The organism is Paracoccus sp. Ld10 (assembly GCF_045064235.1).
In the GTDB taxonomy this organism is placed as follows: domain Bacteria; phylum Pseudomonadota; class Alphaproteobacteria; order Rhodobacterales; family Rhodobacteraceae; genus Paracoccus.
The window spans coordinates 55,981-169,457 of the sequence record NZ_JBISHD010000005.1; the positions used below are offsets into that span (position 1 = coordinate 55,981).

A 113,477-nucleotide genomic window follows, 5' to 3' on the forward strand; every position below is an offset into this window, starting at 1 on the left:
AATTCGCGGGCGATCTGGCGGTGCGGGTGGCGCCCGACCTGCTGCGGTCCTGGTGCCTGGACCGATTCGCGGCGGCGTCGTGACGGCGCTGGACGCGCGGGGATTGCTGTGCCCCCTGCCGGTGCTGCGGCTGCGCAAACACCTGCTGGGGGTGCCGGCGGGTGCCGTTGTGCGCCTGATCGCCACGGATCGCATGGCGATGGTCGATGTGCCGCATTTCTGCGGACAGGCCGGGCATGCCATGATCGGAATGCGCGATCTGGGCGACGGCGTCATGGAATTCACGGTCAGGCGCGGCCCCGCGACCGGACAGGCAGCCGATCCTGCCCCCGAAGAGAGTTGAGCACCGACGATGACCCTGCCCTTTACGCCCGCTCGCAAGCGCCTGTCGGAGTTGACAGAGCGAGAGATCGTGGCCCTGGCCATCGCGTCCGAGGAGGACGACGCCCGCATCTATCGCAACTGGGCCGCGTTCCTGCGCAAGGACTATCCCGCCAGCGCCGCCGTGTTCGATGCCATGAGCGACGAAGAGGATGGCCACCGCCGCCTGTTGCTGGACATGCACCAGCGCCGGTGGGGTGATGCCATCGCCGTCATCCGCCGCGAACATGTCGCGGGCTATGTCACCCGCCGCCCCGCCTGGATGATCGAGACCCTGTCGCTGGAGCGCATCCGCGCCGAGGCTGCGGGCATGGAACGCGACGCCGCCGAATTCTATGCCCATGCCGCCCAGGTCAGCCAGGACGCCGGCACGCGCAAGCTGTTGGGCGATCTGGCCGCCGCCGAGCGCGGCCACGAAAACCGCGCGCACGAGCTGTCCGAACAGCTGTTGCCCGATGACATCCGCGCCGAGGAGGACGCCGTCGCATATCGCGATTTCGTGCTGACCTGGGTGCAGCCGGGGCTTGCCGGGCTGATGGACGGCAGCGTGTCGACGCTGGCCCCGATCTTTGCAGTGGCATTTGCCACCCACGATCCCTGGACGACCTTTCTGGTCGGTGCCGCGGCCAGCATCGGCGCGGGCATCAGCATGGGGTTCACCGAGGCCGCGTCCGACGACGGCGTGGTGTCGGGCCGCGGATCGCCGCTGAAACGCGGGTTGTCATCGGGGGTGATGACCACCGTGGGCGGGATGGGGCACGCCCTGCCCTATCTGATTCCGGATTTCTGGACCGCCACGACCCTGGCCATCATCGTCGTCTTTGTCGAACTGTGGGCCATCGCCTGGATCCAGAACCGCTGGATGCAGACGCCCTTTTGGCGCGCCGTCTTGCAAGTCGTCGTGGGCGGTGGTCTGGTGCTGGCCGTTGGGGTGCTGATCGGATCGGGCTGACGGCCCCTCTGGGGGCCAGATGATCGAGATCCTGCTCAAGACCCTGCCCTTCTTTGCCCTGATCGGGCTGGGCTGGGTCGCCGCAGCCACGCGGTTCTTTCCTGCCCAGGGCGCGGCCTGGCTGACGAAATTCGTGTTCTATTTCGCCCTGTCGGCGATGCTGTTCCGCTTTGCTGCGGGGGTCGATCTGGGCCAGCTGTTCGATCTGCGCTTTGTGCTGGCCTATCTGCTGGGATCGTCGGCGGTCTGGGCGGTGGGCCTGTGGGCCGCACGCACGCGCGGGCGGGCTTTGGCCGAGGCCGCGATGGAGGCGCAATGCTGCATGACCGGCAATACCGGCTTTCTGGGCGTGCCGATGCTGGTCGTGCTGCTGGGTCCGGCGGCGATCGGGCCGGTGCTGATGGTGCTGATCATCGACATGCTGGTGTTTTCGACGCTGATCACGCTGATCGTGCATGCCTCGCGCAGCGGCGGGGTCAGCATGGCCGCCATCGGACCGGTGCTGCGCGGAATCGCGGCCAACCCAATGATCCTGGCCATGGTGGCGGGTTTGTCATGGGGCGGGCTGGGCCTGCCGATGCCCGCACCCCTGGACGAGTTCCTGTCGATCCTGGGGGCCGCGGCCACGCCCGGTGCGCTGTTCGCGATCGGCGCCAGCCTGGCGGGACGCAGCCTGGCCCGGCTTGCGCCATCGGCCTGGTTGTCGGGGGCCAAGCTGGTTGCGCATCCCGCCGCCGTGGGGCTGGCGGCATGGGGCTTTGGCGTCGATCCGGTTGCGGCGGGGGTGATGGTGGTGGCGGCGGGCCTACCGGTGGCCGGCAACGTCTATATCCTGGCCCAGCATTTCGGGCTGGCGCAGCAGCGGGTGTCGACCGCGATCCTGATCTCGACCGCGGCCAGCATCCTGACCATTCCCGCGCTGATCCTGCTGATCGGGGCCTAGGCCCGCGCGGCCATGATCGCGTCGTCCAGAATGTCCAACGCCTCTGCGAACTGGTCGTCCGGGATGGTCAGCGGCGCCAGGAACCGGATCACGTTGCCATGCACCCCGCAGGTCAACAGCAACAGCCCCCGCGCCAGCGCCTGTTCGCGCACCCGCGCGGTCATCGCGGCATCCGGCCCGTCCGGCCCGATGAATTCGGCAGCGACCATAAGGCCCGGCCCCCGGATGTCGGCCAGTTCCGGCACCCGCGGCTGCAGCGCCGCCAACCGCGCCTTGAGCGTCTGGCCCAGGCGTTCGGCGCGGGCGCACAGCTCCTCGTCCTCGATCACGTCCAGCACGGCCAGCGCCGCCGCGATCCCCAGGGGGTTGCCGCCATAGGTGCCGCCCAGGCCCCCCGGTTCGGCCGCATCCATGATTTCGGCCCGTCCCGTTACCGCGGCGATGGGCAGGCCGCCGCCCAGGCCCTTGGCCATGGTCACCAGATCGGCGGCGATGCCGTGATGTTCCATCGCGAACAGGCGGCCGGTGCGGGCGAAACCGGTCTGCACCTCGTCCGCGATCATCACGATGCCATGCTTGTCGCACAGCGCCCGGATGGCGCCCACAAAATCGGTGGGCGCGGGATAAAAGCCCCCCTCGCCCTGCACCGGTTCGAACAGGATGGCAGCGACGCGGGCGGGGTCCAGATCGGCCTTGAACAGCGCGTCGATGGCCGCAAGGCTGTCGGCGGTCGTGACCCCATGCAGCGGGCAGGGGAACGGCGCGTGGAACACGTCGGGCATCATGCCGCCAAAGCCTTTCTTATAGGGCACGACCTTGCCGGTCAGCGTCATCCCCATGAAGGTCCGCCCGTGGAACGCGCCGGTGAACGCGATCACCGCGTCGCGTTTCGTGGCCGCGCGGGCGATCTTGACCGCATTCTCGCAGGCTTCGGCCCCGGTGGTCACAAAGATCGTCTTCTTGGCGAAATCGCCCGGCACCGCGGCGTTCAGACGTTCGGCCAGCCGGACGTAATTCTCATAGGGCAGAACCTGGTGGCAGGTATGGGTGAACGCGTCCAGCTGGGCGCGCACGGCCTCGATCACGCGGGGGTGGCGATGGCCGGTGTTCACCACCGCAATGCCCGCGGCGAAATCGATCAGGCGGTTGCCCTCGATATCGGTCACGGTGGCGTTTTCCGCATGGGCCGCGAAATGGTCGGTCATCACGCCCACGCCGCGGGCCATCGCGGCGCGGCGGCGGGCGGCGGTGGCCGCGTTCGTCGCGGCGTCGGTCAGGTCCTTCATCGTTCGTCCCCTTTGGATGGTCGGGCCAAGGGTGATCCTTTCGCGCGCATTTGCCAACGGCGAACTTCGCCTCGACGCAGGCGGCGCGCCGGGCTACCCCGGATGCGCACGTTCAAGGGAGGGAACCGGACATGCGCGACATTGCGGACCTGAGGCTGTCGAACATCCTGCTGGCGGTGGATGATGACGGGATCGCCCGCGTCACCCTGAACCGCCCGGCCAAGCGCAACGCCCTGGATCTGGCCACCATCGAGGAGCTGATCGACATCTTCACCACCTTGCCGCGCGCGGGCGTGCGGGCGGCAATCCTGGATGCGGCGGGCGATCATTTCTGCGCGGGTCTCGACTTGGTCGAGCATCATCGCGAGGATCGCAGCGCCGCCGATTTCATGCAGGTCTGCCTGCGCTGGCACGATGCGTTCAACCGGATGGAGTATGGCGGCGTGCCGGTCATCGCCGTGCTGCAGGGTGCGGTCGTGGGCGGCGGGCTGGAACTCGCCAGCGCCGCGCATATCCGCGTGGCGGGGCCGGGCACCTATTTCGGCCTCCCCGAGGGACAGCGCGGCCTGTTCACCGGCGGCGGCGCCACGATCCGCGTGGCGGACCTGATCGGCAAGGCACGGATGATCGACATGATGCTGTCCGGGCGGCTGTATCGCGGCGATGAGGCCGTGTCGGTGGGGCTGTGCCAGTACATGGTCGACGACCCGGCGGCCCATGCCCTGCAGATCGCGCGCAAGGCGGCGCAGAACCCGCCTTTGTCGAACTTTGCCATCTGCTCGGCCATCAGCCACATGCAGAACATGAGCGCGCTGGACGCCGCCTATGCCGAAGCCGCCGTGGCCGGCGTCGTGAACACCCAGGCCGCGGCCCGCGACCGGCTGGCGGCCTTTGCCGGCGGGACAGCCGACAAGATCAAACCCGCCTGAGGCACGCACCATGTCGCGTCGCGGGCCCTTGGCCCGTGCCGCGGCAGCGCGGGGCCGGGGCTCGATGCCCCGGTTCCGCGCCCCCCGCACAGGCCATCGCGTTCAGGGCATCAGGGTCAGGACCAGCGTCACAACCCCGCCAATCGCCGCGAACCCCAGCAGCACGAACACCCCGTCCCGCGCCAGCAGGCCGAATGCCAGCAGACTGACCACCACCCCCATCAGCGACGACGTGAACGGAATGAACTCCAGCAGCGGCATCACCAGCCCGCAGCACAGGCAGATCGCCTGCACGATCCACCGCATCGGGCGGCGCACCAGGGGCGTCAGCCGTTCGTGACTGACCCAGTCAAGGAACCGTGCGGGCTTCTCCATCCAGTCCAGCGCCTTGCGCAGCCGGTCGCCGGACACCTGCCGCCGCATCAGGAACCCCGGCAGCCAGACGTGATCGCGCCCCATCAGCATCTGCGCCGACACCAACGCGATCAGCAGGCCGCAGATACTGGAAAACAGCGGCACCCCTGACAGGGGCGATGCCACCGCCAGCGCCGGGATCATCAGGTTGGGGGGCAGCGAATCCCGCCCCAGGGCTTCGGCGACCCGGCCGACGCTGACCTTGTCGCCGTCGGCCCCGTGGCGCACGCGGCCGATCAGATCGGTGATGACGGTGTCGTTGCTCATGGAACTCTCCTGATTGTCGCGGGGCCAACGCACGGACCCGCCGCGGGGTCCGGGATCAGCCCACGCGCCGTGCGGCGGTCAGCAGCCGGTCCAGCGATTGCAGGAACCGCGCCCGATCCGCCTTGCCGAACCCCGCGCCACCGCCCTTGTGAAACGGGTCCGCCGCGCGGATGTCGGCCATCAGGTCGCGCGTGGCCAGCCGTGGCCCTATGTTTCGGATGTCCAGCACCTCTCCGGCATGGGTCAGCACCGCGGCCCCCGCCTTGATGCAGCGATCCGCCAGCGGCAGGTCACCCGTCACGACCACGTCCCCCGGACCACAGCTGTCCGCGATCCATTTGTCGGCCTCGTCCGGACCTGCGGACACGATCTGCAGGCGCACCAGCGGATGCACGGGCATCCGCAGGCCGCCATTGCAGACCAGCACCATCGGCACACCCATGCGGATGGCCACCCGCTCGGCCTCGGCCTTGACCGGACAGGCATCCGCATCGATGTAGAGCGTGGTCATCAGTCGCGCAGCAGCTCGTTGATCGAGGTCTTGGAGCGCGTCTGCGCGTCCACGCGCTTGACGATCACCGCGCAATACAGGTTCACGCCGTTCTTGGACGGCATCGACCCCGACACCACGACCGATCCCGCCGGCACCTCGCCATAGGTCACGCTGCCGGTCTCGCGGTCGACGATCTTGGTGGACTGACCGATATAGACGCCCATGCCCAAAACCGATCCCTCGCGCACGATGCAGCCCTCGACCACCTCCGAGCGCGCGCCGATAAAGCAGTCGTCCTCGATGATCGTCGGCCCCGCCTGCAGCGGTTCCAGCACGCCGCCGATGCCCACGCCGCCCGACAGGTGGACGTTGCGACCGATCTGCGCGCAGGACCCGACCGTGGCCCAGGTGTCGACCATCGCGCCCTCGCCCACATGGGCGCCCAGGTTGACGAAGGACGGCATCAGCACCGCGCCCTTGCCGATGAAGGCCGACCGCCGCACGATCGCGCCCGGCACGGCGCGAAAGCCCGCGCGGCGCCAGTCGTCCTGGGTCCAGCCGTGGAACTTGGACGGGACCTTGTCCCACCAGTTGGTCCCCTGCGGGCCGCCCGCCATCTCCTCCATGTCGTTCAGGCGGAACGACAGCAGCACGGCCTTTTTGGCCCACTGGTTCACGTGCCAATCGGCGCCGCGCTTTTCCGCGACGCGCAGGGTGCCGCTGTCCAGCTGGTGCAGCGTTTCGCGCACGGCCTCGCGGGCCGGGCCCTGGGTGTCGGGGGAGATCTCGGCGCGGGCCTCCCACGCGGTTTCGATGGCTTGTTCCAGGTCTTGGGTCATCTTGGCCTCTTGTTGCTGTCGCGTCCGGGTGGAATTGGTTGCCTGTGGGCTATAAGCATCAACCAATGCCCGCGCAATCCGCGCATCCCCCACCCTGAGGCCTCGATGACCGATACGACCGAACAGGACCGCGCCCACACCCTGCCCGGCAGCAGCCGCGATGCGGACCGCGCCCGGCACGTGCCCGACACCCCACAGACGCGCGCGCCGTCCTATCAGCTGGCGTTCAGCGACCGCGACTTTCTGCTGCGCGACGAACTGCGCCCGGTGCGGCTGCAGCTGGAACTGCTGAAACCGCAGATGATCATGGACGAACACGGCATCGAATCCACGGTTGTGATGTTCGGTGGCGCGCGCATCCCGGCCCCCGACGGCGCGGCCCGCGACGCGCGCAGCCCGGCGCTGGCCGAGCTGTCGAAATACTATACCGAGGCGCGCCTGTTCGCCCGCCTGATGACCGAACGCAGCCTGGCGCAGGGCGGCAAGGACCTGGTCATCTGCACCGGCGGCGGCCCCGGCGTGATGGAGGCCGGCAACCAGGGCGCACAGGAGGTTGGCGGCCAGTCGATCGGCCTGGGCATCGTGCTGCCGCACGAACAGGCGCCCAACCCCTATGTCACGCCGGACCTGTGCTTCAACTTCCACTATTTCGCGATCCGCAAGATGCACTTTCTGATGCGCGCCCGCGCGATCACAGTGTTTCCCGGCGGCTTTGGCACCCTGGACGAGCTGTTCGAGGCGCTGACCCTGATCCAGACCGGGCGCATGACGCGCATTCCCGTCCTGCTGTTCGGCGCGGAATTCTGGGACGGGATCATCAACTGGCAGGCACTGGCCCGCGCGGGCACGATCAGCGCGTCCGACCTGGACCTGATCCGCTATGTCGAGACCGCGGACGAGGCCGTGGCCATCATCGACGCATGGCCCGCGCCATGAACCGTTCGCATCGCGCTCGCGGCCCGATCAGGCCGATCGCATGACCGACACGCTGGACGATCTGGGCTGGGTGCCCTTTTTTGCCGATCAGGTGACCGACGACGATGCCGGGCTGGTGCCCATGCGCATCGCCGCCGTGCACCGGTCGCGGCTGATGGCCGAAACCGGCGGAGGGCAGGTCCGGCTGGATCTGCCGATTCATGCATCGACCGCCGACTATGCGGTGGGGGACTGGGTGCTGGCGCGGGACGACACGCGCGTGGTCGCGCGCCTGCTGGACCGCCGCGCCCTGCTGCGCCGCCGAACAGAGGGGGCCGATGCCCGCCAGCTGATCGCCGCCAACGTCGACACGCTGTTCGTGGTCACGTCGTGCAACGATGATTTCAACCCGGCGCGGCTGGAACGCTATCTGGCCCTGGCGAACGAGGCCGGGACCGACCCGGTGATCGTCCTGACCAAGATCGACAAAGTGGACGACCCGTCGGAGTGGATCGACCGTGCCCGGACCCTGCAACGCGGGTTGCAGGTCGTGGCGCTGAACGCGAAATCGCCCGATGCGGCGGCAATGCTGGAACCGTGGTGCGGATCGGGGCGCACGGTCGCGCTGGTCGGGTCGTCGGGGGTGGGCAAATCGACGCTGTTGAACACGCTGTCAGGCAGCAATGCACAGGCCACCGGCGACATCCGCGAATCGGACGCCAAGGGACGGCACACGACCACGTCGCGGTCGCTGCATCCGGTGGCAGGCGGGGGCTGGGTCATCGACACGCCCGGCATGCGCACGCTGCACGTGGCCGACATTGCCGTGGGCATAGAAATGCTGTTCGCAGAGATCACCGAACTGGCCCCGGACTGCCGGTTCCGCGACTGCACGCATGCGCATGAACCGGGCTGCGCGGTGCAGGCGGCGGTGCGGGCCGGCACGCTGGACGCGGATCGGCTGGAACGGTGGCGCAAGCTGCACGACGAGAACCGCGACAACACCCCGGTCCAGACCGGGCCGCGCGGCAACCGCACGACCCTGCCCCGCGGCAGCAAGCGGCGCTGACCGAACCCGGGGCGGCAGGCGGCGCTAGGCGGTTTCGGCCGCGATCTGGGCGCGCGACTTGCGGCCCCGTTCGGTCGCCGATTTCAGCTGGCCGCAGGCGGCCATGATGTCCTCTCCGCGTGGGGTGCGGATCGGGCTGGCATAGCCCGCATTGTGGATGATGTCCGCAAACGCATGGATCCGGTTGTTGCTGGAGCGTTTGTAGGGTGCGCCGGGCCATTCGTTGAACGGGATCAGGTTGATCTTGGCCGGGATGCCGCGGATCAGTTCGACCAGACGGTGCGCATCGGCGTCGCTGTCGTTCACGCCCGCCAGCATCACGTATTCGAACGTGATCCGCTCGCTGTTGGTCAGGCGCGGATAGTCGCGCAGCGCGGTCAGCAGCGTCTCGATGTTCCAGCGTTTGTTGATAGGCACCAGGCGGTCACGCACCTCGTCGGTGGTGGCATGAAAGCTGACGGCCAGCAGACAGCCGATTTCCTGCGCGGTGCGGGCGATCTCGGGGACCACGCCGCTGGTCGACAGGGTGATGCGACGGCGCGACAGGGTCAGACCCTCATTGTCCATCACAACCTTCATCGCGTCGCGGACGTTCTCGAAATTGTACAGCGGCTCGCCCATGCCCATCAGAACCATGTTGCTGATCAGCCGCGTCTCGTCCTTTGGAGCGCCGCGGACGGGCCATTCGCCCAGATCGTCGCGGGCCAGCATCAGCTGGCCGACGATTTCCCCGGCGGTCAGGTTGCGCACCAGCTTCTGCGTGCCGGTGTGGCAGAACGAACAGGTCAGCGTACAGCCCACCTGGCTGCTGACGCACAGCGTGCCGCGGCCTTCTTCGGGGATATAGACGACCTCGACTTCGTGGCCGCCGGCGATGCGGACCAGATATTTGCGCGTGCCGTCGTTGCTGACCTGACGGGTCACGACCTCTGGCAGGGTGATTTCGAAATTGGCGGCCAGCAGGGCGCGGTAATCCTTGGCCAGGTTGGTCATCTGCGCGAAATCGCGCACGCCCCAGTGATAGACCCACTGCCAGACCTGACCCACGCGCATCTTGGCCTGACGCTCGGGCGTGCCCGCCGCGATCAGCGCGTCCAACAGCTGCGCCCGCGTCAGGCCGACGATATTCGTTAGCCCGCCCTCGGGCAGCTTGCGCGGAAGCGTCATCACGTCCTGCGTGATCGGCGCAGACGGGGTCTGATCGGTCATGAAGATCACCGGTGTTGGAATGGCCCGAGGGGCGAAAGACAGCCACATATGCGAAAGCGGGCCCGAAATCAACCGGCCCGCCCTCAATGCGTGTGTCAGGACAGCAACCTTGCGGTTACTGGCAACGCTCGCGTGCGCTGTTGGTCGCGGCGGTGATGCCCGACAGGCTGAACGTGTCCTTGGTCGTGGTACCGCGCGCCGAACGCCCGGTCACGACCGCCGACGATCCGCCGCGCAGCGCCGTGATCATCGCCTCGTCGTCGGAAGGGCTGCCGGTCCAGGCGCTTTCCCCTTCGGTGAACAGGTTGAAGGTGCGTCCGCCGACATCGACCTCGACCGTCGAATCCGGTGCAAAGGGATAGCCGCCGCTGAAGCTGACCTCTCCGTTCGAGCCGGGGCGATAGGCCACGTACAGGCGGATATCGCCGCGCGTCACCTCGGTCGGCTGACCGTCACGGGTGTTCAGCGTGGATTTCGGGGGCGAGACTGCCCAGCATTCGCGCGGATTGTCGGCCGCGAAGACTGTCCAGTCCCCCTCGGTCGCCACGACATTGCTGGATTCTTGCGCAACCGCCGCGCCCAATCCGGCGATCAGGACAAGGCCGGCGCCCATGCCGCGCAGGGTGGTGGTAATCATGCTCTGGCCTCCTGCCAATTCAATTCGCCGCTTCACCCGGCGTTCTTCCTGATTGCTGTGGTCTTTTCAACCATCTGTCGTCAGGATAGCGAAAATCGCCGCCCTTTAAAGGCTGCACAAGCACAATCGCGCAATTGTCAGGGAGAAGCCATGCGGTCCGCGGAAATGATCGAACTGTGGCGCGGCGACATGCGCGAAAGCCTGCACGCCGGCCATGCCGTCATTTGCGACGCCCATGGCGTGGTCGAGGCGTGGGGCCAGCCCGGCCAGGTGATCTATCCGCGATCGTCGTGCAAGATGATCCAGGCGCTGCCGCTGATCGAAAGCGGGGCCGCGGACGCGGCGGGGCTGACCGATCGCCAGCTGGCGCTTGCCTGCGCCAGCCATTCGGGCGCGGCGATGCATGTCGCGGCCGTGGACGGCTGGCTGACAGGTCTGGGCATGGCCGAGGGCGATCTGCGCTGCGGCTGTCACATGCCCCGCGATGCGGAGGAAAACCGCCGCCTGACCTGTTCGGACACCGCGCCTTGCCAGTTGCACAACAACTGTTCGGGCAAGCATGCCGGGTTCCTGACGCTGAACCGCCACCTGAAGGGCGGGCCCGACTATGTCGACCCCGACCACCCCGTTCAGCGCGCCGTCAAGACCGCCTTTGAGGAGGTCACTGACGAGGACAGCCCCGGTTTCGGCATCGATGGCTGTTCGGCCCCGAACTGGGCCTGCACGGTCGAGGGGCTGGCCCGCGCGATGGCGCGGTTCGCCAACCCCGGTACCGACCGGCGTGGCCAGGCGATGCGGCGGCTGGTCGACGCGATGCGCACCCACCCCGACATGGTCGCGGGCGAGGGCCGGTCCTGCACCGAACTGATGCGCGCGATGGGCGGTGTCGCGGCCATCAAAACCGGGGCAGAGGCCGTGTTCGTGGCGATTCTGCCCGACCAGGGTCTGGGCGTCGCGTTGAAGATCACCGACGGTGCCACCCGCGCCAGCGAAGCCGCGATCACCGCGCTGCTGATCCATCTGGGCGTCTTGTCCGCCGACCATCCGGCGGCACAGGCGCATCTGGACGGTGCGATCCTGAACTGTCGCGGCATGGTCACCGGCAATCTGCGCCGCGCACGGGGTTTTCCCGCCTGAGCACCCGAGGCCGTCACATCCCCGACATGCAGCCGTGGTTTACTGTTGGCACGGGATTCCCCCGTCCCGTCCCTGTGCTCACCCGAACCGGCGCCCCTTGGCAGAGGTGGCGCCGGATGCGGGGCTCAGATCAACTGCCAGATCAGCCGCCCCGCCAGCAGGGTCGAGGTCACGACCAGCAGCGGCTTGATCAGCCGCGCGCCGATGCGCGAGGCCAGCCGCGCGCCCAGCATGGCCCCCGCGATCTGCGCCGCCCCCATCGCCACGCCCAACAGCCATAGCGGCTGCCCGACCAGCGCAAAGGCCCCAAGCCCGCCAAGATTCGAGGCGAAATTCAACAGCTTGGTATGTGCCGTGGCCTTGAGCACTCCGTATCCGGCCAGCGTGACGAACCCGATCATATAGAACGCCCCCGCCCCCGGCCCGATCAACCCGTCATAGAAGCCCACGAACGGCACCACCGTCGCGGCAAAGACCAGCGGGGTCAGGCGGCGCGTGCGATCCAGATCGTCCAGTCCCGGCTTGAAGGCAAAGAACAGCGCGATGCCGATCAGGATCACCGGCAGGATCAGCCGCAGACCGTCGGTCGGGATCGCGCTGACCAGCACCGCGCCACCCGCCCCCGCGGCCCCCGCGATCAGCGCCGATTTCCACTGGCTGCGCAGATCGACCAGCCCGCGCGCCGCATAGCTGAGCGCCGCCGTGCCGGCGCCAAAGACGCCCTGCACCTTGTTGGTGGCCAACGCCTGCGCGGGCGACAGGCCCGCCAGCATCAGGATCGGCAGGGTGATCAGCCCGCCCCCGCCCGCGATCGCATCGACGAATCCTGCGGCAAAGGCCGCCAGCATCAGCAGCATCACCAGATCGGCGGTCAGTTCGAACATCATCGGGGCTTTCGGTGGGGTGGTCGTCGTATCGGCATCTGGCCGACGAATAAATCAGGGGGTGACGAAATCGGTATCCGCGAAACCCTGCAGGTACAGCAGCGCGGTCAGGTCGCCGTGGTTGATGCGGATCTGGGCCTGTGCCGCCACCGCGGGCTTGGCGTGCAACGCCACGCCAGAACCGGCCAGCTGGATCATGCCCAGGTCGTTGGCGCCGTCGCCCACCGCGATGGCGTTCTGGGGCGTGGTGCCAAGGCGGGCGGCGATCTGGGTCAGGGCGTCGACCTTGGCCTCGCGGCCCAGGATCGGCAAGGCGACCTGCCCGGTCAGCACGCCGTCCTGCGTCAACAGGGTGTTGGCGCGGTGTTCGTCAAAGCCCAGGGTCTGGGCCACGGCCTGGGTGAAACTGGTAAAGCCCCCCGACACCAGCGCCGTATAGGCCCCGTGCGCCCGCATGGTCGCGACCAGCGTGGCGCCCCCCGGGGCATAGGTGATGCGGTCCGACAGCACCTGCGCGATCACCGCCTCCGGCAGGTTCGCCAGCAACGCCACGCGTTCGGTCAGCGCGGCGTTGAAGTCCAGCTCTCCGTTCATGGCGCGGGCGGTGATCTCGGCCACGCGGGGGCCGAAACCCGCCATGTCGGCCAGTTCATCGATGCATTCCTGATCGATCATGGTCGAATCCATGTCGGCGATCAGGATACGCTTGCGCCGTCCGCCCGCCGGCTGGATCGCCAGGTCGATGCCGATCGTCTGAAGGTCGGACCAGACCTGATCCGAATCGGCCGGCAGCGTCGCAACGTCGAATTCTGCGGCCACGCCCGGCGACAGCCAGCGCGTCACATCGCCGCCCCATCGGTCGGCCAGCCCGCCGGGCAAGGCGTCATCCAGATTGGCTGCAGCAGACGCCGCGATCAGCGAGACGGTGAACATGGGGGCGGTCCTTGTACGGTTGCGTCCGGGTGTAGGGCAAAGTTTTTTCTTGCGCCAGAGCGGGAGGGGCCTTAGGCTCCAGACCCATTGATTTTACACCCTTTGCGTGATTCAGGCCGCCGCAAGGAGACCTGATCGATGAGCAACTTGTTCTGGCTGACCGAAGCGCAGATGGCGCGCCTTCGCACGTTCTTTCCCAAGAGCCATGGCCGCCCACGCGTGGACGATCTGCGGGTTCTGAGCGGCATTATCTTCATCAATCGCAATGGCTTACGGTGGTGCGACGCACCGAGGGAATATGGACCGGCCAAGACGCTTTATAATCGCTGGAAGCGTTGGAGCGATAACGGGGTCTTTGCTCGGATCATGGTCGGCCTGGCCGCAAAGGACACCGATCCCAGGACGATCATGACCTGCGCGACGTATCTGAAGGCGCACCGCACGGCGTGTAGCCTGCGTGCGAAAAAGGGGGGCGCGGTCGCCAGATCGGTCGAACGAAAGGCGGCATGAACACAAAGCTGCACGCCGTCACCGATGCGAAAGGTCGGCCCATTCGCCTCTTCATGTCGGCAGGGCAGGTCAGTGATTATACGGGCGCAGCGGCGCTTCTGGACAGCCTGCCGCAGGCCGACTGGTTTCTGGCAGACCGGGGCTATGATGCGGACTGGCTGCGAAAAGCGTTGCAGGACAGAGGATGAAAACCTGCATTCCCGGCCGGAAGTCCCGCAAGAAAACCGGGAAATACGACAAGCGCCGCTACAAAAGGCGCAATCGCATCGAGATCATGTTCGGTCGTCTGAAGGACTGGAGACGTGTCGCCACACGTTACGACAGGTGCCCGGAGACCTACCTCTCCGCAATCGCATTGGCCGCAACCGTTCTGTTCTGGCTGTGATCAAGAACGAGTCCTGAACCTACGACATTGCGATACATTTCAGGGAGAATTTTGCCAAGTTAGGGCTTGGATTGAAGGCCCAGTTGGCGACGGACAGCAAACTGTCCGCAATCCGGTACAAGAAAGCTCTGGACGAGACTGGTATGGTGACGAGCGCAGTAGTGATCTCGGCCCCGGATACACGTGAGGGTCATGACGACACCGATGATGCGAAGACACCAGAGGTGCAGACCTGGTGGAAGATGAACGTTGGCAACGATGCTGGAGCCTATGAGGCCGACGTCATTGAAAGGTTCGGAACAGATGGCGCGCCTGATATCCTGATCGTCGTGGACAAGCTGCTGACGGGCTTTGACGAACCGCGCAATGCCGTCCTCTACATCGACAAGAACCTCAAGGGTCATAATTTACTACAGGCCATCGCGCGGGTGAATCGCCTTCATGAAGCCAAACAGTTTGGCTATTTGATCGACTACCGTGGTATCTTGGCGGAACTCGACACGTCCATTCAAGACTACGCTGACCTCGCATCACAGACACAGGCCGGATACGAAATCGAAGATTTGGCTGGCGCGATCACGAACGTGTCTGTTGAATACAAACGTCTCCCCGCGCTCCATGATGCGCTTTGGGTGATCTTCTCGGCTGTGCAGAACAAACAGGATATCGAACAGTTCAGGCGCGTCCTTGTGCCAAAGGCTGACGATGATGAGGGCGGCCTTAGCATCGATTCAAACCAGAGGGTCCGAGAGGATTTCTATGATGCTCTGACCGAGTTCGGCATGTGCCTCAAATTGGCATTGTCGTCGCGGACCTTTTTCGAGGACGGAGCGTTCGATGAAAAGACGATCCAACGCTATAAACGTGATCTCCGCTTCTTTACTGAGCTGCGAGTTCAGGCCAAGCGCGACGCACAGGAAACAGTGGATTTCTCCGAATACGAAGATCAGATCAGGCGGATGGTCGATAAGCAGGTGATCGGCCAAGAGGTGGTTGACCCTGAGGGTTACATTCGCGTGGATACACTTGGCCAGGCTGAAGACCCTGAAGATTGGTCTGAAGAAAAACCCCGCACCGAAGCAGATGTCATCAAGACCCGCATCAGAAAGACCATCGAACAAGAGCTGGTAGATGATCCGTATGCACAACGTGTTTTTTCGGCACTCTTGAAAGAAGCGATACTAGCGGCTGAAGCGATGTTCGATCACCCAGGTAAGCAGTACGTCATGTTCAAAGACCTTGACGAGCAGGTTGCTTCCCGAAACACCCCCGGTGTACCTGATCGGTTCGCTGGCTACCCACGTGTGCAGTCATACTATGGAGCGTTGCTTGAATTGCGGTCTGCTGCTGAACGGGATGAAGAGGTGCTGGTTGCCGAGGCCATGTACATTGATTCAACCGTAAACGATGCTGTGCAAACACATTCGATCAACCCTGGAAGCATTGAGGCAGAGATACGCAAAGCATTGCTGCCACGCTACTTTAAGTTCTTAGGTGGTCTGGACGCCGCAAATGCGCTGATCGACCAAATCGTCGGGATTGTCCGTGCTGGCGCGAATAGATCATGACAGGGTTTGTGCTGGCATATGGCGAAGACCGGATTCCCTATAAGGTCTCCTATGACGATACCCGCAAGTCTCGTGTCGCCATCCACGTCAACGCAGATGGATCGGTTGCAGTCGATGCCCCGCACGGGTTCTCTGAAGAGAGTATCAAGCGAGCTGTCCAGAAGAGAGCCCGTTGGGTTGTTGGTCATGTCAGTGAAGCCAAGGAACGCTACGCCCATGTCCGCCCCCGTGAGTATGTCTCTGGCGAACAAGTGCTCTACTTGGGTCGCCGCTATATGCTCAAGGTGGTATGTGTCGACCAGAAACCCACGTCTGCACGGTTGCGCGGCAATCGGCTGGAGGTCGAGACCGCCAATGGTATGCAGGACGACATCAGAGGGCGTCTCCGTGCCTGGTACCGGGTGAGGGGGAGGGACTACCTAAGCCGTCGTATCGATGCACTGGCAAAGACCTTGCCTTGGGTGGACGCCCCTCCACCGTTCCGGCTGCTGGAAATGTCGCGGCAGTGGGGAAGCTGCTCTCCATCCGGTGAGATCATCATCAACCCGCATTTGGTCAAAGCACCTCGTCAGTGCGTCGACTACGTGCTGATCCATGAGTTGGCACACCTAAAGCATCACGATCACGGACCTGCATTCTGGAAACTGATCGACGTTCATGCTGGCGAATGGCGAAAGGCCAAAAATCAATTGGATGGGCTTGTCGAACTCCTGATGGCGGAATGAGCAGCGAAGGCAGCACCTGATCTCTGCCCCAGATCGTAATATATTTTATCCACCTTTCAGTCTGACAGCCGATACATGCGCCCATTCAAATGCGCGACCTCAGATAGTCCAGCTGCCCGCCAACGTCTCAGGCGCGAGCCTTCCGGCACCACAACCACGGTTCGACCCCGAAAATCCACAAGTTCGATGCCGACGCGCTCCCGCAATGCGATAAAGCGCTCCAGCTCCTGCCGCGCGGCATCCCGATCTTCAGACATCGCGGCAAGCTCGGCCCCAATTTCCATGAGGTGTTCTGCGGCCTCCTCCCTCCGGCGGCCCAGGTCAGCTTGTAATTCCGATAATTCTGCCTCCCCCTCTTGCCGCGCCGCTGCGATTTTCGTCGAATGAAGCCCGCCAAAAGAAACGCAATACTGACCGACTATTATGTTGCAAGCAACATGTCGGCGAAGGCGCTGCGCCCCTGCACCCAACCAAGCGGCTGCGCCGCCGATCCGCATCGGATCGAAGCCGCCTCCGGCGCCTGCAAGACCCCTCCCTCACCTGCCATATGGGGGCTGTTCGGGTGTGGTCTTGCCATAGTTATGTTTGCAGCCCAGCGGGAATAATGATGTCGGACCTGCGGCGCACCGGACCACGTCATCACACGTCTCTGCATTGTTTTCGAACCGCGAATACAAACCGTGCAAGGTCGAGTGTGCCGTCTTTGGCCCTGTTAATCATGCCGCCCAAGCAAGCTGCGGGGCTTCTGGGCACGTGCCTCGGGTCCTGCGAGAAGCACAGGTTTCTATGAATCAGAATGATGCAGATCGCGGCTCTCTGTGGCCCCAGAGCTGCAGGGCTGCATGCTGCCGCCCAGCTTCGATCATTGATGCCCATCGATTTCGCGATCTCATAAGCAACGTTCGTGACGCCTCGCCATGAGTAGTCACCGTACATTTCTAGGCATTCGCGAAATGGTTCAGCGGCAAGAGCAACTGCTTGACCAACCGTGACAGTCGCAGAAACCTCATTCGGCCCGTATACAAATTTAGATTGTTTGGTTTGTATTATAGGTGCGTCAATTTCTTCGGTCTGGTCGGAAAATTCTTCCGTACGAGCCTCCATTTTGAACGCTCGCTCCACCGCCGATAGCGCGTCGCGAATCTCCTCCAGCGCGGCTAGATCTTTGACGACGGCGCTACGGCCATCAGGCAAGATGCTCCTTGCCTGTTCGAGCGCATCAGCACTGTTCAGCCTTCGAATGTTCTTGTTGATATGTCGTATCTCGCTGCGGCACATATCCAGTGCGTCCTTATGCAGCCGAATAGCCTCAGCTTCAGCGAGCAGATCGGATGCCTGTTCGATGATTGGAGCTAGATTGATTCCGAACAACTTGCGGAGCACGTTCTCGCCCTCCATTTCGCGCAAGCCGTCTCGTCTTCCGTTTGCTTTGGCATGCCGCGAGACAAGCCGTGCATCTTCCAGATCGCTTTCAATCGAATGGACCGTGCGAACGGTACAAGTCAGCTTTTCAGCCAGATCGTCGACTTGGTGCCAGAAGCCGCATATGCGGCCCGGCTCGTAATCCTGATTGCGCGTCCACTTGTCGAACGCCCTTGATAGATACACGATAGCTGAAGTTTTCAGCCCCCGTGCCTTCAATGCTGGTGCGACGCGTTCGATAAATTCGGAACGCTTGATGCCAGCAGGTAGCCCACTGTGAGACAAAGTTGCGCTCATGATGCCACCTGCCTTGCCAGAGATGGGCCGTTTGCGTATTGTTGAGTGATGCAAGACTTTTCGAATTGGCCGTTGAGGTGAGTGCCAGCTCTCTCAGCGGTTTTTCTTTGTCTTAGAGGTCCTTCGGGCCAGTTCGGTCGAGGCCACCTCTCCGATTCTTCAGACCGCCTTTGTCGAACAAAGCAAGATTTTCGTGTGTCAGATTTGCGCCAATCGGAAACATGTGTTCCTGCATCGTTCTGCAAAGGTCTACATTTCTCTGCACACCAAGCATCTTTCTCTATTGCTGTTTTTACTGGGGATCCGTATGTCCGGCGGTGGGACACCCTTCCCCAACGAAGGGCTTTTTAGCTGGAAGGCTAGCCAGATGACCAATCATCCGATCCCGGCTGCGCGCCCGGAAAACCCGCGCTTTTCCTCGGGCCCCTGCGCCAAGATCCCCCATTATTCGCTGGACATGCTGTCGGACGCCCCTCTGGGCCGTTCGCATCGCGCCGCTGTCGGCAAGTCCAAGCTGGCCGAGGCCATCGACCTGACCCGTGCGGTTCTGGGCGTGCCCGAAGGCTACCGCATCGGCATCGTGCCCGGTTCGGACACCGGTGCCGTCGAGATGGCGATGTGGACCCTGCTGGGCGCCCGCCCGGTGGAAATGCTGGCCTGGGAGAGCTTTGGCGAAGGCTGGGTCACCGACGCGGTCAAACAGCTGAAGCTGGACGCCGTGGTGCGCACGGCCGATTACGGCAAGATCGTCGATCTGGCCGAGGTCGATTTCGACAAGGATGTCGTGTTCACCTGGAATGGCACCACCAGCGGCGTCCGCGTGCCCAATGGCGACGCGATCCCCGCCGACCGTGCGGGCCTGACCATCTGCGACGCGACCAGCGCCGCGTTTGCGATGGACCTGCCGTGGGACAAGCTGGATGTCGTGACGTTCAGCTGGCAAAAGGTTCTGGGCGGTGAGGGCGCGCATGGCGTCCTGATCCTGTCGCCCCGTGCCGTCGAGCGGCTGGAAACATATACCCCCGCATGGCCGCTGCCCAAGATTTTCCGCATGACCAAGGGCGGAAAACTGAGCGAAGGCATCTTCAAGGGCGAAACGATCAACACGCCCTCCATGCTGGCGGTCGAAGATTACCTGGTCGCGCTGAAATGGGCGCAATCGCTTGGCGGCCTGCCGGCGATGATCGCGCGCGCCGATGCCAACGCGGGTGCCGTGCGCGATTTCATCGCGGACAAGGACTGGATCGCGGATCTGGCCGAAGATCCGGCGACGGGTTCGACCACATCGGTCTGTCTGAAGTTTACCGACCCGGCGATCAAGGACGGTGCGACCTTTGCCAAGGCCGTCGCAAAACGGTTGGAAAAAGAAGGCGTTGCACTGGATGCCGGCGCCTATCGCGACGCGCCTGCGGGCCTGCGGATCTGGTGCGGATCAACCGTGCAGACCGCCGATGTCGCGGCGCTGATGCCGTGGATCGAGTGGGCGTATCGCGCCGAGCTGGCCGCGCAGTAAGTCCGCGTCCCGCGATTTCCGGGGGCGGTCTGCCCCCGGACCCCCAGGATTATTTCCCTGAACCAGAAACACGGTGTCGGCGAGGCCATGCCCGGACACCATGACAAGGATGAACGACATGCCCAAGGTTCTCGTCTCTGACAAACTGTCCGAAACCGCTGTCCAGATCTTTCGCGATCGCGGCGTCGAGGTCGATTACCTGCCCGATCTGGGCAAGGATAAAGACAAGCTGGCCGAGGTGATCGGCCAATATGACGGGCTGGCCATCCGGTCGGCCACCAAGGTGACCGAGAAACTGCTGGCAGCCGCCACCAACCTGAAGGTCATCGGCCGTGCCGGGATCGGGGTCGACAATGTCGATATCCCCGCCGCCAGCAAGAAAGGCGTGATCGTCATGAACACGCCCTTTGGCAACAGCGTCACCACCGCCGAACACGCCATCGCGATGATGTTCGCCGTTGCCCGCCAGTTGCCCGAAGCCAGCGTGTCGACCCATGCCGGCAAGTGGGAAAAGAACCGCTTCATGGGGGTTGAACTGTACAACAAGACGCTTGGCGTCATCGGCGCGGGCAATATCGGCGGCATCGTGATCGACCGCGCCCTGGGTCTGCACATGAAGGTACTGGCCTATGACCCGTTCCTGTCGGAAGATCGCGCCCGCGAACTGGGCGTCACCAAGGTGGAACTGGACGACCTGCTGGGCCGCGCCGATTTCATCACCTTCCATGTGCCGCTGACCGACAAGACCCGCAACATCCTGTCGCGCGAGGCGATTACGAAACTGAAGCCCGGCGTGCGGATCATCAACTGCGCCCGTGGCGGTCTGGTCGACGAAGAAGCCCTGGCCGAGGCCCTGAAAGAAGGCCGCGTTGCCGGTGCCGCCTTTGACGTGTTCGCGGTCGAACCTGCCACCGACAGCCCGCTGTTCAACCTGCCCAACGTCGTCGTGACCCCGCATCTGGGTGCCGCCACGACCGAAGCACAGGAAAACGTCGCGCTGCAGGTGGCAGAGCAAATGTCCGATTATCTGCTGACCGGCGCGGTTCAGAACGCGTTGAACATGCCCTCGGTCACCGCAGAAGAGGCGGCAGTGATGGGTCCGTGGATCAAGCTGGCGGCCCATCTGGGCGCGTTCGTCGGCCAGATGACCGACGAGCCGATCAAGGCGATCAATGTGCTGTATGACGGCGTCGTGTCGGAAATGAACCTGAACGCGCTGAACGCAGCCGTCATCGCAGGCGTGATGAAGGCCAGCAACCCGGACGTGAACATGGTTTCGGCCCCGGTCATGGCCAAGGATCGCGGCGTTCAGGTGTCGACCACCAAACAGGACAAGGCAGGCGCCTATGAGGGTTACGTCAAGGTCACCTGCGTGACCGAGACACGCGAACGGTCCATCGCCGGCACGGTCTTCAGCGACGGCAAGCCGCGCTTTATCCAGATCCGCGGGATCAATGTCGATGCCGAGGTCGGCCAGCACATGCTGTACACCCGCAACGCGGACGTGCCCGGCGTGATCGGTGCGTTGGGCATGACGCTTGGCGATCTGGGCGTGAACATCGCGAACTTTACGCTTGGCCGGGCCGCGAATGGCAAGGACGCCATCGCGATCCTGTACCTGGACGAGGCGATCAGCGACCAGGCCCTGGCCACGCTGCAGACCACCGGCAAGTTCCTGCAGGCCCGCCGGTTGCAGTTCGAGGTTTGACCTCGGCGCCGCACGCCCTTACCCAAGGTCGTGCGGCCCATCCCTGCCGCATGCCACGGCCAGGTGACAGATGCGACTTTATGCGATCGGCGACATTCATGGACAGCTGGACCTGCTGAAGGCCGCGCATCAGCGGATTTTCGATGACGGCGGGCAGGATGCGATCATCGCCCATGTGGGCGATCTGATCGACCGCGGCCCTGATTCGCGCGGCGTGGTGGAATACCTGCTGCGCGGCCAGCAGGCGGGGCGGCCCTGGATCGTCACCCGTGGCAACCACGACCGGTTTCTGCCCGCCTTTCTGGATCGCCCGGACTGGACCGATCCGGGCATGTCGGCGGGACGGCATTGGGTGGATCACCCGGGCCTGGGCGCGGCGGCGACGCTGCGCTCCTATGGCGTGGACCCGGACCAGCCGCGCGACGCGCTGCTGCGCGATGCACGGGCCGCGGTGCCTGCGGACCATGCCCGGTTCCTGGCAACGTTGCCGTTGTGGTACCTGCACCCCCTCGCGCTGGTGGTGCATGCGGGCATCCGCCCCGGCATCGACCTTCAGAACCAAGCCGAGAGCGATCTTGTCTGGATCCGACAGGGGTTTCTGGACAGTGATGCCGATTTCGGACCGCTGGTCGTGCACGGCCACACGGCGCTGGACGCCCCCGCCCTGTACGCGAACCGTCTGAACCTGGACGGGGGCGCCGCCTATGGCCGACCGCTGTCCGCCGCCGTCATCGAACCGGGTGCCGTGCACCTTGTAACCGAATCGGGCCGCCAGCCCCTGTTGCCGGAGTAGACCATGCGCCTTGCCCTGACCTTTGCCCTGTTTGCCGCCCCCTTGTCCCTGCAGGCCGAGGAGGTCGGCCGCGTCGGCGTCGACTGGGTCGGCAACGATGTCGTCATCGAGGCGATCCAGGACCCCGAGGTATCGGGCGTCACCTGCCATCTGGCCTATTTCAGCCGGTCGGTGCTGGACCGCCTGAGCCAAGGCAACTGGTTCGAGGATCCGTCCAACAGCGCGATCCAGTGCACCCGCACCGGTCCCATCGATGTCAGCGCCCTGACCCCCGGCGAGGGAGAGAACGTGTTCAGCGAGGGACGCTCGCTGGTGTTCAAGTCACTGAGGGTTCAGCGCATCTATGATGCCGACAACCGCGTGCTGGTCTATCTGGCCCACGCCAACGAAATCAGCGAGGGGTCGGCCAAGATGTCGATGGCGACCGTGCCGTTGACGGCGCAAGATGTCGCGCCCTGACCGCGATCTGGTGGACAGGCGGGCTGCGGCGCGCTAGAAGGCGCGCTGACTTTTGCCGACCCCGCACATGAACGATGGAACACGCCCGGATGCAGGCCCAAAGCCGCCACGCGAAATACAGTCTGGGACAGGTTGTCCGGCACCGTTCGCGGCCGTTCCGGGGCGTGATCTTTGATGTTGATCCCGAATTCGCCAACACCGAGGAATGGTACGAATCGATCCCAGAGGATTCGCGTCCCGACCGTGATCAGCCGTTCTATCACCTGTTTGCGGAGACAGAGGCGACCTATTACGTCGCATATGTGTCCGAACAGAACCTGGAACTGGACGTGTCTGGCGAACCCCTGGATCATCCAGAGGTCGGCGACCTGTTCAGCGCCTTTCAGGACGGACGCTATTTCCTGGCGGGCCCCGTCAACTAGGCCTCGACCTCGAGCTGGGTGAACGGGATGCTGAAGGCCAGGTAATTGCGGCTTTCCTCCCGGTAATAACACAGGGCCTGCGTCAGATCCTGGATCAGGAACCAGCCGAACCCGCCTTCGGGCAGATCGTCGGCGATCATTGGTGGCAGTCCGCGCGGCAGCAGGCAGTCATCGGGCAAAGACACCCCGTCATCGGTCAAGGCACAGGCCAGGCCAGAGCTGTGGCGCACGATGCACAGATGTATCACCGGCAGCCGCGCCTGTTCCGTGTGGCTGAGCGGGGCGTGTTCGGCGACGTTGTTCATCACCTCGGCCAGAACCAGCTCCAGCCGGCCCAGGGTGTCGTCGCCCACCTCGGCGCTGAAGCGCTGACGGACGTCGTGCAGGGTGTCGCGGACGACCATCGGATGGGCGTTCAGAACGCGGTGGAACATCGGCTGCGTCAGGGCAGATGGGCGGTTACCGATGCCCGGATCGCGGCGTTCACTGGGTGTCATTCTCGATGCTCCTTCTGAGCGGTGAGGGGCTGAATGTCGAACACGCTGTCCATCCGCGTCAGGCGGAACACGCGTTCGACATTGGGCGTCAGCGCGAACAGCACCAGCGCCAGGTTCGCGGGCAGGCTCTTGCGGACGGCGATCATCGCCCCCAGCCCAGAGCTGTCCATGAAGTCCACCGCCGCCATATCCATGTGCACCGGCTTGCGGTTCTTGACCACGATCTCGCGTAGCTTATCCTTGAATAGGGTCGCAATTGCAGCGTCGATCCGGGTTTCCGTCACCGTGATGTTCAGATGGGATTCGGCGTCTTCGACGATGAACTGCATGATTCCGGGCCTTCCTTGCGCATCTGCATCCTTGACTAGCCCCCAAAGGTTACGATCCGGTAAGCGCAAGGAGAGACGGGGGGGAAGATCATGACAATTCAGGACATCTATGTGCTGGGTGCGGCGCGCACGCCGATGGGCGGGTTGATGGGGGCGCTGTCGGGGGTGGCTGCGGCCGATCTGGGCGGGGCGGCCATCGCCGCGGCGCTGGTTCGCGCGGGCGGGCCTGCGGTCGACGCGCTGTACATGGGCTGCGTGCTGCCTGCGGGACAGGGACAGGCCCCGGCGCGACAGGCGGGGTTTGCCGGTGGCCTGGGCCAGGAGGTGCCTGCGACCACGCTGAACAAGATGTGCGGATCGGGGATGCAGGCGGTCATGATGGCATCCGACGCCATCCGCGCCGGCAGCGCAGGGGTCGTCGTGGCAGGCGGCATGGAGAGCATGTCGAACGCGCCCTATCTGCTGCCAAAGATGCGGGCGGGCGCACGGTTGGGCCATGCGCAGGCGCTGGATCACATGTTTCTGGACGGGCTGGAGGACGCCTATGACAAGGGCCGCCTGATGGGCACGTTCGCGGAGGATTGCGCGTCTGAATTCGCGTTTACCCGTCAGGCACAGGATGACTATGCGCTGACCAGCCTGATGCGTGCACAGGACGCCATCGCCAGTGGCGCCTTTGCGACGGAAATCGCGCCCGTCACCGTGCCCGCCCGCGGCAAGGTCACCATCGTCGATACCGACGAACAGCCGGGCCTTGCACGCCCCGACAGGATCCCGCTGCTCAAGCCCGCGTTTCGCGACGGGGGGACGGTGACGGCGGCGAACAGTTCGTCCATTTCTGACGGGGCGGCGGCGCTGGTGCTGGGCGGTCACGGACAGGCACAGGCGCACCGGGCCATTGCACGCATCGTTGGCCATGCCAGCCACGCCCAGGCCCCCGGCCACTTTCCCACTGCCCCGGTGCCCGCCGCCGAAACGCTGTTGGCGCGGATCGGTTGGGACAAGGACAGCGTCGATCTGTGGGAGGTGAACGAGGCGTTCGCCGTCGTCCCCATGGCCTTCATGGCGCGGATGGGTCTGTCGCATGACCGCGTGAACGTGCATGGCGGGGCCTGTGCCCTGGGCCATCCGATCGGCGCGTCGGGGGCGCGGATCATCGTCACGCTGATCCACGCGCTGCAGGCGCGTGGGTTGCGCCGGGGGGTGGCCGCGATCTGCATCGGCGGCGGCGAGGGCACCGCGGTCGCGGTCGAGCTGTGCTGATCTGCCTGCCAAAGCGGCAGGCTGCCCCCGGGGCACACAGCGATGCCCCCGGGGCTGTGCCAAGCTGCGGAACCATTGGGCAAATCCGGCGGTTCTGCTGTGGACTTACCAGAATCGGGCGCGGATCATCGATCCAACCAAAGACCCGGAAAACAATGCGTCAGTCAGTGGGGGAGTGATGAGTTACTATAACGAGATGTTCGAGGGCGAGACCGTCCGAGACCCGTATGCCCGCCTGCGGCAGTGGGTCGAGACCATGCCCGACGATTTCCGCCAGATGAAGCAGGCCGAGGCCGAGGCGCTGTTCCGTCGCATCGGCATCACCTTTGCCGTCTATGGAGAGGGCGGCGATCCCGACCGCCTGATCCCCTTTGACATGATGCCCCGCGTGTTCGAACAGGCCGAATGGCGCAAGCTGGAACGCGGCATCAAACAGCGCGCTCGTGCGCTGAACGCGTTTCTGCGCGACGTCTATGGCCGTGGAGAGATCGTCAGGGCGGGACGGATCCCGGCCCGTCTGGTCTATCAGAACGAAGCCTATGAAAAAGCGGTCGTGGGTTTTGTGCCGCCGCGCGGCGTGTATTCCCACATTATCGGCATCGACCTGGTCCGCACCGCCAAGGACGAGTTCTATGTCCTGGAGGACAACTGCCGCACGCCGTCGGGCGTCAGCTATATGCTGGAAAACCGCGAAATCATGATGCGGATGTTCCCGGCCCTGTTCCGCGGCAACCGGATCGAACCCGTGGACCAGTATCCCGACCTGCTTCGCCGCACGTTGGAATCGGTGGCGCCCGCGAAATGCAACGACCGCCCGACCTGCGTGATCCTGACGCCGGGCCATTACAACAGCGCCTATTACGAGCACAGCTTTCTGGCCAACCTGATGGGCGTGGAACTGGTCGAGGGGCAGGATTTGTTCGTCGATGGCGAATTCTGCTACATGCGCACGACCACCGGGCCAAAGCGCGTGGACGTCATCTATCGCCGGATCGACGACCCCTATCTGGACCCGTTGTGTTTCCGTCCCGATTCGATGCTGGGCATTCCGGGGCTGATGGACGTGTACCGGTCGGGTGGCGTGTCGATCTGTTCGGCACCGGGCGCGGGCGTGGCCGACGACAAGGCCATCTATACCTTTGTTCCCGAGATGATCCGTTTCTATCTGGGAGAGGAGCCGATCCTGAACAACGTCCAGACCTGGACGCTGTGGAAGGATGACGATTATCGATACGTGATGGAGCATCTGCCCGAACTGGTCGTCAAGGAGGTCCACGGATCGGGCGGGTACGGCATGCTGGTCGGACCCAAATCCACCAAGGAAGAGATCGAGACATTCCGCGCCAAGATCAAGGCCAACCCGTCGAACTATATCGCTCAGCCCACGCTGGCGCTGTCGACCTGTCCGACCTTTGTCGACGAAGGCATCGCGCCCCGGCACGTGGACCTGCGTCCCTATTGCCTGTGCGGCGACAGGATCGAACTGGTGCCGGGCGGGCTGACCCGTGTGGCGCTGCGCGAGGGGTCGTTGGTGGTGAATTCGTCGCAGGGCGGGGGTGTCAAGGACACCTGGGTGTTGTCGGAATGAGGGGACGTAACACGATGCTCAGCCGTACCGCCTCGAATCTGTTCTGGATGGGCCGCCATCTGGAACGCGCCGAAACCGCCGCGCGCCTGCTGGACGTGGGACAACGCATCACGCTGCTGCCCAACACCGAGACCGGGTACCAGAACGAATGGAATTCGCTGCTGCAGGCATCGGGCAGTTCGGACCTGTTCGCGCAGAAATACGGAGAGATCACCCAGGAGAACATCGAAGAGTTCATTTTCTTCGACCGGGCCAACCCGTCATCGGTGGCCAGCTGCCTGGAAAAGGCGCGCGAGGCGGGGCGGATCGTGCGTACCGCGCTGACCAGCCAGGTCTGGGACGCGCTGAACGTGGCCTTTCAGGAGCTGCGCCGGATCGAACGCCAGCCCCGGTCGAAACTGGACACGGCCGGGCTGACCGATTTCACCACCGGCCACACCTCGACCGTGCGTGGCGCGATCAACGCGACGCAACTCAGGAACGACGGTTGGCATTTCATGAACCTGGGATACGGGTTGGAACGCGCCGACGCGACCGCGCGCCTGCTGGACGTCAAATATTTCGTCCTGCTGCCGCGGATCGAATTCGTGGGATCGGGTCTGGACACCTATCAGTGGCAGGTGATCCTGCGCGCACTGTCGGCGCACCGGGCCTATCACTGGGCCTATGGCGGCGACATCACCGCCGGTCAGGTGGCCGATTTCCTGATCCTGAACGGCGAAAGCCCCCGTGCGCTGATCACGTCGCTGTATGAGACCGTTTGGCACCTTGAGGGTCTGGCGCGCCGCTATGGCGACGGGGTGCCGACCAGCGCCCGCGACAAGGCGCGCGAGGTGCTGACCGCCCTGCAGGCCCGCGACATCGAGATGATCTTTGACGAGGGACTGCACGAATTCCTCAGCTGGTTCATTCAGGAGCTGTCCGAAATTTCCAGCCTGGTCCACCAGGATTACCTGCTTGGAGGGGTGTGAACGATGCGTCTGAAAATCTCGCACGAGACGGTCTATCGTTATGGCCAGCCGATCCGGAACCTGGTGCAGAGCCTGCGCCTGACGCCCTCGGTCTTTGAAGGGCAAAAGACGCATGAATGGCAGATCGACGTGTCGGGCGGCGTCAAGGGCCCGGGGTTCCACGACGGCGCCGGCGACTGGATCGAGGGTTGGACCGTGCGCGGTCCGGTCGATCATGTCACCGTCCGCATCACCGGCCGCATCGACACCCGCGACATGGCGGGCGTTCTGCGCGGTCACCGCGAGATGATCCACCCGCTGAGCTATCTGCGCGACAGCCCCGCGACCCTGCCCGACGCGGCATTGCGCGAACTGGCACAGTCGGTCATCGGCACCGACCCGCTGGATCTGGCACATCAACTGTCGTCGGCCGTGACAGACCGTATCGCGTTCCGCCCCGGCGTGACCCACACGGGCACCACCGCGTCCCAGGCCCTGGCCCTGGGAGAGGGTGTCTGTCAGGACCATACCCATGCCCTGACCGCCATCGCCCGCCTGCGCGGCCTGCCTGCACGCTATGTGTCGGGCTATCTGCATTCGACCATCGATGGTCAGGCCCATGACGCAGCCCATGCCTGGGCCGAGATCCATGTCGAGGGGTTGGGCTGGATCGGTTTCGACGCCGCCAACCATTGCTGCCCGGACGAACGCTATGTCCGGCTTGGGTCGGGTCTGGACGCCGCGGACGCCGCCCCCATCCGGGGTGTCGCCCTTGGCACAGGGTCAGAGGATATGGATGTCAGCGTCCGGGTCGAAGAGATGGCCCAGTAGGGACCGGGGGCGCCCCCCGGTCCCCTGCCGTCACAGCGTGATGCGATAGCGGGCAAAGCCGTCGGGCGCATCGCCTGCGGGTTCGATGGTCAGGGCGGTCACGTCCTGCAGATAGGTCGCGGCACCCGGCCCGGTGTCGAACAGCACCGTCGTCCCGTCCAGCGCCGTGAACGACCAGTTGCCGTCCGCCGACGGGTTGATCGTGCCCTGATCGATAATATAGCGCACGACCACGTCGCGGTTGGTGTCCGGCCCTTCGAACACCACGGTGGTGCCGTCCGCGCCGGGGAACGACCCGCCGCCGGTGGCGCGATAGTTGTTGGTGGCGATGATGAATTCCGCCGCCGGATCGACCGGCTGGCCGTCGATGGCCAGATCGACGATGCGGTTCGCGTCCGCGTCGGCCAGTTCCCCATCGGCATCGAACCGCGACGGCTGCGACAGGTCGATCCGATAGGTGACCCCGTCGATCACGTCGAAATTATAGCTGCGGAAATCGGGGTTCAACAGCATCTGGTCCGCCTGCCCCGGTTCGATCCGGTTGAACGCCCCGGCGCTGCGCTCCAGCCAGTCCTTGACCTGCGCGCCCGTCACGCGCACGGCGCGGATGGTGTTGGGATACAGATACAGGTCGGCCACGTTGCGGATGGCGATGTCGCCCGGCGGCACGTCGGTGAAATAGTCCGGGCCACCCCGGCCACCCGCCTTGAAGGGCGCGGCCGCCGACAGGATCGGCAACCCCTCGTGTTCGGTCCCGGCCAGCATCTGGGCGATGTACCAGCTTTGCGCGTTCGACACGATCTGGACCGACGGATCATCGGCCACCATCGCGAAATAGCTGTAGAGCGCCGCGCTGGTCTGCCCGACAGGGCGGCGGACATAGTCCAGCGTCTGCTGGTGTTCGGCGGCCGTCGCCTCCTCGATGGCCGGGACGCTGTCGACCAGCGGGGTCACCGTGCCCTCGTCGTCGCGCTGATAGATCGGGCGCGCCTCGACCTGGTGGCTGACCACCGTCCAGCCGTCGCCCTGTCGTTCCAGCAGCAGGTCGACCAGACCCATATGCGACCCCCAGAACCCGGCCATCACCGCGGGCTTGCCGCCGATCGTGCCGGCGGCGGCGTCCACGCCCGCCACGTCCTCATAGTCGGGACCGGGAAAGACCGAATGCGAATGCCCGGTCAGGATCACGTCGATGCCGTCGATGCCCGCCAGCGGGATGGCCGCGTTCTCCATCCCCGGTTCGGCCGTCTGGCCGCCGATGCCGCAATGGGCCAGCGCCACGACCAGATCGACCCCTTCGGCGCGCAGCTTGGGCACCCAGGCCTGGGCCGCCTCGACGATGTCGCGGACGGTGACCTGCCCCTCCAGATGGGCGCGGTCCCATTGCATGATCTGCGGCGGCACGAACCCGATGATGCCGATGCGGATCGGATGGACCGCCCCCGCCCCGTCGGTCAGGTCGCGGTCGATCACCGCATAGGGGGGCACCAGGGTCCGGTCCTGATCCGGGGTGGCGCCGGCCTCGGTCACCACGTTGGCACAAACGACGGGATAGCCCGCCCCCGCCAGGCTGGCGCCCAGAAACTCCAGCCCATAGTTGAATTCGTGGTTGCCCAACGTGCCGCCGTCATACCCCAGGGCGTTCATCCCCTGAATCACCGGATGGGTCACGTCGCCCTCCATCCCGCGTTCATAGGCGATAAAATCGCCCATCGGATTGCCCTGCAGGAAATCGCCGTTGTCGAACAGCACCGCGTTCGTGGCCTCGGCGCGGACGGCGCCGACCAGGGAGGCGGTCCGCGCCAGGCCCAAGGTGTCGGTCGCCGTGTCCGCGTAATAGTCATAGGGCCAGACATGCGCGTGCAGGTCCGTCGTCTCCATGATGCGCAGATGCGCCTGCCCTGCCTCGGCCCGCGCGGAATACGGGTGCAGCGCGACAAGCGTCAGTCCGGCCACCCCCGACGTCAGAAATCCGCGGCGGCTGAGGGCAAGAGAGTAGGTCATCGTGTTCGTCCTTGGGTGATGGAAGTTGCACGATGTGCGATTTGGCGCCCCAAGGCGACCCAAAGTTTCATGACACAAGCAGCAAACAAGCGATTGCAGCCCTTGCCCCCCGGTCCTAGTCTGCCGTGCGGATTGGAACTGAGAGATGAGCCGGTGACCTATTGCGTCGGACTGAAACTGGATGCCGGGCTTGTGCTGTTGTCGGACACGCGCACGAATGCAGGATTGGACAACATCTCTTGCTATCGCAAGATGTTCTTCTTTGAGGCGCCCGGTGAACGGATCATCGCGATCATGACCGCCGGATCGCTGTCGGTCACCCAGACCACCATCGCCCGCCTGGAGGAGGCGATCGAGGATGATCTGGCGGACGACACGACCTCTATCCTCAAGGCACCGACGATGCTGCGTGTGGCCACGATCATCGGCGACACCCTGTGCCGCACCCGGCGCGAGATCGCCGAGCAATGCCGCGAGCTGAAACAGCAGGCCTCCGCCAGCATGATCGTCGCGGGTCAGCGCAAGGGCGGCGAGATGCGCATGTTCCTGATCTATCCCGAAGGCAACTTCATCGAGGCGACCGAGGACACGCCCTTTCTGCAGATCGGAGAGCACAAATACGGCAAGCCGATCCTGGACCGCGTCGTGACCCCCGCCACCAGCCTGTCGGACGCGCAAAAGGCCGTGCTGCTGTCGATGGACAGCACGCTGCGGTCGAACCTGTCGGTCGGCATGCCACTGGACCTGGCAGTGATAGAGACCGATGCCTGCGCGGTGACCACCCGGCGCCGCATTCTGGACGGCGACCCCGATTTCGCGCAGATGAGCGCCGCCTGGTCCGCGGCCCTGCGCGACAGTTTCGTCAAGGTCACGATCTGACCCGCAAAGGGTGACGGGCCGAACGCGTTGCAGCGGCCCGGACCACCCGCCAACCATTGCGCATACCATTTCTGGGGGATCTCATGACAGACAAGACCAGCCGCAGCCGCATCACCCCCGAAGAGGCGCTGGCCTATCACCTGGAGCCCCGTCCGGGCAAATACGACATCACGCCCTCGACCCCCATGACCACGCAGCGCGACTTGTCGCTGGCTTATTCGCCGGGCGTCGCCGTGCCGGTGCAGGCGATCGCTGACCGCCCTGAAACCGCCTATGATTACACGACCAAGGGCAACATGGTCGCGGTGATCAGCAACGGCACCGCGATCCTGGGGATGGGCAACCTGGGCGCGCTGGCATCGAAACCGGTGATGGAGGGCAAGGCGGTCCTGTTCAAGCGGTTCGCCGACGTGAACGCCATCGATCTGGAACTGGACACCGAGGACGCCGATGAATTCATCAACGCCGTCAAGCTGATGGGCCCGACCTTTGGGGGCATCAACCTGGAGGACATCAAGGCGCCGGAATGTTTCATCATCGAACAGCGTCTGAAGGAGCTGATGGACATCCCGGTCTTTCACGACGACCAGCACGGCACCGCCGTCATCTGCGCCGCAGGCCTTTTGAACGCGCTGGAGCTGTCGGGCAAAAAGATCGAGGACGTGCGCATCGTCCTGAACGGTGCCGGGGCTGCGGGCATCGCCTGTCTGGAACTGCTGAAATCGATGGGCGCGCGGCATGACAACTGCATCATGTGCGACACCAAGGGCGTGATCTGGCAGGGCCGGACCGAGGGCATGAACCAGTGGAAATCGGCCCATGCGGTCGTAACCCCTGCGCGAACGCTGGAAGAGGCCATGAAGGGCGCCGACGTGTTTCTGGGCGTCAGCGCTAAGGGCGCCGTGACCCAGGACATGGTTGCCGGCATGGCCGACAACCCGGTGATCTTTGCCATGGCGAACCCCGACCCCGAGATCACGCCGGAGGACGCCCATGCCGTCCGACCCGACGCGATCGTGGCAACGGGGCGCAGCGATTACCCCAATCAGGTGAACAACGTTCTGGGCTTTCCCTACCTGTTCCGGGGCGCGCTGGACATCCACGCCCGCGCCATCAACGACGAGATGAAGATCGCCTGTGCCGAGGCGTTGGCGAAACTGGCGCGCGAGGATGTCCCCGACGAGGTCGCCGTCGCCTATGGCCGCAAGCTACAGTTCGGGCGCGACTATATCATCCCGACGCCGTTCGATCCGCGGCTGATCCATGTGATCCCGCCCGCGGTCGCCCGCGCCGGGATGGATACGGGCGTCGCGCGGCGGCCGATCATCGACATGGACGGCTATGTCCAGACGCTGAAGAACCGGATGGACCCGACGGCCGCGATCCTGCAGGGCATCCACGCCCGCGCGCGCCAGGCACAGGCCCGGATGATCTTTGCCGAGGGCGACGATCCGCGCGTGCTGCGCGCCGCCGTCGCGTGGCAGCGCACCGGCATGGGCCAGTCGCTGGTCGTCGGCCGCGAGGCCGAGGTCAAGGCAGAGCTAGAGGCCCTGGGCATGGGCGACGCCTTTCGCGAGATCAGCGTCGTGAACGCCGCAAACACCCGGCATTTGGACAGTTATCACGATTTTCTGTACCATCGGCTGCAGCGCAAGGGCGTTGACCGCGACGATGCGACCAAGATGGCCAACCGCGACCGCCACATCTTTGCGGCCCTGATGCTGGCGCACGGCCATGGCGACGGGTTGGTGACCGGGGCCACGCGCAAGAACGCGCCGGTTCTGGCGCAGATCGGCCATGTCTTTGACGTGCGTCCCCAGGACGGGGCGGTGGGCATCACCGCCGTGCTGCACCGGGGGCGGATCGTGCTGATCGGCGACACGCTGGTCCATGAATGGCCCGAGGCCGAGGATCTGGCCGACATCGCCACCCGCGGCGCCGCCGTCGCCCGCAACCTGGGGCTGGAACCGCGCGTGGCGTTCCTGTCGTTTTCGAACTTTGGCTATCCGGTCAGCGAACGCGCCACCAAGATGGCACAGGCCGCGACCGTTCTGGACGCGCGCGGCGTCGATTTCGAATACGAGGGAGAGATGACCGTGGACGTCGCCCTGAACATGGACGCCGCCGCCCGCTATCCGTTCAGCCGCCTGTCCGCGCCGGCCAACGTGCTGGTCGTGCCGGCGCGGCATTCGGCGTCGATTTCCGTCAAGCTGATGCAAGAGATGGCCGGCGCGACCGTGATCGGCCCGATCCTGACGGGCGTGGCGCGTCCGATCCAGATCTGTTCGACGAACTCGACCGTCAGCGACATCCTGAACATGGCCGCCATCGCGGCGGGCGGGGTCGGCGTGCGGGGCTGACGCCCCTTAAGGCGCGCGGTCGAACTGTCGCTGGCGGTCGCGGAACCGGGCGCGGTCGGCGTCGGTATATTCGTCAGCGCAGCGGTGGCAGCTGACGCCGTCCTCGAACTCCGGGCGGTCGCGGTCCTCAGGGGCCAGGGGGCGGCGGCAGGCATGGCACAGCCCGTGCCGCCCCTGCGCCAGCCCGTGCGTCAGGCTGACCCGCTGGTCAAAGACAAAGCATTCGCCCTGCCATGCGCTGTCCTCCGGTTGGACCTCCTCAAGGTATTTCAGGATGCCACCCTGCAGGTGATAGACCTGATCGACCCCCTGCGAGATCAGATAGTTGGTCGATTTCTCGCAGCGGATGCCGCCGGTGCAGAACATCGCGATGCGCTTGCCCTCAAACCGGTGGGCGTTGTCCTGCCACCAGGCCGGAAAGTCGCGAAAGCTGCTGGTGGCGGGGTCGACGGCACCCCGGAACGTGCCGATCAGGACCTCGTAATCGTTGCGCGTGTCGATCACGGCCACGTCGGGGGCGGCGATCAGCGCGTTCCAGTCGCGCGGTGCCACGTAATGGCCGGTCGTCGTGGCGGGGTCCATGTCGGGCTGACCCATGGTCACGATCTCGGCCTTGAGCCGGACCTTCATGCGGGCAAAGGGGGGCGCGTCGGCGGCGCTTTCCTTCCAGTCCAGCGTGGCGAAACCGGGCCAGGCGCGGATGTGGTCCAGCACCGCCAGAATGCCCGCGCGCGAACCCGCGATGGTGCCGTTCACCCCCTCGGGCGCCAAAAGCAGCGTGCCGCACAGGCCGTGGTCGCGGCACAGGTCCAGCAATGGCCCCTGCCGGGCCGCCGGATCGGCAACACGGGCGAAATGGTACAGTGCGGCAACGGTGATGGGGTGTGTGGGCAGCATGGGCGTGGCCTTATCGCGGCCACGCCCCCTGGCGCAAGATCAGAACGCAGCGCCTAGAACGTCAGGCCCAGGGCCAGACCGCCCAGCAGATAGGTCAGGCCGGTGATCAGCAGGATGCCCACGATGTTCAGGACCACACCGCCCCGCGCCATCTGGCCGATGGTCACGGTGCCGGTGCCGAACACGATGGCGTTGGGCGGCGTGCCCACCGGCAGCATGAACGCACAGGTCGCGGCCAGCGCGGCCGGGATCAGCAGCGTCATCGCATCGACCCCGATGCCCAGGGCGACACCGCCCAGGATCGGGATGAAGGTCGCGGCGGTGGCGGTGTTCGAGGTGATCTCGGTCAGGAACAGGATGATCGTGACCACGGCGGCGACCAGCAGGATCGTCGGCAATGATCCAAGGCCCGTGACCTGCTGGCCGAACCAGCTGTCCAACCCGGACGATGCCACGGCCGCCGCCAGTGACAGACCGCCCCCGAACAGCAGCAGCACGCCCCATGGCAGGCCGCCCTCGGCATCCTTCCAGTCCAGAACCATCCGGTCGCGGCCCTTGCCGGGCAGCAGGAACATGGCCAGGCCCGCACCGATGGCGATGGCCGTGTCGTCCAGGTTGCCCAGCCACGGCGCCGCAGCCTCGATCGCGGGGATCGACGTCAGCAGGCCCGGCACGATCCACAGGAACGCAGCACCCAGAAACACCGCCAGAACCATCTTTTCCCCTTGGCTGAGGGGACCCAGGTCGCGGACCTGATCCTCGATCATCTGCTTGCCGCCGGGGATCTCGGGCAGGTCGAAACGGTAAAGCACGCGGGTCATCAGGAGCCACGCGATAAAGATGAAGATAAAGGCCAGCGGCGTGCCCAGCACCATCCATTCCAGGAACCCGATGTTGCGGCCCAGCTCGTCCGAGGCATAGCCCGCGACAATGGCATTGGGCGGACTGCCCAGCAGCGTGCCCAAGCCCCCCATCGACGCGGCCCATGCGATCGACAGCACCAGACAGACGCCAAAGGCGCTGATGTTGGGATCCTTGACGACATCGGTGATGGTGCCGCCGGCCTTCATCGCATCCTCGGCCGCGGCACCGTCCTGACGCGATCCGCGCTCGACCACCAGGGACAGGACCGACAGGCCGATGGGCAGCATCATCAGCGTCGTTGCGGTGTTGGACACCCACATCGACAGAAAACCGGTGGCCAGCATCATGCCCAGCACGATGCGCCGCGGCGCCACGCCCACCTTGCGCAGCGTCAGCAGCGCGATGCGCGTGTGCAGGTGCCATTTTTCCATCGCGATGGCGATCAGAAAGCCGCCCAGGAACAGGAACACGATCGATGACGCATAGGGCTGGGTCGCTTGGCCCACGGTCGTCTCGGTCAGGGCCGGGATCAGCACGATGGGCAGCAGGGCCGTGGCCGACAGCGGGATCGCCTCGGTCATCCACCAGATCGCCATCAGCGTGCCGACGGCGGCGACGATGCGCGCATCCTCGGACAGGCCCTCCTGCCCGCCCAGCAGCAGCCACACGATGCCGGCCATCACCAGCCCCAGGGCCCGCAGACCCCAGATCAACGCCGCAGAGCGGGTCGGAACCTCGTTCTCGTCATATTTGGCGGGGTGATGCAGATCATCCTGTATACCCATCGTGGCCTCCGTTTTCATTCATCATAATCGTGCGATTCCGTTATGGCAAAACCTGTTCCGCCACCACCCTTGACGACCGCCACCGCCCGGCGGTCTAGTGGCGCCGACCCAACACAGGTGGACCGGATGACCAAGGCCCTGATCGTCATCGACATGCAGCGTGATTTCTGCCCCGGTGGGCTGCTGGCCGTGGCCGACGGCGACGGGGTCGTGGCGCCGATCAACGCGATGATGTACGAATACGACGCGGTGGTGCTGACGCAGGACTGGCACCCGGCCGATCACAGCAGCTTTGCCGACAACCACCCCGGCGCCACGGCATTTTCGGTGACGCAGATGCCCTATGGCCCGCAGGTGCTGTGGCCCGCGCATTGCGTGATCGGGACGCCGGGGGCCGATTTTCACCCCGGTCTGGCGGTGGACCGGGCCGATCTGATCCTGCGCAAGGGGTTCCGGGCCGGCATCGACAGCTATTCGGCGTTCTTCGAAAACGACCGCACGACCGCCACGGGCCTGACCGGCTATCTGCGGGACCGGGGCATCCGCGACCTGACCTTTGTCGGGCTGGCCCATGATTTCTGCGTCGCATGGAGCGCGATGGACGCCGCCCGGCTGGGGTTCAAGGCCCGCGTGGTCGAGGGTGCCTGCCGCGCCATCGATCTGGATGGCAGCTTGGATGCGGCACGCGACGGCATGACCCGTGCGGGCGTCATTCTGGCCTGAGGGTTGCGCCCCCGCGCGGATCAAGGCACCAAGGGCGAAATGGTCGAGGAAACAGCGTCATGGCCGACATCGCCACGCGGGTCTATAATCACAAATGGAAGATCGACCCGATCGTCCGGTCGTTGATCGATACCGATTTCTACAAGCTGTTGATGTGCCAGTCCGTGTTCCGCAACAGCCCCGACACGACCGTCACCTTCAGCCTGATCAACCGCAGCAAGGACGTGCGTCTGGCCGATCTGGTCGACGAGGGCGAACTGCGCGAGCAACTGGACCATGTGCGGTCCCTGTCGCTGACCCGCGGAGAGAGCACTTGGCTGCGCGGCAACACATTCTATGGCAAAAGGCAGATGTTCCGTCCGGACTTCATGGAGTTCCTGGAGGGTCTGCGCCTGCCCGCCTATCACCTGGACAAGCGCGACGGCCAGTACGAGCTGACATTCGAGGGCCCCTGGCCCCAGGTCATGCTGTGGGAGATCCCGGCCCTGTCGATCCTGATGGAGCTGCGGTCCCGCGCCGTCCTCAAGGACATGGGCCGGTTCGAGCTGCAGGTGCTGTATGCCCGCGCGATGACGCGGCTGTGGGAAAAGATTCAGGCCATGCACGCCCTGCCCGACCTGCGCATCGCCGATTTCGGCACGCGCAGGCGCCACAGCTTTCTGTGGCAGGACTGGGCGGTGCAGGCGATGATCGAAGGGTTGGGCGAGCGATTTGCCGGAACCTCGAACTGCCTGATCGCGCAGCGCCGCGACATCGAGGCGATCGGCACCAACGCCCACGAGCTGCCGATGGTGCGCGCAGCCCTGGCCGATGGCGATGCGGCCCTGCGCCGGGCGCCCTATGACGTGCTGGCCGACTGGCACGAGGAACACGAGGGCAACCTGCGGGTCATTCTGCCCGACACCTACGGGACCGAGGGCTTTCTGGCGGGCGCACCCGATTGGCTGGCGGGGTGGACCGGCATCCGCATTGACAGCGGCGATCCGGCCACGGGTGCGGAAACCGCGATCCGCTGGTGGCAGTCGCGCGGAGAGGACCCGCGATCCAAGCTGATCATCTTTTCGGACGGGCTGGACATGGACAGGATCGTGGCCCTGCACCGACAGTTCCACGGTCGCGTCAAGGTCAGCTTTGGCTGGGGCACGCTGTTGACGAACGATTTCCGCGGCTTGGTGCCGGGCGACGGGCTTGCGCCGTTCAGCCTGGTCTGCAAGGCGGTGGCCGCCGATGGCCGCCCGACCGTCAAGCTGTCGGACAACCCCGCCAAGGCCACCGGCCCCGCCGCCGAGATCGACCGCTACAAGCGCGTTTTCGGGGTGGGGGCCCAGCAGGCGATGACGGTGACGGTCTAACCCCCCGTCACCCATAGCACCAGAAGACAGGCCAGCGCGCCAAGCGACGCGGTGATCGGCACCGTCACCAGCCAGGCGGCCATGATGGTCACGACATGGCTGCGCCGCACCAGGATGCGGCGGCGTGTCTCGTCCGCGGGCAGCGCCTCGGACCGGCTGCCGCGGCGGCGGTCCAGCCATTCGCGTGCAAAGCCCACGCCAAAGATACCCCCCACCGCCACATGCGTGGTCGACACCGGCAGGCCCAGAGCGGACGCGCCCAGTGCCGTCACCGCGGTGGCCAGCGATACACAGAACGCGCGCCCCGCGTTCAGCCGGGTGATGCCGCTGCCGACCATGTGGACCAGGCGACGCCCGAACAGCAACGTGCCGGCGGCGATGGCCAGACCGGCGCCGGCCAGCACAACCACCGGCACCACACCGATCGGTGTCGCCGCCCCCTGTCCGCGCAGCACGACCGACAACGGCCCCGCGATGTTGCCCACGTCATTGGCCCCATGTGCAAAGCCCAGGATCGTCACCGACGTCACCAGCGCGGGCCGCAGCAGCTGCTTGATCCCGGCCTTGCGCGGATTCAATACCAGTTCGCGCAGAACGCTGCGCCGCGTCAGCCACAGCGCCCCGGCACCTGCGGCGACCGCCGCCGCGACGGCCGAGACGGGACCCAGCTCCAGCAGGACCACGACATAGGCCGAAAACAGCGCGGTCATCAGCGCGACCAGCAGCGGCAGCCACAACAGGGCCGCCCCGGCGCGGTCATCGGCCTCGACCACCTTCAAGCGCAGCAATATCAGCAGGCCGCCCGCCAGCCCCCCCGCCACCACGGGCGTCACAACCCAGACCGAAGTGATGATCGCCAGCGTCCCCCACGCGACCGCCGACAGGCCCAACGCGACAGCGCCGGCGCCCGCAATGCCGCCCACGATGGAATGCGACGTGCTGACCGGCAGGCCGATGCCCGTCGCCAGCGTGATCCAGACCGCCGCCGCGATCAGCGCGGCCACCATCATCATCGGCGCACGCCCGCCACCGGTCACGGGCGCCAGTTCGACGATGCCCCCCGCCAGCCGATCCGACACCGCGCCTCCGGCCAGAATCGCCCCCGCGACCCCGGCGACGGCCACCAGAAACAGACCGGACAGCAGCCCGATGGCCCCCGCCCCGACCGCCGGTCCCAGAGAGTTCGCGACATCGTTCGCCCCGATCGCCATGCCCAGCCAGGCCGCGACCACCAGCCCCGCGCCGATGGCCAGCACGCCGGGCGCGGCACCCGACAGGGCCATGACCATCAACAGCCCGCCGACCAGCGCCAGCACCGCCAGCCCCAGCCGCCAGACGGGGCGGAACGCATGCATCTGGGCCACCTCGGCATGGCCGATGCGGCCCAGATCCTTGTCCAGTGCGCGGAAACCGGGGCGGCGGTTCATGCCGGCTCAGGCAGGATCATGGCGGTCAAGCGCGGTCAGGATCTGTTTCAGGCCCGGTTCGATGACCATGCGGGCAGCCTCGACCGGGGCGAACCAGCGGCGCTTGCGCTGTCTGACCTCGGGGAACTGGTCGGACAGGCTGTCGACGGACAGCAGATAGACCCGCATCTCTATGGGAACGGCATAGCCTTTGTCCTGTTTCTTGCTGTAGTGGAACCGGCCCAATTCCGAAGGGCGGATGGTGCCGCGGACGCCTGCCTCCTCCCACGCTTCCTGGGCGGCGGCACCGGACAGGGTGCGGCCCTCCATCGGCCAGCCCTTGGGAATGACCCATCGGCCGGTATCGCGGCTGGTGATCAACAGCACCTGACCGTTGGCCGGGTCACGGCAGACTGCGCCGACCTGCATCAGCATCGGGCGCCGTCCTAGCATCAGATCAAGTGTCCTGCCCCAGATGCTCATTCGTCATCCACCTTGCCGCGCAGCGATTTGACCTCGCCACGCACGGTCTTGGCCTTCAGGCGGCGGCGTTGGCTGCCCAGGGTGGGGCGGGTGGCGATGCGCCGCTTGGGCGCGACCAGCGCCTGACGGATCAGGTCGGCCAGCCTTTCGCGGGCCAGTTCGCGGTTGCGCGCCTGGCTGCGGGTTTCCTGCGCCAGGATCAGGATCGCCCCCTCCTGCGTCCAGCGCCGTCCGGCCAGCCGCTGCAGCCTTCGCTTGACCGGGTCGGCCAGGCTGGGGGACGTCGCGGCCTCGAACCGCAGCTCGACCGCTGTCTCGACCTTGTTCACGTTCTGTCCGCCCGGTCCCTGAGACCGGGTGAACTGTTCGGACAGTTCCCATTCCTGGATGGCGATGGTTTCGGTGACATGCAGCATGGCCTTCAGGATATGGCGCGATCCACAGTCATTTAAAGCGCAAACCGGTTAATACATCGTAAATTACGACCTCATCGCATCAGATAAGCCCACAAGGACCCTGTTCGGGCCAATGGGCAAAGGGCAGGACCGCGCCGTCGCTGCGACTGGCGTCGACGCGGGACAGATCCACCGTCGCGCGCACCCACCCCGGCGCGTCCATCGCGCCTTGGGCGATGATGCCTGTTTCGGGCCAAAACCCGTCGGGCGGACCATAGATCGCGGCACGGCCCCGGTTTTCGTCCAGCGCGGGCATCCAGTCGCAGGGGCCGACAGTGGGCGCATGCACCACGACGCACTGGCTTTCCAGCGCGCGGGCCATCGCGCCGATGCGCACCCGGTTGAAGCCCGCGACCGTGTCGGTGCAGCTGGGCACCAGCAGGATGCGCGCCCCGGCCTGCGCCAGCACCCGTCCCAGCAGCGGAAATTCACTGTCATAACAGATCAGGATTCCGATCCGTCCCAGCGCGGTGTCCAGGATTCGCAGACCGGGGGCGCCGGTGACGTCCCATTCCTCGCGCTCGAACCGGGTCATGATCTGCTTGTCCTGGTGACCGATCACCCCGTCCGGGCCGTACAGGACCGCGCGGTTGACCGGCCGCGGGCCGTCAAAAACCGGCCCCGACGCACCCAGAATATGACAGCCATGCCGCGCCGCCAGATCGGCATGCAACGCGCGGACCTGCGGCCCCAGCGCCGCCACGGCATGCAGGCTGGCCTGCAGGTCGCCCGCGACGTCGCGCCCGCCCAGCGCTGCCAGCTCCATCGCGCCGTATTCGGGAAAGACCAGCAGATCGGCATCCGCATCGGCCACCCATCGCGTCAGCTTGGCGGCATAGGCGTCAAAGCTGTCGAACCAGTCGATTGGATAGGCGGCGGCGGCGATCTTCACAGCGGTTTCATCCAGAATTGCAGGGTCTTTTCAGTTTTCACAGGTTGGCCCAGATCCTTCCATGTGAAATGCGCGACGACGCCGGGCAGGGGCGCATAGCCGCGCCTGCGCCAGAACGCGTCCAGCGGCCAGTAATCGGCGGGACGCATCGGGTGGTCCGCCGGGCGGATCACGCTGCAGAATGCCGACCAGCGGGCGCCCAGTCCGCGGGCATGATCCTCGCGCGCGTCGAAAAAGGCATGGCCCAGCCCGTGCCCGCGATGGCTGCGCAGCAACACCGATTCGGCGCAGTAAAAGATGTCGGACAGCGGTTCGGGGCGGTCCGCAAAGGCCGCGCCAAAATCGGCGGCATGGTGGGACATCGGCGCCCCGGTGGCGGCGCCCACGATCTGGTCCCCGTCCATCGCGGCCACCACGACCGCGCCCGGCGCCTGGTACGCGCGCAGATAGTCGCGTTCATAATCGGCGCTTCCGTCATACAGGTACGGCCAGTCGCGGAACACGTCGATGCGCAGGCGCGCCACGTCGGGCAGCGTATCGGCCAGCGCATCGCCGGTCAGGACGCGGACCGCGACGCTCATGCGCCGACCTGGGCCATCCAGTCGGCCAGGTTGTAATAGGTGGTGACCCGAGCAATGCGCCCGTCGCGGATGGTAAAGAACGCGCCCGCAGGCAGGCGATAGGTCTGGCCGCGGGCCTCTGGCAGGCCGGGATCGGTCTGCAGATAGGTGCCGTTGACCACGAATTCCGCCGCGGCGCGGTCGCCCGCGTCATTGGCCATGATGACCATGTCGGTCAGGTTTTCCCGATAGCTTTCGGTCATGTGGGCGTTGAATTCCGCGAACAGCGCGCGGCCACGGCGGATCTTGCCCTCGTTCACATGGTGTTCGACGTCGTCATGCAGCTGCGCCAGCATGTCGTCGGTGCGCCCCGCGTTGAAGGCATCGTAATAGGCGGCAATCAAGGCGTTTGCGTCCATCGGGGTCTCCTTGCGTTTGCACAAGGCTAGCGCGTCTGACGCGCGCCGTCACCTGATCCCAACGTCGAAGGGAACCAATCCACCCCGGGCGGCCTTGAAAAACGGTTTGAACCTGTTAGCGCTGATGCAAACAGGAACCGGAGGACTTTATGGACAATCGCGATCAGCTGGGCAGGCGCGAGATCACCTGCTTCAAGGCGTATGACGTGCGCGGGGAACTGGGCAAGAACCTGGACGCGGATGTCGCCTATCGCATCGGTCGCGCGTTCGCGCAGGCGCGTGGCGCCAAGCGTGTCGTCGTGGGTCGCGACAGCCGCGAAACCTCGCCTGAACTGGCCGCGGCCCTGATCGAGGGACTGACCGACGGCGGCGCCGACGTGCTGGACCTGGGTCTGGCCGGCACCGAGGAGGTGTATTTCCACACCGGCAATCAGGATACCGATGGCGGGATCGAGGTCACGGCCTCGCACAACCCGATCAACTACAACGGCATGAAGATCGTGGGTCGCGGCTCGGCGCCGCTGGACCCGGCGACCGAACTGCCGCCGATCGTCGATCTGGCCACCAACGGTGAATTTGCCCCCGCGACCAAGGGAACGGTCACCGATTTCAGCCACGCCCGCGCGGAATACGCGTCCCGCATGGCCGATTTCGTGGACGTGGCCGCCCTGCGCCCGATGAAGATCGTGGTGAACGCCGGAAACGGCACCGCCGGCCCGACCTTTGATGCGATTGCCGCCGAACTGGAACGTCGTGGCGCGCCGCTGACATTCGTGCGCATGCACCACAATGTCGACAGCAGCTTTCCCAATGGCATTCCCAACCCGCTGCTGGACGAGAACCAGCCCCCCACCGTCGCCAAGATGGTCGAGGAAAAGGCCGATCTGGGCGTGGCATGGGACGGCGATTTCGACCGTTGTTTCTTTTTCGACGAGAACGGGCGCTTCATCCCCGGCGAATACATCGTCGGTCTGCTGGGCGCGGCGTTCCTGGAAAAATCGCCCGGCGAAAAGATCGTGCATGACCCCCGCGTCATCATGAACACCCGCGCGATGATCGAGGAAGCTGGCGGAGAGGCCGTTGTGTCCAAGACCGGCCATGCCTTTATCAAGCGCAAGATGCGCGATGTCAGCGCGATCTATGGCGGAGAGATGTCGGCGCACCACTATTTCCGCGATTTCTATTACTGCGACAGCGGCATGATCCCATGGCTGCTGATGATCGAACTGCTGTCGCGCAAGGGCATGACCCTGGCCGAGATGCTGGAAGAGCGGATGCGCCTGTATCCGTCGTCCGGAGAGACGAACTATACCATCGCCGATCCCGATGCGGCCATCGCGCGCCTGATCGATACCTATGCGCCGCAGGCCGACAGCCGTGACGATCTGGACGGGGTGTCGCTGAACTTTGGCAAATGGCGGTTCAACCTGCGCAAGTCGAACACCGAACCGGTGGTGCGTCTGAACATCGAATCTGACGGCGACGCAGCGCTGGTGCGCGAAAAGCAGGCCGAACTGGCGGCCCTGCTCAAGGCGTAACGGGGTGGCGGGCCGAAAGGCCCGCCCGCCTCAATCGGAAAATCCGAAGGCGATGTAATCGCGCAGATATGCCTGCCGTGCGGCCTGCAACAGCGCCTTGTCGCGCAGGAAATCGGGCATCGGCTGGACGGTCAGACCGGCCAGGCGCGCATCGTCGATCCCGGCGGCACGGGCCAGGGCGGGCAGTTCCTCGGCGATGCGATCCTCGCGGATCAGCATGTCGGGGCTGGCCACGCGGCTGAACCCGGCAATCACCTCGGACTGGCTGGCCCATCCGGCATGGGTGGGCAGGGTCGTCTGACCATTCAGGTTACGCTTCAGGAACGCCAGGAACTGCGCGAACAGCGCCAGTTCCGCCTGACGGTCCATTCCGGCCAGCGCCTCGTCCACCGGCAACGCCACGCGATGGACATCGCGCATCAGCTGACGCAGTTCGGGGCGGCTGTCGGTCAGCAGCTGGCGGAACGCGGTCCACGCCCGGTGCAGCGGGTGGCGCAGCACCGCAAAGCTGCGATGCCCGGGATGCTGGCGTTTCCACTGGCGCAGGCTGGTCTGGGTGAAATCCCCCGTCACCGCGCCCAGCGTCGCCATCCAGTCGCGCACCCCGTCACCCGGCCCGCACCGCACCGGCATGAAGATCAGCCCTTGCCCGGCCTCGGTCGCGGAAAAGCTGGGCACCGAGGGGCCGCGCCGCGGTTCGAAATTCGGGATGCGGCGCAACATGAACGGGTCGATCTGTGCCAGATCCGCCTGCATGTCGTCAAAATTGCGGACCTTGTCGGCCAGTTCGCGGGGATTCTGGGGTACCTGATCGCTGGCGGGTTCGACCCGCGCGATGTCGGTGCGGCCCAGCCAGTGGACCAGACCGGTCATCACCTCGGGGTCGCGCAAATCCTCGTATCCCAGCCAGAAGGCGCTTTGCCCCGTCACCTGCAGCCGGTGCATCACGCGCAGCTGGAACCGTTCCACCGCCGCGATCATGTCGCGGAACTGTGGCCCGTCATAGGTGATGGCGGCGGGGATCGGGGTTTCGGTTTCGTTCAGCTTCCACTGGTTCGTCTCGCGCGCCAGAGCGGTCGAGACATAGCTGTCCAGCGGGTTGCGGGTCAGCACGATCTTGGCGCATTCCGGATCGTGCATGATCGCGTCAAAGACCCGCGGATCGTGGTCGTGGAAATATCGGAACCCCGGCAGGTGGCCCGGCTTGTCGAACAGCTTGTTCAGCAGGGCAATCGGGTCGGCCTCGCGCTGATCACGGGTGATGCCCTGCAATTCATCCTTGTCGGGCCAGCCCATCATATAGGGGTTGAACGCCTCGCCAAAGCAGGTGACGCCCCGCAGCGCGTTCAGCGTCGCCTCCAGCAGGTTAGAGCCCGTGCGCATCTCGGCAAAGATGACAAAGCGGCGGAATGGAACGGTCATTCGGCGGCAGTCCTTTCGGGCAGGAGAATTTCCGGTATTGGCAGGCCGTCGCCGGACATGCGCGGGCGCAGTCCGGAATTGCGCAACCGCCGCAACAGTTCGGGCAGGCCGTGCACGTCACGCATCCGCGGCATGTCGGTGGGCGCGTCCATCAGGCGCGGCAGATGGACCAGCGACTGGAACAGCATCTCCTGGGGGCGGGCCAGAAAATCGGTCAGTTCGTGAACATGGACGCGCGCCTTGACCCAAACCGAATTCAACACATCCATCTGCGCGATCTCGGCCCGCTGCAGCAGGGCCGTCACCCGGCGCACGTCGTCAAAGGGCATGTCCGATTTCAGCAGCGGCAGCATCCATGCCCCGGTGACCACATGGATATGCGCGTTCGGATCGGTGGCGATGAACCAGTTCAACGCCTGATTGTCGCGCGGGCTGAACTGAAACGCCTGCATCCGCGTGGTGATGCGGATCAGCGCCGTCAGGAAGCCATGCGGATCGCGGTCGCGGATCAGCGTGCTGGACGAAATCGCCCCCGGCCCGATCTCCGGGCGACCGCCGAACTCCACCGCCTCGGGGCCCAGCAGGTGTCCGTGGACATCCGCATCGACCTGCGTGGTCAACCACGCCTCAAAACCCGGAAAGATGTCGGAAAACCCCTGAAACACCGCATAGGGTGCCGAAGTCTTGCCGTTTTCGGCGTCCTTGCGCGGAAAACGCGACTGCATGTAAAGGCCCGGCCGCCCCAGCAGGCGGCGGCGCACGGTCCGGTTGATCAGACGCTCGATCCGTTGGGGCTGGGGCGCGGACAGGTCGGGGCGCATCGCGGCGGGGCGCGGAAAATGCGCCAGCAGATGGACGGCCTCTGGCCAGACCTTGCGCGCCACGAAACAGCGCGATTCCTCCAGCATCAGTGCGTGGTCGTCATACAGCTGATAGGGCCGCCCATCATGGTCGAATTTGGCCAAGGTCAGCGAATGACTTTCGATCCGGGTCGCATGGCGGCGTGCCAGCGTCTGGAAATAGCTTTCGTCCGGAATCCAGACCATCCGGAAATAGCGGTCGAATTCGGCACGGCGCGGATCGTCCAGAATGGCGCGCAGCGTGGTCACCGTAAGGCACCACCACTGCGCCCCCAGATACGGGGTCAGCCCCTTGGGCAGCGTGCGGCGGATGCCCAGGCGACGCTGCCATTCCGTCAGGCGGTCGAACATCCAGCGCCGCTTGCGCCAGTCCAGCGGATGGAACAGGGTAAACCGCTCCTCGTTCAGCCCGCCGACAGTCCAGCCGACATCCAGCGCGCTGACGCTTTCGATATGATCGCGATCAGGGTCCAGGGCCAGGAACGCCGCCAGATCGCGCACCGGGCGCAGCGGCAGGCAGGCCCCGGATGCCAGATAGACATGGGTGATGTCGGCAAAGCTGTCCAGCAACAGCTGGGCCGCATCCTGGGTGGCGCGTATCAGGCTGAAGCTGCCCCATTCGCAGGTATGGCGCCGTGACCAGACGATGCCGGGCAGATCCGACAGTTCGACCTGCATCCGCGCCACGGACCGGGCTGACGCTTTGGCATCGACATGGATCGCCACCCGCGCGCCGCCCCGGACCCAGATCCGCGCCATGTGCGCCGCCACGTCCAGCCGCGCATGGCACAGCAGCACGACACCTAATCTGACGCTGTGCGCAGTCGCAGGGTCCGTCATGCCCAGTTCCCCCGCGAGATCAGCCCCAGATCCTCCAATTGGCGCCAGTCGGCATATTCACGCGATTCGCTGCACCACAGCTCGGTCCCGCCACGCAACCCGGCATGATACGCGGTGTATTCCTTGCTGTTGGCATAGTGCTGGCGGCGATCCAGCTCTTCGGCCGACTTGTCGGCAAAGGTGGACAGAAACTTGGCGTGCAGCAGGCAGCCGGACGCCATCTCTCCGCCGCCCTCGTCATAGACCATGTTCAGATGGCGTGGCAGCAGCATGTGGGTCGAACTGACATAGGCATAGCGCCAGTCCCATTTGACCAGCGGCGTCTTGTTCAGGGCCGGGCCGGACAGGGGTTCAGCGGTAAAGAACTTGCGCGTGCGCGGGCCACCCTGAATCCACAGGTTGCCGTAATAGGGGTTCTTGCAGATGGTATAGTTCGCGGGATCGAACCACCGCGCGATGGCGAAAGGGTCGCCCCCTTCGGCATAGGGCTCGTCCTCGATATGGCCGCGGGGGTACATGTCCAGCAGCATGGCGGGAAAACTGCGTCGGCCCGATGCCTCCAGCCAGTCTGTCAAGGCGGGCAAGGGCCGCGAATCACAATGGGGATAGATCAGGAATTCGTCCGGGTCGATCGTCAGGCACCAGTGACCATGGCCATATTTTGCCAGCAGCCGGTTGATCCAGTCCATCCCGAACCGCGACCGCTTATAGCTGGCGTCGGTCCACCACAGCGACACGTCGGGCTGTTCAGCCAGATAATTGCCGCTGCCGTCATCGCTGTTGTTGTTGACGAACAGAAAATGATTCACGCCCAGGTTGCGGTAATAGTTCAGGAAGAACGGCAACCGCACCCGTTCGTTGCGCATCGTCACCAGCGCCAGGATGTCGGTCTTGCGGATCTGGGCGGTGCGGTTGACCACGGGCCGCAAGGCCCGCCGCCTGTTGAAGGCGCGGGCAATCAGGTACTGTCGTTCGGCCCTGCGGCGCAGCCGGTCGGGGATCGGGATTCGGCCCATCCGCATCACGCGGACCGGCGATCGGCAGGGAATGTGCGGCACGACGTCATGCCCTAGCAATGTGCAGGGCAGCCCGTTTTGGCAAGCCCATTCAGCAGATTGGTCAACGCGGCCAGTCACCTGTGCCCATCAGGCCAAGGTCGACCAACTGCCGCCACCCCTCATATCGCACTGATGCAGCCCCCCGCAGCCGTGGCCCCGCGGCCACCGCGCGGTGATAGCCGGCATAGGCGTCGGGGTCGACGAAATGCTGGCGGCGGCCCAGCTCCTCTTGCGACTTGGCGACGATGTCAGGCAGGAACTTGCCGTGCAGCAAGGCTCCCGACAACCGCGCATCGCCCGGCCCGTCATAGATCAGGTTAAGCCGCGGCGGCAGGATCGAATGGGTCGAATTCACATAGACCGCCCGCCCGGTCCAACGCATCAGCGGCAGCTTGTTCGTCGTGGGCGCACGGCGCGGGGTGTCAGCAAAGAACACGCGGTCGCGGACCCCTCCCTGCAACCACAGGTTTTGGCGTGGCATCATCCGGCTGGACCGCCACGGCCCGGTGTCGAACCACGGCAGTCGGTCGGTCAGGGGCGCGCCCAGCGGGGCGTCGGCGGTGCCCAGCTGCCCCGACGGGTACAGGTCCAGCATCACCGCACCCAGCCCCGGCTGCCCGACCTGGTCCAGATGAGCCGTCAGGTCGGGCAACGGCCGAGTGTCGTGATGGGGATAGACCAGCAACTCGTCCGCATCGACGGTCGCGCACCAATGCCCGCGTCCGAACCGCCACAACAGCGCCCCCGCCCAATCCATCCCGAATCGCGAATCGCGATAGCTGGCGTCACAGCGCCACAGCGACACGTCGGGCTGGGCCTGCAGGTAACGGTCCGACCCGTCCGTGCCGGCATTGTCGACGATCAGGAAATGGGCAACGCCCAATCGACGATAGTGGTCCAGAAACCCCGGAAGATGCGCGATTTCGTTGCGCAGGGTGGTCACGGCCAGAATGTCGTTGGGGCGAATGGCGGCGGTGCGGTCGGCGACCGGTTCCAGCAGGTGGCGCGCCCTGAGGGCGCGCCAGATCAGTTCGCGGCGTTTCCAGCGCAGGCGATAGGCCTGCCACGCCGCGCGCGGCATCACTGTTTGTAATCGCCCGTCTGGTGCCAGCGCCAGGCATCCGCGATCATCTGCGCCATGGTCGAGCGGTCGGGCGTCCAGCCCAGTTCCGCCTTGGCCCGCGTGCTGCCGCAGACCAGCTTGACCGCATCGCCGCCCCGGCGCGGGCCGTCCAGCATCGGCACCTCGCGGTTGGTGATGGACCGCGTCGCGTCCACGACCTCGCGGACGGAAAATCCGTCGCCCGTCCCCAGGCAGAACACCCGGCTTTCGTGCCCGGCGCGCAGCCATTCCAGACCTTTCACATGCGCGTCGACCAGATCCATCACATGCACATAGTCGCGGATGCAGGTGCCGTCCGCGGTGGGATAGTCGGTGCCGTGGATGGTCAGCGCCGCGCGCTTGCCGTCGACTGCATCCAGAATCAGCGGAATCAGATGCGTTTCGGGGCGGTGGAATTCGCCCACCTGTCCGTCAGGATCGGCGCCCGCGACGTTGAAATACCGAAAGATCACCGACCGCAGCCCGTGGGCCGCGCCGAAATCCGTCAGCATGTCCTCGATCGCGCGTTTGGACGCGCCATAGGCGTTCAGCGGAGCCTGCGGCGTATCCTCATTCAGGATCTCGCCGTCGCGGTCGCCATAGGTCGCGCAGGTCGAGCTGAAGACAAAGTCCAGACACCCCGCAGCCACCGCCGCCTCGATCAGGTTCAACGACCCTGCGACGTTGTTGCGCCAGTACAGGCCGGGTTCGGCCATCGCCTCGCCGACCTGCGACAGGGCCGCGAAATGCAGCACCGCAACCGGACGGTGTTCGGCAAAGGCCGCGTCAAGCGCCGCACGGTCCATCAGGTCGGCCTCGACAACCGGACCAAACTTGACCGCATCGCGCCAGCCGGTGGAAAAATTGTCCAGCGTGACGGGGGTGAACCCCGCCGCCGCCAGCGCCTTGCAGGCGTGAGAACCGATATAGCCCGCGCCGCCCGTCACCAGAACCGTGTCAGACATCGGTTATTCGGCCGCCCGGCGCATGGACATCACCTCGTGCAGGTATTCGGAAAACTCGTCCTTCAGCTCGTCGCGCTCCAGGCCAAAGGCCACGGTCGCCTGCAGGAAGCCGGCCTTGGACCCACAATCGAAACGCTGGCCACGGAAGCGCAGACCGAACACGTCGCGGCCCGCCTGGATTTCCTCGGCGATGGCGTCGGTCAGCTGGATCTCGCCACCGGCGCCCTGCTTCAGCTTGTTGAGGTTCTTCATGACCGTCGGCGCCAGGATATAGCGGCCGATCACCGCCAGGTTCGACGGCTGGGTGCCCGTGGCGGGTTTTTCGACCATGCCCTTGGCACGCACGATCGCGCCCATGTCTTCGGCGATGTCCAGAACGCCATAGGCCTTGGCCTTTTCGGGAGCGACCTCCATCGTGGCGACCATGCTGCCGCCGGTCTCGCCATAGGCCTCGATCATCTGCTGCAGGCAGGGCGGCTCGCCCTGGATGACATCGTCGGTCAGCACCACGGCAAACGGTTCATCGTCCGACAGCAGGCGACGGGCGCACCAGACGGCATGGCCCAGACCCAGCGCCTTGTGCTGGCGGATATAGGCGATGGCGCCCGAATCCATGTTGGTCGCGCGGAGAATCTCCAGCAGCTCGGTCTTGCCGGCTTTCTTCAGGCTGGATTCCAGCTCGTGCGCATGGTCAAAGTAGTCTTCCAGCGAACCCTTGCCGCGCGACGTCACAAAGATGAATTCCTTGATGCCTGCCGCACGTGCCTCGTCGATTGCGTACTGAATCAGCGGCTTGTCGACCAGCGACAGCATTTCCTTGGGAATGCTTTTGGTGGTTGGCAGGAACCTTGTCCCCAAACCGGCGACAGGAAAAATGGCTTTTGTGACCTTGCGACCCATGACAGATACCTTTTGTATAACTCGGCGGGACCGGATCCCACCGTATTGGCGCCGATGCCTAGTTCAGCAGCGACATTGACTTCAAGCGCAGGTTATTCCGTCGGCAGCTTGTCGCCAAGCAATTGTCGGGAATTCGCTGAAAATTCACAAAAATTAAGTGTTCCGCAGGCAGCCGATCAGGCCATCGCCATATCTTGCATCATCTGTTCCAGACGCGGAACATCCTGAGGGTTGTTTAGTTCCCAGAACATTCGCCCTCTGGCATCGACCTCGACACAGCGGACATGGCGGCCGCGCTCCAGAAACCGCAATTGCTCCAACCCCTCCAGCCGTTCCAGCGCGCCTTCGGGCCAGGTGGCGTATTCCGCCAACGCCGCGGGGCGATAGGCATAGACGCCCACATGGTGGAAAACCGGGCTGGGCGCATCGGCGGCCACGTCGCCCGGAACAAAGGGGATGACCTCCTTGGAGAAGTACAGCGCCCGCCCCTGATGGCCGAACACCGCCGTGGTCCCGCCGACGCGGCCCGCATGACGGTCGGCGATCAGGTCGGCCCGCATCGCCCCGGTACAGCGCAGCACGGGCGTCGCCACCTGCGCATCAGGGTCCGCCCGCAGGCCCGCCACCAGATCCTCGACGAACCACGCGGGCGTCAGCGGCGCGTCGCCCTGCAGGTTCACCACGATCTCTGGGGTCAGGCCCAGGGTCGCAACGGCCTCGGCGCAGCGTTCGGTGCCGTTGCGACAGTCGGGGCTGGTCATCGCCACCTCTGCGCCAAAGGCCAGTGCGTGGTCGCGGATGCGGTCGTCGTCGGTGGCCACGATCACCCGGTCGGCCCCCTGCACGGCGATGGCCGCGTCCCAGCTGCGCCGGATCAGGCTGCGCGCCTGACCGCCCGCGCCGCGCAATTCGACCAGCGGTTTGCCCGGATAGCGGGTCGAGGCAAAACGGGCGGGGATGACGATGACGACCGACATGTTATTCCTTTACCAGCAGGACACCCGGCGCATAGGCGATGAAGAACGGGTTTTCGAACCCCGGCTCGCCATAGCCCAGCGGGCTGTGGTCGTCGAATCGTACCACCTCGCCGCCCGCACCGCGCAGGACGGCGTCGCCCGCGGCGGTGTCCCATTCCATCGTGCGACCCAGGCGCGGATACAGATCCGCCTCGCCCGTGGCCACCAGGCAGAACTTCAGCGAGCTGCCCGCGCTGGTCATGTCGCGCACGCCATAGCGGTCGATATAGGCGTCGGTGGCCGCATCGCGGTGCGACTTGGACGCCACGACCATCAGGCCGCGGTTGTCGGGCATCGGGTTCACGCCGATGGGCCGGATTTCCCCCGGCACGTCGCCAAAGGGGCCCGTCTCTTCGACGGATCGGCCATCGGCGGTGGTATAGAACAGCCGCCCCTTGGCCGGGGCATAGACGATGCCACGCACCGGCACGCCGTCCTCGACATAGGCGATGTTCACGGTGAAATCGCCACGCCGCTGCACGAACTCCTTGGTCCCGTCCAGCGGGTCCACGATCAGAAAGGTCCGCAGGGTCTGGCCATGGGTGTCGGCCTGCTCCTCGGTGACCAGGGCCACGTCCGGGAACGCCTCGCGCAGCCCGGCCGAGATCAGCGCGTCGGCAGCCTCGTCCGCGGCGGTGACAGGCGAATCATCGGACTTGGAGCGGACGTCGAAATCGTCGGCCTGATAGATCTGCATGATCCGCTCGCCAGCCTGCAGGGCCAGTCGCCGCATCTCGGTGATCAGTCGGTCGAATTGCATTCACTTTCCTTTCCCTGCCAGTGGCCCGCGGCCGCTGCCCGATTGTGCGGGGGTGCTATCCCTCTTATGATGTGCCACGGGTCTATCGGCAAGCGCCGGGCCGCCAATGACGGAGCATCGCCCCTTGTTCAAGCAGCGCCAGAACCGCAACCTTTTCGAAGCGGCTTTCACGACCTTCGCGCTGATCTATCACCAGACGGTGTACAATCTGCGCACCGAACACCGCAACGCGGTGCTGGGCCTGGTCATGACGATGATGCAAAGCGTGGTCTTTGTGGTCGTGTTTCTGGGCATGTACACGCTGATCGGCATCGGCGGGTCACAGATTCGCGGTGATTTCCTGCTGTATATCATGTCGGGGATCTTCATCTTCATGCTGCACGTGCAGGCCGTGGGGGCGGTCGCGGGCAGCCATTCGGTGTCGTCGGGCATCATCAAGCACGAACCCCTGAACGCAGCCGTGCTGATTTCGGGGGCGGCGCTTGCGGTGCTGTACCGTCAGGCGATCAGTTGCCTGGTGATTCTGGCCGTCTATCACATGGTCTTTCAACCGATCACGATCGAAGATCCCGTGGGTGCCGGGTCGCTGTTCCTGCTGTCATGGTTCACCGGCTGTGCGATCGGGCTGATCTTTCTGGGGATCCGGCCATGGTCACCGCAGGCCTGCAAGGTGCTGACGATGGTCTATCAGCGGGTGAACATGTTCGCGTCGGGCAAGTTCTTCGTGGCCAACATGATCCCCAGCTTTATCCTGCCTTGGTTCGCATGGAACCCGCTATTCCACCTGATCGATCAGGAACGCGGCTTTTTGTTCATCAACTATTCGCCGCACCGCACGATGCTGCTTTATCCGCTGTGGTTCGCAATCGCGGCGCTGATGGTGGGGCTGCTGATCAACTTCACCACCCGCAAGTACGAATCTCTCAGCTGGAGTGCCGTGCAGTAGCGCCATTACCCCGGTTTCACGGGCCCGGACCACCGATTTTGCGCTGCAGCAGTGCTTGCGGGGCTGAATTGCATCCCTATATACACCCCCGAAGCGGCTCGGAGGTTCCGGACCGTTCGTCAAGGGATCGGGCCTCGGGGGCCGCAACGGACCCGCAGTCCAAGATATCGCCGCAAGAGAAGGTTAAACACATATGTCAAAAGTCATCGGCATCGACCTCGGCACCACCAACAGCTGCGTCGCCATCATGGACGGCAGCCAGCCGAAGGTCATCGAGAACAGCGAAGGCGCCCGCACCACGCCATCGATCGTGGGTTTCAAGGATGGTGAACGCCTGGTCGGTCAGCCCGCCAAGCGTCAGGCCGTGACCAATCCGACCAACACCGTCTTTGCCGTGAAACGCCTGATCGGGCGCCGCATGGGCGACGAGGCCGTCGAAAAGGACCGCAAGATGGTCCCGTTCACCATCGCGGATGGTGGCAACGGCGACGCGTGGGTCGAAGTGCAGGGTGAGAAGTACTCCCCCGCGCAGGTCAGCGCGATGATCCTTCAGAAGATGAAGGAAACCGCAGAATCCTATCTGGGCGAGACCGTGACCCAGGCCGTGATCACCGTTCCGGCCTATTTCAACGACGCCCAGCGCCAAGCCACCAAGGACGCGGGCAAGATCGCCGGCCTGGAAGTGCTGCGCATCATCAACGAGCCGACCGCAGCCGCACTGGCATACGGTCTGGACAAGAAGGAAACCAAGACGATCGCGGTCTATGACCTCGGCGGCGGTACCTTTGACATCACCATCCTGGAAATCGACGACGGCCTGTTCGAGGTGAAATCCACGAACGGCGACACCTTCCTGGGTGGCGAAGATTTCGACATGCGGATCGTGAACTATCTGGCCGACGAGTTCAAAAAGGAACACGGCGTCGATCTGTCCAAGGACAAGATGGCCCTGCAGCGCCTGAAGGAAGCTGCGGAAAAGGCCAAGATCGAACTGTCTTCCTCCAGCCAGACCGAGATCAACCAGCCGTTCATCAGCATGGACAAGGACAGCGGAACGCCGCTGCACCTGGTCGTCAAGCTGACCCGTTCCAAGCTGGAAAGCCTGGTCGCGGACCTGATCAAGCGCACGATGAAGCCCGTTCAGGACGCGCTGAAGGATGCCGGCTGCTCCAAGGGCGACATCGACGAGGTCGTTCTGGTCGGCGGCATGACCCGCATGCCCAAGGTCGTGGCCGAGGTCACTGACTTCTTTGGCAAAGAGCCTCACAAGGGCGTGAACCCCGATGAGGTCGTGGCCCTGGGCGCCGCGATTCAGGCCGGCGTGCTGCAGGGTGACGTCAAGGACGTCGTGCTGCTGGACGTGACGCCGCTGTCGCTGGGCATCGAAACGCTGGGTGGCGTGTTCACCCGCCTGATCGACCGCAACACCACGATCCCGACCAAGAAGAGCCAGATCTTTTCGACCGCCGAGGACAATCAGGGCGCCGTGACGATCCGCGTGTTCCAGGGCGAGCGCGAGATGGCCGCGGACAACAAGATGCTGGGCCAGTTCAACCTGGAACACATCCCGCCCGCACCGCGCGGCATGCCCCAGATCGAGGTGACCTTCGACATCGACGCCAACGGCATCGTGTCGGTGGCCGCCAAGGACAAGGGCACCGGCAAGGAGCAGACCATCACAATCGCGGCCTCGGGCGGTCTGACCGACGAGGACATCGAGCGGATGGTCAAGGACGCCGAGGCGAATGCGGAAGGCGACAAGACCCGCCGCGAGCTGGTCGAAGCCAAGAACCAGGCTGAAAGCCTGATCCATTCGACCAACAAGTCGCTGGCCGAGCATGGCGACAAGGTCGATGCATCGACCGTCGAGGCGATCGAGCTAGCCATTGGTGCGCTGGAAGAATCGCTCAAGTCCGAAGAGCCGGGCAAGATCCGGTCGGGCATCCAGAACGTCATGGACGCGTCCATGCGTCTGGGCGAGGCGATCTACAAGAACCAGCAGGGCGCCGAGGAAGCCGATCCGTCGGACCGCGACGCACCGCGTGATGTCGACGACGACATCGTGGACGCCGATTTCGAAGATCTGGGCGACGACAAGAAGCGCGGCTGATCGGGGCCGCATCCCCTGACCGGGCCGGTCCGCCTTTACCGCGGGCCGGCCTGTTTCATGGGGACAGCTGAACAGGACGACACATGAGCAAGCGTTGTTACTACGAAGTGCTCGGGGTCACGCGCGGGGCCTCGACCGACGAGATCAAGAAGGCCTATCGCACCAAGGCCAAAGAGCTGCACCCCGACCGCAATCAGGACGATGACACGGCCGAAGCCCGCTTCAAGGAAGCGAACGAGGCCTATGACTGCCTGAAGGACGACAACAAGAAGGCCGCCTATGACCGCTTTGGCCATGCCGCCTTTGAAGGTGGCATGGGCGGCGGCGGCGGTGCGCGCGGTCAGCATCCCGGCGATTTCGGCGCGGCATTCGCCGACGTGTTCGAGGATCTGTTCGGCGACATGATGGGCCGCCGCGGTGGCGGCGGTGGCGGGCGTGCCCGGGCACAGCGCGGCCAGGACCTGCGTTATAACCTGCGCGTCAGCCTGGAAGACGCCTATGTCGGCGTGCAGAAACCGATCACCGTGCGCGGCTCTGTCGCCTGCGGCGAATGCGACGGCACCGGAGCCGAGGGCGCGTCGCAGCCCGCGGCCTGCCCGACCTGTGCGGGCATGGGCAAGGTTCGCGCGCAGCAGGGTTTCTTTACCGTCGAACGCACCTGCCCGACCTGCGGCGGCGCGGGCCAGATCGTCAAGAACCCCTGCAAATCGTGCCACGGTGCGGGGCGGATGGAACGCGACCGCGCGCTGTCGGTGAACATCCCGGCGGGCGTCGAGACCGGCACCCGCATCCGGCTGGCCGGAGAGGGCGAGGCAGGGCTGCGCGGCGGTCCGGCGGGTGATCTGTACATCTTTATCGAGGTTCAGGACCACGCCATCTTCCTGCGCGACGGCAAGACGCTGGCCTGTCAGGTTCCGGTCAGCATGGCCACGGCCTCCCTGGGTGGCGAGGTCGAGGTTCCGACGATCGACGGCGGGCGTGCCCGTGTCAAGGTCGGCGCCGGCAGCCAGACCGGTCGGCAGATGCGGCTGCGCGGCAAGGGCATGCCGCCGCTGCGTCACGGCCCCGGCGCCCAAGGCGATTTTGGCGACATGCTGATCGAGTTGACGGTAGAGACGCCGGTCAACCTGACCCCCCGACAGCGAGAGCTGCTGCGAGAGTTCGAGGCCGAGAAGGCCGACAACAGCCCGCAATCGGACAGCTTTTTCGACAAGGTGAAGGGGTTCTGGGAGGGCATGACCCGCTGAGGTCGGGGATCAGCTCCGACCTCAGCCGGAACGGGCGGTCGTGATCAGGACGGTCAGATAAGTCAGATCTGCGGGCACCTGACCCGACGCGTGGTGACAGACCGCTGCTCTGTCAGACGGTCAACCAAAAGCGATACAAGACAAGCCGCGCTTGTCTTGTATCGCTGCTTTGGTGCGGTACGTTCAGCGGGCGCGCAGCCTCTTATCCCAACACCATGCATCGGTTCGCGGCCAAGCAGCATCGCCGCTCCAGCCAACAGGACGCCGTTCCGAAGGCATCAGGCCACGCGGTCCCGACTGTATGCGCGAACCTGCTGTGCCGGCGTGAAAGCGCTGGATAGGTCGGCGTTTCATCATGAATGACATCGTGCAGCTTTGCGGTGATGCCGCCTGTTTGTGACCGATCTGGCGCATACTTTGCCCTGCACACATCGGCTGTATGCGGCGCGGTGCGCTGTCCCACTGGGCATGTCGATGACCTGTCGTCTAATTGGCACGCTAGGCGGCCAGTCCCACCACGATCATCCGCATGTGGGCGGCAACGAATGGTCGGGGACGTGCCATCTGCGCCCCGCTCAGGCAGAACCTGGCGGCCATCGATCAGATCCCCCTGCGCGGTCTGAAGCATGCCAGGCAAAGGACATCACTGGTGCAGGAGCATAAGGGGTTAACCGTTTCTTCACCAATTCGGGTTCATCTTCCTGGCATGGACCCGAATCGTTCCTTTGGCGAAATGCCCCTGCCCCTGTTCAGCCCGGCTGCGGATGACGTGGTTCCGACCACCAAGACCGCACCGTCGTATCTGGCCGATCACCGGGCACGGTTGCGCGAACGATTTGTCCAGGGTGGCGCGACCGCGATGCCCGACTACGAGCTGCTGGAGCTGGTGTTGTTCCGCGCCATCCCGCGTCAGGACGTCAAGCCGCTGGCCCGCCGCCTGATCGAGACCTTTGGCGATTTCAACCGCGTCGTCACCGCCCCGCCCGCCCGCCTGCAGGAAGTGGAGGGCGTCGGCCCCGCCGTCGTCACCGAACTGAAAATCGTCGAGGCAGCGGCGCAGCGCATGGCCCGCGCCCGCATCATGCACCGCCCCGTGCTGTCCAGCTGGCAGTCGTTGCTGGATTACTGTCATACCGCCATGGCACACCGGGAGATCGAGCAGTTTCGCGTCCTGTACCTGGACCGCAAGAACGTCCTGATCGCGGACGAGGAACAATCCCGCGGCACCGTCGACCACGTCCCCGTCTATCCGCGAGAGATCATCCGCCGGGCGCTGGAGCTGAACGCTTCGGCACTGATCCTGGTGCATAACCACCCCTCGGGCGATCCCACGCCATCGGACAGCGACATCACCATGACCGCACGCATCGGGCAAGCCGCCGAGAGTATGGGAATCACCATTCACGACCACCTGATCATCGGCAGGTCGCGCGAACTGTCGTTCCGGTCCGAAGGACTGCTCTGATCGCCACGACGGGTGCTGCATTTGTGCCGGATGCGGCGATTTGCAACGGGGCGCGACGGCTTATCATCTGGACTGACGAGGAATTGAGGTCTAGAACCGCCCCGCGAAGGCTGCGTTTCGGACGTGGCCCGGAATGTCGTATCGGCCTGCATTTGACGGCCCGAATTGGAGTATGACCCGTGTCCCACGCAGATGACCACGTAGGCACCCGGAGGGATTTCCTCTATTATGCCACGGCGGGCGCAGGCACGGTGGCCGCCGGTGCCGCCGCCTGGACCCTTGTGAATCAGATGAACCCCTCGGCCGATGTGCAGGCGCTCGCCTCGATCCAGGTCGATGTCAGCGGCGTTTCGGCCGGTTCGCAGATCACCGTGCTGTTTCTGGGCAAGCCCGTGTTCATCCGCCGCCGCACCCCCGAGGAAATCGAGGCAGGTCGCGCGGTCGAACTGAACGAGCTGCCCGACCAGAACGCGCAGAACCCCAACCTCGCCGATGGATCGGCCGCCACGGACGCGAACCGCGCCCTGGACGAGACCGGCGAATGGCTGGTGCAGATCGGTGTCTGCACTCACCTGGGCTGCGTGCCGATCGGTGACGGCGCGGGCGATTTCGGCGGCTGGTTCTGCCCCTGCCACGGCAGCCACTATGACACCGCAGGCCGCATCCGTCGCGGGCCCGCGCCGCAGAACATGCACATTCCGCTGGCGTCGTTCGTGAACGACACCACCATTCAGCTGGGTTAAGGAGGGTTATCATGGCCGGAATTCCGCACGACCATTACGAGCCCAATTCGGGCTTCGAACGCTGGCTGCACCGCCGCCTGCCCGTCGCCGGCGTGCTTTACGACACGCTGATGATCCCCACGCCCAAGAACCTGAACTGGATGTGGATCTGGGGCATCGTGCTGGTCTTCTGCCTGGCGCTGCAGATCATCACGGGCATCGTCCTGGTGATGCACTATACGCCGCATGTCGACATGGCCTTCGCCAGCGTCGAACACATCATGCGGAACGTCAACGGCGGCTACATGCTGCGCTATATCCACATGAACGGCGCGTCGCTGTTCTTTGTCGCGGTGTACCTGCACATCTTCCGCGGCCTCTACTACGGCAGCTACAAGGCCCCGCGCGAAGTCACCTGGATCATCGGCATGCTGATCTATATCCTGATGATGGCGACCGCCTTCATGGGATATGTTCTGCCCTGGGGTCAGATGTCCTTCTGGGGTGCGACGGTGATCACCGGCCTGTTCGGCGCCATTCCCGGTGTGGGTGAGACGCTGCAGACCTGGCTGCTGGGCGGACCCGCAGTCGGCAACGCGACGCTGAACCGCTTCTTCTCACTGCATTATCTGTTGCCGTTCATCATCGCAGGCCTGGTCATCGTCCACGTGTGGGCCTTCCACACCACGGGCAACAACAACCCGACCGGCATCGAGGTGCGTCGCACAAGCAAGGAAGAGGCCGCCAAGGACACGCTGCCGTTCTGGCCGTATTTTGTCATCAAGGACCTGTTCGCGCTGGCCGTGATTTTGGCCATCTTCTTTGCGATCGTGGGCTTCATGCCCAACTATCTGGGCCACCCGGACAACTATATCGAGGCGAACGCCCTGGCGACGCCCGCACATATCGTGCCGGAATGGTACTTCCTGCCCTTCTACGCGATCCTGCGCGCCTTTGACGCCGAGGTGTGGCTGGTCCAGCTGGTGCAGTTCGTGACCTTCGGAATCGTCGATGCCAAGTTCTTTGGTGTGCTGGCGATGTTCGGCGCCATCGTCGTGATGGGCCTGGCACCATGGCTGGACACCAGCCGCGTGCGCTCGGGCCGCTATCGTCCGCAGTTCAAGTGGTGGTTCTGGCTGTTGGCTGCGGATTTCGTGGTTCTGACCTGGGTCGGCGCGATGCCTACCGAGGGGCCCTATCCCTACATCGCACTGGCGGCTTCCGCCTATTGGTTCGGCTATTTCCTGGTGATCCTGCCACTGCTGGGCGTGATCGAAAAGCCGGATGCCATGCCCGCGACGATCGAGGAAGACTACAACGAACACTACGCGCCCAAGGTTGGTGGAACCAGCCTGACGCAGCCGGCCGAATGAGAGGACTCAGGAACATGCTGAAAGCATTTGCGATCGCCGCCGTCACGGCCCTTGGCCTGTCCGGACCGGTGATGGCCGCATCTGAGGGCGGGCATATCGAGGACGTCGATTTTCCGCACGAAGGTCCGTTCGGCGCGTACGACCAGTTCCAGCTGCAGCGCGGCCTGCAGGTCTATACCGAGGTCTGCTCGGCCTGCCACGGCCTGAAATACGTCGCGATCCGCACGCTTGCGGACGAGGGCGGCCCCGGCTTGCCCGAGGATCAGGTCCGCGCCTATGCGGCCGAACTGCTGCCGGTCTTTGACGAGGCCATCGGCGAGGAGCGTCCGCGCACCGTCACCGACCACTTCCCGGCGACCTCGGGTGACGGGATGGGTCCCGACCTGTCGTTGATGGCCAAGGCGCGCGCGGGCTTTCACGGCCCCTTCGGCACCGGCCTCAGCCAGCTGGTCAACGGCATGGGCGGCCCGGAATACATCCACGCCGTGCTGACCAGCTATACCGGCGAAGATCAGGAACAGGCCGGCACCCTGCTGCACGGCAACACGGCCTTTCCAGGCGGCTGGATCAGCATGGCGGCCCCGCTGTCGGATGGTCAGGTGACCTACGAGGACGGGACCGAGGCGACCGTCGACCAGATGGCGATGGACATGGCGGCATTCCTGATGTGGACCGCCGAACCCAAGCTGATGGACCGCAAGTCCGTGGGTCTGGTCGCCGTGCTGTTCCTGGTCCTGCTGAGCGCGCTGCTCTATGTGGTCAACAAGCGGCTGTGGGCACCCCACAAGGGCAAGCTGCCCGCCTGATCTGCCCCAACAGAACGACATGACAAGACGCGCCCCCAAAGGGCGCGTCTTTTCGCATCTGGACAAGGCCCCGCCCGCCCGGTCACATGGCCACCACATCGCGGAGGCAATCATGGCAATCTGGAACCTGGGCTCGATCAACATCGACCACGTCTATCGGCTGGACAGCCTGCCCCGCCCCGGCGAAACGTTGGCCTCACGCGGATATACGCACGGTCTGGGCGGCAAGGGCGCGAACCAGTCGGTCGCCGCCGCCCGCGCGGGCGCGATCACGCATCACCTGGGCGCGATGGGCAGCGGTGACGATTGGGTCAGTGATCGCCTGACGCAGGCGGGCGTGGATATGGGCCATGTCGCGCGGCTGGACGATCAGGCCACCGGCCACGCGATCATCCTGCTGGACACGGACGCTGAGAACGCCATCGTCATTCATCCCGGTGCGAACCGTGCCATCAATGAGGCTACGTTGACCGATGCGCTGTCCGTGCTGACACCGTCCGACACGTTGCTGATCCAGAACGAGACGAACGGCCAGGTCGCAGCCGCCAAGGCCGCGCAGGCTCAGGGCGCGCGCGTGATCTATTCCGCCGCGCCCTTTGATCTGGACGCGGTCCGCGCTGTTCTGCCCCATGTCACCATTCTGGCCATGAACGATGGAGAGGCGCGGCAGCTATTCGCGGGTGTCCCCGGCGATCTGCCGGTGCAGGGATTGCTGATCACGCGGGGTGCGCAGGGTGCCGAATACCGCGACCTGACGACCGCACATGTCCATGAACAGCCGTCCTTTCGCGTGACCCCGGTGGATACGACCGGCGCGGGCGATACCTTCGCGGGCTTTTTCGCGGCGGCGCTGGATGGCGGCGCGGACATCCCCGCCGCGCTGCGGCTGGCGTCAGGGGCGGCGGCGGTCAAGGTCACGCGGGCAGGCGCGGGCGACGCCATCCCCACCCGCGCCGAGGTCGACGCGTTCCTGGCCGATCAGCCGATCTGACCGCGCACGCCGCCGGTCTGTGCCCGGTCCATCAGCAGGTGGTCCAACAGCACACAGGCGGCCATCGCCTCGGCCACCGGCACGGCGCGGATGCCCACGCAGGGGTCGTGGCGGCCCTTGGTGATGACCTCGATCTCCTCGCCATGCGCATTGATCGACCGGCGGGGGGTGGTGATCGAACTGGTCGGCTTGATCGCGAACCGCACGACGATGTCCTGCCCGGTAGAGATCCCGCCCAGAATGCCGCCCGCATGGTTCGACAGGAACTCGGGCCCGGCCTCGCCCATGCGAATTTCATCGGCGTTCGACACGCCGGTCAGCGCGGCGGATGCCATGCCCTCTCCGATCTCGACTGCCTTTACGGCGTTGATCGACATCATCGCGGCGGCCAGATCGGTGTCCAGTTTCGCATAGACCGGCGCACCCAAACCCGGCGGACAGCCTTGGACGCAAACCTCGATGGCGGCGCCGACGCTGTTCTGATCCTTGCGGATGCCGTCCAGGTAATCAGACCACGCGTCCACCGCGCCCGCGTCGGGCAGGAAGAACGGGTTGGTGTCGACCGCCGACAAGTCGATCCGATCGCGGTCCAGATGCATCGCCCCCATCTGCACCATATAGCCGGTGATCTTCAGGTCGGGCACCAATTCGCCCAGCACCGCCTGCGCCACCGCGCCCGCGGCCACCCGCGCCGCGGTTTCGCGCGCGCTGGACCGACCTCCGCCACGATAATCGCGCACGCCGTATTTCAGGTGGTACGTAATGTCGGCATGGCCGGGGCGAAAGCTGGTGGCGATATCGCCGTAATCCTTGGACCGCTGGTCGGTGTTCTCGATCATCAGCTGGATTGCGGTGCCAGTGGTCACGCCCTCGAACACGCCCGACAGGATGCGGACCTGGTCGGCCTCGCGCCGCTGCGTGGTGTGTTTCGACGTGCCGGGGCGGCGGCGGTCCATGAACCGCTGGATATACTCCTCTGTCAGGGGCACGCCGGGCGGCACCCCGTCGACAGTCGCGCCCAGTGCGGGTCCGTGGCTTTCGCCCCAGGTGGTGAACCTGAACTCGCGGCCAAAGGTGTTATAGCTCATGGTCGCGTCTCCTGTGACAGGGCTTTCAATTCATAGACCAGCTCCAGCGCCTCGCGCGGGCTGAGCGTGTCAGGATGCACCGCCTGCAGGCGGTCATCCAGCGGGCGGGCCTTGGGCGGGGGCGGCGGGGCGGCCCGGAACAGCGGCAGATCGTCGATCAACGCCACGGGCCGCGCCGATTGCCGTTCGCCCGATTCCAGCGCGTCCAGCACCGCGCGCGCCCGGTCCACGACCGACGCGGGCAGGCCTGCCAGCCGCGCGACCTGCACGCCATAGCTGCGGTCGGCCGCGCCCTTCTTGACCTCGTGCAGGAAAATCACCTCTCCCTGCCATTCGCGCACGGTGACGGTGGCGTTTTCGACCCCGTCCAGCTTGGCCGACAGGGCGGTCATCTCATGGTAATGGGTCGCGAACAGCGCCCTGCAACGGTTGCCCGCGTGCAGATGCTCCATCACCGCCCAGGCGATCGACAGGCCGTCCCAAGTCGAAGTCCCACGCCCGATCTCGTCCAGAATCACCAGCGCGCGGTCGTCCGCCTGATTCAGGATCGCGGCGGTCTCGACCATCTCGACCATGAAGGTCGACCGCCCCCGCGCCAGATCATCCGCCGCGCCGACGCGGGAAAACAGCTGGCTGACCAGCCCGATATGCGCCGCGCGTGCCGGGACAAACGCCCCGGCCTGCGCCAGAACCGCGATCAGGGCGTTCTGGCGCAGAAAGGTCGACTTGCCTGCCATGTTCGGGCCGGTCAGCAACCAGATCGCAGGCGTGGCCCCCGTGGTCAGGTCGCAATCGTTGGCGACAAAACTCTCGGCCTTGCGCCGCAGCGCGCGTTCCACGACCGGGTGCCGCCCGCCCTGGATGACGAACGCGCGGCTGTCATCGACGCGCGGCCGCACCCACCCCTCTCCCGAGGCCAGATCCGCAAAGGCGCAGGCCAGATCGATCTCGGCCAGGGCACGCGCCGCCTGCCCGATGCGCGCCGCCTGATCCAGGATCGCGGCCCGCATTCGGTCAAAGATACCGCGTTCAATCTCCAGCGCGCGGTCGCGGGCGTTCAGGATGCGGGTTTCCAGCTCGCTGAGGTCCACCGTGGTGAAACGGATCTGGTTCGCGGTCGTCTGACGGTGGATAAAGGTCTGGTTCAGCGGCGCGGCCATCATGCGCTCGGCATGGGTGGCGGTCGTCTCGATGAAATAGCCCAGAACGTTGTTGTGCTTGATCTTCAGGCTGCCGACCCCGGCCAGCGCCGCGTAATCGGCCTGCATCCCGGCAATGACGCCCCGCCCCTCGTCGCGCAGGCGGCGGGTCTGGTCCAGATTGTCGTCATGCCCCTCGGCCACAAAGCCGCCGTCGCGCGCCAACAGGGGCGGTTCGGCCACCAGCGCGTCGTCCAGCAGGTCCACCAGCGCATCATGCCCGACCAGATCGCCCGCCGCCTCGCGCAGCACGGCGGGCGCACCGTCCGGCAGGCGCGCGGCAATCGCCGCCCCCTGCGTCAGCCCCGCGCGGATCGCGGTCAGGTCGCGCGGCCCGCCGCGGTCCAGCGCCAGCCGCGACAGCGCCCGGTCCATGTCCGGCACCCGCGCCAGCGCCCCGCGCAGATCGGCCAACAGCCGCGCATCCGCGGCCAGCGCGGCCACGCCGTCGTGGCGCGCCGCGATCAGGTCCAGATCGCGCGACGGCGCGCTGATCCGGCGTTCCAGCAGGCGCGCACCGGGCGCGGTCACCGTGCGGTCGATCGCCGCCAGCAGCGACCCCTCGCGCCCGCCCGACAGCGCCTGCGTCAGTTCCAGGTTGCGCCGTGTGGCCGCGTCGATCTGCATCGCGCCGCCCGCCCGTTCGCGCAAAGGCGGGCGCAACAGGGGCAGCTTGCCCTTTTGTGTCATGTCCAGATAGTCGACGATGGCACCCATCGCGGCCAGTTCCGCACGCCCGAACATGCCAAACCCGTCCAGCGTCTCGACCCCGTACAGCGCGCACAACCGCCGCGCGCCCGCGCCGCTGTCGAACGCCGATGTATGCAGTTCGGTCATCACCGCGCCCGCATCGCCGATCAGCTCCTCCAGCCCCGCGTCGCAGGCCAGAACCTCGCGCGGAGCCAGTCGCGCCAGTTCGGGCGCCAGCCGCGGCAAGGCGCAATCCATCACCCAGAACGCCCCGGTCGAGATGTCGACCCATGCCAGCGCCCCTTCGTCGCGCACCGCCACGAACGCCGCCAGATAGTTGTGCCGCCGCGCCTCCAGCAGCGATTCCTCGGTCAGGGTGCCGGGGGTGACCAGCCGGACCACGTCGCGTGCGACAACCGATTTCGACCCGCGTTTCTTGGCCTCGGCGGGGTCCTCCATCTGTTCGGCGATGGCCACGCGGAACCCCTTGCGGATCAGCGTCAGCAGATAGCCCTCGGCCGCATGCACCGGCACGCCGCACATCGGGATCGGCTCTCCCAGATGGGTGCCGCGTTTCGTCAGCGCGATGTCCAGCGCGGCGGCGGCGGCAACCGCGTCGTCAAAGAACATCTCGTAGAAATCACCCATGCGATAGAACAGCAGCGCGCCGGGATTGGCGTCCCGGATCGCAAGGTATTGCGCCATCATCGGCGTGGGCTGGTCGTTCATGTCCCTGGTCATGGGCGGTTTCTATCCGCTTGCGCGGGCGCGCGAAACCTCTACATTCGGGGTCACCTCGGGGTGCCCCATGCGGGCTGAGACGCGACAGCGGACCCGTTGAACCTGATCCGGGTCACACCGGCGGAGGGAAGGTGCGCACCCCCTTCTTTTCGACATTCCGACAAGAGAGGCTGCCGATGAAATCCGTCCTGATCCCCGCCCTGCTGCTGGCCATGCCCGCCCTTGCCGAAGGTCGCGTGCTGACCGTCTATGCCGGCGACAGCGTCACCAGCGAATGGGGCCCCGGTCCCGCCATCGAACAGGGGTTCGAGGCGATCTGCGACTGTGACCTGCAATTCGTGACCGGCGACGTGCTGCCCCGCCTGCTGATGGAGGGAGAGGGCACCCAGGCCGACATCGTCTTTGGCCTGAACACCGACATGACGGCGCGCGCCCGGGCATCAGGACTGTTCGCACCCCACGGACAGGACACGTCGGACCTGTCGTTGCCCATCGCGTGGGATGATCCGACGTTCCTGCCCTACAACTGGGGCGAAACCGCCTTTGTCTATGACAGCACGCGGCTGGAAAACCCACCCGCCAGCTTTGCCGAACTGCTGGAGGCCGATGACATCAGCATTGTCATCCAGGACCCGCGCAGTTCGGTGTCGGGGCTGGCCATGCTGCTATGGGTCAAGTCGGTCTATGGCGACCAGGCGGGCGAGGCCTGGGCCAAGCTGGCGCCCAAGGTGCTGACCGTCACCCGCGGCTGGTCGGAATCCTATGGCCTGTTCACGGACGGAGAGGCGGACATGGTCCTGTCCTATACCACGTCCCCCGCCTACCACATCGCGGCCGAAGACGACGCGACCAAGGTCGCCGCGATTTTCCCCGAGGGGCATTACTTCATGGCCGAACTGGTGGCGCAGGTTGCCGGCACCGACCAGCCCGAACTGGCGCAGCAGTTCATGGACTGGGTGCTGACGCCTGATTTTCAGGCGACGATCCCGCTGGCCAACTGGTCGTTGCCCGCGAAACTGCCCGACGCCGACTGGCCGCAGGTGATGCGCGACCTGCCCCGCCCCGACAAGACCCTGTTCCTGTCCGAGGACGAGGCAGAGGCCCTGCGCACCCCCGCCCTGGACGAATGGCAGCGGGCCTTCCGCTGAGCATCGGCCACGCCATCGCCGCGGCCCTTGCCGCGCTGATCCTGGGCACGCTGGCGGTTGTCGCATGGGTGGCGGGCGGGCTGTCGGGCCTGACCGAATGGGACCTGCGCGCGGTCTGGTTCACGCTGTGGCAGGCGGCACTGTCGGCCACCCTGTCGGCGGCGCTGGCCGTGCCGGTCGCACGCGCGCTGGCGCGGCGGCGGTTCCGGGGGCGCGGGCTGCTGATCACGCTGCTGGGCGCGCCCTTCGTCCTGCCGGTGATCGTCGCGGTGCTGGGGCTGATCGCGATCTTTGGCCGGAACGGTGCGCTGAACGGAGCGCTGGAGGTCATGGGCCTGCCGCAGGTCGGCATCTATGGCTGGCAGGGGGTGATCCTGGCGCATGTGTTTTTCAACCTGCCGCTGTCGGTGCGGCTGATCCTGCAGGGGTGGCAGGCGATCCCTGCGGAACGGTTCCGGCTGGCCGCGTCATTGGATTTTGCACCCCGCGACATCGCCCGACATCTGGAACGCCCAATGCTGCGCGGCGTGCTGCCGGGGGTGTGGCTGGCGGTGTTTCTGGTGTGCCTGACCTCGTTCACGGTGGCGCTGGCACTGGGCGGGGGGCCGCGCGCGACCACGGTCGAACTGGCGATCTATCAGGCGTTCCGGTTCGATTTCGACCTGGGTCGGGCCGCGGCACTGGGGTTGGTACAGATCGCGATCTGTGTCGGGGCCGCGCTGTTGGCGCGACACGTCGCCATTCCCGCGGGTTTTGGTGCCGGGCTGGATGCGCAGGGCGGGCCGCCTGCCCCGCGCGGCTGGCGGCGGGCGGGCGACGCGGCGGTGATCGCGGCGGCGGCGGCGTTTCTGCTGGCACCGCTGATCTCGGTCGCGGCGACGGGGCTGCTGCGCCTGCCTGCCCTGCCGGCCGAGGTCTGGGACGCGGCCCTGCGGTCGGTCGTCATGGCGGTGATCTCGGCGCTGATGGCTGCGGGGGCAGGGTTGGCGCTGGCCCTGACCATCGCCCGCGGCGGCGCCCGGTGGGTCGAGGGGGCGGGCATGCTGCCCCTGATCGCGTCACCGCTGGTGCTGGGGACGGGCTTGTTCATCCTGCTGCGGGACAGCGTGACGCCGCAACAGATGGCCCTGCCGGTGACGGCGCTGATCAACGCGGCGATGGCCCTGCCGTTCGGACTGCGCGCCCTGATCCCCGCAGCACGAACGCTGGAACAGGATTACGGCCAGCTGGCAGCATCGCTGGACCTGCGGGGATGGGCGCGGCTGCGCCTGCTGGTGCTGCCCCGTCTGGCGCGACCCTTGGGTTTCGGTGCGGGACTGGCGGCGGCGCTGGCGATGGGGGATCTGGGTGTCATCACCCTGTTCGCGGGCGACCGCCCGACCCTGCCGCTGATGCTGTACCAATTGATGAACGGATATCGCATGGCCGATGCCGCGGCCTGTGCGCTGTTGCTGATGGCGCTCAGCCTGGGGCTGTTCTGGCTGTTCGACAGAGGAGGCCGACGTGACGCTTGAATTCCGCGATATCCTGCTGCGTCAGGATGATTTCGCACTGACCGCCGACCTGACCGTGCAGCCCGGACGCCATGCGGTGATCGGCGCGTCGGGGTCGGGCAAATCAACACTGCTGGCGCTGGTTGCCGGGTTTCTGGCGCCGTCCCGTGGGCGACTGATCTGGGATGGCCACGACATCACCGACATGACACCCGGACAGCGGCCCGTCTCGATCCTGTTTCAGCACCACAATTTGTTTCCGCATCTGACGGTAAGACAAAATGTGGGGATGGGGCTGCGTCCCGACCTGCGTCTGGACCGCCCGCAACAGGCCCATGTCGCGCAGGTTCTGGATCAGGTCGGCCTGTCCGGTATGCAGGATCGTCGGCCCGGCGCATTGTCCGGTGGCCAGCAAAGCCGCGCAGCGCTGGCCCGCGTGCTGTTGCGTGCGCGGCCGCTGCTGTTGCTGGATGAACCGTTTGCCGCGCTTGGTCCGGCCCTCAAATCAGAGATGCTGGCCCTGCTGGCGCAGGTGGCCCCGGACACGACAGTTCTGATGGTGACCCACGACCCCGCGGATGCCCGCACCTTTGCCCCTGACACCCTGCTTGTCGAGGATGGCACGGTCCATGCCCCCCGCCCCACCGGGCCATTGCTGGACAATCCGCCGCCGGGGCTGCGCGCCTATCTGGGCTAGGCGATCCACAGGCGGATGATCCAGGCGACGGTGCCGATCACCGCCACGCTGGCCATCCAGATCGCCACGAACCACGCCAGCCGCCGCACGGATTGCGGCATCAATGATACCCCTCGTTCGGGTCCATCTTGCCGCGGAACACCCAATAGGAATAGGCGGTATAGGACAGGATCACCGGGATCAGCACGGCCGCGCCCACCAGCATGAAGATCTGGCTGTTACGGGGGGCGGCGGCCTCCCAGATGGTGACCTCGACCGGGACGATATAGGGGAACATCGAGAATCCAAGCCCCGCAAAACCAAGGATGAACATCCCCAAGGCGCACATGAACGGCCAATAGTCGTGATGGCGCACCATCAGCGTTGTGAACATGCCAAACGCCAGCGCCAGCACCGCAGCCCCGACACCCGCCGCCAGCACGATGTTCCAGCCGCCGAACCAGCGGCTGTAATAGCCGTCCTGCAGGAACGGGGTCCACAGGCTGACCACGCCCATGAAGATCACCGTGCCGACGCCCAGAAACCAGGCCCGCTTGCGCATGCGCTCCTGCAGCGGGCCCGACGTTTTCATCACCAGCCAGGTCGCGCCCAGCAACGCGTATCCGACCATGACCGCGACGCCGACCATCAGCGTGAAGGGCGTCAGCCAGTCCCACCAGCCGCCCGAATATTCACGCGCGGCCTTGTCGACGTCGATGCCCTGCAGCAGCCCGCCCAAGGTGACGCCCTGCGCCAGCGCCGCCACGGCCGATCCGCCGATGAAGGCGATGTCCCAGACCCGGCGCCAGCGTTTGGTCCGCCACCGGAACTCGAACGCGACGCCGCGAAAGATCAGCGCCAGCAGCAGCGCCATGACCGGCGCGTACAGCGCCGGCAGGATCAGCGCATAGGCCAGCGGAAAGGCCGCGAACAGGCCGCCACCACCCAGCACCAGCCAGGTCTCGTTTCCGTCCCAGACCGGCGCCACCGAATTCATCATGATGTCGCGGTCCTCGCCCTCCGGCTCGACCGCGAACAGCATGCCCAGACCCAGGTCGAACCCATCCAACACCACGTAAACCAGCACCGCAAAGGCGATGATAAAGGCCCAGATGACGGTCAGATCCAGTGAAACACCTTCTGCAAGGGGCATGGTCACTCTCCGGGTTGGACGTTGCGGGTTGGGTGCTGCTGGGCGGGCGTTGTGCCCGCCGTGCGCGTCGGGCCGTTGGTCACGTCCTTCAGTCGCGGTTCGTTGCTGGTCGGAGAGCGGCTCATCAGACGCAGGATATAATAGGTGCCCGCCCCGAAAACCGTGAAGTACACGATGATGAAGGCAATCAGCGATGCCCCCACCGCGGCGGCATCAAGCGGTGCGGCGCTGTCCGCAGTGCGCAGATAGCCATAGACGGTAAAGGGCTGTCGCCCGACCTCTGTCGTGACCCATCCGGCCAGCACGGCGATCAGGCCAGCGGGCGACATGGCCAGCGCAGCACGATGCAGCATGGGGCTGTCGAACAGCATGCCGCGCCACCGCGCCCACAGCGACCAGACCCCGATGCCCAGCATGGCAAAGCCAAGCGCGACCATGATCCGGAACGACCAGAACACGATGGCCACCGGCGGCTGATCCTCGCGCGGGATGGTGTCCAGGCCCGCCAGCGGGGCATTCAGATCGTGTTTCAGGATCAGCGAGGACAGTTTGGGAATGCCGATGGCATAGTCCAGCCGCTGTTCGTCCTGGTTCGGGATGCCGAACAGGTACAGCGGCGCGCCTTCGTCATGGCTTTCGAAATGACCCTCCATCGCCATGACCTTGGCGGGCTGGTGCTCCAGCGTGTTGATGCCATGGAAATCGCCCAGCACGATCTGGACCGGGGCAAAGATCGCGGCCATCCACATCGCCATGCTGAACATGGTGCGCGTGGCGGGGCTGACCTTGTCGCGGCGGTGACGATGGCGCAGCAGGTGCAGCGCCGCGACGCCCCCCACGATGAAGGCCGTCGTCAGATAGGCCGCAGTCACCGTGTGCATCAGACGATAGGGGAACGAAGGATTGAAGATCACCTGCCAGAAATCGGTCGGCAGGAACTGTCCGGTCTCGGCGTCGATCTCGAAGCCCGCGGGGGTGTGCATCCAGCTGTTCACCGACAGGATCCAGAAGGCCGAGAACGCGGTTCCCAGGGCCACCGCGCCGCATGCGACCATGTGGAGCGTGGGGCCCACGCGGTCGCGCCCAAACAGCATGATCCCCAGGAACCCGGCCTCGAGGAAGAAGGCAGACAGCACCTCATAGGCCATCGGCGCGCCGATGACGGGCCCCGCTTTGTCCGAGAACGCCGACCAGTTGGTGCCGAACTGATAGGACATCACGATGCCCGAAACGACGCCCATGGCAAAGGCCAGTGCAAAGATCTTGACCCAGTACCGGAACAGATCCAGGTACTTGCTGTCCTTGGTCCACAGCCACAGCCCGTTCAGGACAGCCAGAAAACTGGCCAACCCGATCGTGAAGGCGGGAAACAGAAAATGAAAGCTGACCGTGAAGGCAAACTGGATGCGGGCCAGCAGGATTGCGTCTGCATTGTCGAACATCGGGGGCCTTTCACGGCAAGCATGCCCGGAGGCATGTCGTTTCCGGACCGACCGTCTACGCGTATCGCAGGCGGAAAACCGGTCGCATATTCGTCAGATCGCATAGTGCTCTGACACGACGCATCTGTGCAAGAGCGCGGATGTCGCGCCCCTTGACCCGTGCCCCATAAGCCTCATCAAGGGACCGCATCCGACGCCGATCATGGCGGCATTGCTGCCGATCGGGCCGGATGGCCACGCCATGATACCACAATGACCATCAGGCATCGTGATCGTCCCGTGGATACACGCGCCGGTCCGGTTTTCATATGTCCAGCGGTTGATCGCGATGGGCAGGGGTCAGGCATCTCAAGTGTTACAAGTTTATTGCATCAGTAAGAAAATATAGGCGATCTGGTTCCCCGGACGCCCCTGTCGCCACGAATGTCTGGACTTTCCTGCGCCATCTTGCCACGTGACGATCCATGTGCACTGTCGTTTCATCCTCCGTTTCGGTGATCATCACCGCCCATGACGCCGCCGCAACCATTGCGGACGCGGTCAGGACAGCCCTTGCCGAGGCCGAGACGGCCGAGGTCATCGTCGTCGACGACGCGTCCAGCGACGATACCGCAGAGATGGCCGAACGGGCGGGGCGGGGCGATGGTCGCCTGACCGTGATCCGCTGCGCGATGAACGGTGGCCCGGCCGCCGCCCGCAACCGGGCGCTGGACATGGCGACGGGTGATTTCGTGGCCGTGGTGGATGCCGACGACTTTATCCTGCCCGGACGCTTTGCGCGGCTGCTGGCCATATCCGATGCGGACATGATGGCCGACAACATCCTGTTCGTGGCCGAAAGTGCGGGGCCCGACGATCTGCCTGCGACGCCACCGGTCAGCCCCAGAATCATCGACATCGATCTGGCGGGCTTTGTCCGCGCCAACCATTCCGCGCGCGGCAGCAGCCGACAGGAGTGGGGCTTTCTCAAGCCGCTCATGCGGCGCGCGTTTCTCAGGGCGCAAGGTTTCCGCTATGACGAAACCATGCGCCTTGGCGAGGATTACGACCTTTACGTCAGAATGCTGCAAAAACGCGCGCGGTTCCGGGTGTCCACCGAGGTCGGCTATGCCGCACGGTGGCGCAGTGATTCGCTAAGCTCGCGCCATCGGACCGCAGATCTGCAGGCATTGCACACCGCTGCGCTTGCGCATCTTGCGGCGGACGGAATGGACGACATGGCCCGGACGGCCCTCGGAGCTCTTGCCGGAGAGCTGCGACAGCGCTATCTGCTGCGTGATTTTCTGGACCGGCGGGCACAGACTGGCCGCGCCGGAGCCTTGTTGTCGGCCTGCCGGTATCCAACGACCCTTGGTCCCATCGCCCGCGGAATTCTGGCCGACAAGCTGTCGGCACGCAAACCGTCACCCGCATCGCGGATCGGACGACTGCTGATAGAGTAAAACGGCCGCCCATCGTGGCGCCCGTGAACATGGCGCGGCCGCCACGCCGCACCGCTGGCAGGATGGTGTCGCGTCCGCCGGGACTGCAACGGTGCCCGATGCCTTAACGGCTGACCTATCTGCGTGGCGTTGTCGCGTCGAACAGCCATGTCGCCCAGGACGGTGCGCCGGACGGCAAGTGCTGGCCCTGCGCGGTCATGGCCGCGATCCGGGCGGCACAGGCCGCGGGCGGCTGATCCCAGGCCTGGCCCGGCAGTGGCATTCCTGGCAGCGGGCCGGGCAGGTCCGCCCCGCCACCGGGCAGATCCGCCACACGCCTGCGGCGGTCGCGCAGGCTCTCGAACAGTCGGGACAGCATGGCAGGGTCCACCAGCTTGGGCAGCACATGCCGCAGACGACGCGCCTTGATATCAGCCACCAACTGTTCATAGCGCAGGGCACGGCGCAACTGGCGGTCCACCGACGCCGCGGCCGCGCGTGTATCGGCGTCGGGCATCGGCGGCAGGCTGCGGTGCGCCTGCAGCATCGCCTGGACCGTGGCGACCGAGAGGCGGTGCGAAATCGACCCCTCGTGGCGCCGATAGGCATATAACGGGTCGGGCAGCAGGAGGAACCGTGCGCCCCCGATCAGCAGACGCATGACCAGGTCGTGATCCTCTCCGATCCTCAGCCTTGCGTCATAGCGCCCCCCCGCCAATGCCGCGCGCCGGATGACCGGTTTGAGATAGCCATAGGGCGGCAGGGACGACCCGCCATCGTTGCTGCGCAGATACGCCGCCGCGCCCAGCATCATCGGCGCGCAGAGGTTCAGGGACTGCAGCAGCGTCCGGCTCTGACGCACCGTTCCGAAATAGACCATGTCATCCGCGACCAGATCCGCGCCCGCCGCGTCTGCGGCAGCGATCAGGCGGGCCAGCCGCTCTGGATGAACCAGGTCGTCGCTGTCCACGATCGCGATCCAGTCACCCTGCGCGGCGTCCAGCGCGCGGTTGCGCGTCGCGGCGGGGCCGCCGTTCTGCGGCGCGGCAATGACGCGCACGCGGTCGTCGGTCGCGGCGATCCGGCGCGCGATAGTCAGGCTGTCATCGTCCGAGGCATCATCGGACACGATCAGCTCCAGCCGCTGCTCTGTCTGGGTCAGGACAGAGGTCATGGCGCGCGCCAGATGTGCCGCGCCACGAAAGTTGGCCATCACGACCGACACCACGGGCGGTGCTGGGGGTTTGGTCATACGCGCCGATCCATCCGATTGCCCGACATGTGAACGCCTTTCCCTTGACCCATTTGGCTGCTGCTTCCATAAGCCGGACGGGTCGGTACGGCAACCACGCGGCCAGGGGGCTTTGCACATGCGCCATTCATCCGCTTTCGTCGTAGCCCTTGTTCTTGCGGGACAGCCCCTGTTCGCGCAGCAAGCCGACCCGCACCCCGATGCGGCGGGCTTTTTCGAGGATTTCTCGGGCGGGCTGGACAAGGACCGGTGGTACGTATCGGACGGCTGGACCAATGGCGACTGGCAGGACTGTTACTGGTCGGGCCGCGCGGTACAGGTCCGTGCCGGTATGCTGACACTGTTCCACATCCCCGCACCCACGGACAGCGACCGCCCGGCCCTGTGCGGAGAGATCCAGAGCAACGCCGCCCTGCACCACGGCACCTTCGAGGCCCGCATCCGCACACCACGCCAGTCGGGGCTGAACGCATCGGTGTTCACCTATGCCGGACCGGTCCACGGTGCCCCCCATGACGAGATCGACATAGAGATCCTGACCCGCGATCCGGACACGATGACGATGAACACCTATGTTTCCGGCGAACCCCATAACGGCGGCACCGTGCCTGCCGACCCCGGCTTTGACGACGAATTCCGCACGGTCGGCTTTCGGTGGGCGCCGGACGGGATCACCTGGTTCCTGAACGGACAGGAGGTTCACCGTACAGCCCCGGACAGCACCCTGCCCACCCATCCGCAAAGGCTGTACATGTCCTTTTGGAGTACAGCGACACTGACCGATTGGATGGGTCGCCAGAAATCGCAGGACGGTCCCCTGGCGTACGACATCGATTGGGTGGCCTTTACCCCGTTGGACGAGTCCTGCCTGTTCGAGGGTTCGATCACCTGCAAGGAGCCGTGATGGCCGAACCCATCCCCGCCGGTCCCCTGATGGCCACCAGACGTCCGGCACGCCGGTCGCGCCGCCGCACGCTGAGCTATTCGCCAAATGCCATCGCGGCGTTCATGGCGATTTTTGGCCTGACATTCATCACGCCCCTCGGCTCCAAAGGCGCATTGCTGTTCCTGATGGCCGGCATCGCCCTGATCGCGGTTCGCCCGGGCGACGTTCTTGCCGCCATGCGACGGGAATGGCTGATCATGCTGGTGGCGTTGTGGTGCGTAATGTCATTTGCCTGGTCTGATTACACCTCGCAGACGATGCGATATGGCATCCAGCTGTTCCTGACGGCCACGATAGCCATGGCCATCGGCTATCGGGTGGCGCCGCTGACATTCGTCAAGATCGTCTATGTGACCAGTGCGACAGGGGGGGTGATCAGCCTTTTGCTGGGGCGGGCCCGGTCCGACGGGATGGGGTATCTGGGCTATCATGCCAGCAAGAACGCGCTGGCAGATGCCAGTTCTCTTTTGATCATCGTATCGCTGGCGCTGCTGGTCGACCGCCGCCTGTCGATGCGCTGGCGCGTGCCTGCAATCGCCACCATGCTTCTGGGGGCGATGCTGCTGGTCATGGGGCAATCCAGCGGCGCGCTGGTCAGCACCCTGGCTGTCATCGCGGTGTTTGGTGTCATCATCGTCCTGCAGCGCCTGACGCCCCCCATGCGCCTTGTCGCAATCGCGCTGGCAGTCGTGCTGGGCGCGGCGGTCGTCGTGGTGCTGTCATCGATTTCCGATCAGTTGGCCGGGTGGTTTCTTGACGCGACAGGCAAGGACATCACGCTGACCGGGCGGACCGACCTATGGCTGGCTGCGCTTGGCCAGATCGCCGAGCGGCCCTTGCTGGGCGTCGGCTTTCAGGCATTCTGGGTTCAAGGCCAACCGATGGCCGAACGGCTTTGGGCCGATTTCGGCATCACGGGCCGGGGGGGGTTCAACTTCCACAACACCGTGATTTCGAACGCGGTCGAAATTGGTATCCTGGGCACTGCTGTCCAGACCATGATCTTCATCGGCGCAGCATGGTCCTGCCTGGGGTGGGCGATCCGCAGCCCGTCGGCCGTGTCGGTCTTTTTCGCCCTGTTCATGGTGCGGCTGTTCATGCTGATGTGGATCGAGGTCGTCTATTTCTATCAGTTCAGCGTCGGAACCGCGATCATCATCGCAGCCATCTGTTACGCCCACCGCTTCAGGGACGATATCCGCAAGCCTGCCCCGCGCAGGTCAAGGGGCCCGTTGCGCATCGTTTTCCGTTAGATTGTGCCTGCCTGAAAGACACGCGATCCGTGTCGTCGGCTGATTTCCGCAAACACATGCGCGTGTCATGACGCAGGGGGAAGACAGGCCATTGCTTCCGCATTAGGTTCCGCCTGCCTTTCCCGTGCCGGAACGCCGACAGTCGTGCGGTCGATCACCAGCGGAGGACGGATACTCGACGTAATTTCTTGTCACGACAGGCATGGTAAATGGTTCAAAATCGCCGCGTTGATCTTTTCTATCATGGATATGAGGAAAAGGCGCTGGAACGGCCCTTTGGCAGACTGCAGTCCAGGCTGCACCTGACCGCGCGGACCGCCTATCGCGGCCTTCGGCACAAGCAGCTTTATACCGGATTCTATACCGCGTTCCGCAATCTCAGGCTGGGTCTGGAAAAGCTGGGCATGGACGTCCACACGAACGATTTCGCCCATGCGCGCAGGAATCCGACGCAGCCCATCGGCATTGCCGGCTTTCCCGAAGTCTATGACCTTGTCAAACTGCCCAACCCGGCTGTCTTCGGACCCGGTTACGTCCCACGCCCCGCTGAATTGGACGCGATGACAACGGGGCAAAACATCCGGATCTTCACCCAGCCTTCGGAATGGTATTGCCAGATCTGGCGCGATAAGTTGGGCAAGCGGGTACAGCCGATGTTCGTACCCATCATGCTGGACGAATGGCCGGATCTTTCCAAGGCGCCCAAGTCCCATGATGTCGTGATCTATGACAAGCTGCGCTGGCACCGAGAAGAGATGGTCCCGCGCATCCTGCAGCGCGTGCAGGACCATCTGCGCCAGCGCGGTCTCAGCTCCGTCGTTCTGCGTTATGGCGACCATCACATCGGCCACTTCAGGACCTCCCTCAAGGGCGGGCGGGCCATGATTTTCCTGTGTGAACACGAAACCCAAGGCTTGGCCTACCAGGAGGCGATGGCGTCCGGCATCCCGATCTTTGCGTGGAACGAGGGGAATCTGATCGATCCTGTTGAAAAGCGCCTCGCCCCAGAGGGACTGTTCGCCCCGTCCGTCCCCTATTTCGACGACCGTTGCGGGACAACCTTTACGGAAAACGACATAGAGGCGTCTTTCGACCGGTTTTGGGCATCCTTGGCGGCCTTCGATCCCCGGTCCTATGTTGCCGAAGAGCTGAACAGCGAACGCAGCGCACGGGCCTATCTGGACCTGTTGGATCAGGCCGGACGGGCATAAGGTCGCGACAGGGCGTCGACCCACCGACCGCACCCGAACCATCAGGCTTTGTCGGCGACGAACATCGCTCATTGAGTCCGGACCGCGATTTGCAAGAAACGTCATGACGCGGTCGGCCCACAACTGCAGTTCGGCGGTCCGACTGATCACCTCAAGTCAGCGTGCGGCGTTTCGTGTCATCAACGTCCACGCCCGCTTCTGCCGCAGGCGGCAGTTGCATTAAGCGTGACGGCTTGAAGTTTTAAGGCAGCGGGTGATCGATCCTTGCTTGCGGGTGAGCGGCGGTCACCGCGTCCAAGGATGCGTTGAGGCAGGCGACGGATTCGACGCCGTTGATCTTTGCGGTGGCGATCAGAGAGGCGATGCGCGCCCAGAATCGCCCGCCCTCGCCATGGTCTGCGGAGAGCGCACTCCTGCGGGTCAGGGCGATCAGGTTCTCGCCATTATCGGGGTCGATCTCGACCCGGCCGTCGCCCAGGAAAGCTTGCAGCCCGTCCCATTTCCGGTGGATGGAAGCCAGCTTTTTCGTCGAAACGCGACCTCATCGATATGCACCGAAGGCCGCGACCGGCGGCGCATGACGCACCCGGCGGGCCGACTGCCGCTGGCCGGGGCCCATATGCCACGGATCTCGGGCTCAATCCGGTAACGCTCGGCGCTCCGGCAAAGGCCTCCGGGCGCGATCAACGATATCCTTCAGCTCGCGCCGGGTATGTGCCCACCGATGGACGACGATCATCGGCGCCCCGCCTGTCAGGGATGGGCGCGTCATGCGGTCAGCCATCCGGCGGTGAGACATGCCGCCAAAGCACTGCACCATGCGCCATGCGTTCATGCCCGTGCGGTCAGGCGCATAGGGGACGACCACGCAAGGGTGACACCGTCGCCCCATGAGCGGTCATCGCGCGCCAAGCCCAGAGGTCACCATCCTCGGTCGGCTCCTGCTGGGGCCAGCAGGAGCCGTGGCGTTCCCAAGGGCTTACACGGCGCCACTGGGGCACTGTTGCCCACAAATTCCATGAACAGCTTGGTCAACACCGTCAGGTGTTCGGCCAGCCGGTCGACCACCGGGCCGAGGTGAAAGGCGGCGGTGCCGACCCAATCGGCCAGCGTGCTGCGGTACAGCCAGACTCCGGCGCGGGCGAGGGTCTGGCGCTGCCGGTGCAATGGCAGATGGTCGGCATGCTCGCCGACCGGCATATGCGCTACGCCACCCTTGATCGGCGACGCGGGCGCTGGTGCCGGGGTCACGCCCTTGGCGGATCGGCGGCAGCCAGATTGCGGACACACGGTCACAGTGACCCGCAACTGCGCTGGCACGATGTTCAGCCGCTTGGTCCGGCCGTCGCCGATACGCTGCATCTCACCGCAACCACAAGGCCAGAGCAGACTGCTCAGCTCCATGGCGCGCTCGGCGCAGGGCAGACGTCCCGCAAGATGCCCGCGATTGCGGCCTGCAGCCCGGCTCGGGGGCATGCAGGACGCATCCTGCCGGGTCTGGGCCTCTGCCACGACAGTTTCCCGGTCCTCAAAAGCCAGCTGGCGCTCATCGTCATTCGGCGGCTCCGAATGTTGCCATAAAAAACCTGATTCCGTTCGGCGCGCTGATGCTCCGGCCGCGGGCTGGTTTCCCGCAGCGCGCCCCGCTCACATAGGCGACGGCAAGAACAGCGGCGCACTGGCTTTTGGGAATGATGGAACAAGTCGATAGGCGGGGCTGCGGCCATGCCGTCATAATACCCTGATCCGTTGTCGTTGAAGGTCATTGCCGGACCCGAACCGCGGGCCAGGTGACGTTGTCGCCCTCAAGGCGCTTGTAAGCCATCACCAGCCCGCTACTGTCCCACAACAGGCTCTTCAGTTCATCAGCGCGTTTGGCACGGAGCATTGGAACCGTACCGGAGAACGGATCCGACTCACGCATCGACTGCACCAGCGCTGCCAATCGGTCTTGCGCCGTCCTGAAATCCACGGGCTTCGTCGCGACGGAGATCCGCATATCCTGCGAAAGCCTCAGCCCGATTTTCGGGGAGTAGCTCAACCAGCCGATCGGCGGTCGTGTCCGCATCCAGTTCCAGTGTCACTGCGTCGATCACGATCCGGACATGTTTTACAGCCGCCCCTATCGAAGGAAGGTGGTGCTGGCGGCGGATCGCAGACCACCAGCGGTGCAAAACAAGCCCTTTGGCCAGTGCGCTCTCCTTTGGCAATCAGGTCTGGTGCGGCTGCATACCACGCCCGTCCGCCATGACATTCAGCATGGCACCCGGCTCCACTGTATCGGCGATCACCAGAGCCTGCACCTCATCTGGCCAACGGCGATGGCCCGAAGCGTAGACCTCACATCCACAGACATGAGAAACGAGCTCTTGGCACGCATTGCGAAACGCATTCGTCATCAGCCGATGGAAAAAGACGTCGCCGCCGCGCGTCCGCCGAACAATCCGGTATTAGATGACGCTTACCTTTGGAACAGGGCTATTGAACATCGCCTAGCCTCCCAGCACGACAAGTCTAACGTAACCTCGTACCTGAGATGACGGTACAAGGCGCTTGGCGATTTCCGGACAGGATATGGCGTCTTTTCCGCTTTGATCAGGTTGCACGACCTTGATTGACAAAGCGCAGACCGCTGTCGGCGATTGGCCACCAAAAGCCGTGTGTGTGCGACGGGGGCTATGGCACGCAAGCCGCCATCATGCGCCGTCTCACACCCCGCGCAAATGGTTTCCTGTCTTACCGGACAAGAACAGTCCTCACAGCAACCAGTGCCTTGAATGCAGCGACATGCTGCTTTCGGTCTGACATCAAGAATCGGCGTGGTGGTAAAGATCGCAAATGAACACGCAGAGCGTACGTCCGTGCCCAGTGCGCAAAGGGCACCTGGCGTTTACATCGTCGGAGTTGTGCATCACGTCCTGCTCGATCCCCAGCCCTTCGCGGTTGACGTCTTCCACCACGTGCAGCAGCCCGAATGCCCGACAGTGAACCGCAAGCCGGCAAAGAGAGGTTCACAGACCAAGTCCCGATCAGGCTTTTCGGTACGGGCCGCGCGTCCGCCTCTTCCCGATTTGAGCATGTCGGGGATTTGACGCGGGGGTGCAGCTCCAGCCCGCAATAGATGCGGTAAACCGGGTTAACGCTGCAAAAGTGGTCCTTTACGGTCATGACGCACAGCGAAAAGAACCCAGCCATGTGGGCGTCGGCGATAGCAACACCTCGACGACGTCAGATGCCCGACAGACCAGCGCGCTGCTCCGCTGCTTTGGCGGCCGTGTCGCCATATGTAGTGCGCCATGTGTGAAACGCGCCCTGCTGATGCCATCCCCACTGCACCAATTAGCAAGCGGCACAGCCCCTTCGGCGTGGCACAGAATTGTCAGGTTCTGCGGTTCGCCGGACCTCTTCACCATGAAGGGTGTGGAGAAAACCTTGCGTTCTCATCCGAATGGTTCGTTGTGACATGACCGTGACTGGTGAAGGAACAGATCGGCCAAAAGGTGTTTTGACTTTGGATGCCTCCCTCAGCCACCGCGAAACTTCCCAAGCATGCCCGTCTGTGAAAATGCTTCGCGCGTACTATTCGCAGGGGGGCGTGGAGTGAAACCAGGCAGCATCGGGTGCCCGAAAGCCGGTCCCCGTTCGCACCGATGACGACGCTGCAAAGAGCGAGCCCCGGATGGTATCAATGGTGCCGGGCAACATCATCTGTCGGCATCCCGACCTCCTGGCCCTGATCGGTTCAGACGCCGGACGTCAATTCAGCCTGTGCCTTGCGAATAGACGGATGGACGCGGCCCAGATAGCGAACCACTTTCTGTTTCAGCTTCTTTTGCATGCCCAGAGGCGCCGATGCGCCCGGCGTCTTGATCCCTGCACGGTTCATCTCGTACAGGCGCTTGTCCATCGGAACGCGCAGGACCTTGCCGCTTAGAAACTCTGCCTGGATTGCGGGGGGCGTGCTGTTCCACGCGGCTCGCCTCAGCGCGCGGGCGGACGCCAGCATGTCCATTTCCCGGCGAATGCGGCCTTTGTCGAAACCAAGGTTCCTGTTCGTCGCGTTTTCGTCCTGGGCCCAGACGGCAAGCTTGTCCAAGCAGACATAGACCGGATCAACCAAGCGGAATGCCCGAAGATCCTCATCGATGCCCGGTACGGTTCCGGTTCGAAAAGCAAGGTCCCGGCGAATGTTCTTCGACCAGAAGATCGATCCGTTCGACATCGCCGTCCAGCCGAACAGGGCAAGGCGTATTTCAGTCGGACTGTGTATCCGCTGATCATAGACGCCGTCGAATATGCCAAACGTGCTGTAGCTGTCCTTGCCGCCTTCGCCCAGATTCTCGATCATCTGGTTCAGCATGCACACAGGGACGCCAATCTGCTCGATGATGTCGATGCCGCGCGCCATGTAGTCCGGACGTACCTGATTATCATCTTCCAGCATGAAGAAATAATCGGCGTTGTACGAATTCTCACGTTGAAAACATGCATCGAGATTCTCGATCATGAATTTCTGCGGAGTGTTGTTCGTATAGACGATGCGCGGATCGTTGACCTCTTCGACAACGCTTCTTGCACTTGCGTCCGGGCAATCATCACGAACCTCGCAAACCCAGTCCTGATGGGTTTGGGCCTGAAGACAGTGCAAGGCACGTTTCAAAAGCACAGGTCGGCGATAAGTCGGTGTTCTGACAAGGACCAAGGACACGATGCAGACCTTTCAGGACAAAGCCAGGGTGATCCGACCGGTCGATGACGCATCTTCGAAGGCAGGATTTATCATCACAGGCGCCAGAAACGCAAAAACACAGTCATCAGACTGGTGTCGCTGCGTAAAAAAATGACGGGGCGCGATCCTGGGATCAGTGCGCCCCACGGGACAAGGCAACGGCGGGGATGGTCATGAAGATGATGCGCAGGTCCATCCACGGGTTCCAGTTCATGACATAAAAACGGTCCAGCTGGACGCGCTCGAGATATGTCGTGTTGCTGCGGCCGCTGATCTGCCACAGGCCGGAAAGACCGGGCCGGGCCGCCAGATAATGCCGTGTCGAGCTGGAGTAGTGATCCAGTTCTGCCCGAACGACCGGACGCGGCCCGACGAGGCTCATCTCTCCGGCCAGCACGTTCAACAACTGTGGCAGTTCGTCCAGGCTCAGCTTGCGCAACACCGCTCCCAGTGGGGTCACCCGAGGGTCGTCCACCAGCTTGCGCTGTTCGTTCCAAAGCGCCGCCTTGGCGGGGTCGTTGCGCAGGTGTTCGTCCAGAACGGCATCGCCGTTCACGACCATCGTCCGGAATTTCCAGCAACGAAACTCCCGCCCAGCAAAGCCGACGCGACGGTGCCCATAAAGAAGAGGCCCGGAATCCGTCAGCTTGAGGACGATGATCAAGGCCAGAATCAGAGGCGCAAGCAACAGCAAGCCCAGGACAGCAAGCGTGAGATCCAGCCCACGCTTGGCCATACCCCCAACAGGAACATCGGCGCGTCTGCTTGACTGCCGAGTCAGGCCCGCAAGAGAATTGGTGCCAGCAATCGAAGGGCGACAGTTCGTCATGAAATCCCGCTGCGCTCGTAGCATTCGCATATCAACAACCAACTCTCTGATAACAAAATATTTTTTACCGAACATGGCACAAAGATGCAGATTGAACCGCTGTCGCCGTACCAAGCTGAACTCTACATCATCTCATTAAAATTTTAGCAATCATTAAGATGTAGTTAACGTGACTGGCAATAATGTCATCGTATGTGGAGGGGTGGCGTAACTGCCCGGGGCAGAATGGTTTTTTCAATCACATCCATTGCGACTATCTTTTTCGTCAGGTTGAAACCGATTGCCTAAAGAAAATGCGATATGACGCTGTCGTGACTAATTTGCGATGCAAATCAATCAATGCGGTACGGGCTGGAAGCTTGTTGTTCCGACACCATCAAATCGTCGGGGGAGTGGTTGGTGGCCGCATAAAGCTGAACGTTCCGTTTCAGAATAACATTGTTTTACTGACATGGCTCTGTATGAAATAATATAGGCAGGCCTTGGGCTCGGTAAGTTTCGAGGATGTTTGATGATGAGAGCAGGGGGCAAAACAGGCCGCTGATGGTCACCTGTCATACGGGGTTGCGACGTGCTGTCAGTCGTCGGGCCTCTCGAACATGACCCCATTGCGGTTGCGCCTTTTGACGCGGCGTGGTGCGTAGCCGGCGGTCTTCCTGCGTTGCTTCGGTCGCGAACGCAGGCACGAACCTGTTGTTCGTTGAACGCCTATCTGAACACGTCGGCATCATATTCCTGGCCCAGAGCGGTGGTCACGCGCAGTCGGGGGCAAGTCCTGCGCTCTGGCGGTGGACCGACGACTGATCTGGGTGACGAAGTGGAATGGTCATTCGGTCGCATTCAACGCGCAGGTGCCTCTTGGAGCCATCCGAGAGGCAATGATCACGGGGGATCGGCCCGAGAGGTTCGACATCCACCTTGTCAAAATCACAGGCTGGGAGAGAACCACGACCCTTGGGATTACCCCGGCCTTTGACAGCACGGATGCTGCCTGAGCGGACGCTTTGCGATCACAAGGTCCAGACGCCACGTGCCAAGGTCGGCCAGATGGTCGTGCGTCGAAATCACGCTGCGGTGCCTGAACCGTGCAGCCTGCATGAATACATCATCGGCGACACGAACGAGGCCATCCACGTTACTGTATCGCGGCAAGACGCATGCTTTGGCAGCTTATCAGACATGGGAACACGCAAAACGGCCTCTGCAATGACATCGCAAATCATTGCGTGGTCTCCGTAAAGACAACTCGCCGCGATCTGGACGCTGCCGGCTGGCGTGCTGTCCCGCAAAAGTCACTTGGGCAGGACATAAAGCTTGCCACATGGGCCAAGCGATTCGTCTGGTCGCTTAGCCCCGAGGCGGCTGGTGGCGCGTATCGCGGATGTGACGATGAACCCCAGAACAAGCATCTGTGAGAAAACCACCGCCAGGAACGCCACGCCCAAGCTTTCCCAGACCGAATACCCCATCGCCGCGCCACCGATCAGGGCACCCGCGATCATCGCAGACGCACCTAGCAAATAACGGATGACAAACATGCCGCATCTCTCATCTGAGTGGCCCGCTGTGGGCCGTCAGAACCAAGGTGAGCGACAAAGGTTAAAAAATGCTTACCGACCCGTCGCACGACGCTTTAGCGACATGTATGATTTCGGTCCCGCCAGATAATTTTCCATCTCTCCGGGCAGCAGGAACGACTTCAGCTTGCGCAGGTTCACACGGTCATACACCACGCCCAGGCAACGCGCTTCCAGAAGGGCATCGTCGGCCAGGGCATTCTCGGCCATGGCACGCGACGTCCGGCCCCATTCAGCCACGATGACGAATTGTGCCAATTCGTGCAGAATCGCCCTGCCCTGCGCCACGGGGTACAGCGGCGGAACATCGACGATGACCCGGCTGAAATCACCGTCGCGCGCCTCGGCCGCAATCTGGCCCAGCATCTGACCCGTCAGCAGGTCGTCAGAAGGTCCGCCCTGATCAAGCCCGCAGGGCAGCACGACGAGGTTGGTGTTGGCGATGCCGACAAGCATGTCTTGCCAATTGCCCCCGCCGCTGACCGCGTCGGTCAGTCCCGGCTTGCGGTCCAGACCCAACATCCGGCTCAGCGTCCGACCACGGCTGTCGGCGTCGATCAGCAGGACAGAGTGCATGCCGATGCCCAGCTGGCCCGCAAGGTTGAAGGCGACCGATGACCGCCCATCAAAGGGATGGAACGATGTCACGCCCGTGATCGGCAACGACCGCGCCGAGGCTTCGCCGGCCAGGCGGACATGGCGCAGCGTTTCGGCATAAACCGAATCGGGATAGTGCAGCACCGGGACCGGGACCTGGATGACCGGGGGCCGCAATCTGGACGGGACGGGCAGCGTCTGGCCACTGGCCAAGCCGGGTTCCGCCCGCGCGGCGACAGGCGCGGAACCCGGCGTCCGGGCGCGGCGAACCGTGGGCAGCACCGGAAGGTGGCCCAGGAACCGCAAGCCCGAATAGTCGGTCAGGTCCGCAGCCGTGCGCAGCGAGCGTTCGCGCCATTCGCGCAAGGCCGCAATGGCCATGCCCAGAAACAGCCCCAGCAGCGTCGCAGCCAGTGCCGTGCGCAGCACCGCCGGCCCCGACGGCGTGGACGGGGCCTGTGCATAGGACAGGATCCGCACGTTCGACACCGGGAACGATTGCTGCTGTTCGATCTCTTGTGACCGGGTCAGGGTCTGCTGATAGATGGCGGACAGGGTCGCGGCCTCTTCCTGCAGGGCGCGCAGCCGGACAAAGTTGGCGGCCTGATCGCTGTTGCGTGCGGATGCCTGCTGGACGCTTTCCTGCAGGGCCTCGACGCGGGCATTGGCAACGTCCAGCGTGCTTTGAGCCTCGGCGCGCTTTGACTGCAGTTCGACGAAAAGGCGTTCGGCCGTGGTGATCAGGGTCTGCTGCAGGCCCGCGACCTGCGGATGATCCGGGCCAGAGGTGTCCAGAAGACGCTGCAACCGGGCTTGGACGTCATTGTAGGAATCCAGCCGCGAGCGCAGTTCCAGCGACACGTCGCCGCCGATCGCCAGAGAGCTGTTGCTGTCGGTCAGCCCGTCGACCCCACCGGCAACGGCACGGTCATAGGTGTCCAGAACCGCCCGCGCGCGTGCGGCCTCGGTCAGGACCTCGGTCAGGCTGGAGTTCAGCTCGTTCAGGGCCTGTTCGGTCAGAAGCCCCCCGGATGAGAATTCGACCAGGCTGTTTTCGGCGGCAAAGCGTTCGGCGGCATCTGCCGCAGCCTGCGCCTGACCCTGCAGTTCCTCGAGGCGGGTACGCATCCAGGCATTGGTCTGGCCGACGGAATCGGCGTTGGAAGACAGGATATCCTGAACGTAGAGATCAGCGTATGCGTTGGCGACCTGCGCCGCGATCACCGGATCATGCGACGAATAGCTGACCGCAACGGCGGAGCTTTGACCGATCCGATCGATACGGATTGCAGTGCGCAGACGCGCGGCCGCCAGGCGCCGTGCGGGATCGGCCTGCGCCATCGACGGATCGGACGCCATCATGTCGCTCGAAACCCCGGCCTGGTCAACGCCATCCGCAGGAGCAGTCAGCGCCGTGATCTTGTCGATGCCCCAGATCAATGGCCAGAACACGGTCGACAAAATGCCCTTGATTGCCGTGGTAAAGGCCGATCGCGGGGGGTTCATGAACGACGGATTGTCCTGCAGCCCGGTCAGGTTCAGCACGTCTTCGGCCAGCTTGTTTGATTCCAGAACGACGCGCGCGTTCTCGATCCGCTCGGCCGGCAGTGCGGCGCTGGCGATGCCGCCGACCTGCTGGACGGAACGGTTCACGTTGCTGTCCAAAAGCAGGCTGGAATAGGTCGTGAATGTCGAGGGCTTTGCGATGGCATAGGTCAGGCCCAGCATCCCCAGCAGCACGGCGGGCAGCACGATGGTCATGCGCTGTCGCCGCAATGCCACCATCAGCCGCCGCAGGTCGATGGTCTGGACCGGCGCGGCCGGTGCCTCGACATAGGCCATGTTCCCGTCATAGGGCTTGATTTCGCGTCCCATCAGCTTCCCTTGGGTCCCGAGCGGGGTTCGGTCTGTGACCGATCCGGCGCCGTTCCATAAATTTCGATCTGCCGTGCGCCGCCCAGATGGGCGGCCGCCCCGACATGAAGTGCTGCACGCATCAGCTGGCGGTTGCGCCAGGCCGGGCGGACCGCCCCGATCGCGGCCAGTCCGCCACAGGCCAGTGCCTTGGCCACCGCCACGCCGGTCGCGCGGATGCGTCCGGCCCGCGGTTTCCCCTGAACGATCAGGCTGGCATGCGTCTGGCCCATCCGATAGCGACGTCGCAGCAGCCAGGCAAGGCGCGCGCGGTCGGATGGTACGGTTTCGTGTGCAACGGCCAGCGGCGCGAACGTGATCCGCCCGCCCGCGGCCAGAAGGCTGGCAAAAAAGGCACTGTCCTCGCCGCCCGAACGGCCACGGACCGGGTCGAACCGCAGGCCGTTGGCGGCGGGGTTCGACAGATCGACAAGCACATTGCAGGTATAGCCGCTGGTGATCGCCCCATCCGGGCCAAAGACCGGCAACGTGTCATGCGCACGCGCCTTGTCCATCCAGGATGGCGCGTCTGGGTGATAATGGGCGCGAACCGGCCCCAGAACGGCGCCCACATCCGCATCCCGCCACGCGGCCACAAGGTGCATCAGCCAGTCTGGCTCGACCGTCTCGTCATCGTCCAGATAGACCAGCAGCCGCGCGCCCGTGGCACGGGCATGATCCAACAACGCGTTTCGCGCGATCGAAATGTTGGCCTGGGGCGCGTGCAGATAGGTGATCTGCAAGGGGTGGTTCACCGCGATCGCGCTGACCAGATCGTTGGCCGAGGGCTGGGCGTCATTGTCGGCGATTGCGACGGCCACCGGCAGGCCGCAGGGCGTCAGCCCCGCAAGGGATGCCAGCGTCGCGGCCAGTTCGGCCCGTCGAAAGGTACAGATGCCGATCAGCACCGTATCGTGAAACAGGGGTGGGGTCATGCGGGGGTCCGTTCCCTGTCACGTTTGCGGGCCAGCCACTGCCGCCAGAAACCCGCAGACCACGCCATGTGCATGGTCCCCGCGACAAGCCCGGCGACCAGCCCGCGGGGTTGCCCGATCTGCAGGGCGATCATCACGCCCCCGGCCAGGCAGGCCAGCAGCCACAGCACCAGTGGCAGTGCAAAGACCGCGTTCAGGGGCGCCAGAACCACCAATGCCGCCGCCGGGGCCAGCATCGCCACGACAGCCTGGCGCGTCGCCGGGCGGGCGCCATGCTTTTGCAGGTTGCGCGCGCGGCCGCGGCCGAAATTGAAATATTGCCGGACCAGGGCGCCAAGGCGCGCGCGCGGAAAATAGGTCAGCCCGGTCCGCCCGGTCAGCCAGATGCGACGGCCCGCCGCCGTCAGGCGGTGGTCAAGCTCGGCGTCCTCGTTATGGCTGAAACGGGCGTCATAGCCGCCGACCGCACGAAAGGCATCGATCCGCATCAGGGCGTGGTGACCGTGACCGACCCAGGCCCCGCCGCCCACCAGCCGGTGGGCAGAGCCGCCATTGCCCAGACGCGAATTCTGCGCCTCGGCAATGGCCTGCTGCAGAAAGCCCTGACCTTGAGCATGCATGGTGACGACGACGCTGTCGGCACCGCTGTGCCGCGCCTCGGCCAACAGCACATCGCCGTAATCCGCAGGATAATCGCTGTGCGCATCCAGGCGCAGCAGCCATTCGGCCCCGCCCCCGAACTGCTCCACAGCCAGGTTCACACCCGCGGATTGCAGCCTGCCGGGATTGTCGATCAGCCGGATCAGGGGATCGGCCGCGGCGCGGCGGCGGACGATATCGCAGGTCGCATCAGTCGAACCGCCGTCGGCCACCACGACCAATCCGTTCGCCCGCGCCGCAAAGGCCGCAGCAAAGGTCAGAACACTATCGATATGGCGCGCCTCGTTCAGGGCGGGAATGACGATCAGCACATGGCGTTCAGACATCGCGGACCCCGTAAGGCGCAGCCGAGGCCGTGGCCCCCGCCCCGCAGATGGCAGCCGTCAGATCATGGCATTCGGCCTCGCCCATTTCCAGAACGGCGCGCGGCAGGTTCGCGACGGTGGTGCGGCGCGCAGCAAGGCCGGCGGGATCGATGGACGACAATGCGGCAGTGACGGACGCGGCATCGGGGGCCGCCACGGTGACACCGCATCCCCAGGCCTGAACCCGGTGCGCCACCTCTGTTCCGTCCAGAACCACGGGAACGGCACCGTTCAGGCACCCTTCGTACAGGCGATTGGGCAGCAGCCAGTCGGAGTTCTGACCCGCCTGGTACCGGTCGATCAGCCAGGCCACGTCCAGCTGCGCATAGATGTCGGGCAGGTCGTCAGGCCAGTCATAAGCGCCCATGAAGGACAGGTCAGGGTTCGCATCCACAACGGCGTGGAAATCGCCCATGACGTCCAGTGCCGGGCGCCCGCGCAGGATAACCCGGAACCGTCCGGGCTGTGCGCGGGTGACGCTGTCCAGCACCCCAAGCGACCAGCGACAGCGCAGCATTCCGAACCATCCGACGATCAGCGGCCCACCCTGTTCGGCCCCGCCGGGGGCGGGATCGGCTTGGGGCGGCGGCATGTCGGGCCGGGCAAAGGGCTTGTTCTCGACCAGCAGGATCGGGACGTCGGGCTGACCGAAATGGCGCAGATAGCGTGTCTGGAACGCGGGCGATGACAGGACGACCAGGCTGGTGCGACCCATCAGCCCCGCCTCGACCCGGCGCAGGATGCGGGCGGGCATTCCCTGCCCCAGCATCATTCCGTGAATGTCCAGAAGTTCATACACCAATCGCCCACCCCGGGCGCGCGCCAGTCGCGCACCCAAGGCAAGCATTTCCAGATTGCGGGCCAGAATCACCTCGGGGCCGTCGTCCTGGGGCGGGATCAGGCGCGCGATGCGGGGCCATGCCGCAACGATCGCGCGGACCCGTTGGATCATGCGGCCATTGGCGGTATGCCCCAGAACCGTCGCGGGTTCGGGCAACGGCCCCTGCCCCCGCCGGAACCCCGCAATGCGGACTTGTGCCCCGCCCTGACGCAGCATCCTGACCCGCCGCCAGATCGAGGGATCGTCAAGGTCATGGGCAAGATAGGTCACGCGCAAAAAAGACTCTCCGGCAGGATAAATCGTTACAATGGATCTTGATTCAGAAGGTACGAAACATGCGTGCCTGCCAAGGAACTATCGCAACTGTATAAACAATTCCGCGACACGGGAAAACAGCCTAATAGGACAACTTTACGGGACATCCGACAAGGGCCCATGAACCATCGGGACCTGATGCGGTATCGATGTCGCCGGTTGCCCGGGTCACTGCACCTCCGCAACTCCGCGTTCATACACCGGCTCTGTACGTTATGATCGTCATTTGACCCATTAGCATAGGTGCACGGCGTCAGGCCAGCGAGGTCTGGGCTGCCATGCAAAGACCTGGTCAGTTTGCCATGCGCCCTGCACGACTGCCTATGCGTGGTGATCGGTTTCGATGCTGCTGAAGGGGGCCGTGGCACGCGGCCGTCAGCCACTGGCGATATGGGGCGCCTTATGGTTACCGGTCAGGGAGATGAATGCCTTTAGTTATCTGCTTCCACGGTTTGATGGTGCGATCCTTTCTCAGGAATGGAAGCAAGCATTATGGGGCCAGGTCTGTCACGGAAGCGCCACGAGCACGCACGCTGGCAGAGCTGCAATGATGAGGGCGGGCCCGCCATCGGTCCGAGGGTCGGCCCGAATGATCGCAAGCTTCGCTCGCGACGTTGAGCAGAGAGCTGGGGATCAACCAGAAAACGGTGGCGAAGTGGCGCAAGCGCCAGACGGTCGAGGACCTCAAGACGGGGCCAAAGGAACCACGCTCGACGATCCTGACCGAGGCGGAGGAGGCGACCGTTGTCGCTTTGCGGCAGCAAACGCAGCTGCCGCTGGACGATTGCCTCCATGCGCTGCAGCCATCCATCCCGCACCTGACGCGTTCATCGCGGCATCGGTGCCTGCAGCGCCGAGCCATCGCGGCGCCACTGGTTCAAGCCCAATGGCGAATACATTTCACGGTTGCCTGACGTGGGAGGCGACAAGCCGAAGCGGCAGAAGCTGAACGCAACCCCATCGGCCCTCGCCATTACCCTCGAACCAACGGCGGACATGGCTCGATCCATATCGATATTGCCGAAGTGCAGACTGCTGAGGGCAAACTGTTTCTGTTCGTCGGCATCGACTGAACACGCAAGTTTGCCGTGACCCGGTTGGTCGACAAGGCGGACAGAAAGACGGCATGGAAGTTCCTGCAGCACATGCTGGAAGCATTCGCCGACATGCGGCTCATCCTGTCAGGTCCACGCCATTCTCACCGATCGAGCCAACGGGCGCCATCGGTTCAAGCCCGATGGCGCGTGGCATTCAGTTCGGCCCAAGCAGCCGCAAAATCGCAACACCCTCCATTCCCGGCTCATGCGCTTCGACATGATCTGCGAGGGCGAGACCGTGTCAGCCATTGGTCCGAGGACACGGTCGAGCGGTATCGAGCACCGCCTCACGAACCCCAACCACCCCTGGAGTTGCGGGGATAAGGAACTAGTCCGGGGGACTGTTTCCCCGAGCGACGGCCAGGTCGGGCGGATGAACCGCACCATCAAGGACGCGACCGTCGAACGTTTCCATCACGATGACCACGCCCAGCTCCGCACCCACCTTGCGGACTTCATGGCAGCCTAAAACGTCGCCCGCCGGCTCACGACGCTCAGCGGCTTCACGCCCTACGAATACATCAGCAGGATTTGGACATCCGAGCCAGACAGATCCGTCCTGAATCCGATCAACCAGATGCCGGGACTGAACACTTCCGTCAGCCAAAACAGGTTGTTCATTGATCAGGTCTCCTTGCGGCAGCCTGAATCATGCAAAGGGCGAAAAATTGATGAGTCTGAAGCCCAAATTTTGCGAACTGCCACAGGCGTTGGATGAAACCGTTATGCGTTTGCCGCCCGACGCCCCTCATAGTCCGGGTGCCGAGCCGCGTTTTCAGTTTCCCCGGACCAGAGGCGGGGATCAGGCGCCGAATGCGCGTTTGGTTGCTGCCGGATCCCGAGGCAAACAAGCCCTGGCCGCAGCCTTGGCGCGGACAGAGCGTGATTCACTGGGCCGTCTTGCCGCCTGGGACAGCGCGATCGCAGTGCGCGTACGCCTTATCCGAATCGGCAGCCGCATGCTGCCCGACACCTAGACGATCTGCGTGACATGGACGACCTCGGGTGGCTTGGTGAAGAACGGACCAGCGTGGCCTCGCCATTCCTGGAATGCCGCGGTCCGACGAAACGCCTCATGGTCCTCGACGGTGGTCCAGCGAACCATCAGCAGGTACTGCCCAGGGGTCTCTATCACCTGCTCAAGGCGCATGTCATGACACCCCTTGGCCGCCAGAAACAGTGGTTTTGCCAGTGCCACGGCATCCCTGAACGCAAGCGCCCGAGCCGGATCGATCGACAGAGTCGCAATTTCATGGATCATGCGCGCTTTGCCTTCTGGTGCTCGTCATCGATGGATTGCTCGACTCCGGTCTCGACCATGGTGCGCGTGGCGTCAACCGTCGCATAAGTCCAGAAGATACGCATCAGCGCATCGCTTTCGTTTAGAAAACGATGCGGGACGTTCGCAGGGATCCAGGTCGTGTCGCCCGTCTTCAAATGGTGTCGCTGATCACCGATCTCGGCGACCGCGACGCCCTCCAGGATCATGACGCTTTCTTCGCAGTTGTGGAAATGAAACCCGATCTTGGCGCCCGGCTCGAAAGCCGTGATGCCGTTGATGAGGCTGGTCGATCCACAGGACCGCGTGACCAGCGGGATCGTGCGGGCGCCGTTGCCACGGTCATTGACCGGCAGTTCGGTTGGACGAAGGATCGCGGGATTTGTCATGACAAAGTCTCCTTATCTGGTCTGCTGATGGACTGGAGCCGTGGCCGGCCCGATCCAGACGGTTTTGATGTTCGTGAATTCGCGGATGCCGTAACTTCCAAGTTCCCGACCGTAACCGGATTTCTTGATGCCGCCGAACGGAAGCCGGGCGTCAGAGGCAACCATGCCGTTGATGAACACCGCACCCGCGTCGATGTCGCGGGCCATGCGTCGGGCCAGCCCGGCATCGTTTGTCCAGACAGAAGCTCCGAGCCCGAACTCGGTGTCATTGGCCAGCGCCACGGCCTGATCGGCATCGGCACAGCGGATGACAGAGGCGACAGGCCCGAACAGTTCCTCGCGGAACGAGGTGTGGGCCGGCGTCACCCGATCCAGCAAGGTGGGCAGATAGAAGAAGCCCGCGCCTTCCTGCATCGCCCCACCCAGGGAAAGCTGCGCGCCGTCGGCAATCGAGCGCTGGACCTGATCATGCAGATCAGCCCTGAGGTTCATGCGCGCCATCGGCCCGATCTGGGTATCCTCGTCCATCGGATCGCCGATCTTGAGCGCTTCGATGCCGGCACGAAAAAGTGCGGTGAACTCGTCCGCGATTTCCTCGGCGACGATAAAGCGCTTGGCGTTGACGCAGGACTGGCCGACGTTGATGAAGCGCGACCTGACCGCGACCTGCGCGGCTTGCGCAAGGTCGGCCCCCGGCAGCACGATGAACGGGTCCGACCCTCCAAGTTCAAGAACCTGCTTCTTCAACGCCTGCCCCGACTGCGCGGCGACGATCTGACCGACCTGCGTGGAGCCGGTCAATGTCACTGCCGCGATCCGATCATCAGCGATGATGCCAGCAACCTTGCCGCTGTCGATCAGCAGCGCCCGAAACAATCCGTCCGGGCAACCGGCTTTCTGCATGACCTCTTCGATGGCTTGGGCCGAACGCGGAACATTGGCGGCATGTTTGAGAATGGCACCGTTTCCCGCCGCCAGCGCCGGAGCGGCAAAGCGGAAAAGCTGCCAGAACGGGTAATTCCAAGGCATGATGGCCAACACGACGCCGATCGGATCGAACACGACCATAGATTCGGTGGCATTCGACGCGATGACCTCGTCGGCAAGATATTCGGGCGCCTTTGCAGCATAAAAATCGCATGTGGCCGCGCATTTCTCAATTTCAGCGCGCGATTCCGAAATGGGTTTGCCGATCTCTTCGGTAATGATCCGTGCAAAGCGCTCTTTGTCGGCTCTCAATTCGCGCGCCATTGCTGTCAAAAGGGTTACGCGCTTTTCGATCGGGACGCGCCGCCACTGGCGCTGTGCAGTGACCGCCTGACCCAACGCGGCGTCGATATCCTTGTCATCGTGCAAGGGAAATTCAGCCACAAGTGCCCCGGTGGTGGGATTGATCGATTGATGCATGGTTGTTTCCTCATTCCGTTTCCGGACGATTTCTACTTGCCGGCGGATTACGGGGTTATTCCGTTGATACGCACCGGATGACGTTTTCTGTTATCGAATTAGCTCCATGACAAACCTCTTGAGAGTATCGGGTCATGCGGGATATTTCATCCAATCCAGTCCTTCGACAGTTTTACCCGCCGGGACATATTCACAGCCGATATACCCGCCATAACCAATGTCGCCGAGGGCCGACCGGACAGCATCATAGTTTATCGCCCCGCTTCCGGGTTCATGGCGCCCCGGGTGATCGGCAATATGCACATGGGCAATCAGCTGCCGGCAGTCGTGAATTGTGGCGATGGGATCGTCACCCGCGGCAACGGTGTGAAAGATGTCCAGCAACAGGCCAAGACTGCGATGGCCCATCTGTTCGATCGCATCTTTCGCCGAGGCGGCGGTTGGCAGAAAATAGTTCGGGACGGTCGCACTGCTCATTGCCTCGATGATGATGCGAATTCCCCGCTTCTCACCTTCGTCAGCGGCCAAAAGCAGGTTATCGATATAGCATTCGCGGTGTTCGGGTTTCTGTTGTTCCGCCGATAATACTCCGGCCATGACATGGATCATGCGGACGCCTGTCGCCTCGGCGTAGCCAAGTCCTTCAAACAGGTTGCTCCGGAATTCGTCGCGTCGGTCCGGAAAGATAGCGATGCCCTTTTCCCCGTGGGCGGCATTGCCGGAGCGCAATCCGAATTGCACATAGGGAAGCGCGACTGCGCGCAAAAGCACCGCCAGTTCGTCCGCTGGCACGGCATAGGGTGATGGATGTTCAATGGCAGAAAAGCCCGCCGATCGCGCCGCTGCAATTCGCTGCTCGAAAGGCAAGTCAGCGAACAAGTAACCAATATGCGCACTATAGCGGGGGAATGAGGACATTATTTCAATCCTTCGATCTTGCACATAGCCGTTTTGGGCCTATCAAAGCATTTTTCTCTGTCGCGTTCATGCTGATCGACCGGGCCTTTCCGTCTTCGTATGGACGCAAGCCCCGATGCGCATCCGAACGAGCCGGCATGATCACGCATGCTCAATAAGATGCTTCATGCGGCTCACAGCCGCTTCGGGCGCCGTAAAGACCGGCACCGAAACCGCAGCACGGACCATTTCGGCAGCGCGGGACGTGGAGAAATGCGCAAGCATGATCGCGTCGCAACCCGCGAATTCCGGCGCACGGGCGGCAACCAGCCTGTTGTGCGAAGCGACGTCGCCTGCGCGCAACAGGTCGATCGCGTCGTCCACCACGATCGTCGTCAGCGTCGCCGTCGAACAGGTTTCGGCGGCAAAGCTGTCGAATTCTTCGGCCATGGTGGAAACGGCGGGACCGAACGTTGCCAGCATGCCGATGCGACTGCCGGCGGTGATCGCATCGCGGAACATGGCCTCGTTCGGCCTGACGACCGGGATCGGCAGAACCTGCGCCATCCGGTCAATGGCAGGCCCAAAGGCCGAGCATGTGACAAGAATGCCGTCCGCGCCGATGCGATACGCATAGCGCCCGAAATCCACAAAGCGTTCGGTCAGCGTCTCGGAGATGGTCTCGCCTTCCTTGGCACGGTCAAGCGTCAGCCCGTCATCCAGCAGATTGACCGCCTCCGCCTCTGGCCAAAGCACCCGCATGGCGGTGGCAACCGGCTCCATGGCGACGGGCGTTGCATGATAGAGGACGATACGGGGTCTGGCGTTCACGGGCGGAGCTTTCGAAACGATCAGTTAAAGGACAGGCGCGACGTCAGGCCGGCCGCCTCGTACGCCGCGACCGCGTCGGGCGATGTCAGGTGCATGACCAGCCGTGCAGCGTCGGTGGGGTTCGTGGCGTCTGAAAACAACGCGACCGAAAAATCGGTGCCGACCTGAACCTCATCCGGCAACGGTCCGGCGATCGTGATGCCATCCACCGACATCAGTTCGCTGATCTGCTGGATTGCCAGATCGGCGTTCCCCTCCACGATCTGGCGCGCGGTAAAGCCTTCGGGAATGATCGTCGCCTTGGCGTTGATCGCCTCTGCGATGCCCAACCGCTCGATCAGCCCGGCGAAATAGATGCCGCTGGCGCCGGCGCGCGAATAGGCGACCGAGCGCGCCGAAAGCAGGGCGGCCTTGAGGTCGTCGACGGTGTCCAGCCGGGGCGCGGGGGCATCACCTGCCACCGCAATTCCGATCTTGGCTGTGACGATGGGGCGGACCGTGGACGGATCGACCACGCCCCGCTTGACCAGGTCGTCCATCGACTTGTCAATCAGGATGATCGCATCCGCGCTGGCTCCGTCCCCGATGCGCTGCATGATGACGGTGGTCGTGTTCCACGACACGTCCGGCGTGATCTGGGTGGCATCGGTGAAGGATGGCAGGAGGCTGCGCTTGAGTGCTACCTCGACCGCCAGCGTGCTCATGACTTTCAACGGCATTTTGGTCTCCTTCAGGGGGTCGCGATGAATGACGGTCGATCGCGTGACAGATGGCTCAGCGGCGGGGCCGAACGGGGGCAAGATAGCTGGCATCAAGCTGTTGCGGATGCTTGACGCCGATCAGGGCAAGGTCGCGTTCAATCTCATCATGCAGGATGCGGATCGCATGAGACACGCCCGCCGCCCCGCCGATGGCCGCCGCATAGAGAAACGGGCGGCCAAGAAAAACGAAATCTGCGCCCAGTGCGACGGCCTTGAGAACATCGGTGCCGCGCCGAAGGCCGCTGTCGATCATGACCTTCATCGCACCCTTGTTCGCGGCAACTTCTGCAAGGCAATCAAGCGGGGCGACGGCATGGTCCAGTTGCCGTCCACCGTGGCTTGACAGGATCACCCCGTCGACGCCGCACTCCTTGGCGATGCGCGCGTCGCTGGCCGTCATGATGCCCTTGACGACAAGGTTGCCTTTCCAGCGGCGACGGATCGCCTCGACGTGGGACCAGGCAAGCTCGTCGCGCCGTTTGGTGTTGCGCACCTGCTTTGACATCATCGGTGGCCCACGCTCGGCGTCTGTGTTTTCGAAATGTGGTGCACCGTGCTTCAGGTAAGTGCGCAGAACAGTGCCCACCAGCCAGTGCGGTGCAAGCGCGCTTTGCAGCATGACGTTCGGCGTCATCTTGATCGGCATCGAAAAGCCGCTGCGGATGTTGTGTTCGCGATTGCCAAGCAGCGGCGTGTCGCCCGTGACCACAAGCGTTTCATACCCTGCGGCCGCGACCCGGTCGACCAGGCGATCGATGCGCGGCTGATCGCCGGCAAGATACGCCTGAAACCAGGCATCGGGGTTTGCCGCGTGGACATCCTCCAGGCTGATCAGCGAAGAACCACTGAGGATCATCGGTATCTGCGCGTTGCCTGCGGCCTTGGCAAGCTGCAAGTCGGCGCGATAGGCGATGAACGCCGCTCCGCCGAGCGGGGCGATGCCAAAGGGTGACGACCAGCGCTTGCCGAACATCGTGACACCCTGGTCGCGACTCGAGACATCGACGAACATGCGTGGAAGAAATCGGTGTTCATCAAAGGCCTCTCGCGCAGCGCGCAGCGTCGCACCGGTTTCCACCGAGCCCGAGACATAGCCAAAGACCATGCGCGGCAAATGGCGCCTGGCGTGACGCTCAAAGTCGTCAAGCGCCAGAAGGTCGCGAAATCGGCGTGGCGGTTGCGGTTGCGGCAGAGCTGCACCCGGATCCGTCCCGTCCCCGCTTATTGCAGCAGGCTGGGTCGGACCGCTGGACCGGCAATTCGTGGGCTCACGATCTTCAACGGTCTTCCGCGTCGCATCCATTTCCATTCCCGCCTCCCGACATCGCCGACAAGAACCTGTCTATGTATTGTCAACAATAACGTCAACATTTAATTTGGCGTGCCGTGCCTGCCCGCCCCCTGGGTTGGTGACGACGCGCCGACCTGCTGTTCAGGCGGCTGATCCGTCCGGCTGTCGCGATGGTGCTTTGCACCTGTCGGCGCAGGTGCCGATCCAACGGCATGTGGTACAGGTCATGCCCCCCGCGTCCACGCCATGCGTCGATAACCGAAGCTGGCATGCGGCATGGTCTTTTCGATCCTTTCAATGGGCCCGCATTGAGCGGGCGATGGCTCTCCTTTGGCCGATCAATCGCAGCACTGCCGGTGCGAGGGCGTGCAAAGGGGCGCACTTTGATCACGTCCGGCGGGTCATCAGTGTTTACGCATCCCCACCATCCGCCCTTGTCCCAGCAACATGTCGCACGGTATTTTAGTTGACAATATTGTTGACAACTTCGATACCAGCCGTTCAGGAAGAGCGCCGACGATCGGCGAGGAGGAGGACATCATGGACCATGCTTCACGGATAACCAGCGTAGAGGCGCGTACGATCAGGGTTCCCCTGACGCATGCAACGGCCCTATCGACCCGGCGGGTGTTGCATCGTGACTATGTCGTCGCCCGCCTGAGAACCGCTGACGGCGCTACCGGCATAGGCTTTTGCTATGGCGGCAGCGATGCCGGTCTGATTGTCGCGACCGCGGTCAGAGAGCTGTTCGCGCCGCTGCTGTTGGGTGCCGATTCGACGCGCGTCGAATGGTTGTGGGACCGGATGTATTCCGCCGGGCTGCTGCATGGCCGCAGTGGGTCCGCGATGCGCGGCCTGTCGATCCTTGACACCGCCATATGGGATCGCAATGCGCAGGCAGCGGGAATGCCGCTGCACCGGTTTCTGGGCGGCTATCATGACGTGACCGTGCCGGCATATGCGTCTGGTGGATACTATCTGGACGGCAAGGGGCCTGATCAGCTCGCCGACGAAATGAGCGCCTATGTCGACGCGGGCTTCAAAGCCGTCAAGATCAAGGTGGGCCTGCTTGCGCCCGCAGCCGAGGAGGCGCGCATCAAGGCCGCGCGGCAGGCGATCGGACCCGACATCCTGCTGATGCTGGATGCGAACAACGCCTGGCGCGACCTGCCGACGGCGCTGCGTTACATGGACCGGTACGAGCCATACGACCCCTACTGGATCGAAGAGCCGTTCTCTCCTGATGACATCGACAACCACGCGCGGCTGGCCGAGCGGACACGGGTTCCCGTTGCCACAGGCGAGATAGAGAGCGGACGCTGGCGGTTCAAGGAACTGCTGGAACGCGGGGCCGCCGCCATTTTGCAAACCGACGCCTGTGTCTGCGGTGGCATCACCGAATATCGGCGCATCGGCGCCACCGCCGCCAGCTTTGGCGTCAACATTTGCCCTCACTGGTTTCATGACCTGCATGTGCATTTGGTGGCATCGGCACCGAACGGACAGTTCGTCGAGTATTTCCCCGATGATGCAGTGCTGAATTTCAGACGCCTGATCGACCGTCAGCTGGTGCTGAAGGATGGTGAGCTGGTTCTGCCGACCAGCCCCGGCCTTGGGTTTGCGTTCGACGAAGCCGCGCTGGACCACTATGCCATCGACGGGTGGGCGTGATTTGATCCGTGTGCATGACTGGGCCTGTTCATGAACAGGCCCGGTCATGCATTTCAGTCGTCGCTGAAACGTGAGCGATACGTTTCGACGTAATAGTTCTTGGCTGGGGCCAGATGGTTGCGGCAAAGACTGACCAGAGCGGCGCGGTCACACGCCCGGACGGCCGCCACGATCTTGGCGTGATCCTCGGCTGCCCACATCAGATATGGCCTGTCGTTGACGAAAATATGCCGGTAGGCGTGGGATTTCTGGGCGAAACTGTTGATGGCCTCGATCAGGGCCTCGTTGCCGCAATGGGCGAACAGCCTGCGGTGAAAATTGATGTTGGCATGAAACACGCCGTGCGCGTCGCCCGACACGATAGCCGCCTGGTGCGCCTTTTGGATCGCATCAAGTTCGGCGACAGCGTCGTCCGGCAGCGGCAGCGGGATCAGCGAGGCCGCATGCGCCTCGACCAGCTCGCGCACGCTGTTGATGTCCTCGACCTCCTTGGCATCGTACAGCCGCACGACGGCACCCCGGTTGCGAAAGCGTTCCACAAGACCCAGCCGTTCAAGCTCGGCGATCGCCTGTCGGACAAGATGCCGCTTGGCGCCAAAGCGGAGCGCTATGTCCTCCTCGACAAGCCTTTCGCGTGGATGCAGCCGGCCAAAGACGATCTCTTCCTCCAACCTGACGGCGATCTCGTTCGCGATATCATCGCCATTGCGTCTTTTATGACCGGACTGCTCCGGCTCCTGCGCGGATTCCTTCGCGAGATTGGACATGGTCACACTTTCCTCACATCTCAGTCTGGATGTTCTACCCGCAGGCGGCAGCAGCGGAAAGTCGTCCCCTCGCCCTGCTTTCCGCAATGAGCGCAACGTCCCGCAAATCCGCCGTCCTGCGGCTCACGTTCCGCTGACGGACCTGGGGCGGACCTTTCGTGCGATCGCGCCGAACAGCGGCGTCGCCTGAAGGATCGAGAGCGCCGCGATTGCCAGCAGGGTCGCCGAGATCGGATTTTCGATGAAGATGGTCCACCGCCCGCCACCGATCAGCAGCGACTGTTGCATCGTCGTATCGAGGATCGGCCCAAGGATCAGGCCGATGACCAGGGGCGGTGTCGGGATGCGGAACGAATCGAACGCAAGGCCCACCATGCCGAATGCGATCATCAGCCCGATATCAAAGACCGAATTGTTGATCGCATAGGCGCCGATCACGGACAGGACCACGATGACCGGGCCCACCACCCGGTTCGGGATTTTCGTCACGGCCACGCAGGCCCTGGTGAACAGCAGGCCCACCAGGAACAGTGCGACATTGGCAAAAAGGACCGCCCACAGCAATGTATAGGTGACATCGCCGTAATCGGTCATCAGCGACGGGCCGGGCAGGATACCGTGCACCATCAGGCCGCCCAGCAGCACCGCGGTCGAGGCCGAGCCGGGAATGCCAAGCGCGATCGTCGGGATCAGCGCGCCGCCGACGACGGCGTTGTTGGCGGCTTCCGGTGCGACGACGCCCGCCGGACAACCGGTGCCGAACTCTGCCTTGTTGCGCGAGAAACGCTTGGCCTCGTTATAGGCGAACCACGATGCCGTATCGCCGCCGGTCCCCGGGATCAGGCCGACGAACACCCCGATGACCGACGAGCGCAGGCTGTTCGGCAGCATCTGAATGAACTCGGACCCGGTCGGCAACATGCGACCCGTCACGCTGGAAACCCGCGCGTCCGTGTTGGTATTGCCCTGCATGATCAGCCGCACGGCCTGGGGGATCGAAAACAGGCCGATCAGCGCGACGGTAAAGTTGATGCCGCTGAACAGTTCCAGAAACCCGAAGGAAAATCGCGGCGTGCCGGTGGTCAGGTCCATGCCGACCATGCCCAGCATCAGGCCGATCGCCCCGGACATCAGGCCCAGAATGGTCGAACCCTGCGACAGCGACCCGATGATGGTGATCCCAAGGACCGCGATGGCAAAGATCTCGACCGGGCCGAAATTCAGCACCAGGCTTCCAAGCAGCGGCGCCACCGTCAGAAGAACGATCGCAGAGATGACGCCCCCGATCAGCGATGCGGTCAACGACAGGCCAAGCGCCTTGCCTGCCTGACCCTTCCGGGCCATCGGATAGCCGTCCAGCACCGTCGCCGCAGCCGCAGGCGTGCCCGGCGTGCGCAGCAGGATCGCCGCGATCGAACCGCCGTACATCGCCGCCAGATACAGCGAGGCAAGCATCGCCAGACCGGTTTCGGGCGGAAAGGAATAGGTCAGCGGCAACAGCAAGGCGATTGCCATCGTGGCCGAAAGGCCGGGCATGGCGCCGATGAACATGCCGACAGTGACGCCGACAAGTATGGCCGCAATGTTGATCGGCTCTACCACATTGGAGAGACCGATCCAGAAAAACGAGTCCATCGCGAATTTCCTTACAGGGTTGGATACAGGGGAATGGACAGGTTCAGGAACCAGACGAAGATCCCGAAGATCACCGCGGTAACCGCGACGATGGTCGACACCGCCGGAACCAGGCCGATGGGCCGCAGCACGATCAGCGGAATCGCCAGAAAAAGCGGCGTCGCGATAAGATAGCCGATGCGCGTGATGCTGAGGGCATAAAGAATGACCAGCGCCAGAAAGCCTGCCCCAAGCGCCAGACTGCGCCAATCGGTCGGCGTTTCAGAGGCCGGTCCGGCTTGGGCGACGGCCGGGCGGGCGCGCAGCCTTTCCCACGCCACGTTCGCGATCGCGATCACGGCAAGCACGACGATGACGATACCAAGCAGGTCAGGCAGCCTTCCGGCAGTGACAGGATAGGCCGCAGCCTCGGCCCTGCAGAAAAGAGCAAGTGCAATGGCGGCGACGGCGACGACGATTTGACCCATCTTGAAATTCCCGGATGCTGATGGACAAGGGAGGCGGCGCGTCGTCAGACGCACCGCCACGGCGCCGTCCTATTGGGCGGCCATGACGTCATCCTTGATGAGATCCCAAAGGTCGCGGAATTCACCCTCCTGATTTTTCAGGAACGCGGCATAGTCGTCACCGGGGATGAAATCAATCAGCAGACCCTGCTTGTCGGCCGCAGCCTGAAAGTCGGGATTGTCCATGACCCGCGTAAGGCCGTCGATGAATTGCTGGCGGGCCTCTGCCGGAAAATCACCCGGACCGCTGTAGCCCCGCGATGACCCCGCGACCAGATCATAGCCCAGCTCCGTGGCGGTCGGCACGTCCGGCAGGCTGTCGAGGCGTTCCTCGGAAAACACCACGAGGGGGCGCAGGTTGCCTTCCTGGATCTGCGAGAGGGTGACACCCACATTGGTAAAGCTGGCATCGATCTTGCCACCCATGGCAGCGGTCCACGACGGGCCATCGCCCTGGAACGGGACCTTCTGCAGCTGAACCTCGGCGTTCCGTTCGAACTGCAGCGACGTAAAGTAATCGTCACCACCGACGCCAGAGTTTCCGACCGTGATCGTGCCGGGGTTTTCCTTGGCCGCCGTGACGAAATCCTCGAACGTTTCGAATGGCGACCCGGATGCCACCACCGCGATTCCCGGATCGGTGACGATGTTGGCGATCGGCGTGATCTCGTCGATCGTATAGGTGATTGTCGGGTTCATGATATAGTTTGTCTGCAGCATCGGCGTGTTCGTGATGCTGATCGTCGAGCCGTCGTTCGGCGACTGCTTGGCCAGGCGCGTCCATGCAATAGCCCCGGTGGCGCCGGGAATATACTGGTTCACGAAATTGACGCCCAGTTCCTGTGCAAGGAACGGCTGGACCAGCTGGGCCAGCGCATCAGAACCACCGCCGGCCTGAAAGCCCTGCAGCACGTCGACATTGCTTGATGCGGTATAGGTGCCCTCTTGCGCCAGCGCAGGGGAAACCAAAGCCGTCGTGACGGCAAGAGCAGCAGGAATTACAAACTTCATCGGTGAACCTCCCAGTTCGTTCATGCGCTCCTCCGCGCAGATGGCACTGTAGAAACGCCCCCTGCCATTTGTCAAACATATTGTTGACAATATAATTGCCGCCGTGCTCTGGTAAGAGTCAACACAAGGTCGGGGGAACACATGACGGATCGGGCAGCACGGGGACTGAAAAAGGGGCTGACGAACTATGGTGATTCCGGGTTCTCACTGTTCCTGCGCAAGGCTTTCATCAAGGGCATGGGCTATTCCGACGATGCCCTGGAACGGCCGATCGTGGGAATTGTCGACACCGCCAGCGGATATAACGCCTGCCACGCCAATGTTCCCGATCTTGTCGAGGCGGTAAAGCGAGGCGTCATGCTGGCCGGTGCCCTGCCGGTGACGTTCCCGACAATCTCGATCCACGAGGCGTTTTCTCATCCGACCTCGATGTTCCTGCGCAACCTGATGGCGATGGACACCGAGGAAATGATCAGGGCGCAGCCGATGGACGCCGTGGTTCTGATCGGAGGCTGCGACAAGACGGTCCCTGCCCAACTGATGGGCGCCGCCAGTGCGGACGTGCCGGCAATTCAGCTGGTGACCGGCCCGATGCTGACGGGGCGCCATCGCAGCGAACGCGTGGGCGCATGCACCGACTGCCGCCGTTTCTGGGCCCGGCACAGGGCGGGTGACGTCGACGCCGCGGAAATTGCCGAGGTGAACGACCGCCTGGTACCAGGTGCGGGCACGTGCGGCGTGATGGGGACCGCGTCAACGATGGCGCTGACCGTCGAGGCGCTTGGCATGATGGCGCCGGGTGGTGCGACTGCACCGGCCGTATCGTCGGACCGCCGCCGTATCGCAGAGATGACCGGCCAGATCGCAGCCAGGTTGGCGGTCCAGCCGCTGTTGCCGTCCGCCATCATGACCAGACAGGCTTTTGAGAATGCCCTGACCGTGCTACTTGCCACCGGCGGTTCCACGAATGGCATCATCCACCTGGCCGCGATTGCCGGGCGTTGCGGCCTGTCCCTCGATCTGGACGCCTTCGACCGGATCGGGCGCAAGGTCCCGGTGCTGGTCGACCTGAAGCCTTCTGGCCAGAACTACATGGAGGATCTTCATGCGGCGGGGGGCCTTGTCACCATCCTGAGAGAACTGAGGCCGCATCTTCATCTGGATTGCATGACGGTCACGGGCCGCACCCTTGGAGAAGAGCTGGATGCTGCTCCCGCGCCATGGAAACAGGACATCGTGGCACCCTTCTCTCAACCGATCTATCCCGAGGGCGGCATGGCCGTCGTGCGCGGAAACCTCGCGCCCGGTGGCGCGATCGTCAAACATTCGGCGGCGACACCCGCGCTGTTGACGCATCGCGGTCGGGCCGTCGTCTTTACATCACTGGCGGATCTGGCGGAACGCGTGGACGATCCTGACCTTGATGTCGGTCCGAACGACATCTTGGTACTGCAGAATGCCGGGCCGATCGGCGCCCCGGGCATGCCCGAGGCAGGCTACATGCCGATACCGCGAAAGCTGGCGGAAGCCGGTGTCATGGACATGGTGCGCATTTCCGACGCCCGCATGAGCGGCACCGCGTCCGGCACGATCGTGCTGCACGTGACGCCTGAATCAGCGGCTGGCGGCCCGTTGGCGTTCGTGCGGAACGGCGACATGATCGAGCTGGATGTGCCTGCCCGACGCCTGCACCTCGACGTCAGCGACGCCGAACTGGCCGAACGTCGCCTTGGTTTCACACCCGTGGTCCATGAAGGCTCTGACCGCGGCTACAAGAAGCTGTTCCTGGACACCGTCACCCAAGCCGACGAGGGTTGCGACTTTGATTTTCTGGTGCCGGAAAAAACGGGGCGCGTCCCAAAGGATGACCAGGGGGCCTGAAAGGTTAGCGATCTTTCGTGTGCAGGCGCAGACAAAGGCCATCGACATGGTCGGGGCTGCCCGGATGTCTGCGTGGCGGGTTGAGCCGGTAATATTCCTGTGCCTCAGGATACAGGCGCGCCTGACCTTTGCGCGTGGACAAACCGATGGATAATTGTCCATCCGAACAGTTTCGATCGCTGTCCCGCGTTTTTGTTAATGGTTCGTTTACCTTATTTGCGCAAATTCCACGCCTGAAACTGGCATCTCCCCGTCGATTCCATGGATGTGCCGTCGCGTTGAATGTCAGGTGCGGATCATGAATTCCAATCAAGGTGGCGGTGGGCTGAAGACTGTGCAGCCAAGCGAAGCATCCGACACCCTGGGGCACGTCGATTCATCGCCAAGAGGGTTTTCGGAGGAGGCGCTGAAAGGATTGGCCGACCTGGAGGCGCGCCTTCCACCGCCCGATGCCATTACCGCGCCGGCATACTCCCGGTCGTTTCGCATGACGGACCGGCTGAAACCGGATGCGGCGGCAGGCGGAGGGCTGATCACGGGCAGCGACGGCACCGCCCGACCGCATTACTGGGGGCATCGAGAGCGGTTGCGGACACGCTTTCTGGAGGGTGGCCATGCCCCGATGCCCGACTATGAGATGCTGGAGCTGTTGCTGTTCAACGCCGTTTCCAAGATCGACGTAAAGCCTCTGGCCAAGCGTCTTCTTGCCACGTTCGGGGACCTGAACGGCGTCGTCGCCGCGTCCGAGCATCGCATCCGGCAGGTAGAGGGGGCAGACCGTTGGGTCTATCTGCAACTGAGGTTGGTCGATGCCTTTGCGCAACGGATGGCCCAGGCCAAGGTCCTTCAGCGCGAGGTGGTATCATCATGGCAGGCGCTGATCTCTTATTGCCGGACCTGCATGGCCTATCGTGAAACCGAACAGTTCCGGGTTCTTTTCCTGGATCGAAAGAACACGATCATTGCCGATGAGGCGCTTGGCATCGGTACGGTCGGGCATGTCCCGGTCTATCCACGCGAAGTCGCCAAGCGCGCATTGGAGCTGAACGCAAGCGCGGTCATTTTGGTGCACAACCACCCCTCCGGAGACCCCACGCCAAGCGATGAGGACATTTCCATGACGGCGAAAGTTGCAGCCGCATGCGAGGCGATCGAGGTTTCCGTGCACGACCACGTGGTCATCGGCAAAGATTCAGAGGTTTCGTTTCGTGAAGAAGGGCTGTTGTGACCAGACCGAACCATGTCCCGTCAAGACGGCGAACGGGCGATAGCCTGACGACCCTGCTGGTCCAGAAGACTGACGATCCTGCACGCTGCCATAGAAGTGCCGCCGTGACGGGTCAGGGCGATGAATGTGGCGCGATTGTCACACGCCCGATCTTGCGGATCATCACCAACCAGACAGGACATCGACCCCGGATCGGTCCGGTGGGGCATTGATGCAGGCCCCGAACAGGGCCTGACACCCGGTGGTGACGGCCACCATCATATCAGCTCGCCTTGCCCGACACTGCAGCGCGGTGTTGTGCGCCGTGGTCGGCATGCAGGCAGTTGGTGTGATCGCTGAGGACCTCGATGACCTTGCAGTCGGAAATCGTACCTTTGGCGCATTGCATCAGCATGCGCTCCAATTCCTGCTGCAGGGCGTGAAGGCGCACGATGCGGTCCCGGACGGCGATCAGCTGGCGTCCTGCAATGACATCTGCGGCGGCGCAGGACATCTCGGGCCGGTCGGACAGACTGAGAAGCTCGCGGATATCATCAAGCGGAAAGCCAAGTTCGCGGGCATGCCGGATAAAGGCCAGCCGCTCCTGCGCGGCCTGATCGTACAACCGCTGGTTTCCGGCACTGCGCCCCGCCTCGGGCAACAGCCCGATATCCTCGTAATAGCGGATCGTGGGCACCTTGACGCCAGTGGCCGCACTCATCTTTCCGATGGTCAGCATGAAGAACCCCTTGAACCTCTAGTTGCTAGAGATCCTATCTCTCTCATCTGACGATGAAAAGACCTTGGGCGGGATACGAAATGACAGGTGACACCAAGCAACGATGGGAATGGACCGTGACGGGCATGGACTGCGCCGCCTGCACGACAAAGGTGATCCGTGCGGTGGGCAGGATGCCAGGCGTCAGCGACGCCAAGGTCGCCCTGATGGCGGAACGCCTGACACTGAACCTGATGCCGGACACCACGACACCGGATGACATCGAGGGCACCGTCCGAAAGCTGGGCTTTGGGATTGCCCCGAAAGGCCAGCCGGCGCCGCGCAAGAAGGCTTTTGTTCTGCCTGACGCAGGTTCGGTCATACGGCCTGCTGGCCAGCCACCGGTCGCCGACCCACGTCAGCGCGATCATGCGGCGGTGCTGCCCGATCCATCGCCCGATCCATCATGGTACCAGACGGCAAAGGGTCGGCTGATCATCCTGACGGGAACGCTGCTGGCCCTTGCCTGGGCGGTCGAACTGCTGACCTCGGCCCGATTCGGGTACTGGGCGTTCGTGGCGGCCTGCCTGATCGGTGCGGGACCGGTGGCAAAGCGGGCGTTAGAAGCGATGCGTCTGGGCCAACCCTTTACGATTGAGGGGTTGATGACCGTCGCCGCGGGGGGTGCGCTGCTGATCGGCGCCGCCGAAGAGGCCGCGTTGGTCGTTTTCCTGTTTGCCGTGGGCGAGGTCCTGGAAGGTGTCGCTGCGGGCAAGGCACGACAGGGCATCCGTGCACTGGGCGATCTTGTGCCCAAGACGGCGCTGCTGGAGGTGTCCGGCCAGATACGGACGGTTTCCGCGGACAGCCTGGAAATCGGCCAGGTCGTTCTGGTCCGCCCCGGCGACCGCATTCCGGCAGATGGCGATATCATCGAGGGAACAAGCGGCGTCGATGAAAGTCCGGTGACAGGCGAAAGCGTCCCCCGCACGCGCGGTGTCGGTGATGCGGTCTTTGCGGGTTCGATCAATACCGAGGCCGTTCTGCGCCTGCGCGTCACCAGAGAGGCCAGCGACAACACCATCGCCCGCATCATCCGCCTGGTCGAGGAGGCGGAGGAGGCACGCGCCCCCACGGAACGGTTCATCGACCGCTTCTCTCGGCTGTACATGCCGGCGATCATCGCGATTTCGGCGCTGGTGATCATGGTGCCACCTCTGGCGTTTGGGCAGGACTGGACCACGTGGATCTATCGCGGTCTGGCGCTGTTGCTGATCGGCTGTCCCTGCGCCCTGGTGATTTCGGTCCCGGCCTCGATCGCGTCTGCCCTTTCAGCGGGTGCGCGGCGCGGTCTGTTGATGAAAGGCGGCGCGGTGATCGAGGCGGCGGCAGGCGTGACGCATGTCGTCTTTGACAAGACCGGGACGCTGACCAACGGCACGCCGGTTGTGACCGACCTTGTTCCCGCAGCCGGCGTCGACGAGGCCGAACTGCTATCTGTTGCGGCGGCTGTCGAGGCGGGGTCAAGCCATCCGCTGGCACGGGCGGTTCTGCGCAGGGCACAGGCGGCGGATGTACAATGTCCGCTGGCCCGCGATGCCCGCGTCCTGCCTGGGCGCGGCGTCCAGGCCTTTGTGGGGACCTCGCTTGCATGGGTCGCGTCTCCCATGCATGCCGATGGCGTGGGTGGTATCGATGCCGCGTCGCAACCCCGCGTCCTTGCGCTGGAAAATGAGGGCAAGACGGTTGTCGCGGTCTTTCGCGCGGACAGGCCCTTGGGGCTGATCGCGATGCGGGACGAGCCGCGCCCGGACGCCGCGTCAGCCATTCGGCAACTGGCCGCGATGGGGCTGGGTTCGACAATGTTGACCGGTGACAACCCTCGCACCGCCGCCGCCATTGCACGCGATCTGGGGTTGGATTTTCGCGCAGGCATGATGCCAGAGGACAAGTTGACCGCGATCCGCGCGCTGAACGGACAGGGACGCGTGATGATGATCGGCGACGGCATCAACGACGCCCCCGCGTTGAAGGAGGCACAGGTTGGCATCGCAATGGGGTCTGGTACGGATGTGGCACTGGAAACAGCCGACGGTGCGATCCTGCGCGACCGGGTGACCGATGCGGCCGCTCTCATCCACCTGTCCCGTGCGGCAATGGGCAACATCAAGCAGAACGTGACCCTCGCGCTTGGGCTGAAAGCGGTGTTTCTGGTGACGACGGTCCTGGGCATCACCGGACTTTGGATCGCGATCCTGGCCGATACAGGCGCGACGGTTCTGGTGACGCTGAACGCCCTGCGGCTGCTGACGTTCGATCCCACGCGGGAGAGTTGATAGACAGGCGGGACCACCTGCGGTGGCAAGCGCGCTCCGATCCTATCGGCGATCACCCTTGCCGGACCGTTCGTGGACACGATCGGGCGTTGGCCAGCGTACGGCCCATGTGGTCATGGCGCATCATCCCTTGCCCCTGGCGACCATTCTTGCAGTCGCTCCGTGACGGCGCGGTGATGGTCGTCGTGCCCATGCGGTATCCGCCGGATCACCGGTCCCGTCGCGCAAATTTGCCAAGACTTCGGCGCGTCGTACAACGGGTCAATCTTGGGGCGGCGGGCACTGCAGCCGCCTTGATGCCTGTCAGGATCGCCATGCGGCGCGCGGAATCCTGATGGTTGCTGTTTAGGGTCGTCAGGTTCTGGCGCCACAGCGCGCGCGGCCTGTCGTTCCCGACGCAGAACGCGTTTTACGACTTGCGCGGCAGTGCTGGCCCGCCACCACTGCCATGGAGCGCGGACTTGGCCCTGTGTGCTCGATAGATGATCCTATCCACTCTGAGTTGAGCCCTTTTACGGGCACCAGCCATCAGAGAGCTGCCAATTTCAGGCGGTATGATCGTTTCACATTCGGGTCGAAATCAACGCATGCGGCGCTGAACCGCTGTTTAACTGTGGTGGACGCAAAGGCTTCCGGTACTCGCGCGCATTATTATCGGACCAAGGTTGCCTTGGTTCTGGTCGCCCATGCCATCAATGGCGCCGTAACATGCGGCCTGTCGTCCACGCGTCATGCTCGTCGCGTCTTTGACAGCGCCGCATCAAGCACAACAGCCACGTGTACCGCGTCCCGCCCGGCGCCGTCATGGATCTGATGGCGGCAGCTGGTACCATCCGCCACGATAATGTCGTCGCCCGCCGCATCCCTCACCGCCGGAAGCAAGGACAGCTCGGCCATTTTCCTGGACACATCGATGTTTTCGACGGCATAGCCAAAGGCACCGGACATCCCACAGCAAGAGCTTTCGATAGGTTTAACCGTCAGCCCGGGGATGCAACGCAGAACCGTTTCCACCGAACGCATCGCATCAAAGGCCTTCTGGTGACAGTGCCCATGCAGATGCGCGATCCGGCCGCCCTGGTCCTGCAAGGGCAGCGTGATCACACCAGCCGCCATATCAGACGCAAGCAGCTCCTCGAACATCAGCGCCTTTCCCTGGATAAAGGAGGTTTCCTCCGCAGGCAGCAGCGCCGTCATTTCATCACGAAAGCTCATGATGCAGGACGGCTCCAGTCCCACGACCCGGGCGCCGTTCAAGATGAACGGGCGGACCGCGTCCAGCGTGCGCCGCGCTTCGGCTCGGGCGGCATCCGTCTGACCCGAAGCCAGATACGTGCGACCGCAACACATCGGGCGCGTACCAGTCACAGGTTTGACATGGTGCAGGCGGTATCCAGCAGCCCGCAGGACGCGTTCTGCTGCCTCAAGGTTCTCGCGTTCAAAATAGCGATTGAAGGTGTCCCCAAACAAGACGAGGTCACGTCCGTCGCCCATCACATCCTGCGGGTCGGCGGGCCGTGTGGTCTCTTTCCAAGGACGCCGCCACGTTGGAAGAGTCCGTTGCGCGGAAAAGCCCAGCATCTTCTCGGACAGCCTGGCGAGGGCGGGAATCCGGTCACGTAAATTCAACACGGGCGCAATCCAGCGCGCAAACGGCGCATAGCGCGGCAGATGGGCAATCACCCGTTCGCGAAGCGGCAGCCCATGTTTGCTGTAATAGTGGTGAAGGAATTCGATCTTCATCCGGGCCATGTCCACGCCGGTAGGGCAATCGCGTTTGCACCCCTTGCATGACACGCACAGATCCATCGTCGCCTTCATTTCGGACGACGTGAATGCATCGGGGCCCAGTTGCCCGGTAATTGCCAGGCGAAGTGAATTGGCGCGTCCGCGGGTGACATGCTGTTCGTCAAGCGTCGCACGATAGGACGGGCACATGGTGCCGCCCGCAAGCTTTCGACATGTGCCGTTGTTGTTGCACATCTCGACAGCGCCACCCAGCCCGCCCCACTGCGACCAGTCCAACGCAGTTTTCCGGGGTTCGACAACGCCATACCCAGCCGCAAACCGCATCAGGTTGCGGTCGTCCATCTTCAACGGTCTGACGATCTTGCCGGGATTGAGGTGGTTATGGGGATCGAACGCATCCTTGACCTGCTCGAATGCCCGGGTCAGCTTGGCGCCGAACATCGGCTCGACGAACTCGGACCGCGAAATGCCGTCCCCGTGCTCGCCCGAGAAACTGCCCTTGAACTTGCGGACAAGCTCTACGGCCTCTTCGGCGATAGCCCGCATTTTGCGGACGCCGTCAGCGTCCTTCATGTTCAGGATCGGTCGGACATGCAGGCACCCTACGGATGCATGGGCATACCACGTTCCCACCGTGCCGTGTCTGGCAAAGACCTCTGTCACGGAGTCGGTATAGTCGGCCAGGTGCTCCAGGGGGACCGCGCAATCCTCGATGAACGAGACCGGCTTGCCATCTCCCTTCATGGACATCATGATGTTCAGGCAGGCTTCGCGGACGTCCCATACCGGCTTTTGCCGCGCGGGTTCGACAACCTCGACGA

The 113,477-nt window shown here is 64.3% G+C and carries 102 protein-coding genes, 2 pseudogenes and 1 riboswitch (2 of these 105 only partly in view); of the genes and pseudogenes, 47 read left to right on the plus strand and 57 right to left on the minus strand.

The genetic code is table 11. From position 1 onward, the window contains the following. The 4 genes in view from ACJJVR_RS02570 to ACJJVR_RS02585 are tightly spaced (at most 19 nt apart) and all read left to right on the plus strand, a layout consistent with a single transcriptional unit that may run on beyond the window. Positions 1–83 carry the end of a DUF2478 domain-containing protein gene (locus ACJJVR_RS02570; RefSeq protein WP_405401994.1) on the plus strand. 430 nt of this gene lie to the left of the window's left edge, so 83 of the gene's 513 nt are visible here — the last part of the coding sequence; its start codon lies beyond the left edge, outside the window; it ends in the stop codon at positions 81–83. After that, entirely contained in the window at positions 53–343 is a 291-nt protein-coding gene (locus tag ACJJVR_RS02575; RefSeq protein ID WP_405401996.1) for a sulfurtransferase TusA family protein, read from the plus strand. The genes ACJJVR_RS02570 and ACJJVR_RS02575 overlap by 31 nt, the downstream gene beginning before the upstream one ends. A 9-nt stretch (positions 344–352) precedes the next feature. Beyond that, the gene (gene mbfA, locus ACJJVR_RS02580; protein ID WP_405401997.1) at positions 353–1,333 is read left to right on the plus strand and encodes an iron exporter MbfA; all 981 of its coding nucleotides are present in this window, start codon (positions 353–355) and stop codon (positions 1,331–1,333) included. Between the two features lie 19 nt (positions 1,334–1,352). Next, positions 1,353–2,276, plus strand: a complete 924-nt coding sequence (locus tag ACJJVR_RS02585) for an AEC family transporter (protein WP_405401998.1) — start codon at positions 1,353–1,355, stop codon at positions 2,274–2,276. Here the strand turns inward: ACJJVR_RS02585 and ACJJVR_RS02590 are convergent. Next, on the minus strand, positions 2,273–3,562 hold the full coding sequence (locus ACJJVR_RS02590) for a 4-aminobutyrate--2-oxoglutarate transaminase (RefSeq protein ID WP_405401999.1): 1,290 nt from the start codon (positions 3,560–3,562) through the stop codon (positions 2,273–2,275). The two genes, ACJJVR_RS02585 and ACJJVR_RS02590, sit on opposite strands and share 4 nt — an antisense overlap. 131 nt (positions 3,563–3,693) lie before the next feature. On the opposite strand from ACJJVR_RS02590, the gene ACJJVR_RS02595 reads away from it, so the two are divergent. Further along, the gene (locus ACJJVR_RS02595) at positions 3,694–4,491 is read left to right on the plus strand and encodes a crotonase/enoyl-CoA hydratase family protein (protein ID WP_405402001.1); all 798 of its coding nucleotides are present in this window, start codon (positions 3,694–3,696) and stop codon (positions 4,489–4,491) included. A 102-nt stretch (positions 4,492–4,593) separates the two neighbouring features. On the opposite strand, the gene ACJJVR_RS02600 is transcribed toward ACJJVR_RS02595, so the two are convergent. From ACJJVR_RS02600 to dapD, 3 genes are read right to left on the minus strand one after another with little or no spacing between them, the layout of a single operon-like run. Beyond that, positions 4,594–5,172 carry an exopolysaccharide biosynthesis protein gene (locus ACJJVR_RS02600; RefSeq protein ID WP_405402003.1) on the minus strand — a complete coding sequence of 193 codons (579 nt, stop codon included), beginning with the start codon at positions 5,170–5,172 and terminating at the stop codon, positions 4,594–4,596. 55 nt (positions 5,173–5,227) lie between these two features. Next, positions 5,228–5,683, minus strand: coding sequence for a YaiI/YqxD family protein (locus tag ACJJVR_RS02605; protein WP_405402005.1), 456 nt, complete (start codon positions 5,681–5,683; stop codon positions 5,228–5,230). Further along, a complete protein-coding gene (gene dapD, locus ACJJVR_RS02610; RefSeq protein ID WP_405402007.1) occupies positions 5,683–6,504 on the minus strand; it encodes a 2,3,4,5-tetrahydropyridine-2,6-dicarboxylate N-succinyltransferase in 822 nt (273 codons plus the stop codon). The genes ACJJVR_RS02605 and dapD overlap by 1 nt, the downstream gene beginning before the upstream one ends. Before the next feature lie 105 nt (positions 6,505–6,609). Here dapD and ACJJVR_RS02615 point away from each other — a divergent pair, with 105 nt between their 5' ends. After that, on the plus strand, positions 6,610–7,440 hold the full coding sequence (locus ACJJVR_RS02615) for an LOG family protein (RefSeq protein WP_405402009.1): 831 nt from the start codon (positions 6,610–6,612) through the stop codon (positions 7,438–7,440). A 40-nt stretch (positions 7,441–7,480) separates the two neighbouring features. Continuing rightward, complete coding sequence (gene rsgA, locus ACJJVR_RS02620) at positions 7,481–8,488, plus strand: ribosome small subunit-dependent GTPase A (protein WP_405402010.1); 1,008 nt, start codon at positions 7,481–7,483, stop codon at positions 8,486–8,488. A 24-nt stretch (positions 8,489–8,512) separates the two neighbouring features. On the opposite strand, the gene rlmN is transcribed toward rsgA, so the two are convergent. Next, positions 8,513–9,697, minus strand: a complete 1,185-nt coding sequence (gene rlmN, locus ACJJVR_RS02625; RefSeq protein WP_405402012.1) for a 23S rRNA (adenine(2503)-C(2))-methyltransferase RlmN — start codon at positions 9,695–9,697, stop codon at positions 8,513–8,515. Between the two features lie 115 nt (positions 9,698–9,812). After that, positions 9,813–10,334, minus strand: coding sequence for an invasion associated locus B family protein (locus tag ACJJVR_RS02630; RefSeq protein ID WP_405402014.1), 522 nt, complete (start codon positions 10,332–10,334; stop codon positions 9,813–9,815). Positions 10,335–10,484: 150 nt separating this feature from the next. Here ACJJVR_RS02630 and ACJJVR_RS02635 point away from each other — a divergent pair, with 150 nt between their 5' ends. After that, complete coding sequence (locus ACJJVR_RS02635; protein WP_405402015.1) at positions 10,485–11,471, plus strand: asparaginase; 987 nt, start codon at positions 10,485–10,487, stop codon at positions 11,469–11,471. 125 nt (positions 11,472–11,596) lie between these two features. Here the strand turns inward: ACJJVR_RS02635 and ACJJVR_RS02640 are convergent, their stop codons facing one another. Beyond that, complete coding sequence (locus ACJJVR_RS02640) at positions 11,597–12,355, minus strand: TSUP family transporter (protein WP_405402177.1); 759 nt, start codon at positions 12,353–12,355, stop codon at positions 11,597–11,599. A 54-nt stretch (positions 12,356–12,409) separates the two neighbouring features. Beyond that, positions 12,410–13,288 (minus strand): phosphoserine phosphatase SerB, encoded by an 879-nt coding sequence (serB, locus tag ACJJVR_RS02645; RefSeq protein ID WP_405402016.1) that lies wholly within the window; start codon positions 13,286–13,288, stop codon positions 12,410–12,412. Between the two features lie 138 nt (positions 13,289–13,426). On the opposite strand from serB, the pseudogene ACJJVR_RS02650 reads away from it, so the two are divergent. The 3 genes and pseudogenes from ACJJVR_RS02650 (at position 13,427) to ACJJVR_RS02660 (ending at position 16,476) form a co-directional block, all read left to right on the plus strand. Beyond that, positions 13,427–14,183, plus strand: a pseudogene (locus ACJJVR_RS02650) (IS5 family transposase). 83 nt (positions 14,184–14,266) lie between these two features. Next, complete coding sequence (locus ACJJVR_RS02655) at positions 14,267–15,751, plus strand: UvrB domain 3-containing protein (RefSeq protein WP_405402017.1); 1,485 nt, start codon at positions 14,267–14,269, stop codon at positions 15,749–15,751. After that, positions 15,748–16,476 (plus strand): M48 family metallopeptidase, encoded by a 729-nt coding sequence (locus ACJJVR_RS02660; protein WP_405402018.1) that lies wholly within the window; start codon positions 15,748–15,750, stop codon positions 16,474–16,476. Before ACJJVR_RS02655 ends, ACJJVR_RS02660 begins: the two co-directional genes overlap by 4 nt. 56 nt (positions 16,477–16,532) lie before the next feature. Here ACJJVR_RS02660 and ACJJVR_RS02665 read toward each other — a convergent pair whose 3' ends face one another. Continuing rightward, positions 16,533–16,973 carry a hypothetical protein gene (locus tag ACJJVR_RS02665; RefSeq protein WP_405402019.1) on the minus strand — a complete coding sequence of 147 codons (441 nt, stop codon included), beginning with the start codon at positions 16,971–16,973 and terminating at the stop codon, positions 16,533–16,535. Positions 16,974–17,115: 142 nt separating this feature from the next. After that, a complete protein-coding gene (gene repC, locus ACJJVR_RS02670) occupies positions 17,116–18,195 on the minus strand; it encodes a replication initiation protein RepC (protein WP_405402021.1) in 1,080 nt (359 codons plus the stop codon). A 367-nt stretch (positions 18,196–18,562) separates the two neighbouring features. On the opposite strand from repC, the gene ACJJVR_RS02675 reads away from it, so the two are divergent. The 5 genes from ACJJVR_RS02675 (at position 18,563) to hspQ (ending at position 23,090) form a co-directional block, all read left to right on the plus strand. Continuing rightward, on the plus strand, positions 18,563–19,708 hold the full coding sequence (locus ACJJVR_RS02675) for a phosphoserine transaminase (RefSeq protein WP_405402023.1): 1,146 nt from the start codon (positions 18,563–18,565) through the stop codon (positions 19,706–19,708). Positions 19,709–19,826: 118 nt separating this feature from the next. Further along, positions 19,827–21,416: a phosphoglycerate dehydrogenase gene (gene serA / locus ACJJVR_RS02680; RefSeq protein WP_405402025.1), complete on the plus strand. Its 1,590-nt coding sequence runs from the start codon at positions 19,827–19,829 to the stop codon at positions 21,414–21,416. Positions 21,417–21,486: 70 nt separating this feature from the next. Continuing rightward, entirely contained in the window at positions 21,487–22,209 is a 723-nt protein-coding gene (locus ACJJVR_RS02685; protein ID WP_405402026.1) for a metallophosphoesterase, read from the plus strand. A 3-nt stretch (positions 22,210–22,212) separates the two neighbouring features. Beyond that, a complete protein-coding gene (locus tag ACJJVR_RS02690) occupies positions 22,213–22,668 on the plus strand; it encodes a CreA family protein (protein WP_405402027.1) in 456 nt (151 codons plus the stop codon). A gap of 74 nt (positions 22,669–22,742) precedes the next feature. After that, positions 22,743–23,090 (plus strand): heat shock protein HspQ, encoded by a 348-nt coding sequence (gene hspQ, locus ACJJVR_RS02695; protein WP_405402028.1) that lies wholly within the window; start codon positions 22,743–22,745, stop codon positions 23,088–23,090. Here hspQ and ACJJVR_RS02700 read toward each other — a convergent pair. Both ACJJVR_RS02700 and ACJJVR_RS02705 read right to left on the minus strand, forming a co-directional pair. After that, positions 23,087–23,587 carry an ATP-binding protein gene (locus ACJJVR_RS02700; RefSeq protein ID WP_405402030.1) on the minus strand — a complete coding sequence of 167 codons (501 nt, stop codon included), beginning with the start codon at positions 23,585–23,587 and terminating at the stop codon, positions 23,087–23,089. The two genes, hspQ and ACJJVR_RS02700, sit on opposite strands and share 4 nt — an antisense overlap. Then, complete coding sequence (locus ACJJVR_RS02705; RefSeq protein WP_405402031.1) at positions 23,584–23,916, minus strand: STAS domain-containing protein; 333 nt, start codon at positions 23,914–23,916, stop codon at positions 23,584–23,586. The genes ACJJVR_RS02700 and ACJJVR_RS02705 overlap by 4 nt, the downstream gene beginning before the upstream one ends. A 96-nt stretch (positions 23,917–24,012) precedes the next feature. On the opposite strand from ACJJVR_RS02705, the gene ACJJVR_RS02710 reads away from it, so the two are divergent. The 4 genes from ACJJVR_RS02710 (at position 24,013) to ACJJVR_RS02725 (ending at position 28,548) form a co-directional block, all read left to right on the plus strand. Continuing rightward, on the plus strand, positions 24,013–25,179 hold the full coding sequence (locus tag ACJJVR_RS02710; protein ID WP_405402178.1) for an acetyl-CoA C-acyltransferase: 1,167 nt from the start codon (positions 24,013–24,015) through the stop codon (positions 25,177–25,179). Between the two features lie 178 nt (positions 25,180–25,357). Further along, positions 25,358–26,767 carry a circularly permuted type 2 ATP-grasp protein gene (locus ACJJVR_RS02715; protein WP_405402033.1) on the plus strand — a complete coding sequence of 470 codons (1,410 nt, stop codon included), beginning with the start codon at positions 25,358–25,360 and terminating at the stop codon, positions 26,765–26,767. Positions 26,768–26,781: 14 nt separating this feature from the next. Beyond that, positions 26,782–27,738: an alpha-E domain-containing protein gene (locus ACJJVR_RS02720; RefSeq protein WP_405402034.1), complete on the plus strand. Its 957-nt coding sequence runs from the start codon at positions 26,782–26,784 to the stop codon at positions 27,736–27,738. 3 nt (positions 27,739–27,741) lie between these two features. Further along, a complete protein-coding gene (locus ACJJVR_RS02725; RefSeq protein WP_405402035.1) occupies positions 27,742–28,548 on the plus strand; it encodes a transglutaminase domain-containing protein in 807 nt (268 codons plus the stop codon). A 30-nt stretch (positions 28,549–28,578) separates the two neighbouring features. Here the strand turns inward: ACJJVR_RS02725 and ACJJVR_RS02730 are convergent, their stop codons facing one another. Further along, positions 28,579–30,552 (minus strand): bifunctional 2',3'-cyclic-nucleotide 2'-phosphodiesterase/3'-nucleotidase, encoded by a 1,974-nt coding sequence (locus ACJJVR_RS02730; protein WP_405402037.1) that lies wholly within the window; start codon positions 30,550–30,552, stop codon positions 28,579–28,581. 153 nt (positions 30,553–30,705) lie between these two features. Here ACJJVR_RS02730 and ACJJVR_RS02735 point away from each other — a divergent pair, with 153 nt between their 5' ends. Together ACJJVR_RS02735 and ACJJVR_RS02740 are read left to right on the plus strand one after the other, a co-directional pair. After that, complete coding sequence (locus tag ACJJVR_RS02735; RefSeq protein ID WP_405402179.1) at positions 30,706–31,431, plus strand: proteasome-type protease; 726 nt, start codon at positions 30,706–30,708, stop codon at positions 31,429–31,431. A gap of 83 nt (positions 31,432–31,514) precedes the next feature. Continuing rightward, entirely contained in the window at positions 31,515–33,791 is a 2,277-nt protein-coding gene (locus ACJJVR_RS02740; RefSeq protein WP_405402039.1) for an NADP-dependent malic enzyme, read from the plus strand. A 6-nt stretch (positions 33,792–33,797) separates the two neighbouring features. Here ACJJVR_RS02740 and ACJJVR_RS02745 read toward each other — a convergent pair whose 3' ends face one another. Both ACJJVR_RS02745 and ACJJVR_RS02750 read right to left on the minus strand, forming a co-directional pair. Next, positions 33,798–34,688 carry a rhodanese-related sulfurtransferase gene (locus ACJJVR_RS02745; protein ID WP_405402040.1) on the minus strand — a complete coding sequence of 297 codons (891 nt, stop codon included), beginning with the start codon at positions 34,686–34,688 and terminating at the stop codon, positions 33,798–33,800. Positions 34,689–34,741: 53 nt separating this feature from the next. After that, entirely contained in the window at positions 34,742–36,337 is a 1,596-nt protein-coding gene (locus ACJJVR_RS02750) for an SLC13 family permease (RefSeq protein WP_405402041.1), read from the minus strand. A gap of 126 nt (positions 36,338–36,463) precedes the next feature. Here ACJJVR_RS02750 and pncA point away from each other — a divergent pair, with 126 nt between their 5' ends. After that, positions 36,464–37,060: a bifunctional nicotinamidase/pyrazinamidase gene (gene pncA, locus ACJJVR_RS02755; RefSeq protein WP_405402043.1), complete on the plus strand. Its 597-nt coding sequence runs from the start codon at positions 36,464–36,466 to the stop codon at positions 37,058–37,060. A 59-nt stretch (positions 37,061–37,119) separates the two neighbouring features. Then, positions 37,120–38,412, plus strand: a complete 1,293-nt coding sequence (gene pncB, locus ACJJVR_RS02760) for a nicotinate phosphoribosyltransferase (protein ID WP_405402045.1) — start codon at positions 37,120–37,122, stop codon at positions 38,410–38,412. On the opposite strand, the gene ACJJVR_RS02765 is transcribed toward pncB, so the two are convergent. From ACJJVR_RS02765 to ACJJVR_RS02790, 6 genes are all read right to left on the minus strand, one after another. After that, positions 38,409–39,839 carry an inorganic phosphate transporter gene (locus ACJJVR_RS02765; protein ID WP_405402046.1) on the minus strand — a complete coding sequence of 477 codons (1,431 nt, stop codon included), beginning with the start codon at positions 39,837–39,839 and terminating at the stop codon, positions 38,409–38,411. The two genes, pncB and ACJJVR_RS02765, sit on opposite strands and share 4 nt — an antisense overlap. Positions 39,840–39,845: 6 nt before the next feature. After that, positions 39,846–40,271 carry an NUDIX hydrolase gene (locus tag ACJJVR_RS02770; protein WP_405402047.1) on the minus strand — a complete coding sequence of 142 codons (426 nt, stop codon included), beginning with the start codon at positions 40,269–40,271 and terminating at the stop codon, positions 39,846–39,848. Between the two features lie 26 nt (positions 40,272–40,297). After that, on the minus strand, positions 40,298–40,717 hold the full coding sequence (gene arfB, locus ACJJVR_RS02775; protein ID WP_405402048.1) for an alternative ribosome rescue aminoacyl-tRNA hydrolase ArfB: 420 nt from the start codon (positions 40,715–40,717) through the stop codon (positions 40,298–40,300). 79 nt (positions 40,718–40,796) lie between these two features. Further along, on the minus strand, positions 40,797–41,648 hold the full coding sequence (locus ACJJVR_RS02780; protein WP_405402050.1) for a carbon-nitrogen hydrolase family protein: 852 nt from the start codon (positions 41,646–41,648) through the stop codon (positions 40,797–40,799). Continuing rightward, positions 41,645–42,229: a GNAT family N-acetyltransferase gene (locus tag ACJJVR_RS02785; RefSeq protein WP_405402052.1), complete on the minus strand. Its 585-nt coding sequence runs from the start codon at positions 42,227–42,229 to the stop codon at positions 41,645–41,647. The genes ACJJVR_RS02780 and ACJJVR_RS02785 overlap by 4 nt, the downstream gene beginning before the upstream one ends. Next, positions 42,226–42,627, minus strand: coding sequence for a ketosteroid isomerase-related protein (locus tag ACJJVR_RS02790; protein ID WP_405402054.1), 402 nt, complete (start codon positions 42,625–42,627; stop codon positions 42,226–42,228). The genes ACJJVR_RS02785 and ACJJVR_RS02790 overlap by 4 nt, the downstream gene beginning before the upstream one ends. A gap of 149 nt (positions 42,628–42,776) precedes the next feature. On the opposite strand from ACJJVR_RS02790, the gene ACJJVR_RS02795 reads away from it, so the two are divergent. Continuing rightward, positions 42,777–44,165 carry a phosphomannomutase gene (locus ACJJVR_RS02795; RefSeq protein WP_405402055.1) on the plus strand — a complete coding sequence of 463 codons (1,389 nt, stop codon included), beginning with the start codon at positions 42,777–42,779 and terminating at the stop codon, positions 44,163–44,165. A gap of 30 nt (positions 44,166–44,195) precedes the next feature. Here the strand turns inward: ACJJVR_RS02795 and ACJJVR_RS02800 are convergent, their stop codons facing one another. From ACJJVR_RS02800 to cysQ, 8 genes are all read right to left on the minus strand, one after another. Continuing rightward, complete coding sequence (locus tag ACJJVR_RS02800; RefSeq protein WP_405402057.1) at positions 44,196–45,587, minus strand: hypothetical protein; 1,392 nt, start codon at positions 45,585–45,587, stop codon at positions 44,196–44,198. After that, positions 45,584–47,287, minus strand: coding sequence for a beta-1,6-N-acetylglucosaminyltransferase (locus ACJJVR_RS02805; protein ID WP_405402059.1), 1,704 nt, complete (start codon positions 47,285–47,287; stop codon positions 45,584–45,586). The genes ACJJVR_RS02800 and ACJJVR_RS02805 overlap by 4 nt, the downstream gene beginning before the upstream one ends. Continuing rightward, positions 47,284–48,303 (minus strand): glycosyltransferase family 2 protein, encoded by a 1,020-nt coding sequence (locus ACJJVR_RS02810; protein WP_405402181.1) that lies wholly within the window; start codon positions 48,301–48,303, stop codon positions 47,284–47,286. The genes ACJJVR_RS02805 and ACJJVR_RS02810 overlap by 4 nt, the downstream gene beginning before the upstream one ends. Before the next feature lie 103 nt (positions 48,304–48,406). Then, a complete protein-coding gene (locus ACJJVR_RS02815) occupies positions 48,407–49,426 on the minus strand; it encodes a glycosyltransferase family 2 protein (protein ID WP_405402061.1) in 1,020 nt (339 codons plus the stop codon). Beyond that, positions 49,426–50,412: a UDP-glucose 4-epimerase GalE gene (gene galE, locus ACJJVR_RS02820; protein ID WP_405402063.1), complete on the minus strand. Its 987-nt coding sequence runs from the start codon at positions 50,410–50,412 to the stop codon at positions 49,426–49,428. Before galE ends, ACJJVR_RS02815 begins: the two co-directional genes overlap by 1 nt. Positions 50,413–50,415: 3 nt before the next feature. Then, positions 50,416–51,312 carry a UTP--glucose-1-phosphate uridylyltransferase gene (locus ACJJVR_RS02825; RefSeq protein ID WP_405402064.1) on the minus strand — a complete coding sequence of 299 codons (897 nt, stop codon included), beginning with the start codon at positions 51,310–51,312 and terminating at the stop codon, positions 50,416–50,418. A 176-nt stretch (positions 51,313–51,488) separates the two neighbouring features. After that, entirely contained in the window at positions 51,489–52,289 is an 801-nt protein-coding gene (locus ACJJVR_RS02830; protein WP_405402066.1) for a 3-deoxy-manno-octulosonate cytidylyltransferase, read from the minus strand. Position 52,290: 1 nt separating this feature from the next. Then, positions 52,291–53,088, minus strand: a complete 798-nt coding sequence (gene cysQ, locus ACJJVR_RS02835) for a 3'(2'),5'-bisphosphate nucleotidase CysQ (protein ID WP_405402068.1) — start codon at positions 53,086–53,088, stop codon at positions 52,291–52,293. 124 nt (positions 53,089–53,212) lie between these two features. Here cysQ and ACJJVR_RS02840 point away from each other — a divergent pair, with 124 nt between their 5' ends. From ACJJVR_RS02840 to ACJJVR_RS02875, 8 genes are all read left to right on the plus strand, one after another. Then, positions 53,213–54,034: an ABC transporter permease gene (locus ACJJVR_RS02840; protein ID WP_405402069.1), complete on the plus strand. Its 822-nt coding sequence runs from the start codon at positions 53,213–53,215 to the stop codon at positions 54,032–54,034. 193 nt (positions 54,035–54,227) lie between these two features. Continuing rightward, positions 54,228–56,144: a molecular chaperone DnaK gene (gene dnaK, locus ACJJVR_RS02845; RefSeq protein WP_405402071.1), complete on the plus strand. Its 1,917-nt coding sequence runs from the start codon at positions 54,228–54,230 to the stop codon at positions 56,142–56,144. An 83-nt stretch (positions 56,145–56,227) separates the two neighbouring features. Then, a complete protein-coding gene (gene dnaJ, locus ACJJVR_RS02850; protein ID WP_405402072.1) occupies positions 56,228–57,391 on the plus strand; it encodes a molecular chaperone DnaJ in 1,164 nt (387 codons plus the stop codon). Positions 57,392–58,097: 706 nt separating this feature from the next. Continuing rightward, positions 58,098–58,856: a DNA repair protein RadC gene (gene radC / locus ACJJVR_RS02855; protein ID WP_405402074.1), complete on the plus strand. Its 759-nt coding sequence runs from the start codon at positions 58,098–58,100 to the stop codon at positions 58,854–58,856. 179 nt (positions 58,857–59,035) lie between these two features. Further along, positions 59,036–59,599, plus strand: coding sequence for a ubiquinol-cytochrome c reductase iron-sulfur subunit (petA, locus tag ACJJVR_RS02860; RefSeq protein WP_405402076.1), 564 nt, complete (start codon positions 59,036–59,038; stop codon positions 59,597–59,599). 11 nt (positions 59,600–59,610) lie between these two features. Further along, complete coding sequence (petB, locus tag ACJJVR_RS02865) at positions 59,611–60,951, plus strand: cytochrome b (RefSeq protein ID WP_405402078.1); 1,341 nt, start codon at positions 59,611–59,613, stop codon at positions 60,949–60,951. A gap of 14 nt (positions 60,952–60,965) precedes the next feature. Next, entirely contained in the window at positions 60,966–61,757 is a 792-nt protein-coding gene (locus ACJJVR_RS02870) for a cytochrome c1 (protein ID WP_405402080.1), read from the plus strand. A 112-nt stretch (positions 61,758–61,869) separates the two neighbouring features. Then, the gene (locus ACJJVR_RS02875; protein WP_405402183.1) at positions 61,870–62,748 is read left to right on the plus strand and encodes a ribokinase; all 879 of its coding nucleotides are present in this window, start codon (positions 61,870–61,872) and stop codon (positions 62,746–62,748) included. Here ACJJVR_RS02875 and aroC read toward each other — a convergent pair. Together aroC and mutS are read right to left on the minus strand one after the other, a co-directional pair. Further along, positions 62,736–63,836 carry a chorismate synthase gene (gene aroC / locus ACJJVR_RS02880; RefSeq protein WP_405402082.1) on the minus strand — a complete coding sequence of 367 codons (1,101 nt, stop codon included), beginning with the start codon at positions 63,834–63,836 and terminating at the stop codon, positions 62,736–62,738. The genes ACJJVR_RS02875 and aroC overlap by 13 nt on opposite strands. Beyond that, a complete protein-coding gene (gene mutS, locus ACJJVR_RS02885; protein ID WP_405402184.1) occupies positions 63,833–66,454 on the minus strand; it encodes a DNA mismatch repair protein MutS in 2,622 nt (873 codons plus the stop codon). The genes aroC and mutS overlap by 4 nt, the downstream gene beginning before the upstream one ends. Positions 66,455–66,512: 58 nt before the next feature. Continuing rightward, positions 66,513–66,612, plus strand: a riboswitch (TPP riboswitch). Between the two features lie 30 nt (positions 66,613–66,642). Between mutS and ACJJVR_RS02890 the strand changes: the two genes are divergently transcribed. The 3 genes from ACJJVR_RS02890 to ACJJVR_RS02900 are packed head-to-tail and all read left to right on the plus strand — an operon-like array spanning position 66,643 to position 69,804. Beyond that, positions 66,643–67,614 carry a thiamine ABC transporter substrate binding subunit gene (locus ACJJVR_RS02890; RefSeq protein WP_405402084.1) on the plus strand — a complete coding sequence of 324 codons (972 nt, stop codon included), beginning with the start codon at positions 66,643–66,645 and terminating at the stop codon, positions 67,612–67,614. Beyond that, on the plus strand, positions 67,593–69,128 hold the full coding sequence (locus ACJJVR_RS02895; protein ID WP_405402086.1) for a thiamine/thiamine pyrophosphate ABC transporter permease ThiP: 1,536 nt from the start codon (positions 67,593–67,595) through the stop codon (positions 69,126–69,128). The genes ACJJVR_RS02890 and ACJJVR_RS02895 overlap by 22 nt, the downstream gene beginning before the upstream one ends. Continuing rightward, positions 69,118–69,804: an ATP-binding cassette domain-containing protein gene (locus ACJJVR_RS02900; RefSeq protein ID WP_405402088.1), complete on the plus strand. Its 687-nt coding sequence runs from the start codon at positions 69,118–69,120 to the stop codon at positions 69,802–69,804. Before ACJJVR_RS02895 ends, ACJJVR_RS02900 begins: the two co-directional genes overlap by 11 nt. Here the strand turns inward: ACJJVR_RS02900 and ACJJVR_RS02905 are convergent. The 3 genes from ACJJVR_RS02905 to ACJJVR_RS02915 are packed head-to-tail and all read right to left on the minus strand — an operon-like array spanning position 69,801 to position 72,378. Continuing rightward, entirely contained in the window at positions 69,801–69,905 is a 105-nt protein-coding gene (locus tag ACJJVR_RS02905) for a DUF2474 family protein (protein WP_405402090.1), read from the minus strand. The two genes, ACJJVR_RS02900 and ACJJVR_RS02905, sit on opposite strands and share 4 nt — an antisense overlap. Then, a complete protein-coding gene (gene cydB, locus ACJJVR_RS02910; RefSeq protein ID WP_405402091.1) occupies positions 69,905–70,936 on the minus strand; it encodes a cytochrome d ubiquinol oxidase subunit II in 1,032 nt (343 codons plus the stop codon). Before cydB ends, ACJJVR_RS02905 begins: the two co-directional genes overlap by 1 nt. Positions 70,937–70,938: 2 nt before the next feature. Continuing rightward, entirely contained in the window at positions 70,939–72,378 is a 1,440-nt protein-coding gene (locus ACJJVR_RS02915; RefSeq protein WP_405402093.1) for a cytochrome ubiquinol oxidase subunit I, read from the minus strand. A gap of 464 nt (positions 72,379–72,842) precedes the next feature. Between ACJJVR_RS02915 and ACJJVR_RS02920 the strand changes: the two genes are divergently transcribed. Further along, positions 72,843–73,820, plus strand: a complete 978-nt coding sequence (locus ACJJVR_RS02920; RefSeq protein ID WP_405402094.1) for a glycosyltransferase family 2 protein — start codon at positions 72,843–72,845, stop codon at positions 73,818–73,820. A 115-nt stretch (positions 73,821–73,935) separates the two neighbouring features. Here ACJJVR_RS02920 and ACJJVR_RS02925 read toward each other — a convergent pair whose 3' ends face one another. After that, a complete protein-coding gene (locus ACJJVR_RS02925; protein WP_405402096.1) occupies positions 73,936–75,051 on the minus strand; it encodes a glycosyltransferase family 2 protein in 1,116 nt (371 codons plus the stop codon). A 118-nt stretch (positions 75,052–75,169) separates the two neighbouring features. Between ACJJVR_RS02925 and ACJJVR_RS02930 the strand changes: the two genes are divergently transcribed. From ACJJVR_RS02930 to ACJJVR_RS02940, 3 genes are all read left to right on the plus strand, one after another. Then, the gene (locus tag ACJJVR_RS02930) at positions 75,170–75,955 is read left to right on the plus strand and encodes a family 16 glycosylhydrolase (protein WP_405402098.1); all 786 of its coding nucleotides are present in this window, start codon (positions 75,170–75,172) and stop codon (positions 75,953–75,955) included. Then, positions 75,955–77,250 carry an O-antigen ligase family protein gene (locus ACJJVR_RS02935; RefSeq protein WP_405402100.1) on the plus strand — a complete coding sequence of 432 codons (1,296 nt, stop codon included), beginning with the start codon at positions 75,955–75,957 and terminating at the stop codon, positions 77,248–77,250. The genes ACJJVR_RS02930 and ACJJVR_RS02935 overlap by 1 nt, the downstream gene beginning before the upstream one ends. Before the next feature lie 209 nt (positions 77,251–77,459). After that, on the plus strand, positions 77,460–78,461 hold the full coding sequence (locus ACJJVR_RS02940; RefSeq protein WP_405402102.1) for a glycosyltransferase: 1,002 nt from the start codon (positions 77,460–77,462) through the stop codon (positions 78,459–78,461). A gap of 921 nt (positions 78,462–79,382) precedes the next feature. On the opposite strand, the gene ACJJVR_RS02945 is transcribed toward ACJJVR_RS02940, so the two are convergent. Together ACJJVR_RS02945 and tnpB are read right to left on the minus strand one after the other, a co-directional pair. Beyond that, the gene (locus tag ACJJVR_RS02945; protein WP_405402103.1) at positions 79,383–79,865 is read right to left on the minus strand and encodes a transposase; all 483 of its coding nucleotides are present in this window, start codon (positions 79,863–79,865) and stop codon (positions 79,383–79,385) included. A gap of 358 nt (positions 79,866–80,223) precedes the next feature. Further along, positions 80,224–80,529, minus strand: coding sequence for an IS66 family insertion sequence element accessory protein TnpB (gene tnpB / locus ACJJVR_RS02950; protein WP_405402105.1), 306 nt, complete (start codon positions 80,527–80,529; stop codon positions 80,224–80,226). A gap of 37 nt (positions 80,530–80,566) precedes the next feature. Between tnpB and ACJJVR_RS02955 the strand changes: the two genes are divergently transcribed. Then, positions 80,567–81,001: a hypothetical protein gene (locus ACJJVR_RS02955; protein ID WP_405402107.1), complete on the plus strand. Its 435-nt coding sequence runs from the start codon at positions 80,567–80,569 to the stop codon at positions 80,999–81,001. Between the two features lie 1,202 nt (positions 81,002–82,203). Here ACJJVR_RS02955 and ACJJVR_RS02960 read toward each other — a convergent pair. The 7 genes from ACJJVR_RS02960 to ACJJVR_RS02990 form a co-directional block, all read right to left on the minus strand. Beyond that, a complete protein-coding gene (locus tag ACJJVR_RS02960; RefSeq protein ID WP_405402110.1) occupies positions 82,204–83,169 on the minus strand; it encodes a glycosyltransferase in 966 nt (321 codons plus the stop codon). Between the two features lie 154 nt (positions 83,170–83,323). Further along, positions 83,324–84,094 (minus strand): sugar transferase, encoded by a 771-nt coding sequence (locus tag ACJJVR_RS02965; protein ID WP_405402112.1) that lies wholly within the window; start codon positions 84,092–84,094, stop codon positions 83,324–83,326. Between the two features lie 1,217 nt (positions 84,095–85,311). Continuing rightward, positions 85,312–85,521, minus strand: coding sequence for a hypothetical protein (locus ACJJVR_RS02970; protein ID WP_405402114.1), 210 nt, complete (start codon positions 85,519–85,521; stop codon positions 85,312–85,314). A gap of 108 nt (positions 85,522–85,629) precedes the next feature. After that, positions 85,630–88,068 carry a GNVR domain-containing protein gene (locus tag ACJJVR_RS02975; protein ID WP_405402115.1) on the minus strand — a complete coding sequence of 813 codons (2,439 nt, stop codon included), beginning with the start codon at positions 88,066–88,068 and terminating at the stop codon, positions 85,630–85,632. Then, positions 88,068–89,042, minus strand: coding sequence for a glycosyltransferase (locus tag ACJJVR_RS02980; protein ID WP_405402118.1), 975 nt, complete (start codon positions 89,040–89,042; stop codon positions 88,068–88,070). Before ACJJVR_RS02980 ends, ACJJVR_RS02975 begins: the two co-directional genes overlap by 1 nt. Next, the gene (locus tag ACJJVR_RS02985; protein WP_405402119.1) at positions 89,039–90,028 is read right to left on the minus strand and encodes a glycosyltransferase family 2 protein; all 990 of its coding nucleotides are present in this window, start codon (positions 90,026–90,028) and stop codon (positions 89,039–89,041) included. Before ACJJVR_RS02985 ends, ACJJVR_RS02980 begins: the two co-directional genes overlap by 4 nt. Then, positions 90,021–91,178 carry a glycosyl transferase gene (locus ACJJVR_RS02990; RefSeq protein ID WP_405402121.1) on the minus strand — a complete coding sequence of 386 codons (1,158 nt, stop codon included), beginning with the start codon at positions 91,176–91,178 and terminating at the stop codon, positions 90,021–90,023. Before ACJJVR_RS02990 ends, ACJJVR_RS02985 begins: the two co-directional genes overlap by 8 nt. Before the next feature lie 592 nt (positions 91,179–91,770). On the opposite strand from ACJJVR_RS02990, the pseudogene ACJJVR_RS02995 reads away from it, so the two are divergent. Beyond that, a pseudogene (locus ACJJVR_RS02995) lies at positions 91,771–92,293 on the plus strand (hypothetical protein); the annotation flags it as partial. Between the two features lie 698 nt (positions 92,294–92,991). Beyond that, positions 92,992–93,297: a hypothetical protein gene (locus ACJJVR_RS03000; protein ID WP_405402123.1), complete on the plus strand. Its 306-nt coding sequence runs from the start codon at positions 92,992–92,994 to the stop codon at positions 93,295–93,297. Here ACJJVR_RS03000 and ACJJVR_RS03005 read toward each other — a convergent pair. From ACJJVR_RS03005 to ACJJVR_RS03035, 7 genes are all read right to left on the minus strand, one after another. Beyond that, complete coding sequence (locus tag ACJJVR_RS03005; protein WP_405402124.1) at positions 93,294–93,581, minus strand: antibiotic biosynthesis monooxygenase family protein; 288 nt, start codon at positions 93,579–93,581, stop codon at positions 93,294–93,296. The two genes, ACJJVR_RS03000 and ACJJVR_RS03005, sit on opposite strands and share 4 nt — an antisense overlap. Beyond that, on the minus strand, positions 93,578–93,988 hold the full coding sequence (locus ACJJVR_RS03010; RefSeq protein WP_405402126.1) for a cupin domain-containing protein: 411 nt from the start codon (positions 93,986–93,988) through the stop codon (positions 93,578–93,580). The genes ACJJVR_RS03005 and ACJJVR_RS03010 overlap by 4 nt, the downstream gene beginning before the upstream one ends. 12 nt (positions 93,989–94,000) lie before the next feature. Beyond that, positions 94,001–95,395, minus strand: coding sequence for an NAD-dependent succinate-semialdehyde dehydrogenase (locus ACJJVR_RS03015; protein WP_405402128.1), 1,395 nt, complete (start codon positions 95,393–95,395; stop codon positions 94,001–94,003). A gap of 132 nt (positions 95,396–95,527) precedes the next feature. Then, positions 95,528–96,313, minus strand: a complete 786-nt coding sequence (locus ACJJVR_RS03020) for a hydroxypyruvate isomerase family protein (RefSeq protein WP_405402130.1) — start codon at positions 96,311–96,313, stop codon at positions 95,528–95,530. A gap of 141 nt (positions 96,314–96,454) precedes the next feature. Beyond that, entirely contained in the window at positions 96,455–97,075 is a 621-nt protein-coding gene (locus tag ACJJVR_RS03025; RefSeq protein ID WP_405402132.1) for an aspartate/glutamate racemase family protein, read from the minus strand. Between the two features lie 68 nt (positions 97,076–97,143). Then, a complete protein-coding gene (locus tag ACJJVR_RS03030) occupies positions 97,144–97,842 on the minus strand; it encodes a molybdate ABC transporter substrate-binding protein (RefSeq protein ID WP_405402133.1) in 699 nt (232 codons plus the stop codon). A gap of 55 nt (positions 97,843–97,897) precedes the next feature. Further along, a complete protein-coding gene (locus ACJJVR_RS03035; protein WP_405402135.1) occupies positions 97,898–98,998 on the minus strand; it encodes an alpha-hydroxy acid oxidase in 1,101 nt (366 codons plus the stop codon). A 717-nt stretch (positions 98,999–99,715) separates the two neighbouring features. Here ACJJVR_RS03035 and ACJJVR_RS03040 point away from each other — a divergent pair. Next, a complete protein-coding gene (locus ACJJVR_RS03040) occupies positions 99,716–100,846 on the plus strand; it encodes a mandelate racemase/muconate lactonizing enzyme family protein (RefSeq protein WP_405402137.1) in 1,131 nt (376 codons plus the stop codon). A 53-nt stretch (positions 100,847–100,899) separates the two neighbouring features. Here the strand turns inward: ACJJVR_RS03040 and ACJJVR_RS03045 are convergent, their stop codons facing one another. The 4 genes from ACJJVR_RS03045 to ACJJVR_RS03060 all read right to left on the minus strand — a co-directional run bounded on the left by ACJJVR_RS03045 (position 100,900) and on the right by ACJJVR_RS03060 (position 104,765). Continuing rightward, positions 100,900–101,613 carry a GntR family transcriptional regulator gene (locus tag ACJJVR_RS03045; RefSeq protein ID WP_405402186.1) on the minus strand — a complete coding sequence of 238 codons (714 nt, stop codon included), beginning with the start codon at positions 101,611–101,613 and terminating at the stop codon, positions 100,900–100,902. Positions 101,614–101,736: 123 nt separating this feature from the next. After that, the gene (locus ACJJVR_RS03050) at positions 101,737–103,248 is read right to left on the minus strand and encodes a tripartite tricarboxylate transporter permease (RefSeq protein ID WP_405402138.1); all 1,512 of its coding nucleotides are present in this window, start codon (positions 103,246–103,248) and stop codon (positions 101,737–101,739) included. Between the two features lie 11 nt (positions 103,249–103,259). Next, positions 103,260–103,715, minus strand: coding sequence for a tripartite tricarboxylate transporter TctB family protein (locus ACJJVR_RS03055; RefSeq protein WP_405402140.1), 456 nt, complete (start codon positions 103,713–103,715; stop codon positions 103,260–103,262). A 69-nt stretch (positions 103,716–103,784) separates the two neighbouring features. Beyond that, positions 103,785–104,765 (minus strand): tripartite tricarboxylate transporter substrate binding protein, encoded by a 981-nt coding sequence (locus ACJJVR_RS03060; RefSeq protein ID WP_405402141.1) that lies wholly within the window; start codon positions 104,763–104,765, stop codon positions 103,785–103,787. A gap of 141 nt (positions 104,766–104,906) precedes the next feature. Between ACJJVR_RS03060 and ACJJVR_RS03065 the strand changes: the two genes are divergently transcribed. Further along, entirely contained in the window at positions 104,907–106,646 is a 1,740-nt protein-coding gene (locus ACJJVR_RS03065) for an IlvD/Edd family dehydratase (protein ID WP_405402143.1), read from the plus strand. A gap of 298 nt (positions 106,647–106,944) precedes the next feature. Then, on the plus strand, positions 106,945–107,874 hold the full coding sequence (gene radC, locus ACJJVR_RS03070) for a DNA repair protein RadC (RefSeq protein ID WP_405402145.1): 930 nt from the start codon (positions 106,945–106,947) through the stop codon (positions 107,872–107,874). 262 nt (positions 107,875–108,136) lie between these two features. Here radC (ACJJVR_RS03070) and ACJJVR_RS03075 read toward each other — a convergent pair whose 3' ends face one another. Continuing rightward, positions 108,137–108,592: a helix-turn-helix domain-containing protein gene (locus tag ACJJVR_RS03075; protein ID WP_405402147.1), complete on the minus strand. Its 456-nt coding sequence runs from the start codon at positions 108,590–108,592 to the stop codon at positions 108,137–108,139. An 80-nt stretch (positions 108,593–108,672) separates the two neighbouring features. Between ACJJVR_RS03075 and ACJJVR_RS03080 the strand changes: the two genes are divergently transcribed. After that, the gene (locus ACJJVR_RS03080; protein ID WP_405402149.1) at positions 108,673–110,907 is read left to right on the plus strand and encodes a heavy metal translocating P-type ATPase; all 2,235 of its coding nucleotides are present in this window, start codon (positions 108,673–108,675) and stop codon (positions 110,905–110,907) included. A 729-nt stretch (positions 110,908–111,636) separates the two neighbouring features. Here the strand turns inward: ACJJVR_RS03080 and ACJJVR_RS03085 are convergent. Further along, positions 111,637–113,477 carry the 3' portion of an FAD-binding and (Fe-S)-binding domain-containing protein gene (locus ACJJVR_RS03085; RefSeq protein WP_405402150.1) on the minus strand. 1,108 nt of this gene lie beyond the right edge of the window, so the window shows 1,841 of its 2,949 coding nt (coding positions 1,109–2,949); its start codon lies beyond the right edge, outside the window — the gene reads right to left on this strand; the stop codon is at positions 111,637–111,639.

Bases quoted from the DNA above. Each gene is read 5' to 3' on its own strand.
- ACJJVR_RS02665 (WP_405402019.1), bottom strand. From the start codon at position 16,973: ATGCGGATCGGCGGCGCAGCCGCTTGGTTGGGTGCAGGGGCGCAGCGC.
- cydB (WP_405402091.1), bottom strand. From the start codon at position 70,936: ATGCCCCTTGCAGAAGGTGTTTCACTGGATCTGACCGTCATCTGGGCC.
- ACJJVR_RS02970 (WP_405402114.1), bottom strand. From the start codon at position 85,521: ATGATCGCGGGTGCCCTGATCGGTGGCGCGGCGATGGGGTATTCGGTC.
- tnpB (WP_405402105.1), bottom strand. From the start codon at position 80,529: ATGCGGACACGACCGCCGATCGGCTGGTTGAGCTACTCCCCGAAAATC.
- ACJJVR_RS02870 (WP_405402080.1), top strand. From the start codon at position 60,966: ATGCTGAAAGCATTTGCGATCGCCGCCGTCACGGCCCTTGGCCTGTCC.
- ACJJVR_RS02640 (WP_405402177.1), bottom strand. From the start codon at position 12,355: ATGTTCGAACTGACCGCCGATCTGGTGATGCTGCTGATGCTGGCGGCC.
- radC (WP_405402074.1), top strand. From the start codon at position 58,098: ATGGACCCGAATCGTTCCTTTGGCGAAATGCCCCTGCCCCTGTTCAGC.
- ACJJVR_RS02740 (WP_405402039.1), top strand. From the start codon at position 31,515: ATGACAGACAAGACCAGCCGCAGCCGCATCACCCCCGAAGAGGCGCTG.
- radC (WP_405402145.1), top strand. From the start codon at position 106,945: ATGAATTCCAATCAAGGTGGCGGTGGGCTGAAGACTGTGCAGCCAAGC.
- ACJJVR_RS02770 (WP_405402047.1), bottom strand. From the start codon at position 40,271: ATGCTAGGACGGCGCCCGATGCTGATGCAGGTCGGCGCAGTCTGCCGT.
- ACJJVR_RS03015 (WP_405402128.1), bottom strand. From the start codon at position 95,395: ATGCATCAATCGATCAATCCCACCACCGGGGCACTTGTGGCTGAATTT.
- aroC (WP_405402082.1), bottom strand. From the start codon at position 63,836: ATGAGCTATAACACCTTTGGCCGCGAGTTCAGGTTCACCACCTGGGGC.
- ACJJVR_RS03025 (WP_405402132.1), bottom strand. From the start codon at position 97,075: ATGGAGCCGGTTGCCACCGCCATGCGGGTGCTTTGGCCAGAGGCGGAG.
- ACJJVR_RS02985 (WP_405402119.1), bottom strand. From the start codon at position 90,028: ATGTCTGAACGCCATGTGCTGATCGTCATTCCCGCCCTGAACGAGGCG.
- arfB (WP_405402048.1), bottom strand. From the start codon at position 40,717: ATGCTGCATGTCACCGAAACCATCGCCATCCAGGAATGGGAACTGTCC.
- ACJJVR_RS03065 (WP_405402143.1), top strand. From the start codon at position 104,907: ATGACGGATCGGGCAGCACGGGGACTGAAAAAGGGGCTGACGAACTAT.
- ACJJVR_RS02940 (WP_405402102.1), top strand. From the start codon at position 77,460: ATGGTTCAAAATCGCCGCGTTGATCTTTTCTATCATGGATATGAGGAA.
- ACJJVR_RS02920 (WP_405402094.1), top strand. From the start codon at position 72,843: ATGTGCACTGTCGTTTCATCCTCCGTTTCGGTGATCATCACCGCCCAT.
- ACJJVR_RS02590 (WP_405401999.1), bottom strand. From the start codon at position 3,562: ATGAAGGACCTGACCGACGCCGCGACGAACGCGGCCACCGCCGCCCGC.
- ACJJVR_RS03040 (WP_405402137.1), top strand. From the start codon at position 99,716: ATGGACCATGCTTCACGGATAACCAGCGTAGAGGCGCGTACGATCAGG.
- rsgA (WP_405402010.1), top strand. From the start codon at position 7,481: ATGACCGACACGCTGGACGATCTGGGCTGGGTGCCCTTTTTTGCCGAT.
- ACJJVR_RS02675 (WP_405402023.1), top strand. From the start codon at position 18,563: ATGACCAATCATCCGATCCCGGCTGCGCGCCCGGAAAACCCGCGCTTT.
- ACJJVR_RS03000 (WP_405402123.1), top strand. From the start codon at position 92,992: ATGAGTCTGAAGCCCAAATTTTGCGAACTGCCACAGGCGTTGGATGAA.
- ACJJVR_RS02795 (WP_405402055.1), top strand. From the start codon at position 42,777: ATGGACAATCGCGATCAGCTGGGCAGGCGCGAGATCACCTGCTTCAAG.
- ACJJVR_RS02785 (WP_405402052.1), bottom strand. From the start codon at position 42,229: ATGAGCGTCGCGGTCCGCGTCCTGACCGGCGATGCGCTGGCCGATACG.
- ACJJVR_RS02750 (WP_405402041.1), bottom strand. From the start codon at position 36,337: ATGGGTATACAGGATGATCTGCATCACCCCGCCAAATATGACGAGAAC.
- ACJJVR_RS03020 (WP_405402130.1), bottom strand. From the start codon at position 96,313: ATGTCCTCATTCCCCCGCTATAGTGCGCATATTGGTTACTTGTTCGCT.
- ACJJVR_RS02595 (WP_405402001.1), top strand. From the start codon at position 3,694: ATGCGCGACATTGCGGACCTGAGGCTGTCGAACATCCTGCTGGCGGTG.
- ACJJVR_RS02600 (WP_405402003.1), bottom strand. From the start codon at position 5,172: ATGAGCAACGACACCGTCATCACCGATCTGATCGGCCGCGTGCGCCAC.
- cysQ (WP_405402068.1), bottom strand. From the start codon at position 53,088: ATGCAATTCGACCGACTGATCACCGAGATGCGGCGACTGGCCCTGCAG.
- ACJJVR_RS02725 (WP_405402035.1), top strand. From the start codon at position 27,742: ATGCGTCTGAAAATCTCGCACGAGACGGTCTATCGTTATGGCCAGCCG.
- ACJJVR_RS02905 (WP_405402090.1), bottom strand. From the start codon at position 69,905: ATGCCGCAATCCGTGCGGCGGCTGGCGTGGTTCGTGGCGATCTGGATG.
- petB (WP_405402078.1), top strand. From the start codon at position 59,611: ATGGCCGGAATTCCGCACGACCATTACGAGCCCAATTCGGGCTTCGAA.
- ACJJVR_RS03080 (WP_405402149.1), top strand. From the start codon at position 108,673: ATGACAGGTGACACCAAGCAACGATGGGAATGGACCGTGACGGGCATG.
- ACJJVR_RS02585 (WP_405401998.1), top strand. From the start codon at position 1,353: ATGATCGAGATCCTGCTCAAGACCCTGCCCTTCTTTGCCCTGATCGGG.
- ACJJVR_RS02705 (WP_405402031.1), bottom strand. From the start codon at position 23,916: ATGCAGTTCATCGTCGAAGACGCCGAATCCCATCTGAACATCACGGTG.
- ACJJVR_RS02930 (WP_405402098.1), top strand. From the start codon at position 75,170: ATGCGCCATTCATCCGCTTTCGTCGTAGCCCTTGTTCTTGCGGGACAG.
- ACJJVR_RS02790 (WP_405402054.1), bottom strand. From the start codon at position 42,627: ATGGACGCAAACGCCTTGATTGCCGCCTATTACGATGCCTTCAACGCG.
- ACJJVR_RS02635 (WP_405402015.1), top strand. From the start codon at position 10,485: ATGCGGTCCGCGGAAATGATCGAACTGTGGCGCGGCGACATGCGCGAA.
- ACJJVR_RS02895 (WP_405402086.1), top strand. From the start codon at position 67,593: ATGGCAGCGGGCCTTCCGCTGAGCATCGGCCACGCCATCGCCGCGGCC.
- ACJJVR_RS02630 (WP_405402014.1), bottom strand. From the start codon at position 10,334: ATGATTACCACCACCCTGCGCGGCATGGGCGCCGGCCTTGTCCTGATC.
- ACJJVR_RS02660 (WP_405402018.1), top strand. From the start codon at position 15,748: ATGACAGGGTTTGTGCTGGCATATGGCGAAGACCGGATTCCCTATAAG.
- ACJJVR_RS02690 (WP_405402027.1), top strand. From the start codon at position 22,213: ATGCGCCTTGCCCTGACCTTTGCCCTGTTTGCCGCCCCCTTGTCCCTG.
- ACJJVR_RS02965 (WP_405402112.1), bottom strand. From the start codon at position 84,094: ATGTTCGGTAAAAAATATTTTGTTATCAGAGAGTTGGTTGTTGATATG.
- ACJJVR_RS02945 (WP_405402103.1), bottom strand. From the start codon at position 79,865: ATGGAGCTGAGCAGTCTGCTCTGGCCTTGTGGTTGCGGTGAGATGCAG.
- pncB (WP_405402045.1), top strand. From the start codon at position 37,120: ATGGCCGACATCGCCACGCGGGTCTATAATCACAAATGGAAGATCGAC.
- ACJJVR_RS02830 (WP_405402066.1), bottom strand. From the start codon at position 52,289: ATGTCGGTCGTCATCGTCATCCCCGCCCGTTTTGCCTCGACCCGCTAT.
- serB (WP_405402016.1), bottom strand. From the start codon at position 13,288: ATGTTCACCGTCTCGCTGATCGCGGCGTCTGCTGCAGCCAATCTGGAT.
- ACJJVR_RS02875 (WP_405402183.1), top strand. From the start codon at position 61,870: ATGGCAATCTGGAACCTGGGCTCGATCAACATCGACCACGTCTATCGG.
- mutS (WP_405402184.1), bottom strand. From the start codon at position 66,454: ATGAACGACCAGCCCACGCCGATGATGGCGCAATACCTTGCGATCCGG.
- dnaJ (WP_405402072.1), top strand. From the start codon at position 56,228: ATGAGCAAGCGTTGTTACTACGAAGTGCTCGGGGTCACGCGCGGGGCC.
- ACJJVR_RS03005 (WP_405402124.1), bottom strand. From the start codon at position 93,581: ATGATCCATGAAATTGCGACTCTGTCGATCGATCCGGCTCGGGCGCTT.
- ACJJVR_RS03045 (WP_405402186.1), bottom strand. From the start codon at position 101,613: ATGTCCAATCTCGCGAAGGAATCCGCGCAGGAGCCGGAGCAGTCCGGT.
- hspQ (WP_405402028.1), top strand. From the start codon at position 22,743: ATGGAACACGCCCGGATGCAGGCCCAAAGCCGCCACGCGAAATACAGT.
- ACJJVR_RS02915 (WP_405402093.1), bottom strand. From the start codon at position 72,378: ATGTTCGACAATGCAGACGCAATCCTGCTGGCCCGCATCCAGTTTGCC.
- ACJJVR_RS02975 (WP_405402115.1), bottom strand. From the start codon at position 88,068: ATGGGACGCGAAATCAAGCCCTATGACGGGAACATGGCCTATGTCGAG.
- ACJJVR_RS03075 (WP_405402147.1), bottom strand. From the start codon at position 108,592: ATGCTGACCATCGGAAAGATGAGTGCGGCCACTGGCGTCAAGGTGCCC.
- ACJJVR_RS02955 (WP_405402107.1), top strand. From the start codon at position 80,567: ATGTTTTACAGCCGCCCCTATCGAAGGAAGGTGGTGCTGGCGGCGGAT.
- ACJJVR_RS02685 (WP_405402026.1), top strand. From the start codon at position 21,487: ATGCGACTTTATGCGATCGGCGACATTCATGGACAGCTGGACCTGCTG.
- ACJJVR_RS02980 (WP_405402118.1), bottom strand. From the start codon at position 89,042: ATGACCCCACCCCTGTTTCACGATACGGTGCTGATCGGCATCTGTACC.
- rlmN (WP_405402012.1), bottom strand. From the start codon at position 9,697: ATGACCGATCAGACCCCGTCTGCGCCGATCACGCAGGACGTGATGACG.
- dnaK (WP_405402071.1), top strand. From the start codon at position 54,228: ATGTCAAAAGTCATCGGCATCGACCTCGGCACCACCAACAGCTGCGTC.
- ACJJVR_RS03055 (WP_405402140.1), bottom strand. From the start codon at position 103,715: ATGGGTCAAATCGTCGTCGCCGTCGCCGCCATTGCACTTGCTCTTTTC.
- ACJJVR_RS02615 (WP_405402009.1), top strand. From the start codon at position 6,610: ATGACCGATACGACCGAACAGGACCGCGCCCACACCCTGCCCGGCAGC.
- ACJJVR_RS02805 (WP_405402059.1), bottom strand. From the start codon at position 47,287: ATGACGGACCCTGCGACTGCGCACAGCGTCAGATTAGGTGTCGTGCTG.
- ACJJVR_RS02890 (WP_405402084.1), top strand. From the start codon at position 66,643: ATGAAATCCGTCCTGATCCCCGCCCTGCTGCTGGCCATGCCCGCCCTT.
- mbfA (WP_405401997.1), top strand. From the start codon at position 353: ATGACCCTGCCCTTTACGCCCGCTCGCAAGCGCCTGTCGGAGTTGACA.
- ACJJVR_RS02765 (WP_405402046.1), bottom strand. From the start codon at position 39,839: ATGAACCGCCGCCCCGGTTTCCGCGCACTGGACAAGGATCTGGGCCGC.
- ACJJVR_RS02825 (WP_405402064.1), bottom strand. From the start codon at position 51,312: ATGGGTCGCAAGGTCACAAAAGCCATTTTTCCTGTCGCCGGTTTGGGG.
- ACJJVR_RS02715 (WP_405402033.1), top strand. From the start codon at position 25,358: ATGAGTTACTATAACGAGATGTTCGAGGGCGAGACCGTCCGAGACCCG.
- pncA (WP_405402043.1), top strand. From the start codon at position 36,464: ATGACCAAGGCCCTGATCGTCATCGACATGCAGCGTGATTTCTGCCCC.
- repC (WP_405402021.1), bottom strand. From the start codon at position 18,195: ATGAGCGCAACTTTGTCTCACAGTGGGCTACCTGCTGGCATCAAGCGT.
- ACJJVR_RS02815 (WP_405402061.1), bottom strand. From the start codon at position 49,426: ATGCCGCGCGCGGCGTGGCAGGCCTATCGCCTGCGCTGGAAACGCCGC.
- serA (WP_405402025.1), top strand. From the start codon at position 19,827: ATGCCCAAGGTTCTCGTCTCTGACAAACTGTCCGAAACCGCTGTCCAG.
- ACJJVR_RS02605 (WP_405402005.1), bottom strand. From the start codon at position 5,683: ATGACCACGCTCTACATCGATGCGGATGCCTGTCCGGTCAAGGCCGAG.
- ACJJVR_RS02935 (WP_405402100.1), top strand. From the start codon at position 75,955: ATGGCCGAACCCATCCCCGCCGGTCCCCTGATGGCCACCAGACGTCCG.
- ACJJVR_RS02700 (WP_405402030.1), bottom strand. From the start codon at position 23,587: ATGACACCCAGTGAACGCCGCGATCCGGGCATCGGTAACCGCCCATCT.
- ACJJVR_RS02745 (WP_405402040.1), bottom strand. From the start codon at position 34,688: ATGCTGCCCACACACCCCATCACCGTTGCCGCACTGTACCATTTCGCC.
- ACJJVR_RS02720 (WP_405402034.1), top strand. From the start codon at position 26,782: ATGCTCAGCCGTACCGCCTCGAATCTGTTCTGGATGGGCCGCCATCTG.
- ACJJVR_RS02800 (WP_405402057.1), bottom strand. From the start codon at position 45,587: ATGACCGTTCCATTCCGCCGCTTTGTCATCTTTGCCGAGATGCGCACG.
- dapD (WP_405402007.1), bottom strand. From the start codon at position 6,504: ATGACCCAAGACCTGGAACAAGCCATCGAAACCGCGTGGGAGGCCCGC.
- ACJJVR_RS03030 (WP_405402133.1), bottom strand. From the start codon at position 97,842: ATGCCGTTGAAAGTCATGAGCACGCTGGCGGTCGAGGTAGCACTCAAG.
- ACJJVR_RS03060 (WP_405402141.1), bottom strand. From the start codon at position 104,765: ATGAAGTTTGTAATTCCTGCTGCTCTTGCCGTCACGACGGCTTTGGTT.
- ACJJVR_RS02925 (WP_405402096.1), bottom strand. From the start codon at position 75,051: ATGACCAAACCCCCAGCACCGCCCGTGGTGTCGGTCGTGATGGCCAAC.
- ACJJVR_RS03010 (WP_405402126.1), bottom strand. From the start codon at position 93,988: ATGACAAATCCCGCGATCCTTCGTCCAACCGAACTGCCGGTCAATGAC.
- ACJJVR_RS03050 (WP_405402138.1), bottom strand. From the start codon at position 103,248: ATGGACTCGTTTTTCTGGATCGGTCTCTCCAATGTGGTAGAGCCGATC.
- ACJJVR_RS02730 (WP_405402037.1), bottom strand. From the start codon at position 30,552: ATGACCTACTCTCTTGCCCTCAGCCGCCGCGGATTTCTGACGTCGGGG.
- galE (WP_405402063.1), bottom strand. From the start codon at position 50,412: ATGTCTGACACGGTTCTGGTGACGGGCGGCGCGGGCTATATCGGTTCT.
- ACJJVR_RS02810 (WP_405402181.1), bottom strand. From the start codon at position 48,303: ATGGGCCGAATCCCGATCCCCGACCGGCTGCGCCGCAGGGCCGAACGA.